Origin of the sequence: Microbacterium candidum (assembly GCF_030315975.1) — a bacterium.
In the GTDB taxonomy this organism is placed as follows: Bacteria; Actinomycetota; Actinomycetes; order Actinomycetales; family Microbacteriaceae; genus Microbacterium; species Microbacterium candidum.
The window spans coordinates 1-114,742 of sequence record NZ_JASXSZ010000002.1; the positions used below are offsets into that span (position 1 = coordinate 1).

Sequence of the window (114,742 nt, forward strand, 5' to 3'; positions counted from 1 at the left end):
CCCCAGTCGGCCGGCCCGCCCCATGCCATGCCCCGGCGCGTGTGCGAGGCTGGAGCGCATGAAGGCCTGGGTCGTGCGATTCGCGTCGCTCTACGTGTTCGACGTCGTGGTGCTCCTCCTCATCGGCGCGATTCTGCCGAGCGTGCGCGTCGGCTGGGCGGCTCTGTGGGCGAGCGTCATCCTCACCGCCCTCACGGTCTGGATCAAGCCGGCCCTCACGAACGGCTTCCGCAAACGCGCGGCGAAGACGGCGCGCGACCGCACGAAGGCGGGCGAGGCCGTCGTGCAGGGCGTGCTCGTCTTCCTCGTCGAGCTGCTCGTGTGGCTCGTCGTCGTGTGGTTCTCCGGCGTCCGGGTTACCGGGTTCTTCTGGGGTTACGTCCTCCCGCCGCTCTTCCTCCTGGTCGCGTGGGCGATCTACTCGGCGATCGACGACCGCATCGAGGCGCGCGCGGGCGCGCTGTACGACCGGTCGACGGGCGCGGAGACCGACGCTGTCGATCCACCGCATCCTCGATCGTCATCATGACGTCACATCCCCACGGAAGGACGGATCATGCGTTACACACTCCTCCTGCAGTACCCCGAGATGACCGCGGACGATCTCAGCCCTGAGGCGCTCGCCGAGGGCATGCGCGCGTTCGACGAATACGCGAAGGCGCTGGATGCCGCGGGCGTGCTGCGCAGCGCCGAAGTGCTGCAGCCCTCCGCAGCGTCGACGACGGTGCGCGTGCGCGACGGCGAGCTCGTCGTCCAGGACGGCCCTTTCGCCGATACCAAGGAGCAGCTCGGCGGCTCGTTCGTCATCGAGGTGCACGACCTGGATGCCGCGATCGAGTGGGCGTCGAAGGCGCCGTCGGTCGCGTGGGGCGCCGTCGAAGTGCGCCCGGTCGCCACCCGCTTCGCGGCCGGCGCCTGGCAGGGCGCGGCCCCGGTCCAGTAGGCGCCGGGCGGTCCACGTATGACGGACGATGCCGAGGCCCGGGCGGCCGCTGAACGCGCCGTCCGGGCCTCCTACGGCCGGCTCGTCGCCCTCCTCGCCTCGAGCACGGGCGATCCGGCCCTCGCGGAGGACTGCCTCGCCGACGCGCTCGAGCGCGCGCTCCGCACGTGGCCCGCATCCGGCGTGCCGGACAACCCCGAAGGATGGCTGCTCACCGTGGCTCGAAACCGGCTCCGCGACGTGCTCGGCTCGGCCGCGCGCCGCACGGGTGCGCCGCTCGACGACGCCGAGGCTGCGGCGAGCGACCTCGACGTCGCCGAGCTCATCGAGCGCGCCGACGCCATCCCCGACCGGCGGCTCGAGCTGCTGTTCGCGTGCGCGCACCCTGCCATCGATCCCGGCATCCGCACCCCGCTCATGCTCCAGACGGTGCTCGGCTTCGACGCCGCCCGCGTCGCCGCGGCGTTCGACGTCGAGCCGGCGGCGATGGCGCAGCGGCTCGTGCGGGCGAAGCGCAAGATCCGGGACGCCGGCATCCCGTTCGCCCTCCCCACCCGCGCCGACATGCCCGCCCGCACGACCGCCGTGCTCGAGGCGATCTACGGCGCCTACGCCATCGACTGGCTCGACGCCCACGACGACACGCGCACGTCGATCGCCGACGAGGCGCGGTGGCTCGCCGTGCTGACCGCGACGCTGCTGGAGGCGGATGCCGAGGCGTGGGGGCTCGCGGCCCTCCTCACCCTCGCGCAGTCGCGCGCCCCCGCGCGAGCGACGGTCCCGTGGCCGCCGCTGGATCAGCAGGACACCTCGCTGTGGGACCGGGAGCTCATCGCCGAGGGCGAGGCGCTCCTGCACCGGGCGTCCCGTCTGGGGCAGCCGCACGGCCGGTTCCAGCTCGAAGCCGCGATCCAGTCGGTGCACTGCGACCGCGCCCGCACCGGCGTGGTCGATCGCGAGGCGCTCCTGAAGCTGTACCGGGCGCTGGTCCGGATCTCCCCCACGCGCGGCGCGCGCGAGGCACGTGCCGCGGTCGAGGGCGCCTCCTAGGCCGGCTCGGTCAGAGACGCCAAGGCGCGCGCCGCGCTCCGGATCAGGGTCGCCGCCGCCTCATCGTCACGATCGACGAGCCACGCGAGGGTCAGTCCGTCGGTGAAGGCCACGAGCATGCGGGCGACCGTGGGCAGCGGTAGCGACCAGCGCGTTCCTGAGTGCGCGGCCGCGAGCTCCAGGGATGCCTCCGCGATGCGCGCGTACTGCGCATACTGCTCGCGCGCCATCTCGGGGCGGGTGCGGACGGCGAACTGGGTGAGCTCGAGCATCGCCTGTTCGTACTCGGGCGCGCTGCGAAGGTGCTCGAAGTAGCCGGTGAGCCCCGCCTCGATCAGCTCCTGCATGGGGCGCCCGGCCAGCTCCTGCGGGAGGACCGCCGTCTCCTCGCGGGAGATCACCTCGGCGATCAGCTCGTCGAGCAGCTCGTCCCGCGAGTCGAACGCGTAGTGGAAGCTCGCGAGCGACATCCCCGCCTCCGCGACGATGGCGCGGGTGGATGCCGCGGCGAGGCCGCGCTCGGCGACGACGCGCATCGCCGCCGCCAGCAGGCCCGCGCGACGGGCCGCGACCGGAGTTCGCGCCATGGATGCTCCTGTTCGGTACTCGGCTGCGACTTCTGTCCTCGGTTGCGACGGAAGTCGTCACTGCCTAGAGTAGCCGAGTGGGACACTCGTCCCACTCTGTTCACGACACGACGGACATCGATGTCCGCCCGGGAGACGACGATGCCCCACGAACACCTCACGCACCCCAGCGCCGCCGACCTCGCCGCCCGCATCCCGCGCGGCTTCCTGATCGGCACCGCGACCGCGTCCGCACAGATCGAGGGCGCGATCCGCGAGGGGCGGCGCACGCCCAGCGTGTGGGACCGCTTCGCGGAGCAGCCGGGGCGGATCCTCGACGGCAGCACGACCGCTGTCACGGCCGACCACTTCCACCGCCACGCCGAGGACGTCGCGCTCATGTCGCGCCTCGGCGCCGACGCATACCGGTTCTCGCTGGGGTGGACGCGTCTCCAGCCCACCGGGTCCGGCCCGCTCGATCCGGAGGGGGTCGCGTTCTACGACCGACTGCTCGACGAGCTGCACGCGGCCGGCGTCTCCCCGTTCGCGACGATCTCGCACTGGGATCTGCCCGAGGAGTACGCGCACGGATGGCTCGACCGCGACACCGCCGCCCGCCTCGGCGACTTCGCAGCGCTCGTCGGCGAACGGTTCGGCGATCGCGTCGACGCGTGGATCACGATCAATGAGCCCGCCACGGTGACGCTCAACGGATACGCGCTCGGACTGCACGCACCGGGCCACAGCCTCCTGTTCGACGCGCTCCCGACGGTGCACCACCAGCTGCTCGGGCACGGCCTCGCCGTCCAGGCCCTGCGCGCGGCCGCGGTGCGCGGCGCGATCGGCATCTCCAACGCGCACACGCCGGTGATGCCCGCGAGCGCGACGGAGGAGGATGCGGTGATGGCGATGCTCTTCGACATCGTCCACAACCGGGTCTTCGCGGACCCCGTCCTCATCGGTCGCTATCCCGAGGTCCCGGCCGAGCTCGCCGACCTCTTCGGATCGCTCGCCGACGTCCCCGCCGACGACCTCGCGATCATCGCCGAGCCCATCGACTTCTACGGGCTCAACTACTACATGCCGAGCGTCATCGCCGCGGGCGCGGGCACGGGCGACAGCCCGGACGGGATGAGCGATGCGATGGCCGAACTGCCGTTCCGGCTCGAGCCGCTCGAGGGCCACGAGACGACCGGGTTCGGCTGGCCGATCGCTCCGGAGCACTTCGAGACCGTCCTCGGTCAGCTCCGCGAACGCTACGGCGACGCCCTGCCCCCGGTCTTCATCACGGAGAGCGGAGCGAGCTTCGACGACGAGGTGGCGGACGACGGCACGGTCGCCGATCCTCGTCGCACGGACTACGTCGCACGCCATCTGGATGCCGCGCTTCGCGCCGTCGCGCCCGGCGGACAGGCGTTCGGCGTCGACCTGCGCGGCTTCTTCGTGTGGTCGCTGCTCGACAACTGGGAGTGGGCGGCGGGCTTCACCCAGCGCTTCGGGCTCGTGCACGTCGACTTCGCCGACGGCACTCGCACCCCGAAGGAGTCGTTCGGCTTCCTCGCCGAGGTCAACCGCATCCGCGCGGAGGCCTGACGTGACCACGGGCGAGGCGGAGCTCACGACCGAGGCCGTCCGCACCACGCCGGTCAGCCGCACGTGGCTGGTCCTCTTCGCACTCGCGTGGTTCGGGTTCTGGCTGCTGGTCATGCTCCCGGGGCAGTTCATGGTGGTCAAGCTCGCGAGCGTCATCTCCCCCGGCGAGAAGGTGGGCGTCAGCTCGTTCCTCATCGCCGAGATGCAGCTGGCGCTCGTCGTGTTCGTCCCGATCATCGGCTGGCTGTGCGACCGCAGCCGCCCGCGCTTCGGACGCCGGCGCACCTGGGCGCTCGGCGGCCTCATCCTCGCGACCGTGCCGTTCGCGTTCGTCGGACAGCAGCACTCGTGGATCCTCGCCGCTGTGCTCCTCGGCATCGTCGCGATCGGGGAGGCGGCGGTGCTCGTCTCGCTGTCGGCGATCATCGCCGACCGTGTCCCGGTCGCGCAGCGCGGACGAGCATCCGCCGCCATGGGCGTGCCCCAGGTCATCGCGCTGGCCGGCGGCATGATCGTCGTCACCGACCTCGTCGACGGCGTTCCGGAGAGCTGGATGGTGATCGCGCTGCTCGCGCTCGTGACGCCGCTCCCCTTCCTGTTCGCGTACCGGGAAGCCCGTCCCGGCGAACGGGTGCCCGCATCCCACGCCGATCGCGGCCGTCCGCGACTGCGCGGATACCGCGACTTCGGCTGGGCAACACTCTCGCGGGTCCTCGTCAACGTCGGCAATCTCGTCGGGACGACCTATCTGCTGTTCTTCCTGTCGGACGTGCTGAAGCTCCGCGATCCCGACAGCCCGCTCATGGTACTGATCCTCGTCTACCTCGGTGCGTGCGCGCTCGCGTCGTGGGCGGGCGGACTGCTCACCGACCGGTGGCGGTCGCGCCGGGCGCTGGTCGCGGCATCCGCGGGCTTCCAGGCTGCCGCCGCGCTCGTCCTCGCGCTCATCCCCACGTGGTCGGTGAGCATCGTCGCCGCCGTGCTCCTCGGCATCGGCTACGGCCTGTTCCTCTCGGTCGACCAGGCGCTGCTCACCGACCTGCTGCCCGACCCCAGAACTCGAGCTCGGGACCTCGGCTTCGCGAATTCGGCGCAGCAGATCCCGCTCGCCCCGCTGATCGGCTGGGCGGTGCTCTCGGTCGCCGGCTATTCGCAGCTGTACGTCGTCGCCGCTGTCATCATGGCGATCGGCGGCATCTGCGTCTACCGCATCCGCTCCGTCCGCTGACCCGGGCTCGCACGCGGCGCCCCGGCTCAGCGGCCGAGCCGCTGGCGTGCCGTGTTGCGCCCGGGGCCGATCTTGACGTGCGCGGATGCTGCGGCCAGGCCGAACAGCGGCATGTCGCTGTAGACGGCCTCGCTGTCGCCGGGGCGCACCTGGTACGTCTCATGCCACACCCCGACGTCGCCGCTGCCCGCGAACGACTTCTGGAACTCGCGCCACGGTTCGAGGTGCGGCGCGTCCCGGTCGGCCGCGAACCGCTGCAGGTGCTCGGGGCTCTGCCAGTAGGACACCAGGATCGTCGTACGCCCGAACCACGACTCGGACCCGAGCAGCCCGGCATCCGCGTGCTCGGCGAGGTGCTTGAGCATCGGGCCCATGCGGCTCGCGATCCGCGCGACGCGGCCGAGGCGCCACCACCGGTTCGCCCGCATCCCGATGAGGAAGACGGTGATGTCCGCACCGTCGACGTCCGCCGTGTACCGGCCGGAGAACACTTCACGACTCATGACACTCCCTCGCATTTCATTCATAACAACGTTACGTAACGATGTTACACATAGAATGGAGGCGATGGCCAGACCCTCCACCTATGACGACGCCCTGCGCACCCGCCTCCTCGAGGCGACGGCGGATGCTGTCGCCGCCGACGGCCCGGAACGCGTGTCGCTGCGCGACGTCGCGAGCGCCGCGGGCACGTCGACCTCCGCCGTGTACACGCTGTTCGGCGGCAAGGACGGACTGCTCGCGGGCGTCATCGCCGACGGGTTCGCCTCATTCGCCGCGGCGCAGCGCGATGCCGCACCCGGCGGGCTGCGCGCGCTCGGCCTCGCGTACCGCTCCTGGGCGCACACGCATCCGTCGCTCTACCGGCTCATGTTCGGCGGAGCGCTCGCGTCGTACGAGGGCGAGCGGGCGAATGACGCGCTGGATCCGCTCATCGACGCCCTCGCCGCCCGCGGCGCGGCCGACCCGCTGGCAGCGGCGCTCGTCGTCTGGTCGCACGTGCACGGTGCCGTGAGTCTCGAGTTCGCGTGCGTCGCACCGCCCGAGATCGACACGGATGCGGTGTACGCAGACGTCCTGGACGCGATCGAGCGGCTCTGGCCGGATTGAACTGACTTCAGCGGATTCATCAGGTCTTCAGGAGATCATCGGTCGGAGCTCCCGTGACCCCGACCCGTCCCCGCCGCCTCGTCGCGGCCCTCACCATCGTCGGGACGCTCATCGCGGGCGCCGCGGCGAGCGTCCTCGTCGCCGCACCCGCGGAGGCGCACGTGACGACGGTGGCGTACGCCGATCTGGCCCCGTCGGGGGCGACCGGTGTGCGGGCGACGTTCGATCTGCAGTACCAGCTGCTCTCTGCGTCCGTCGCGCAGGAGCAGAACGACCCGGCCCTGTTCACGGCCGCGATCGATCAGCCGATCGAGGGGCAGGAGCAGTCCGTCCTCACCGGGCATGCGGCATCCATCGTCGACTACACGGCCGCGCGCTTCGCCGTGTCCGCCGGCGACGTGCCGTGCCGCCCGCACCTCGACGGCGGGTTCGTCTTCCACCAGCGCGATGCCGCCGACTACGCGCGCTACTCGATCGTCTACACGTGCGGGCCGACGCACGATCGCGGGCACGTCGTGCGCTCCTCGCTCTTCCCCGACCGGGAGGGGATGGTGAAGGACACGAAGACGATCGTCACCTACCGGCTCGACGGACGGAGCGGGAGTGCGGCGCTGGATGCGGGGCATCCCTCGTTCACGACCGAGCAGTCGTGGACCGACCGCTTCGCGGAGTTCTTCCTCCTCGGCGCGAACCACCTGCTCACCGGCATCGACCACATCTTCTTCCTCGTGGCGCTGATCATCAGCTCGCGGCGGCTGCGCGACGTGGTGCTCGCCGCGACGTGCTTCACGCTCGCGCACTCGATCACGTTCCTGCTCGCGGCGCTCGGCCTCGTCCACGTCACCCCGCACGTCGTGGAGCCGATCATCGCGCTGTCGATCGCGGGGGTCGCGGCCACGTATCTGTGGGGTCTGCGCCGCCCGGCGATGATCCCTGCACTCAGCCTCGGCGGTGGAGGGATGATCACGCCGGGGCGGCGCGACGCCGCGAGATCGGCTTACGGCGTTTCGACTCGCTTCGCTCGCTCAGCGACCCTCGAAGAGACTCTGCCCCGCGGGTCGTCGGGCGAGGGAGGAACGACCGAGTCGAGACGCGGCGAGGATCCGCTCGGTCTGAACCGTCAGGACCTCCTGCGCCTCGCGATCGTCTTCTGCTTCGGACTCGTCCACGGACTCGGCTTCGCGAGCGCGATCGGCATCCAGGAGGCGTGGTCGTGGACCCTCCTGTGGTCGCTCCTCGTCTTCAACCTCGGGATCGAGGCCGTGCAGCTCGGCATCATCATCATCGTGTTCCCGCCGCTGCTCCTGCTGCGGCGGCGGGCGCCGCGCGCCGCGCTCTGGGTGAGCGTCGGCATCGCCTTCTTCGTGACGATCTTCGGCCTGGTGTGGGCGGTGCAGCGCCTGCTCGGCGTCGGCCTCGCCTGACGCGGGCACTCGGGCACGGGACTGCCGCGCGGGGCCTCGCGCGCGGGCCTCGGGCACGCTCCGGACCTCGGAGAATCACGCGCGATTCGGAGCGAACGGGGCGGGATCTCCGATCAGCGGCGCGATCTCCGAAATCGGAGGTCAGCGCACCGCGCGCTCGGCCGCCTCCACGACGTTCGTCATGAGCAGGGCGACGGTCATCGGGCCGACGCCGCCGGGGTTCGGCGAGATCCAGCCCGCGACCTCGGCCACCGCGGGGTCCACATCCCCGAACACGCGCGCCTTGCCCGTTTCGGCATCGTCCTCGCGCGTGACGCCGACATCGAGCACGGCGGCTCCCGGCTTCACATCCTCCGCGCGTACGAGGTGCTTGACCCCCGCCGCGGCGACGATGACGTCGGCCTGACGCAGATAGAACGGCAGGTCGACCGTGCCGGTGTGCGTGAGCGTCACCGTCGCGTTGAGCTCCCGGCGCGTGAGCAGCAGCCCGATCGAGCGGCCGATCGTCACTCCGCGACCCACGACGACGATGTGCTTGCCCTTGAGGTCGTAGTCGTTGCGCAGCAGCAGCTCGATGACACCGCGCGGCGTGCACGGCAGCGGCGACGTGATCGGCTCGTTCACATTGAGCACGAGCTTGCCGAGATTCGTCGGATGCAGGCCGTCGGCATCCTTTGCGGGGTCGATCCGCTCGAGGATCGCGTGCGTGTCCAGGTGCTTCGGGAGCGGGAGCTGCACGATGTAGCCGTGGCACGCCGGATCGGCGTTCAGCGCGTCGATCGCCGCCTCGACCTCGGCCTGCGTCGACTCCGCCGGTAGCTCGACCTGGATCGAGTTCATCCCGACCTCGACGGACTGCCGGTGCTTCATGCCGACGTAGAGCTGCGACGCCGGATCGGCGCCCACGAGCACCGTCGCGATGCCCGGGACGACGCCCCGCTCGCGGAGCGCCGCGACGCGCTCGGCGAGTTCGACCTTGATCTGAGCGGCCGCTGCGCGGCCGTCGAGTACTCGTGCGGTCATGGGTGTTCCTCTCCTGTGACCGATCCTGCGAACGAGATCAGCGATTGCCGCCGACACCCCGCGCGCCGCGTCGTGCGCCGACGAGAAATACACGTGTCGACGAGATTCGCTGACGTCGACGGCTGGATGCGGATGGCGGTCGGGATGCGGCGGGCACGCCGCATCCCGGCCGTCATTACTGCTGGAGCCCCGGGTACAGCGGGAAGGCGGCCGTGAGCGCGGCGACGCGGAGTCGGAGCGACTCGACGTCCGCGCCCGGCTGGAGGGCCAGCGCGATCACGTCCGCGACCTCGGTGAACTCGGCATCGCCGAAGCCGCGGGTCGCGAGCGCCGGGGTGCCGATGCGAAGGCCGGACGTCACCATCGGCGGACGCGGGTCGTTCGGCACCGCGTTGCGGTTCACGGTGATGTGGATCTCGTGCAGGAGGTCCTCGGCCTGCTTGCCGTCGATCTCCGCGTCGCGCAGGTCGACCAGAACGAGGTGCACGTCGGTGCCGCCGGAGCGCACCGCGATCCCCGCATCCACCACGTCCTGCTGGGAGAGACGCTCGGCGATGATGTGGGCGCCGCGCAGCACGCGCTCCTGACGCTCCTTGAACTCCGGCGTGCCGGCGAGCTTGAACGCCGTCGCCTTGGCGGCGATGACGTGCATGAGCGGACCGCCCTGCTGGCCCGGGAACACCGCCGAGTTGATCTTCTTGGCGATGTCGGCGTCGTTGGTGAGGATGAAGCCCGAGCGGGGGCCGCCGATCGTCTTGTGCACCGTCGAGGAGACGACGTGCGCGTGCGGCACCGGGTTCGGGTGCAGGCCGGCCGCGACGAGGCCGGCGAAGTGCGCCATGTCGACCCACAGCGTGGCGCCGACCTCATCGGCGATCTCGCGGAACTTCGCGAAGTCGAGCTGACGGGGGTACGCCGACCAGCCGGCGATGATGACCTTCGGCTGGTGCTCGCGGGCGAGGCGAGCGACCTCGTCCATGTCGATGACCGAGGTCTCGGAGTCGACACCGTACGCGACGATGTTGTAGAGACGGCCGGAGAAGTTGATCTTCATGCCGTGCGTGAGGTGGCCGCCCTGGTCGAGCGAGAGGCCGAGCAGCGTGTCGCCGGGCCGGGCGATGGCGTGCAGCACCGCAGCGTTGGCGGTGGCGCCCGAGTGCGGCTGGACGTTCGCGAACTCCGCGCCGAACAGCTCCTTCGCGCGGGCGATCGCGAGCTCCTCGGCGACGTCGACCTCCTCGCAGCCGCCGTAGTAACGGCGGCCGGGGTAGCCCTCGGCGTACTTGTTCGTGAGCACCGAGCCCTGCGACTGCAGGACCGAGACGGGCACGAAGTTCTCCGAGGCGATCATCTCGAGATACCCGCGCTGGCGGTCGAGCTCCCGCTCGAGCACCTGGGCGATCTCGGGGTCGACCTCGGAGAGCGGGGCGTTGAAGAACTGGTCGGTCATGGCTTCCCTTCACGGCTGCGATCGGTAAAAGAACACATCGGCCCAGGCGCGCGGTCGAATGCCGTGAAGTCGCTCCCCGGTGGTGGCCACCTCTGACGCCAGTCGCGACATCCCGAGCATAGTCGAAGAGACCTCTTGTCCGCCCGGACAGGTATTTGTTAGGTTTCCTTACATGAAGCGCATCGTCGCCGCGGCTATCCTCGTCGTGGCGGCGACGGCACTCGCGGCGTGCACTCCCGGGTCCGCCGCATCCGGCCCGCCCCATCGCGAAGGATCCCTCGTGACCGCTGTCGTCCCCCTTCCCGCCTCCCAGAAGACGGATGCCTCGGCCCCCGCGTTCTCGCTCGATGCGACCTCGACGATCCGGGCGCACGCGACGGATGCCGAGGCCACGGCGAAGCTCGCCGTCCAGCTGCTCGGCACGGCGACGGGCCTGAAGCTCGCGACGGGCACGGGCGAAGGCGGAGCGCACGACGTGGTCCTCAAGATCGTCGCGGGCGGTCCCGCGGAGTCGTACACCCTGCGGACGGGTGCGCGCGGCGCCACCGTGACCGGTGCCGACGAGGCCGGCCTCTTCTACGGCGTGCAGACCCTCGTCCAGCTCCTCCACGACCGCGACGGCCAGTGGGAGGCGGCGGCGACCGACATCGCCGACCACCCGCGCTTCGCCTACCGCGGCGCGATGCTCGACATCGCCCGCCACTTCTTCCCGGTCGACGTGGTCAAGCACTACATCGACGGCGCCGCATCGCTGAAGCTCAACATCCTCCACCTCCACCTGACCGACGACCAGGGCTGGCGCATCCAGATCGACTCCCGGCCGAAGCTCACCGAGCTCGCCTCCACGACCTCGATGAGCGGGGATCCCGGCGGCTTCTACACGGAGGCCGACTACGCCGAGATCGTCGCCTATGCGGCATCCCGCCACATGACCGTCGTACCGGAGATCGACCTGCCGGGGCACACGCACGCGATCGGCCTCGCGTACCCGGAGATCGCCGAGCCGCCGGTGGTCCTCCCCGAGATCGTGCAGTGGAAGCAGGAGATCCCCGTCGAGGGCAAGCCCTACACGGGCTTCGGCGTCGGCTTCTCCTCCCTGAAGATCCACGACGAGGCGACGTACGCGTTCGTCGAGGACGTCGTCCGCGAGCTCGCCGCGATGACCCCGGGGCCCTACCTCCACATCGGCGGAGACGAGCCGCACGCCGTCGCCCCCGCCGACTACGCGGAGTTCATGTCGCGCGTGACGAAGATCGTCGCGGCCACAGGCAAGACGCCCATCGCGTGGCACGAGGCGGGCGCCTCCCCCGACCTCGCCCACGGCACGATCGGGCAGTACTGGAACTACCTCGTCCCGCAGGCGGACAACGCCGCGAAGACGCTCGAGTTCGCGAAGAACGGCGGCAAAGTCATCATGTCCCCCGCCGATGTCGCCTACCTCGACATGAAGTACGACGACTCCACGACGCTCGGCCTCACGTGGGCCGACGGCCCGACGAGCGTCCAGCGCTCGTACGAATGGGAGCCGACGAAGATCGTCGACGGTCTCAGCCCGGACGCGATCCTCGGCGTCGAGGCGCCGCTGTGGTCGGAGACCCTCCGCACCAGCGGCGACATCGACTCCATGGCGTTCCCGCGCCTCGCGTCCGCGGCCGAGGTCGCGTGGTCGCCGGAGACCGCCGCCGGTCGCGGGTGGGATCCGTTCCGTGCACGCGTCGCCCAGCTCGGGCCGCTGTGGACGCGCGAGGGCATCCACTACGACGCCTCTCCCGAGATCGCCTGGATCACGAAGTGACCGTCGACCGGGTCATCCACTCCGTCCGTCGTGCGGACGCTCCCGCTGGAGCGCCCGTCGACGGGTGGGTCGCCTTCGACGCGGGAGTCGTCTCGCACGCCGGCACGGGGGATGGATGGCGCGCCCTCGCGCCGCGCGACGCGGTCGACGGCGGCGGCGCGCTGCTCGTTCCCGGGTACGTCGACATCCACGGGCACGGCGGGGCGCGCGCGTCGTTCGACGACGGCCCGGAGGCCGTCGCTGCGGGCCGCGCGCTGCACCGTGCGCACGGCACGACGAGGGCGGTCGTGTCGCTCGTCACAGCGTCGGTCGCCGACCTGGCCGTGCGGGCCGCGATGGTCGCCGATCTCGTGGAGACGGATGCGACGATCCTCGGCTCGCACCTCGAGGGCCCGTTCCTCGACGCCGGCCACAAGGGCGCGCACACCGAGTCGCTGCTGCGCGCGCCGGCCCCGGCCGACATCGACCTGCTGCTCGAGGCGGGGCGCGGCACGATCCGCCAGGTGACCCTCGCACCCGAGCTCGAGGGCGGCATGGAGGCGGTGCGCCGCTTCGTCGATGCCGGCGTCGCGGTCGCGGTCGGGCACACCGATGCGGACTACGAGACGGCTCAGCGCGCGTTCGATGCGGGCGCGACGATCCTCACGCACGCATTCAACGCGATGCCCGGCATCCGCCACCGCGCACCGGGACCGATCTCCGCGGCGCTGCACGACGAGCGCGTGACACTCGAGCTCATCGCCGACGGCATCCACGTGCACCCCGCCGTCATGCGGATCGCGTTCGCCAGCGCACGGACCGCCGACGGCCGCACCCGGATCGCCCTCATCACCGACGCGATGGCGGCCGCGGGAGCCGGCGACGGCCACTACGTCCTCGGCGGGCTCGCCGTCGACGTCGAGGACGGGGTCGCCCGGCTCGCCGGCGGCGGATCGATCGCCGGGTCGACGCTCACGCAGGATGCCGCCGTCCGGCGCGCCGTGCGCGAGGTCGGCGTCCCCCTCGCCGACGCCGTGTCCGCGGCGACGAGCGTGCCCGCCGGGGCGATCGGCCGTGGCCACGATCTGGGGTCGCTGCATCCTGGATTCCTCGCCGATGCGCTGCTGCTCGACGACGACCTCGGCGTCACCGCCGTATGGATCGGCGGCGAACCCGACTGAGTCCGCGTCAGGGTACGCGTCAGGGTGACTCAGCCGGGCCCGCCTCCGGCGTTTGGGGCCGCCGGTGTGCCGCCCGCAAGAGGCCGATGGACCGACCGGGCGCACGGTCTTGGGGATGTGCATCGGTGCATCTGGCCTCCTCACGGACGACGGGAGGCGGGGCCTCGGCCGGTTCTCCCCCGAGCCCGGCCGGGCCCCGCGGACGTGTCCCCCCGGACTTCGCCGCTCCGCACTCCGCCCCCCATGTGACGAACAACCCCCCGTTCGCGGGGTGCGGTCTCCACACCATGAGACGACGGATGACGCGTTCTATGACGCGACTTCCAGAAATTCTTCGAAAAATCTCGGATGCGGGCCCCGAGGCCCCGAAAAGCCCGTGAAATCGCGGATCAGGCTTGGCCGATCGAGGTCCGGCACGCGAGAATCGAGAGGCCGCGACGCACCCGATCCCCGCGGCACCAAGAGGACATGTCACCCGACGACACCCGCTCGGCCGCGCCCGATCTCACGGAGATGAGCGACGGCGATCTCGTGCTGCGCTCGCGCTCGGGAGACACCGCGGCGTTCGGCGAGCTCTGGCGCCGGCACTACAGGTCCGGCATCGTCGCCGCCCAGTCGATCACCTCCAGCATCGACGCCGACGATCTCGTCCAGGAGGCGTACGCGCGCATCTTCCAGGCGATCAAGCGCGGGGGCGGGCCCACCGGGGCCTTCCGCGCCTACCTCTTCACGAGCATCCGCAACACCGCGGCCGCGTGGGGGCGCGCACGCAAGGAGACGGCGATCGACGAGCTGGATGCCGTCGAGGACCCCGCCGCGAGCGCGCACGCCACCGACGAGGCGCTCGACCGCAGCCTCACCAACCAGGCCTTCCGGAGCCTCCCCACCCGCTGGCAGGAGGTGCTCTGGTACACGGAGATCGAGCAGCTGAAGCCCGCCGAGGCCGCTCCCCTGCTGGGGATGAGCGCGAACGCCGTCGCGCAGCTCGCCGTCCGCGCACGCGAGGGCCTGCGCGAGGCGTGGATCCAGGCGCACCTGCGCTCGGTCGAGGACGGCTCCGAGTGCCAGTACACGATCGAGAAGCTGGGCGCGCATGCGCGCGGCAACCTGGGCCTGCGGGCCCGCAAGCGCATCGACGCGCACATCGCCGAGTGCCCGCGCTGTGCGATCGTCGCCTCCGAGGCGGACGAGGTCCAGCGGCGTCTCGCGCTGGTGCTGCTTCCCCTCTTCGTCGGCGCCGGCGGCGCGGCCGCCTACCTCGCCTCGCTGCAGTCCGGCGGCGCGGCTCTGGTCGCGGTGGCCGGGATGCCGTCATCCGTCGTCGCAGGAGCCGTCGTCGCCGGGTCCGCAGGCACGACAGGCACCGCAGGCGCCGGCGGTGCGGTCGCGACGGCCGGCTCGGCCGCCGCAGGCTCGGGCGGTTCCGGCGCCGGATCTGCAGCCGCCGGATCCGCCGGTTCAGCGAGCGGTTCCGCCGGCACCAGCGGCACCGTCGCCGCGGTCGCAGCCACGGCAGCCGGCGTTCTCGTCGCCGGTGCGGTCGCGGTCGCGGTCGTCCTTTCGGCGAACTCCTCGCCCGCCCCGGCCGGAGCGGCGGCGAAGGCCCCCATCGCGACGCACGCCCCCGCGACGGTACCCGCGCCGGCACCCACCCCGGCTCCCGTCCCGCCGGTTGCACCCGTTGCGGCCCCCGTCTCCCCGGTCGCTCCCGCTCCCGCGGCGCCGGTCGCTCGCCGTGCGGCACCGCCCGCACCGGCGCCGGTCGCATCCGCGCCCACGGCGCCGCCGGCTGCTCCGCCGACGACTCCCCCGACGCCCGTGCCCCCGGCTCCGGTGACTCCCGGACTCGTCAGCGTGCAGGTCGCTTCCGGCGGCGGCAACGCGGTCACGATCACGGCGACCGTCCGAACGACCCCCGGTGCGACCGTAACGGCGACAGCGCGCGGCTTCGTGCGGGGATCGGCGACGGCAGGCCCCGACGGTCTCGCCACCGTGGTCATCGTGCCCAAGGTCGCGGACGTCGTGCAGAACACGACCGTGTCGTTCGCGGTGCCCGGTGCGGCGCCCTTCGAGATGGCCATCGCGGATCTCATCGCCGCCGCCGGCTGAATCGCGCGGCATCGGCCGGCCGTAGACTGGAATCCATGCCCGAACACCCCCAGGAACTCCCCGCCGGGACCCGGCCGCCGCTGTCCGCCGTCGACCTCCTCGCGTTCGTGTGCGAGCTCTTCGCGTTCGGCACGCTCGCGTTCTGGGGCTTCGCCGGCTTCCGGTTCCCGTGGAACATCGTGGTCGGCATCGGGGCTCCCGTGATCGCGATCCTCGTCTGGGCGCTGTTCGTCTCGCCGCGCGCCGTCTTCGCCGTCCACCCGTTCGTGCGCGCGATCGTCGAGCTCTTCGTCTACCTCGCAGCGACCCTCGCGCTGTGGGACATGGGCCTGCCCTGGGTCGGCGTCGGCTTCGCCGTCGTCGCGGTCACGGTCGGAGTCATCGCCGGCCGCCGCCGCTTCACCTGAGCCACCGCATCCCCGTACGTCGAAGCCCCCGGGTCCGAGAGGAACCGGGGGCTTCGCCGCATCCTGGGCCCGCTACTTCACGCTGCCCGCCGTGAGCCCGCTCACGAGGCGCTTCTCGATGATCATGAACAGCACGACCACCGGGAGGATCGCGACGATCGACACGGCGAAGACGTACTGCCACGACGTGGCGTACTGTCCGACGAACTTCGTCAGCGCGACCGACAGAGGCTGGTTGTCGGCCGTCTGCAGGATGACGAGGGATGCCGCGAACTCGTTCCAGCACGCCACGAACGTGAAGACGATCGCGGTGACGATCCCCGGCCACACGAGCGGCAGGTTGATGCGGAAGAGCACCGTGAACCTCCCCGCGCCGTCGATCTGCGCGGCCTCGTCGACCTCCCTCGGCACTCCCGCGAAGAAGGAGTGCATGATCCACACCGCGAACGACAGGTTGAACGCCGCGTTGATGAGGATCATCGCGAGCCACGTGTCGATGAGCCCGATCGAGAAGAACTGCCGGAACAGGCCCGACGTCAGCACGGCCGGCTGGAGCATCTGCGTGACGATCACGAGGAAGAGGAACACCATCCGCCCCGGGAACCGGAAGCGCGCCGTGTAGTAAGCGGCGGGGAGCGCGACGATCAGCACCAGCAGCGTCGCGAACACGGCGATGACGATCGTCGAGATCAGGTTGTGGAACAGCGGGGTCTCCGGCGTCGACCACATCGAGAGGTAGTTGTCCCAGTGCCACTCCTCGGGGAAGTAGGTGGGGTTCACCGACCGGATCTGCGCCTGCGTCTTCACCGACCCGAAGAACATGATGAGGTACGGGAGGATGAAGAACACCGCCACGACCAGCCCCGCGAGCATGCGCCAGAGCACACGCGAAATGGTGATCTGGTCCGCGGTGTAGCGCCGCTTGCGGCCCGGCTGGCGGCGGCTGGGGGGTGCGCCGGTCGTGACCATCGCACGGGTCTCGGTGACGGTCACGCTCAGACCTCCTTCATGGGCTTGACGACCTTCACGTACACCGCGACGATCAGGATGACGATGAGGAACGCGACGACCGACAGCGCGCTCGCGACGTCGACCTTGTGCTGGTTCTGGATGTACTTGAAGATCAGCGTCATGAACGTGTCCGCGTCGTATCCGGGTATCGATCCGGTCATGACGCGCAGGATCGGCAGCGAGTTGAACACGTTGATGATGTTGATCAGGATGGCGACGGCCAGCGCCGCGCGCAGCTGCGGCAGCACGACAGTGAAGTAGGTACGGGTGGGGCTCGCGCCATCCACCTTCGCCGCCTCCAGCGTCTCGGTCGGCACAGTCTGGAGACCGGCGAGGATCGTGTACGTCGTGAACGGCAGCGACACGAAGATGGCGACCGCGATCGACCACGCGAAGGCGGTCCCCGGGTTCTTGGTCCAGCCGAACCCCTGCGGGTCGCCGACGAGGCCGATGTCGTAGAGGAACTTGTTGATGATCCCGAAGTACGGCTCGAGTCCGTAGAACACGACCATCGTGGTCATGACGACGGATGCGGCCCACGGGATGATGACGATCATCCGGACGAAGCGCCGGCCGGGGAACGCCTTGTTGAGGATCTGCGCGAGCACGAGCGACAGGACGACCGTGATGGCGACGACCACGACCACCCAGACGACCGTGCGGAAGAAGATCGGCCAGAAGTAGGGGAAGGTGAAGACCTCGAGGTAGTTGTCGAAGCCGGCAGACCCCTTGTCGATCCCGGCGATGTCGATATGCCGCGTCGAGTTGTAGAACATCATCCCGGCGGGGAAGAAGACGACGCCGACGATGAGCAGGAGCGCCGGCGCGAGCCACGGCAGAGCGTGCAGCAGGTCGCGCCCGCCAGGCTTGCGCTGACGCGGGGACGAGTCGGATACCGCGGCCTTCCCGGGGCGAGGGCGGCCATCGGCCGCCCCCGCCTGGTTCGGCGACGCATCGGTGGTGGTGCTCATGCGAGTGTCACCGAACCTTTCTGAGATGTGTCAGCCCTTGTCAGCGACGGCCTGGATCGAGTTCAGGACGTCCTGGGTCGGCTTCGTCTGGATCTGACCGAACAGCGACTTGAAGGCGCCATCCGTAGCGTCCCACTTCGGGTTCGTCGACGGGTAGAACTTCGCACTCGGCAGGACCTCGAGGAACGGCTTGAGGTCGGCCTCGCCGTCGAGAGCGGTCGCACCCGACTTCGTCACGGGCAGGAAGCCCTCCGACTGCACCCACGGCACGTAGACGTCCTTCGCGTAGAAGTAGTCGAAGAACTTCTGGATCGCCGCCTTCTTGTCGTCCTTGTTCTTGAAGGCCATCAGCTGGTCCTCGACGCCGAGCGTCATCGCGCTGCCGTCCTTCGTCGGGATCGGGACGATCGAGTAGTTCAGCGAGGGGTTCTTCTCCTTGATCTGGCCGACGGTCGGCGGCAGGCCCACCTGCATGCCGATCTTGCCCTGGATGAAGATGTCGAGCAGCGGCGTGCGGTTCGTCGAGCCCGGGTCCTTCTCGGTGGCGCCGGCGTCGATCATCTTCTTGATCTGGTCGCCGCCGGGGAGGTTCGAGCTGTCGCTCACCATGATCTTGTCTGCGTTGCCGAAGGTCCCGCCGCCGCCCCACAGCCACACGGCCGCCTCGGCCTGCGCCTCTTCGGAGCCGAGCGGCATGCCGTAGCCCGCGATGCCGTTGCCGAGCTTCGAGATCGCGACCGCGGCGGTCAGCTCCTCGTCCCACGTCTTCGGCGGCGCGGCGATGCCCGCCTGCTTCAGCAGGTCGTTGTTGACGAACAGCGCACGCGCCGACGCGATGAACGGGAGCGCGTAGGGGGTGCCCTTGTACTCCTCGTTCTTCACGAACGCGTCCTGGAAGTCGGAGAAGGTCGACGAGGACACCACGTCCTTCGCCTTGTACAGCAGGCCGTCGGTCGCGTAGCCGACGAACGGGCCGCCGTTGTAGATGTCGGGCGTCTGACCGCCCTGGATCTTGGTCGAGATGACCGTCGCCAGGTTGTCCCAGGACTCGACCTGGAGCTTGACCTTGATGTCCGGGTACTTCTTCTGGAACCCGTCGATGACCTTGTTCCAGTTCGCCTGGGTCTTGTCCGAGTAGCTCGGCACCAGCATGTTCAGGGTCGTCGTGCCGTTCGCCGAGCCGCCGCTGGTGCCGCCGCCGAACCCGCACCCCGTGAGCGCGAGTGCCGCGGTGGCCGCGATGGCGGCACCACCGAGGAGGTGGGTCTTCTTCATGTGCTGCATCCTCACTGTGTGTGCAAGTGATCTGGAGTTCGGCGGCGTCCTCGCCGGCCTGCGGATGCAGATCCGTCGGCTTCGTCGCCTGATTCCTGTTTTGTTAGGAACCCGTGCATAATCTCAAGTGTCTGACACTATGCGCAGGTTTCAATCATAGAACTGATTGAAACAAGTTGCTACGATCAGTTTCGCTCAGACTTTGCGATCATTTGAACAGTCCTACCGGAAAAGCTGCGCACAACGGCCCGCGCGCCGACACACTGAACCCGACTGGCCGAGCACGAGGAGCCGCCATGACAGATCCCATCCCCACCCCGAGCGCGGAGCGCGCCGAGCACATGGCCCGCGAGCTCGCCTCGCAGCCGGAGATGTGGGAGCGCATCCTGCACCTCGACGCCGCTCGGGCAGGTCTGCCCGCCCCGGGGCGTCGCGTCGCCGTCGTGGGATGCGGAACCTCGTGGTTCATGGCCCAGTCCTACGCGGTCGCGCGCGAGGACGCGGGCGGCGGCGTCACAGACGCGTTCGCGGCATCCGAGTTCTTCGCCGACCGCGAGTACGACGATGTCATCCTGCTCTCCCGGTCGGGCACCACCACGGAGGTGCTGGAGCTCGCCGACAGGCTCAAGGGCCGCGTGTCGACGATCGGGATCGTCGGGGATGCCTCGTCCCCGCTCGTCACGGAGGTCGCGACGCCCATCCTGCTTCCGTTCGCCGACGAGCAGTCGGTCGTCCAGACCCGCTTCGCGACGACCGCCCTCGCCCTCATGCTCGCGTCGGTCGGCGTCGACCTCGAGCCGGCCATCGCGGATGCTCGCACGGCCATCGCCGAGGAGCTCCCGAAGGGGCTCGTGGGAGCCGAGCAGTACACGTTCCTCGGCCGCGGATGGACCGTGGGCCTCGCCCACGAGGCGGCCCTCAAGATGCGCGAGGCCTCGCAGTCGTGGACGGAGTCCTACCCGTCGATGGAGTACCGCCACGGACCGATCTCGATCGCCGCGCCCGGGCGCGTCACGTGGCAGTTCGGTGAGGCGCCGGAAGGACTCTCCGAGCAGGTCGCCGCCACCGGCGCGTGGTTCGAAGAGGGAGCGCTGCATCCCCTCGCCGAGCTCGTCCGCGCCCAGCGCGTCGCCCTCGAGCGCGCCAGGGCGAAGGGGCTGGACCCCGACTCGCCCCGCTCGCTCACCCGCTCCGTCATCCTCGAACCGTGACGCTGACACTGGGCCGCGGGCGGCCGATCCTCGCTTTCGACGTCGGCGGGACGGACATCAAGTCCGCCCTCTTCGACGCGGACGGCCGTGCCGTCGAGGTCGAGCGCACCCCGACTCCGCTCGCCGGCGCCGACACGCCCGCGGCCCTCGCCCGCCGTCTCGCGGAGATCGGCTCGGACCTCTCCGCACGCTATCCGGAGGTGCGCCCGCAGGCGGCCGGCGTCGTCGTCCCCGGGATCGTCGATCCGGAGCGCGGCATCGGGATCTACGCGAGCAACCTCGGCTGGCGGGACGCTCCGATCCGCGAGCTCGCCGGCTCGGCGCTGGGCCTCCCGGTCCACTTCGATCACGACGTCCGCGCGGCCGCATGGGCGGAGCACCTCCTCGGCGGCGCGCGCGCCTTCGACGACGTCGTCGTGATGGTGATCGGCACCGGGATCGCGGGCTCCCTCATCGTCGACGGCAAGCTGCATCCCGCCGGCGGCTACGCGGGCGAGATCGGCCACTCCCCCGTCGCCGACGGCCCGATGTGCCCGTGCGGAGCGCGCGGATGCCTCGAGACGGTCGCGTCGGCAGGCGCCATCGCACGCCGGTATGCCGAGCTCGCCGGTGTGGTCCCCGACGGGGCACGCGAGGTTCTCGCGCACGCCGCCGGTGGAGACCCCGTCGCCTGGCAGGTCCTGGACGGTGCGATCGACGCCCTCGTGCTGGCCCTCGCCCAGCTGACCGCGGTGCTCGCGCCCGAGGCGATCGTCATCGGCGGCGGCCTGTCACGCGCGGGAGACGCCCTGTTCGAGCCGCTGCGCACGCGCCTCGACGAACGGCTCAGCTTCCACCGCCGGCCGCTGCTGCTGCCGGCGGAGCTCGGTGAGGACGCGGGGCTCCTCGGCGCCGCGCTCATCGCGCGCGAGCGACCGGATGCGGCGGCATGATGGCGGAACGCCTCGTCCTCACCGTCACCCCCAACCCCGCGCTGGACATGACGTGGCACGCCGGCCGCCTGTCGCCGGGCGAGACGCACCGCGTCGACGCGGCCCAGGTGCGTGCGGGGGGCAAGGGCCTCAACGTCGCACGCGTGGCCGCCCAGCAGGGCGCGCGCGTCCTCGCGGTCACGACCTCCGGGGGCGCGACCGGAATCGAGTTCGCCGCGGAGCTGGAGTCCTCCGGCATCCCGAGCGTCCTCGTCCCGGTCGCCGCGCCCACCCGCCGCAGCGTCGCGATCGTCGACGACCGCGACGCCACCGTCCTCAACGAGCGCGGCCAGGATCCCGGAGCGGACGCGTGGCGGGCCCTCATCGAGGCGACGGTGGATGCCGCAGCGTCGGCCGGGGTGCTCGTCGTGTCCGGGAGCCTGCCCCCCGGTGCTCCGGACGAGCTCGTCCCCGTGCTCGTGCACATCGCCCAGGCGCACGGCATCGCGTCGATCGTCGACACGTCCGGGCCCGCGATGCTCGCCGCCGCCCGCGCCGGCGCCACCGTCCTGAAGCCCAACCGGGCGGAACTCGCAGAGGCCACCGGGCTCGACGAACCGCTCGCCGGCGCCCGCACGCTGCTCGACGGAGAGACGCGACTGGTGCTCGTCTCCCTCGGAACCGAAGGCATGATCGCCGTCCCGCACGACGGCCCCGCCCTGCACGCTCGTCTGCCCGAAGTCCTCGTCGGCAATCCGACCGGGGCGGGGGATGCGGCGGTGGCCGCAGCATCCGTCCTCCTCGCCGCGGGCGTCGAAGACCCCGAGACACTCCTGCGCGCGGCCGTCGCCTGGTCGGCCGCCGCGGTCCTCGAGCCGCTCGCCGGCTCCATCTCGCCCCGTCACGCCGAGTTCGCCGAGCGGCTCGTCGTCACCGCCTACGCCCCCACGGAGACCGCATGACCCTGGCCGACACCCGCGACCTCGTCGCCGCAGCCACCGCCCGCCGCACCGCGGTGGGCGCGTTCAACGTCATCCACCTCGAGACGGCCGAGGCCCTCGTGCAGGCCGCCGAGGCGGCGGGGCTGCCCGTCATCCTGCAGATCTCGCAGAACTGCGCCGAGTACCACGGAGCCCTCGCACCCCTCGGCGCGGCGACCCTCGCCGTCGCGCGCGCCGCAGCGGTTCCGGTCGCCGTGCACCTCGACCACGCCGAGCGCGAGGACCTCGTCGCCGAGGCGATCGAGCTCGGATTCGCGTCGGTCATGTTCGACGCGTCCAAGCTCCCGTACGAGGAGAACGTCGCGGCGACCGCCCGCGTCGTCGCGGCCGCCCACGCGGCCGGGGTGTCCGTGGAGGGCGAGCTCGGCGAGGTGGGCGGCAAGGACGGCGCGCACGCCCCCGGCGTCCGGACGGATCCGGATGAGGCGCGCGCGTTCGTCGCCGCGACGGGCGTCGACTCCCTCGCCGTCGCCGTCGGCTCGTCGCACGCGATGACCTCGCGCACCGCGCAGCTCGACCTCGACCTCATCGGGCGCCTGCACGCAGCGCTCGACGTGCCGCTCGTGCTGCACGGCTCCTCCGGCGTCGGCGACGACGTGATCGTCGCCGCGATCCGCGCGGGCATGGCGAAGATCAACGTGTCGACGCACCTCAACGGCTTCTTCACGCGTGCGATCCGTGCAGCGCTCGATGCGGACGCCGTCGTCGTCGATTCACGGAAGTATATGAAGGCGGGGCGTGCGGCGGTCGCCGGCGAGGCGGAGCGGATGCTGCGCCTGTTCGCCCACGGTGCGCCCGAGGCGGCGGACGGCCACGGGGAAGGGACTTCGACATCATGAAACGCGCAGACCGGCTCGCGGCGATCATCGAGCTGCTCGCAGCCTCCGACGGCGTCGAGGTGGACGAGCTCGTCGAGAGCCTCGGCATCTCCGCGGCGACCGCCCGCCGCGACCTCGACGCGCTTGCAGAGCAGCGTCTGCTCACCCGCACGCGCGGCGGCGCGATGCCGTTGAGCGTCGCCTACGAGCTGCCGCTGCGCTACAAGAACCATCAGCGCACCGCTGAGAAGCAGCGCATCGCGCGCATGGCTGCGCACATGATCCCCGCGGGCTCCGTCGTCGGACTCACCGGCGGCACGACGACCACGGCGATCGCAGCAGCGCTCGCGATGCGATCGGATGCCGCCGCGGCATCCCCCTACGCCTTCACGGTCGTCACGAACTCGGTGAACATCGCCGCTCAGCTCGCCACACGCCCGGACCTGAAGATCGTCGTCACGGGCGGGGTCCTGAACTCCCGCTCGTACGAGCTCGTCGGCGGGTACGCCGAGCAGGTGCTGCGCGGCCTCACGATCGACGTCGCCTTCATCGGCGTCAACGGCATCGACGCGGAGACGGGGGCGACGACGCACGACGAGCGCGAGGCCGCGACCAACCGGCTGATGGCCGCGCGGGCGCGGCAGTCGGTCGTCGTCGCGGACTCGAGCAAGATCGGCCGCACGGCGTTCGCCGTCATGGGCGGACCGGAGCGCTTCCCGATCATCCTCACGGATGCGGGCATCACACCCGCGCAGCGGGCCGCGCTCGTCGAGCGCGGCTACGACGTCCGCATCGCGGAGTAGATGCCCTGAGGCGCCCCATCTGCGTTTCGTCTCGCTCGTTCCTCGCTCGCTCAACGAGCCGCAAGGTTCGCTTCATTGCGGGTCGTTGAGCGAGGGAGCGCAGCGACCGAGACGAAACGCAGCCAGCGGGCCGCTCGATGATCCTCGCGGCGACCATAGGCTGAGGACGTGCCCTCCGACGTCCTCGCCCGCCTGACCGAACAGCTCGGCGATCGCGTCGACACCTCCCCCGCTTCCCTCGATGCCGCTCGCGCCGACAAGTCCGGGTTCGCCGCCGACACAGCCCCGCTCGCGGTCGTGCACGCGGCATCCGTCGCCGATGTGCAGGCCGTCATGCGGATCGCGACCGATACCGGGACGCCGGTCGTCCCGCGTGGCGCGGGCACCGGACTGGCGGGCGGCGCCAACGCGGGCGGCGGCGAGATCGCGCTGTCGCTGCGCGGAATGACCCGCATCCTGGAGGTCCGTCCCGATGACCTCCTCGCGGTCGTGGAGCCCGGGATCCTCAACGCCGACCTCAACGATGCGCTCGCTCCGCACGGCCTGTGGTGGGCGCCGGACCCGGCGAGCCGCGCGATCTCGACGGTGGGCGGCAACATCGCGACGGGCGCGGGCGGACTCCTGTGCGCGAAGTACGGCGTCGTGCGCGATGCCGTGCTGGCGCTCGACGTCGTCCTCGCCGACGGGCGGCTCATCCACGTCGGCCACCGCTCCGTGAAGGGCGTCACGGGGCTCGATCTGACGTCGCTCTTCATCGGATCGGAAGGCACGCTCGGCGTGGTCGTCGGCGCGACGCTGAAGCTTCGCAGGCTCGTTCCGGGCCAGTCGCACACGATCGCCGCGGTCTTCCCGCAGGGTGTGCGCGCGGCTGCGGAGGCATCCGCGGCGGTCACGGCGGCCGGCATCCAGCCCGCCATCATGGAGCTCATGGATGCGGCGTCCCTCGCCGCCGTCCACGCGATGCTGGGGCTCGACGCCCCGTCCGCGGGCGCCGCGCAGCTGACGGTCCAGACCGACGGCCCGGCCGCAGCGGCCGAGGCCGATGCGGTCGCGGAGATCCTGCGCTCGGCCGGCGGCGAGGTCGCCGTCTCGCACGACCCCGCCGAGGGCGAGCGGCTCCTGCGCATCCGCCGGTCGATGCATCCCGCGATCGAGACGCTCGGCACTGCGCTCATCGAGGACGTGAGCGTGCCGCGCAGCGCCCTGCCCGCGATGTTCGATGAGATCGCGCGCGTCGAACGCGAGTACGGCATCGTCATCCCGACCGTCGCCCACGCCGGCGACGGCAACCTCCACCCCAACTTCGTGTTCGAGGGCGACGAGGTCCCCGACCGCATCTGGGCGGCGGCGGACGACCTGTTCCGCGCCGCCCTGCGGCTCGGCGGCACGCTCACCGGAGAGCACGGCATCGGCCTGCTCAAGCGCCGCTGGCTCGCCGACGAGCTCGGCGACGACCAGTGGCGCCTGCAGCGCGACATCAAGGGCGTCTTCGATCCACAGGGCATCCTCAACCCCGGGAAGGTCTTCGCGTGAGTCCCGAGATCCGCGTCTCCGCCGCCGTCGTCACCGACGGCGCGGGCCGGGCGCTCGTCGTGCGCAAGCGCGGCACCGACCTCTTCCAGCAGCCGGGCGGCAAGCCCGACCCGGGCGAGACGGCGCTCGAGGCCGTCGTCCGGGAACTCGTCGAGGAGACCGGGATCATTGCGGACGCCGCGTCCTTCACCGTCCTCGGCGAGTACCGGGATACGGCGGCCAACGAGCCCGGCCACATCGTCGTCGCCGACGCGTTCGCCCTGGTGGTCTCCCCGGTCGACGCCGTCGCGGGTGCGGAGATCGCCGAGCTCCGCTGGATCGGCGAGCACGACCTGGATGCGACGCCCCTCGCACCGCTCAGCCGCAACCAGCTCCTCCCCCTCGCCTGGCGCTGAAGATCCTCGCCCGCGAGCTCACGCGGCGGGCGGATACACCTGCACCGTCTCGTCTGCGGGGCCGGCGGCGCGCCTTGCGAAGACGATGGCGAGGATGCCGAGCAGCAGGATGCCGAGCGTCGAGAGCGTGGCGACGGTCTGCTGGATCGGGATGAGTACCGTGATCAGCTGATCGCCGCCGGGCGTCGCGACGAACAGCATCCCCAGCACCTGCAGCGCGGGGAGGAGTGCCAGGACGATCAGGGGCAGCCAGCGCCAGCGCGGCGGAAGGACTCGCGCGCGCCCGATCACGACGCCCACCAGGACCGGCACGACGATCGACAGGACCGCCGTCACCTGACCGACTGTCGACATGACCGCCAGGTCGGCGTCCGATGGCTGCGTGTACTGCGCTGACCCGAACACCAGCAGGTCGGGGGCCGAGCGGTCCACGCTCGCCATGGCGGCATGCATCGCCAGATCGGCGGCGAGCGGAAGGAGTGCCGCGATGACGAGCACCGTGATCCCGAACGGATTGCGGCCCACGATGCCGCCCTGGCGCCGGACGCCGAACGCGAGGATCACGAGGGCCCCGGCCCACAGGAGCTCGGACGCATACGGAGGGACCTGCAGGCCCGGTGCCGCAGACACCAGCAGCTGAAGAACCGCGTAGGCGACGAGCATCCCTCCGCCGATCGTCCATGTCAGACGCGCGCTGCCCGCGGCATCCGTTCGCCCACGGGCCTCGGCATCCGTCATGCCGTCAGCGTAGTGGGCGCCGCGACCTGACATCCATCCCGGCCCGGGACACACGACGAAGGGGAGCGCACCCGATTGCGCTCCCCTCCTGTCCGTACGGCCGGCAGGACTATGCCGGCTGCGCAGCCTTCGGCGGCGTGTACGCGATGTGCACGCGTCCGATGTCACCATCGAAGGCGAACGGCATCTTCTCCACATACGCCCGCGACACCGCACCGCCGTAGGCACGGCCGATGTCGAGGCAGTCGTTCGCCGAGAACAGCAGCGGAGCGCTGACCGGCACGGTGCCCGACCCGACCTCCTCGCCGTTCACGCGGAGGACCACCGAGAGCGGTCCGCCCGGGCGCAACTCGATGTAGGACGTCTCGATCTCGATCGTGACGTCGCCTGCGGGGATCGGCGCTGCGGACGCGATCTTCGTGCGGTTCACAAGGAACAGGTTGTACTCGTAGTTGAGCACCCCGTCGACGAAGAACGCGGTGAGGCCGCCGCCCGCGCCGCCGAGCTTGTACAGCACGCCGTTCGCCTTGTCGGGCAGCGTGGCCGTGATCGTCACCGTGTTCGGCTTGTTGCCGAGCGCGGGGGCGCAGAACTCCGGCACCCGCACGGTGTCGCCGCCCATCTCCCACTGCGTGTACGGCACTGAGATGCGGTACTCGGGGTGGTAGACGGGCACCCACAGCCCCGCACCGATCGGGAGGACCTCGTTCTTGGCCGCCTCGATCGCGAAGAGCTCCTTCAGCTCGGCGAGCTTCGCCGGCTGCTGCGCGGCGAGGTCGTTCGCCTGGCTCCAGTCCTCGTCGAGGTTGTACAGCTCCCAGGCGTCCTGATCGGGCGTCCACGTCGCGATCCCGGGAGGGGCGCCCGGGATCCACGGCAGTCGCGGGCCTGTGGCGGATGCCATCCAGCCGTCCGAGTAGATCGAGCGGCTCGCCATGATCTCGAAGTACTGCGTGCGGTGGCGTCCTTCGGCGGACGCGTCGTCGATCGCGTACGCGAAGCTCGTGCCGTCGATCGGATCCTGGTGGATGCCGTTGACGGACTCCGGGTGGGAGATGCCGAGGATCTCGTAGATCGTCGGGACGACGTCGATCACGTGGTGGAACTGCGTGCGCGGCTCCGCCTCGTGGGCGATGCGCCCCGGCCAGCGCAGGAACATCGGGTTCCGGGTGCCGCCGAGGTGCGACCCCATGAGCTTCATGCCCTGATACGGCGTGGACCCGGCCCACGCCCATGCGGCGTGGTACTGGTTGTCGGTCGCCGGGGTGCCGAGCGCGTCCAGCCCGCCGAGCTCCTCGAGCGCTGCGATGTGCTGGTCGATCGTCGTCGGGATCATGTTCTGCGCGAGCAGCTCGCTGATCGTGCCGTTCTGGCCCTCGCCCGACGATCCGTTGTCGCCCCAGATGTAGACGACGAGGGTGTTGTCGTCGTATCCGAGCTCCTCCAGGGTGTCGAGCAGGCGGCCCGCCTGCACGTCCGCGTGCTCGCCGAAGCCGGCGCACACCTCCATCAGACGCGCCTGGAAGGGCTTCTGGTGGTCCGGGATGTCATCCCAGCCCTGCAGGCTCTCCGGACGCGGCGTCAGCTGCGCGTTCTGCGGGACCCAGCCGGCGGCCTTCGCCCCCTCCAGAGCACGCTCGCGGTAGACGTCCCAGCCGTCGTCGAAGGTGCCCTTGTACTTGTCCGCCCACTCCTTCATGATGTGGTGCGGTCCGTGGATCGCACCCGTCGCCCAGTACATGAAGAACGGCTTGTCCGGCGACAGCGCCTTGTGATTGCGCAGCCACCCGATCGCATCATCCGCGATGTCCTCGCTGAGGTGGTAGCCCTCTTCCGGAGTCTTCGGCGGCAGCACGCACGTCGTGTTGCGTACGAGGTTCGGCTCGTACTGGGATGCCTCGCCGGCCAGGAACCCGTAGAAGTACTCGAAGCCGTAGCCGGTCGGCCACTTGTCGTACGGACCGGCCGTCGTAGTCTCCTCGGCGGGGGTGTTGTGCCACTTGCCCCACGCGGCGGTCGAGTAGCCGTAGTTGCGGAGCACCTCGGCCATCGTCGCGCTGCTCTTCGGGATGTGCCCGGAGTAGCCGTCCCAGTCGTTCGCCAGCTCGGCGATCTGCCCCTGGCCGATCCGGTGGTGGTTGCGACCGGTGAGCAGCGACCCGCGCGTCGGCGAGCACATCGCGGTCGTGTGGAAGCGATTGAATCCGATGCCCTCGTCGCGCAGGCGCCCAAGAGTCGGGGTGTTGATCGCGCCGCCCAGCGGCGCCGGGAGGGCGGGGCCTGCGTCGTCGATCAGGATGACCAGGATGTTCGGCGCGTCCTCGTTGAGGTGGTGCTCGGGCGGGAGCGGCGCGTAGGTCGATTCGCCCAGCGTGCGTCCTGCGAAGCTCCCCGAGGGCTTCGGCGGGAACGGGAGCGTCCGGGCCGGCGGGAGCGGCGCACCCACGATGGAGGTGGGGTCTGTGTCAGTCATGTCATCATCCTGTCGTCGTGGGCGGCCGGAGCCGTGGATCTGTGCCGAAACGCGGACTGCGCGCCGCGGATGCGGTTGTTCACCCCATCGTCGCGACGCGCAGTCCGGCGCTCTCAACCTGTGCTCAGGCGAGCGCCTTGGCCTTCAGCGAGTCGAACTCGGCCTGCGTGATCGTGCCGGCGTCGAGCAGTGCCTGCGCCTGCGAGATCTCCCCAGCCGGCGAGCTGGCGCTGCCGGCGACGCTGCGGATGTAGTCCGCCTGCGAAGCCGCCTGCGCCTGAGCGATCGCCGCCTGGCGCTTGGCCATCGAACCGCCGCGCGCGATGAGGTAGATGATCGCGCCGAGGAACGGGAGGATGACGAGGAAGATCACCCACAGCGCCTTCGCCCAGCCGTTGAGCGAGTGGTCGCGGAAGATGTCGATGAAGATCCAGATGAAGATCCAGATGCAGACCACCACGAGGTAGATCCACAGCATCCAGACCAAGAAGTCGAGGAAACCCATGTGCGTCCCAATTTTATCGAAGTGACAGCCGCGGGCATTCTCCCGCAGCACATCACAAGCTATCGACAGCAGCACCCGCGCAACATCACTCGAATCGTATGAAGCCGGGCGGATAGCGGCGAATCATACGAAATGCATGGTGCGCGATCCCGCGTCGCGGAGTGCACTGTGAGGGTGACGGACACCACAGGGTCGGAGCGACCGGACGAGCTGACGATCGATCCTCGCGAGCTGCTGATACGCCTGTGCATCGACGACCCCCGGCTGAGATACCGCTTCGGCGAGCACCCGTCCACCGTCCTCGACAGCCGCACGGCGGCGCTGGTGCGCATGGCCGCGCTGATCGCAGCCGCGGCGCCCCCGTCGTCCCTGCGCGCGGGCGTCGACGACGCGATCGCGTCGGGCGCATCCACCGCGGAGATCGTCGGCGCACTCGAAGCCGTCGTCGCGATCACCGGTCTCCCCCGGGCCGTCGCCGCAGCACCGGCGATCGCCGCGACGCTCGGCTTCGACGACGAGCTGGCCGATCAGTGAGGCCGCTCAGTGACGTACCGCCGGCGCTCGCTCACGCTCCGAGCAGACCCACCGCCACGGCGCGTTCGACCGCCGCGCCTCGTGTGGTCACGGCGAGCTTGCGGTAGATCGAGCTGACCTGCGAACTGACCGTGTTGCGCGAGATGTAGAGCCGCTGACCGATCTCCGCGATCGTGAGATGCGTCTGCAGGTACGGCAGGAGACGCAGCTCGGCCGGTGTCAGGGGGACCGATCCACCGGTCGACGGCTCGGCGGTGAGACCTGCCCGGAACTCGTCGATCTGCGCGGTGATCACGCCCGCATCGGGTCGCTTGTGCAGGATCTCGTCCGCCTCGCGCAGTAGATGGAAGGCGGCCGACCGATCGCCGAGCGCGACGTGCGCCTTCGCGAGCTGGATGCGTACGCGCACGGAGAGATACGGCAGCAGGTAGGTGCACCCGATGCGCGCGCGCATCCCCCGCGCCAGCAGCTTGTCGCCGAGTTCCCGGTCGCCCTGATGAAGGGCCACGCGCGCAGCCACCGCGAGCGCGAGGGCCGTGGTGGGATAGCCATCCATGTGGCTCGCCTCGATCATCTCGACGCCGCGGCGCGCATGGGCGCCGGCGACGACCCAATCGCCGCGGTCGATGGCGAGGAGGCTCAGCTCCGGTTCGCTGAGGATCACGGTGTCGGGGTTGCCCATGATGATCGCGAGATCGACGGCCTCTTCGAAGGCATCCCATGCCGCGTCGTCATCCCCCCGCAACAGGCAGGCCGTCCCCCAGAGATGGATCGCCTGGTCGCGCCATGGGCTCGTCACCGGCTCGTGCTCCATCGCGAATGCGGCGTCGGCGATGGCGCGCTGGTACCCGCGTTCGCCCATCGCGGACCGCACCATCGCCCGCGCCGACTCGAAGTGTCTGCGGTGCTCGACGGGGAGGCTGTCGACATCCAGGTCGTTGAGGATGCGCGACCACCTCTCGCCCGGGCGGATCTCGCCGAGCAGCAGCGCTATCCAGGTCATGGAGATGACCAGCGCCGGGTATTCGCGGAGGACGTCCTCACCGAGCTCCTCGAGCCAGCGCCGGACGGTCATCACCTGACCTTCGCCGTACATCGCCAGTCCGAGCTCGGCGACGAGTTCCGCCGCGCGCGGGATGTCGCGCGCCTGCAGCAGGTGCTCGACGGCGACCGCGTGCGCGCCGTTGTCCTCGTGCCACGCGGCGGCCCGTCGGTGCAGTTCGGTCACCGCATCCGCGCCCTCCGCGCGCTCGAGCTCCGTCAGGAGGAATTCGCGGAACAGCGCGTGGTACCGGAACCAGCCGCGGTTGCGGTCCATCGGGACGAGGAAGAGGTTCGCCGCCTCGATCTCGTGCAGACGCGCGCGTGCATCGGCGATCCCCAGCAGGGCGTTGCACGAGGCGGGCGAGAACCGGTCGAACACGGCGGTGCGGCGGAGGAACTCCTGCATCTCGTCCGGCATCCGCGCGATGCATTCGCGGTAGAGGTAGTCGGCGAGGTACCTGTCGTCCCCGACGACGGCGGCGGCATCCCCTCCCCCGCGTGCGACGAGCGCGCACAGGAACAGGCCGGTCGGCCAGCCTTCGCACCGATCGACGATCCGGCCGAGGTCCGCATCATCCACATGGTCGATCCCGGCGAGGCCGAAGATCGTCCGCGCACCCGCGGCATCCATGCGCAGATCGGCGGCGGCGATCTCCCACGCGTCGCCGGATACGCGCAGGCGCGCGATCAGGGCCGACTCCCCGCGCCCGGCGACGACCACCTGCGAACCGGTCGGGACGTAGTCGAGGATCATCTCCAGTGCGTCCTGGCATCCTGCGGAGTCCACCCAGTGCAGGTCGTCGAGGAACAGCACGAAGCTCGACGATGCGGACGCCAGAGCCGCAGCGAGAAGCGGCGCCGACCGCCCCAGCGAGAAGGCCCCGACACCGCGCATATCGGCGACGACGGCTTCCACGGCGGGCGCGAGCGATGACGTCGCGAACGCGATGGTCTCGAGGAGGGTCGCAGGATCGGCATCGGTGCGCTCGAGCGACACCCACGCCACCTGGCGCTTCTCGGATGAGGCCCACTCCGCCAGCATGGTCGATTTTCCATAGCCTGCGGGGGCGTAGACGGACACGACGCGTGCGCCGCTGTCCTTCGCCCTCTTGATCAGACCGCGCCTGCTCACCGCCCCCGATTTCCACGATGGAATCTGGACTTTTGCGTCGAGCAGGACCGTCTGCAGCTGAAGTTCCCCCGCGACCGAATCAAGCTGGATGTCCGGCACGGTCACATGGTAGCGGCTACAGACCCTGCCACGACGGCTTGTTGGCGAACGTGTATCGGTAGTAGTCGGCGTACCGCAGACCGGCTGCGGCGGCTTCGTCGACGACGACCGTCGCGTGCGGATGCAGTTGGATCGCGGAGCCCGGAAGCGATGCGGTGACCGGCCCCTCCACGGCGCCGGCGACGGCCTCGGCCTTGCCCGCCCCGAACGCCAGGAGCACGAGGTGCTTGGCGCGCAGGATGGTCCCGAGCCCCTGCGTGATGCAGTGCATCGGGACCTCGTCGATGCTCGGGAAGAAGCGCGCGTTGTCCTCGCGCGTCTGCTCGGTCAGGGTCTTCACACGGGTGCTCGACGCGAACGACGAGCCCGGCTCGTTGAAGCCGATGTGCCCGTCCGTGCCGATCCCGAGGATCTGCAGCGCCACGCCGCCGGCGGCAGCGATCGCGGCCTCGTAGTCCGCCCCGGCGTGCTCGATGCCCTCGGTGCGGCCGTCGGGCACGCGGATGCGCGAGGGATCCAGGCCGAGGGGCTCGACCACCTCGCGCGTGATGACCGAGCGATAGCTCTCGGGATGCGACGGATCGATCCCGACGTACTCGTCGAGCGCAAAGCCGCGCACCTGCGACACGTCTACGCCGTCGAGGCGCGACCGCAGGGCCTCGTACACGGGCAGCGGCGTCGACCCGGTGGCCAGTCCCAGCACCGTGGCCGGGTCCGCGGCGATGAGGCGCGCGATCTCGTCCGCGACGAGCGCTCCGGCCGCGGCCGCGTTCTCGACGATGACCACTTCAGCCATGAGCCAGTACCTCCTGGGTATCGCGGTGGGCGCCGAGCAGCGCCGCACCGATCGCCGCGACGGGCGAGCCTGCGGGAAGGACGCGCACACGCTCGTCCAGACGCAGCGAACGGATGAACGGGGATGCCTCGGCGCTCTGCTCCAACTGCGCGCCGACGACCGCCATGAGCCGATCCCCGAGCATCGTGATGCCACCTCCGAGAACGACGGTACCGGCATCCACCGTCAGGACGAGAGCGCGGATCGCCGCACTGATGCCGTAGGCGACGCCGTCGCGGAGGACGATCGCCTCCGCGTCTCCCGCATCCGCCGCGTCGAAGATGTCGCGGACGGGCAGCTCGCCGGGCCGGCCCCACCGCCGCGCGACGGTGCCGCCGCCCGAGAACGCCTCGACGCAGCCGTGCTGGCCGCACGTGCACAGCGGGCCGTCCGGGTCGATCGAGAGATGGCCGACTTCGCCGGCGGTGCCGGTGGACCCGGTCCACAGGACCCCGTCCACGACGATGCCCGCCGCGACGCCGGTCCCGAAGTTGAGGTACGCGAGCGTGCCCGTGCCGTCGCCGAGGGCATACGCGCCGAGGGCGGCGGCCTTCACGTCGTTCTCGACGGCGACCGGCAACCCGAGCGTCGGTGCGACGGCCGCAGCGAGATCGAGCTCGACGATGCCGAGATTGACGGCGTGCGCGACGCGCGTCGTCCCCGGTTCGACGAGACCCGGTATGCCGACCCCGACGGACTCGAACGCGGCCACGGGCAGCGCCAACTCGTCCGCGAGAGCGCCCACCGCGTCGACGACGGTCGCCGCCACCGCCTCGGGCCCCCATCCGGTCGTCCGGCGCACACGTGCCTGCACGTTCCCGGCGGCGTCGATCGCCACGGCGTCGGTCTTGGTGCCGCCGACATCCAGCCCCACCCTCACGAGCCGCACGCCGTTCGTCGGAACGCGCGCACGTCCAGGAGACGGGAGGCGCGACCCTGGCGGCTCCCGTTCGTCTGCGCCGGCATCAGCCCTTGACCGCCCCTGCGGACATGCCCATGACGAGGTTGCGCTGGATGATGAGGAAGAAGATGACGGGCGGGATCGAGAAGATGACGGACGCCGCCATCTGGCTGGCATAGTCGACCGGCTGGTTCGGGACCGAGAAGGATGCCAGCCACACAGGCAGGGTGTACATCGTCTGGTCCTTCATGAACACGTAGGCGACCAGGTAGTCGTTCCACGCCGCGATGAACGAGAACACGCTGGCTGCGATGATCCCGGGCGCGACGAGCGGGAACAGGATGCGCCACATGATCGTCCACGTGTTCGCACCGTCGACCTGGGCGGCCTCCTCGAGCTCCTTCGGAATGGCGAGGAAGAACCCGCGCATCACCCAGATGGAGAACGGCAGCGTCGCCGCCACGTACGCGAGGATCAGTCCCGCGTACTGGTTGAGGAGACCCATCTGGTTGAACACCATGAACTGCGGGATCAGCAGCGCCGTCCCGGGAAGCATCTGCACCGCGAGGAGGAGCACGAGGATCACCTTGCGACCGCGGAAGCGGAATCGCGAGAGCGCAGCCGATGCGAACAGTGCGAGCACGGTCGAGAAGATCAGCGTGAAGCCGACCACGATCACCGAGTTCTGCAGGTTGATGAAGAACGTCGAGTCGAACAGCGCGATCACGTAGTTGTTCAGCGTCGGGTTCTTCGGCAGGAACTGCGGCGTCGTGGTCATGACGTCCCAGCGCTGCTTGAAGCTGGTCACCACCATCCAGTAGACGGGGAAGATCCAGATCACCGAGACGACGATGGCGAGGATGTTGCTGCCGATGCGCGGCTTGCGGCGCCGACGGCGCGGGGCAGGCCTGACCTGCATTTCCCCGACGCCGACGGGCTCGTCGACCATGAGACTCACAGGTCCTCCCCGGAGCGAAGCAGCCGGCGGATGTAGAAGCCGGTGATGATGAGCAGAATCAGTGTGGTGATGACGGTGATCGCCGCGCCGTAGCCGATCTTGAAGCTGACGAACGCCTGCATGAACGTGAAGACGCCGAGGTTCGAGGTCGTGCCGTCGGGGCCGCCCTGCGTCACGAGCCAGATCTGGTTGAACACGTTGAAGTCCCAGATCACCGACAGGATCGTGATCAGGATGAGGCTCGGCGCGATGAACGGGAGCGTGACGGCGCGATAGACGCGCCACTCACCGGCGCCGTCGAGGCGCGCGGCCTCGTAATAGGTGGGGTCGACCTGGGTCTGGGCGGCGTAGACGGTGAGGGCGATGAACGGCACCGCCTGCCAGACGATCAGCAGCCAGATGCAGAGGAAGCCGAGCCACGTGTTGGCCGCCCAGTTGACCTGGGTCATGTCGCCGAAGATGCGCAGCTGCGTCAGCAGCCAGTTGACCACGCCGTATCCGGGCTGGAACAGCCACTTCCACACTTGCGACGATGCCACCGTCGGCATGGCCCACGCGAAGATGAGCGCGATCGTGAGCACGTAGCGCATCACGGTGCCGAGCCGCGTGAGGAGGTTGGCTAGCGCCATCCCGATGACGACCGACCCGAGCACCATCGCGACGGTGAACCAGATCGAGCGCCAGAGCGCCGCCCAGAACGCCGGATCGTCGACGATCTTGGAGTAGTTGTCGATGCCGACCGAGTTGTACGCGCCGCTGATCACCGTGCGCGCATTCGCGTCGGTGAACGAGAAGAGCACGAGCAGGCCGATCGGCACCGCGATCAGCGCGATCATCACGAGGCCAGCCGGGCTGAGCATCAGCAACGGCGCGACCCGCGTGCGCGGCCGGCGCGACGGGCGAGGGTCACGCGGCTGCCGCGACGCGCTGGACGCCGCGGCAGCCGTGACCTCGCCTGCGGTCATTTCCGCAGTCGGGTTGTTCATCGGTCGTTCTTCCTGGGGTCCCCTTGCGGGGACCCCGATCGATAGGGCTGGATCAGCCGTTCAGCGTGCTGTTGAGCGTGGCGTCCATGCTCGTGGCAGCATCGGCCGGCGTCTTGGCTCCGCTCGCGATCGACGCGAAGAACTGCTCCATGTTCTTGTTGCCCTCGATGGTGCCCCAGCCGGGAGCCGGCGGGGTGCCCATGGTCGTGCCCGCCGCGTCATAGAAGCCCTGGGTGATCGGCGTGGCCTTCTTGGCCCACTCCGCCGCGAGCTCCACGGTGTTCGGGATCCACGGCTGCGCCGCGAGAGCGTTCTGGATCGGGACGCTGGCCGCGATCTTGGTCCAGACGAGCGCGAGGTCCTGGTTCTTGGACTTCTGCGCGATGGCCCAGACCTCGCCGCCGCCGAAGTTGTGCGCGGCGCCCGACTGGCCGGCCGTGTTCGGAAGCGCGAACGTGCCGAGGTCGCTCTCGGCGATCTTGCCGTTCGAGTTCTTCACGACGACACCGGCGTCCCACAGAGCGCCGATCATCGCGGACGCCTTGCCGTCGGCCATGATCTGGTCCTCGTTGGGCGTGTCGGTGTTCAGCGTCTGGCTGGCCTTGGTCGAGTACGTGTTCTGGAACGTCTGGAACGCGGTGAGGCCCTTCTGCGCCTCAGGGCTCGAGAAGGCGCCGGTCCACTTGCCGCCGCTCGACGTGGCGATGTTGCCGCCCTGGTCCCACACCCAGCTCATGCCCGCGTACCAGAACTGGCCCGGCAGGTAGAAGGCGGAGAAGTCCGCCTCGCTCGCGTGCGCGGCCTTGATCTTGTCGAGGTCGCTCTGCAGCTCGGCGTACGTGGTCGGCGCGGCGGTGATGCCCGCATCCGCCCACATCTTCTTGTTGTAGATCACGGCGCGGTTTCCGGCGAACGACGGCACGGCGTACAGCTTGTCGTTGAAGGTGGCGGGGCCGGACAGCGACTGGAGCCACGTGCCGCCCTGCTGCAGCTGGTTCTTGTACGCGGTGAGGTCCATGAGACCACCCGTGTTCGCGTAGCCGGCGACCTGCGTGTTGCCGATGTCGACGACGTCCGGCGGCGTGGAGGTGCCGAGGGCGGTGGTCAGCTTCGTCGTGATGCCGTCCCACTGCTGGGTCTGCACGTTGACCTTGGCGCCGGTCTGCTTGGTGAACTCGTCGTTGATCTGCTTCATGACGGCGTCTCCGTAGTCGCCGCTCATCGCCCACACGGTGAGGGTCTTGCCCTTGCCGTCCACCTTGCCGATGGTGCCAGGGGTGCTCCCGTTGCTGCCGGTGTTGCCGGCGCTCGAGCAGGCACTCAGCGCCAGCGCGGCAACGATGCCCGCGGCTCCGATCGCGACGATGCGTGATGTGCGCATTCTGTCTCCTTGTTCGTTCTTGCTTCTCTTGGTGTTGCGGACCGGTGAGAGCCCGCGGTGGGGGAGGCGGGTCTATGACACGCCGAGTTGTCCGGACAGGACCATGACGGCCGCTCCGCGCAGGACGATGTCCTGGCCTTGCTCCGTCATCCGCACCCGGATGCCGTCGTGCAGAACGGCGAACGTCCGGGAGCGGAGGATCTCGGCGGTCGCCTGCGAGAGCGGACCGTCGAGAAGTTCAGGGGGGCCGGAGAGGACGACCTCCGACAGGTCGAGCGCGCCGACGACGGGCGCGAGCGCGATGGCGAGGCGCTCCCCCGCGTCGCGCAGGATGCCGTCGCGCTCCTCCGGTGCGACGCCCGCGATGCGGGCGGACAGCGCAGGCGTCGACGTCCATGCCTCGAGGCATCCGTGTCGGCCGCACGCGCACAGCGGCCCGCCGTCGGTGCCGACGGTGACGTGGCCGATCTCGCCAGCGGCGGAGTGGCTGCCGCGCACGGGGGTGCCGTCGATGACGAGCCCCGAGCCGACGCCGCGGCCGATCTTGACGAGCAGGACGTCGTCGGAGCCGCCGAACGTGTACTCCGCGAGGACCGCGGCGTTCGCGTCGTTGGCGACGAGCACCGGCACGTCGATGGCCTCGCGCAGTGCCGACTTCAGGTCGTAGTCCGTCCACCCGAAATTCGGCGCCGTCAGGACCACTCCTGCGTCGTCCACGACGCCCGGCGTGCCGACGCCCATTCCGAGGATCGGCATGTCGGACTCGGCGGCGAGCTCGCGTGCGAGCGCGATCACGATGCCTGCGGCGTCGTCCAGGTGCTCGACGTGGTCCACGACGCGGCGGCTCACGATGTCGCCGTCGAGGGTCAGGACGGCGCCCACGAAGCGGTCGCTCGCGGACAGGTCGAGGGCGAGGATGCGGTGCCCGGTCCGGTCGAGATCGACGAGGATCGCCGGCTTGCCGGGCCCAGATGCCTCACGCACCCCCCGCTCGACGACGAAGCCGTCGGCGATGAGTTCGGCGACGAGGTCGGAGATGGTGACGCGGGTCAGCATCGTCTCGCGCGAGAGGTCGGCGCGGCTCATGGCACCCTCGTGGAAGAGGGTCTGCAGCACGAGTGCGCGGTTGTGCCCGCGAGCGTGCTCCGGCAGCACTTTGGCGCCCTGGCGCAGTGCTCGCCGCGGGCCGAACGCGTGGGCGTCGGCCTGGGCAGGGGGCGCGGAGTCGATGGTGGAAGAGCCGCGCTGCACTTCCGATGCAGTCATGTTTGTTAGTAGACCTTACGAACATGCAAACCGCAAGTGGCCGGATGGATTTGCAAGGCAGGTTTACGAATTCGTTACATTCGGACCGCGGGACGCGGGGCGGCATCCCCGCCGTCGATACCGAACCGTCATTTCAGCGCGTCGAACCTCCAGACTCGCTCCGGTACGATATATCCAGGGATTTTCGGGGGTTGAACGTGGCAGACACGGGCAAGCAGGGGGACACCGGACCGGTCGAGACCGGCACCGGGACGACATACGCATGGGCACCGGCGGAGCCTGCGCCGCACAAGCGCCACCTCGGCGCATGGATCGGCGTGCCGGCGGGCATCGCGATGGCGGCCGTCGTCGCCGTCTCGCTCGTGCTCATCGCACCGGGGGCGTCGGTGGCGAGCGTGCCCGTCGGCGGCATGACCGCCGGAGCGGCGGCAGACGCGATCTCGTCGAAGCTCGCCTCGACGACCGTCACGCTCTCGGGCCCCGACGGCAACACCGTCACGGTCACCGGCGCCGACCTCGGCGCCCACGTGGACGCGCGCACTCTCGCACAGGACACCTACTCCGACCACCCGCTGTGGAACGTGACGGGATGGTTCCCCACGTCGCGCAAGGCTGAGGTGACCGTCAACGCGAACACCGTCGCGACCAAGCTCCACGCGGCGTTCCCGTCGCTGTACACGCCGGCGACGGACGCGAAGGTCGCGTACGACGCCACCACCGGCACCTACGAGGTCACGCCTGCGAAGGACGGGACGAGCGTGGATGTGGATGCGGTGCGCACCGCCATCCAGAAGGCGTTCTCCTCCGGCGCGGCGACGGCGGCGGTCCCCGTCTCGACGGCGGTGGTGCCGGCAGCCACGACCACCGCGCACGCGCAGGAGTTCGCCGGGAAGCTCAACGCGATGCTCGACACCGTCGGCTTCTACGTGGGCGACGAGCGCACCGTTCCGGTCGACCGCGGGGTCGCGGCATCCTGGCTCACCCTCGACAACCAGGCGAACGGATCGATCACGGTCACCGCCGACTCGAGCGCCATCCAGAAGACGGTCGACACGCTGCCCGCCGGGGTGAACCGCGCGCCGGAGAACGGCGCGGTCATCACGAACTCGTCGGGCACCGTGCTGCGCACGATCGCGCCGGGGCAGAGCGGACGCACCCTCGGCGACACCTCCGGGATCGCGGTCGCGTTCGCCAAGCAGCTGTCGAACCTCGACGGCGCCTACAAGCTCACCGTCGCCGAGGTCGCTCCGCAGGAGCAGAAGGTGCAGCGCCTGCTCGAGGTGAACCTGACCACCCAGACGCTCTATCTCAAGGAGAACGGCCAGGTCGTCGACTCGTGGCTGATCTCGAGCGGCCGCATCTTCCCGACGAAGCAGGGCCACTTCCGCATCAACTCGCACATCACGTCGATGACGATGAAGGGCAGCAACCCCGACGGCACCAAGTACGCGCAGCCGGACGTGCCGTGGATCATGTACTTCAACGGCGACCAGGGCTTCCACGGCGTGTACTGGCACCACAACTGGGGGCACCCGATGAGCCACGGCTGCGTCGGCATGCCCGTCCAGCGCGCGCAGCAGCTCTACAACTGGACGCCGACGGGCACTGACGTGTGGGTGCACAGCTGACCCGCAGGTGAACGACAGAGGGGGTGGATGCCGCGGCATCCACCCCCTCTTCATTCGCGCGTCAGATCGCGTCGACGATGCCGTTCAGCGTCGCGGACGGGCGCATCACCTGCGAGACGAGCGCCGTGTCGGGGTGGTAGTACCCGCCGATCTCCACGGCGTGGCCCTGCACCGCGATGAGCTCGGCGACGATGGTCTCCTCGTTCGCCGCGAGCGCCTCGGCCACCGGGGCGAAGGTCGCCGCGAGGGCGGCGTCGGCCGTCTGCTTCGCCAGCTCCTGCGCCCAGTACAGGGCGAGGTAGAAGTGGCTGCCGCGGTTGTCGATCGTGCCGAGGCTGCGGCCGGGCGACTTGTCGTTCTCGAGGAACGTGCCGGTCGCGGCATCCAGCGTGTCGGCGAGGACCTGCGCCTTCGCGTTGCCGGTGAAGCCGGCGTAGTGCTCGAACGAGGCGGCCAGCGCGAAGAACTCGCCGAGCGAGTCCCAGCGCAGGTAGTCCTCCTCGAGGAGCTGCTGCACGTGCTTCGGCGCCGAACCTCCGGCGCCGGTCTCGAACAGGCCGCCCCCGGCGAGGAGCGGCACGATGCTGAGCATCTTCGCCGACGTGCCGACCTCGAGGATCGGGAACAGGTCGGTGAGGTAGTCGCGCAGCACGTTGCCGGTCACCGAGATGGTGTCGAGTCCGTGGCGCAGGCGCGCCAGCGTGTAGCGGGTCGCCTCCGCCGGGGCGAGGATCGAGATCTGCAGGCCCTTCGTCTCCATCGTCGCGAGCGCCTGGTAGACCTTGGCGATGACCTGTGCGTCGTGCGCGCGGTTCACGTCGAGCCAGAAGACGGCCGGGGCGCCGGTGGCGCGGGCGCGGGTCACCGCGAGCTTCACCCAGTCGACGAGCGGGATGTACTTCGTCTGCGTCGCGCGCCAGATGTCGCCGGCCTCGACGTCGTGCTCGATGACGACCTCGCCGGACGAGTCGACGATCTCGACGCGGCCCGCGGCGGCGATCTCGAACGTCTTGTCGTGGCTGCCGTACTCCTCGGCGGCCTGAGCCATGAGGCCCACGTTCGGGACGGTGCCGATCGTGGCGGGGTCGAGCGGACCGTTCGCGATGACATCGTCGATCACGGCCTGGTAGACGCCCGCGTAGGACGAGTCGGGGATGACGGCGACGGTGTCGGCCTCTCCCCCGTCGACGCCCCACAGCTTGCCGCCGTTGCGGATGAGCGCAGGCATCGAGGCATCCACGATCACGTCCGACGGGACGTGCAGGTTCGTGACGCCCTTGTCGGAGTTGACGTAGGACAGCGCGGGGCCGTCGGCGATGCGGGCGGCGAACGCCGCGGCGATCTCCGCGCCGCCGTCGACATCGGCGAGCCCCGCGAGGATCGAGCCGAGGCCGTTGTTCGCGCTGAGCCCCGCCTCGGCGATCTTGTCGCCGTAGGCGTCGAACACGTCGGCGAAGTAGGTCTTCACGACGTGGCCGAAGATGATCGGGTCGCTGACCTTCATCATCGTGGCCTTGAGGTGGACGGAGTACAGGATGCCGGCGGCCTCCGCCTCGGCCTGGACCTGGGCGAGGAAGGCGTCGAGTGCCGCGGCCGACATGAAGGTGGCGTCGACGATCTCGCGCGGGAGGACCTTCAGCGCCTCCTTGAGGATCGTGACGGTGCCGTCCGCTGCGACGTGGCGGATCGTGAGGACGTCGTCGTGGGCGGCGACCCACGACTTCTCGTTGCTCTTGAAGTCGTCGTGGCCCATCGTGGCGACGCGCGTCTGCGATCCGTCAGCGAACGCCTTGTTGCGGTGCGGGTGCTTGCGCGCGTAGTTCTTCACCGACAGCGGCGCGCGGCGGTCGCTGTTGCCCTCGCGCAGCACCGGGTTCACGGCGGAGCCCTTGATGCGGTCGTAGCGCGCGCGGACGTCCTTCTCCTCGAGGGATGCCGGCTCGTCCGGGTAGTCCGGGATGTCGTAGCCCTGCGACTGCAGCTCCGCGATCGCGGCCTTCAGCTGCGGGATGGACGCCGAGATGTTCGGCAGCTTGATGATGTTCGCCTCGGGCAGGGTCGCGAGGCCGCCGAGCTCGGCGAGCGCGTCGCCCACCTGCTGCTCGGGCGTGAGCTTCTGCGGGAACGCCGCGAGGATGCGGCCGGCCAGCGAGATGTCGCGCGTCTCCACCTCGACCCCCGCCTGCCGGGTCACGGCCTGGACGATGGGGAGGAATGATGCGGTCGCGAGCGCCGGCGCCTCGTCGGTGTGGGTGTAGATGATGGTGGAGTCGGGCACGAGTCGTCTCTCTGTAGAGGGAGGGGCCTTGCGGACGTGGCCGTGAGGGCGGTGGATGCTGCCGCCGCCGGGCGCTCCAGCACACCGCGCGACGCGGTGCCCAGCCTACCGCACGAGTCGCAAAAGTATCTTGACGTCGAGATATCTGCCTCCGCATGCAGCATGGGGCTTGTCGTCGATCGACGGCAGGGCACTACCCTGTCCCTATGGCAGAACTTCGGCTGGAAGAACTGTCCGCCTCGACCATCGTGGCGGTCAACAACATGTCGCTGAAGCCCGGGCAGGAGGAGTACCTCTCGCCGGTGAGCTACGGCATCGCCGCAACCGTCGTGAATCCGCAGACCTCCTGGCAGCGCGTCGTGCTGGACGGAGACGCCATCGTCGGATTCATCAGCGCCAACTTCGACACCGACTTCCCGCAGGAGCACTTCCGCTCGGTGCTGTGGCGCATCAACGTCGACGCCGAGGACCAGGGCAAGGGCATCGGCCGCTTCGCGGTCGAGGCGCTCCTCGCCGAAGCCCGCACGCGTGGCATGGACCACGTGAACGTCATCTACGAAGCCGGCGAGGGCGGGCCCGCCGCGTTTTTCGAGCGCGTCGGGTTCCACGCCGTCGGGGAGACCGAGTACGGCGAGGTCATCGGGGAGATCGCGCTCTAACTCTCTTCCTCTCTCGCGCGCTCCGGTGTGCGGCGGCCGCGGTCCTCGCGCGGCCAGAACGCCCACGTCACCAGCGCCGCCGCGCCGAGCGTGATCGCGCCCAGCACTAGCGGGTTGCGCAACCACACGATCGCCCGCGCAAGCCCCGGCACCGACCAGAGCACCGTGCGCACCGTCGAGGTGCGGTATTCGACGGGGTCGGCGGCGGTGTTGGCATCCCCCTTCATCCGGAACGACACGACGCCGTCGCGGGTGCCGTCGATCCCGATGACGCGGTGCGTGATGGGCAGCTCCGGACTGCGGTCGACGGTGACGACGTCCCCGACGTGCACCTGCGTCGCGGGGACCTCGCGCACGAGGGCGATCGAGCCGGCCGGGATCGTCGGCGACATCGACCCGGTCGCGAACATCACGACCGTGATGTGGAAGAAGAACGCGAGGATGACGAGCAGGATGCAGACGAGCCCGCCGGCCGCCAGAAGGGTCAGGGCGACGGAGCCGAGTGCGCCGGACGCGCGCCGGGCGCCGCTCGGGCGTTCCGACGCGGCCTCGCGCGCTTCGCGACGGGTGGCGGTCACCATGTGCACGACGTGATCAGGCCGAGCGCGGTCGTGGTGAACGTTCCGGTGGCGACCGGTGAGCGCCACAGATTGTTCGCCGCGCGCAGTTGCACCGTATAAGTCACGCTGTTGAGCAGCGTGGAGAGCAGACCGCTCGTGGATTGCGTCGTGGCGTTGGCCGCGGGCGTCGCCGACCCGACGAGCGTCGCGCCGTTGTAGATCTGGAAGACGTAACCCGTCCGTGGTGCGCCCGTTGTGGGGTTCGTCCAGTTGAACGTGGCTGAGAGGCCCAGCACGACATCCACGCTGCAGCTCGTCTTCGTCGGCGCGACGAGCGACGTCGAGACGACGGAGGTGGTGGCGAACTCGGTATCGGTCCACGCTGCGGTGACGGGCTGCGATGCCGCGAGCGCCCCAGCCGCGATGACGAGACCGATGGTCGCGATCAGTGCCCGCCGCCTCATCCGGATCTCCCCCTCGCGTGGTGGGCCGCCGGGCCCCGCGCGGCGCGTGCGATACCCGCGATGAGGAGTCCCGAGCCGATCGCGACGAGGGCGGGGACGAACAGCGGAGCGATGCCGCCGCCGGTCGCAGGAAGGGTCCCTGCCGGGGCGGTGGCACCCACCCCGGACGCGCGGAACTCGAGGGTCGCGGTCGCGCCCGGCACCCATCGGGCGAGGACCACCTCGATGCGGTACCAGCGCTGCGCGGCAGAGCTCTGGCGGCCGAGCGGCAGGGGCTCACCCGCGACCGCGGTGCCCAGCATCCGCTCCCCCGTCGCGCACCCGGTGTCGGTCCAGGCCGTCGCGCACTCGCGCGCCGTCAGCGCGAACGCATCGGGTGTCGCCGTTCCGCCGAGCGCGACGTCGATGACGCCGTCGGCGAGGGACGCACTCACTTCGATGTCCCAGTCGACGGGGACACCGGGGAGCATCGTCGTCGCGGCCGTCGGATCCAGGGTCGAGACGAGGCGGATGACACTGCCCTGCACCACGGTGGTCACGGTCGCCGCCCGCGCCGCGGGAGCAACCGCGACAAGCGCAGCCGCGAGGAGGATCCCCGCGCCGACGAGCGTGACGCGGGGCATCACGATGTCGCCCCTGCGAAGAGCCACACGACCGACGCCGTGCCGTTCTGGCTGGTGTCCGGCGCGGTCGTCGGCAGTTCGATGCGGACGCAGAAGGTGACGGTGCTGCCGCCTGCCGCCTGCAGCGTCTGCGGCATATCGGGCGCGGTGGGCACGCTCGTCGTCAGCGGTGTGGCGTTGGGCACGATCACGGGCGCCGTCGCGTTCGCGAAGAGTGCCTCGTTGCACGACGATCCGCTCGGCACCACCCGCACGGCGTAGACGAGGGCGGAGGCGAGATTGCCCGTCGCGGCGGTCGACGTCTGCATCCGCACGACCCCCGGCACCGAATCGAACCCGCCCGCGGCGACCGCCGCGGTTCGGATCTGCACGGTCGTGAACCCGGCCCCGGAGCCGGGATAGACCGCCGTGAGCGCCGGGGAGAAGGTGAGCGTCGCTCCGGGAGTCGTCGCGTGGTCGGTGAACGTCGAGCCGCCGTTGACGGCGCCGACGATCCCGAACCGTCCCGAGGCGACCGTCGTCGTCGCATACTCGCTGTCGGTCCACGCTGCGAACGTGATGGATGCGCCGACCCCGAGGACGAGTCCGCCCGCGAGCAGGGCGCGCGCCCGCATCCATCTCAGTCGTCTTCGCCGGCGCGCACGGTCACGCCGGCGGCCGTCGTCGGCCGAAGCCATGAGGGCTCCCGCGGCCTCAGGACGAGGTCGCCGTGAACTGCCAGGTGCCGGTGGCCGACGAGCTCTGGGCGAGCGCCGCGCTGGAGGTCACCGCGAAGCACAGCTGCTGCGCCGCCCCGGCGGCGGGAGACACAGGGGCCGCGAGTGCGACCACGGTACTCGTCGCCGTCGTATCGCTGAGCGTCCCGGTGGCGATCGGCGTGCCCGTCGCGGTCGACGCGTTGCACGTCGCGGCCGCCGCGATCGTGTAGATCGTGTACGTCAGCTGCGCGGTGGCGGTTCCCGTCCCGGAGTAACCCGCGAGCTGGAGGTTGGCGCCCGACGTCGTGCCGGCGGCCAGGCGCAGCCAGAATCCCGCGTAGACCGTCTGGTTCGGCGACATGTTGTTGAACCCGGTCGAGAAGCTCAGCGCCGCGGCGCCGGCCGACGAGTTGTGGTCGGCGTAGGTCGACCCGTCGGTCGCACCCTGGAGGTTGAACTGTCCGGCGGTGAAGGTGCCTTTGGCGAACTCGTCGTCGGTCCAGGCCGCGAGCGTGATGGCCGCGCCGATGCCGAGGACGAGGCCTCCGGCGAGGATCGCACGGACCTTCCGACCGCGCCAGCGGCGCCTGGGGGTCGTGACTGCACGGTCGGCGGCGTCGTCAGCGCTCATTTCGGGGCCCTCTCTCGATCGGTCGTTCGATCTCCGCCCGGGCCCCAGCCCCAGCCGAATGGGGCGAGTCTATCCATCCCTTGTGGATGCGCAACCGTCCGCCCGCACGCGGGAACGACGCGGGATGCCGCGGCCCCCCGCCGCGGCATCCCCCCGTCGTCGCTCAGACCAGCGACTCGCGCCAGGCCGCGTGCAGCTGGGCGAACTTCCCCGTGCCCGCGATGAGCGAGTCGGGGTCGTCGTCCTCGATGATGCGACCGTGCTCCATGACGAGCACGCGATCGGCGATCGCGACCGTCGACAGGCGGTGCGCGATGATGATCGCCGTGCGGTCGGCGAGCAGGGTCTGCAGCGCATCCTGGATGAGCCGCTCCGACGGGATGTCGAGCGACGCCGTCGCCTCGTCGAGGATCAGCACCGCCGGGTTCGCGAGGAACGCCCGCGCGAACGAGATCAGCTGTCGCTGCCCCGCCGACACGCGCCCGCCGCGCTTGTTCACGTCGGTGTCGTATCCGTCGGGCAGCGCCGAGATGAAGGCATCCGCGCCCACCGCCCGTGCCGCCGCGCGGATCTCGTCGAGCGTCGCGTCGGGCTTGCCGAGCGCGATGTTGTCCGCCACCGTCCCGCTGAACAGGTACGCCTCCTGCGTGACCATCACGATCGCACGGCGCAGGTCCTTCGGGTGCAGGTCACGGAGGTCCACGCCGTCGAGCGTCACCCGGCCGCGCGTCGGGTCGTAGAACCGCGACACGAGCTTCGCGAGCGTCGACTTGCCCGCGCCGGTCGTGCCGACGAGGGCGATCGTCTGACCGGACGGGATGTCGAGCGTGAAGTCGGGCAGGATGGTGCGCCCCGACGCGTAACCGAACTCGACGTCGTCGAACCGGACGTGGCCCTTCGCAGACCACAGGTCGACGGGCTTGCCCGGGTCGGGCACCGACGGCTCCTCCTCCAGCACGCCGGACACCTTCTCGAGCGCCGCCGTCGCCGACTGGTAGGAGTTCAGGAACATCGCGATCTCCTCCAGCGGGGCGAAGAAGTTGCGCACGTACAGCACGGCCGCCAGCAGCACGCCGAACATCATCGAGCCGTTCACGACGCGCAGCGCACCCCACAGCAGCACGACGGTCATCGTGATGTTCGCGAGCAGGATCATGCCCGGGTCGAGCACGCCGTACAGCTTCACGAGCTTGAGGTTCACCGAGCGGTACTCCGCCGAGATGTCGCCGAACTCGGCGTCGTTGCGCTTCTCCTTGCGGAACGCCTTGACCGCGCGGATGCCGGTCATCGTCTCGACGAACTGCACGATGAGCTTCGCGCTCACGACGCGCGAGACGCGGAAGCCCTTCTGCGACTCGATGTAGAACCACCGCATCAGCACGGCGAGCGGGATGCCCATCCCGACGAGCACGAGACCGCTCTGCCAGTCGAGGAGGAACAGCGCCACGAGGGTGAACACCCCGTAGAGCGCGCCCTGCACCAGCTGGTTGAGCCCGCCGTCCAGGAGCTCCCGGATCGACTCGAGGTCGCTCGTCTGCCGCGAGATGATGCGCCCCGATGTGTAGCTCTCGTGGAACTCCAGGCTCAGGCGCTGCGTGTGGCGGAAGATCCGCGTGCGCAGGTCCATCAGGATCGCCTGGGTCAGGCGCGCCGACAGGATGACGTACCACGCGAGCATGGCCGCGCCGATCCCGCCGGTCGCGATGTAGAGCCCCGACACCATGAACGCCGGCATCCAGTTCGCGTACTGGACGGCCTGCGGCAGCGCCTGGTCGATGCCGTACGCGATGAGCGCCGGCCCGAGCACCCGCAGTCCGGTCGACACGACGATGACGAGCGCCGTCAGGATGAGGAGTCCGCGCATCGGGCGGATGAGCGAGCCGAGGAGCTTCAGCGAGCGGCGCCGGATGGCCCGGCTCTCGGCCTTCGTGTAGTCGTGGCGGTCCTCGCCACGGGTTCCCAGGACGGTGGTCATCGGTTCACCTCCAGTTCCTCTCGTTCGGTCTCCTGTCTCAGGAGCGGTTCTCCGGCCGACACGTCGAAGGCCTCGACATCCCCCCGGTCCTTCTTCCGTGCCGCGGATGTCGCCTCGAGGCTCGAGATGACGTGGCGGTAGTGGGCGCTGTCGCGCAGCAGGTCGGAGTGCGCGCCGACGGCCGTGACGCGGCCGTCCTCGAGCACGGCGACGCGATCCGCGAGCGCGACCGTCGATGGGCGGTGCGCGACGATGAGCGCCGTGGTCGTCGCCAGCACCCGGCGCAGCGCCGCTTCCACGAGCGCCTCGGTGTCGACGTCGAGCGCCGACAGCGGGTCGTCCAGCACGAGCACCTTGGGTGCCGCGGCGACCGCCCGCGCGAGCGCCAGACGCTGCCGCTGGCCTCCGGAGAGACTCAGTCCCTCTTCGCCGACCATCGTGTCGACGCCGTCCGGCAGGTCGTACGCGAAACCGGCCTGCGCGATCTCGAGCGCCTCGGCGAGGATCGCCTCGGCCTCGGGACTGCGCGGGTCGAGCCCGTCGCGCCCGATGAGGACGTTCTCCCGCACCGTCGTGGAGAAGAGCGTGGCCTCCTCGAACGCCATCGCGATGTGCGTGCGCAGCTCGTCGAGCCGCAGGTCGCGCACGTCGACGCCGTCGAGCTCGACGCGGCCGTCCGTCACGTCGTAGAGGCGTGTCGGCAGGGTCGTGAGCGTCGTCTTGCCCGATCCGGTGAGACCGACGAGGGCCATCGTCTCGCCCGGCTCGAGGACCAGGTCGACACCGTTCAGCAGATCGGGCTCGGAGGCTGCGGCATCCGGATACCGGAAGTGCACACCGCGGAACGCCAGCTCCCCACGGGGCTCGGCGACCGTGGCCGGCTCCGCCGGGTCGACGATCGCGTTCTCCTCGTTCAGCACCTCGAACACGCGGTCGGTCGCCGTGCGCGTGTCGACGAGGAACGAGAAGAGGAAGCCGAGCGACTCCAGCGGCCAGCGCAGAGCGGTCGCCATCGCGAAGAACGCGAAGAGCTCGCCCACGCTCAGCTCGTTCTGGCTCACGAGCCAGATGCCGAGCAGGAGGCACAGCGCGAACGCGACGATGGGCACGACCTCGAGCCAGAACCACAGGATGCCGACTTCGCGGGCCTTGTTCAGCTCGGTGCCGCGCAGCGTCTCCACCTGGCGGGTGAACTTCTGCAGCGCGTGCTTGCCGCGGCCGAAGGCCTTCAGGACGCGGATGCCGTGCACGCTCTCCTCGACCGCGGTGGCGAGGTCGCCGGCCTGGTCCTGGCTCTGGCGCGCGAGGACGCCGTAGCGCTGCTCGAACCGGTAGCCGAAGAACCACAGCGGGATCGACACGACGAGGAACGTGACGCCCAGCGACCAGTGCCAGCGGAACAGCAGGAACGTTCCGATGATCACGGTGAGGACGTTGACCACGAGCAGGATCGAGCCGAATGCCAGCCAGCGGCGGATGAGGTTGATGTCCTGCATCATGCGGCTGAGGAGCTGCCCCGACTGCCACTTGTCGTGGAACGCGACGGGAAGGCGCTGCAGCCGCTGGTAGAACGACTGGCGGATCTCGTACTCGACCGCCGTGGCGGGGGTGAGCACGAAGGCGCGGCGCAGGTAGACGAACAGGGCCTCGAGGATGCCGAGGACCAGGACGCCGGCGACGGCGACGAAGATCATCGGGATGTTGCCGGTCTTGATCGGCCCGTCGACCGCGACCTGCAGGACGAGCGGGATGATCAGCGAGACCAGCGCGGCGCCGAAGGCGCTGAAGAGGCCTCCGATGAGGCGCGGGATCACGGGCCGCGCGAAGGGGTAGAGGCGCCCGAGCGCGCGAAGGGTGCCGAGTTTCGGAGGTGTGGAGTGCTGCAACGGTGCGGAGGGGGTCATTGTCCTTGGCGAGGGGTCGGTGATGGACATTTTTCGGCAGGGCATGCCAGGGCATGCTGACGCGATGGGCGCCTGATACGCAGTGGTCTTGCGGGGTGTAACGCGTGGGGCGGCGGCCTCATGCCGCCGTCGGACAGATGGTCCGGTTATCCCTCGAAGACGTGCCGGCCGCGGACAGCGGGGAGCGAGACCTGCGGCTTGGCTGCGATGACGGCCTGATACATGTCTTCCTCCTTGGTGTCACGGGAATGTGGCTGTCACATCGTCGTACGACGTGACAGCCCTCCAGCCTAAACCTGAACGAACCCTGAGCGCAAGGTCTGGATTAATTCAGGGCCGAGCGACGACGATGCCGGCGGCCGCGGGTGTCGGCGCATCCATTGCCCGGAGCGCGTCCGACGCCCCCTCGAGGTCGGTGGTGCTGCCCACGAGGCTGGCCGGGTCGAGGGCTCCGTCGACGATGAGCTGCAGCATCGCGGGATAGTCGGCCGCCGCCATGCCGTGGGATCCGGCGACGTGCAGCTCCCACGCGATCACGCGGTCCCACGGGAGCGGGGCGGATGCCGCGGCCCCGAGCATGAGACCGACCTGCACGTGACGGCCCTGACGGCGGAGGCTCCGCACGGCGGCGTTCGCGGTGGCGGCGGAGCCGAGGGCGTCGATCGTGACGTGCGCTCCCCCGCCGGTGGCGGCGATCACGGCGTCGACGGGGTCGGCCGACTGCACCGTCTCGGCGGCCCCGAGTTCACGGGCGCGAGCGAGCGCGTCCGCGGAGAGGTCGATCGCGGTCACGCGCGCGCCGAGCGCCCGGGCGACCATGATCGCGGAGAGGCCGACGCCGCCGCATCCGAAGACCGCCACCTCCTCGCCCGCGCGGACCTGCGCCTGCGTCGCGACCGCCCGGAACGCGGTCGCGAACCGGCACCCGAGGGAGGCAGCCGTCACGGCGTCGACGGCGTCGGGAAGACGCACGAGGTTGAGGTCTGCGACGCGGACGACGACGTACTCCGCAAACGAGCCCTCGTGCGTGAACCCGGGCTGGGTCTGGTTCGGGCACACCTGCGCCTGCCCGCTGAGACACCACTCGCACGCCCCGCACCCGTTGACGAACGGTGCGGTCACGCGGTCGCCGGCGGCGAAGCGCCGCACCTCGGGTCCGACTTCGGCGACGACGCCGGCGAACTCGTGCCCCGGGATCATCGGCAGCGGCACGGGATCGTGGCCGCGCCACGCGTGCCAGTCCGAGCGGCACACGCCTGTGGCCTCCACACGGATCACCGCACCGTCGGGCGGACATTCGGGCACCGGCACCTCGCGCACACGCGGGACCGCGCCGTACTCGTCGTAGACCACCGCGCGCATCGAGTCGCTCATCCATCGATTCTCGCCCACCCTTCCCCTCGCGAGGGTGCACCCGTTGGGAACGAGTGCACCCTCGCGCGAGAACGATCGGCGTCCTACGCGGCGGCTTCCCGCGCGAGCAGGCGCTCCTTGACGTCGACACCCCACGCGAATCCGCCGAGGGATCCGTCGGTGCGGAGCACGCGGTGGCACGGGACGAAGAGGGCTGGTGCGTTGCGGGCGCAGACGGATGCGGCTGCCCGCACGGCCGACGGCTGCCCGAGCTGCACGGCGAACTCGGTGTAGGTGAGCGGACTCCCCGGCTCGATCGCGCGGAGCGCGTCCCACCCGGTCTCCTGCATCGCGGTGCCGTGCTGGCGCACCTCGACCCGGTCGATGGCTGCGAGATCGCCGGCGTAGTACGCGCGGACGGCGGCCGCCGCATCCGTTTCACCCTCGGCGACCGCGTCGGGTCGGAGGGACGGGTGGATGCGGGCGATCGCGGCCTCCGCGTCGGCGGTCCAGCCGGAGGCGAGGACGGTGCCGCGCTCGTCGGCGACGATCGTGAACGGCCCGTCGGGGGTGTCGATGGTCTGGATCACAGCGGTCATGACTGCTCCTTCTTCGAGGTCTGCGAGGTGTTCGGCGTCTTCGGGGTCTGCAAGGTCTTCGGGGTCTGCGAGGTCTTTCGAGGCGGGATGCTGCGCCACAGGTGGGCGGTGAGGTAGCTCCGCCACGGGGCGATGCGGGCCGCCCACGCGACGAGGCCGGCGGCGTCGGACGGGATGCCGAGGGCGGCGGCCCCCGCACGGGCGGCGACATCGCCGGGCAGCAGGACGTCGGGGTCTCCCGTGACCCGCATCCGGACGTAGTCGGCGGTCCACGGCCCGACGCCGGGAAGGGCGAGGAGGGCGGCCCGCTGCTCTTCGGCGTCGTCGCCGCTCGACAGCCGCAGGTCGCCGTTCGCGATCGCCGCGGCGGCCCCGGTGACAGCGCGGATGCGCGCAGCCGGGCCTCGCAGGACGTCCGCCCCGCGTGCGGCTATGGCCTCCATCGTCGGGAAGAGCAGGGCGCCGTCCGCGGTCCGCTCCCCCAGTTCGGCGGTGAGCGCGGTGAGTGCGGTGCGGGCGGCGGCGACCGTGATCTGCTGGCCGATCATCGCCCGGATGAGCATCTCATTCGGATCTGCGGCTCCCGGGACGCGGATCCCCGGGATCGCGGCGACGGACGGCGCGAGCTCCGGATGCCGCGCGAGCGCCGAGTCGACAGCGATCGGATCGGCGTCGAGGTCGAAGAGACGGCGCGCCCGCGCGACGAGGACGGACAGGTCGCCGAGATGGCTGAGCCGCGCGCGCAGGCGCAGCCTGTCGTCGACCCACCGCAGCTCGAACCACGCCGGCCCGCCGGGAAGCCGGAGGGTGCGGGAGAAGGATGCGGCCTCGGCGACCTCGACGCCGGCGACCGCGCGCGCCTGCATCCACGCGAAGAGCCCTGCCGCGTCGAACGGCCCGCGTACAGGCAGGAAGAGGTCGATCTCGCCGAGCGGAGCGTCCGCCTCATCCGGTCCCTGAGCCCGTCCCCCCGGTCCCTGAGCCCGTCCCCCCGGTCCCTGAGCCCGTCGAAGGGTGTGCCGGCGTGCCCGCAGCTCGAGCGGCGTCATCGCGAACACCTCGCGGACGGTGTCGTTGAACTGCCGGACGCTCGCGAAGCCGGCGGAGAACGCGACATCCGCCGCGGTCATGTCGGTGCCGACGAGGAGCATCCGCGCCGTGTGCGCGCGCTGCGCACGGGCGAGGGCGAGCGGACCAGCGCCGAGCTCGGTCGTGAGCACACGCGTGAGATGGCGCGACGAGTACCCGAGGCGCGCGGCGAGCCCCGGCACGCCCTCCCGTTCGATCACCCCGTCGGCGATGAGCCGCATGGCGCGGCCGGCGACATCGCCGCGGAGGTTCCACGCCGGCGAACCGGGAGCGGCCTCGGGCAGGCATCGCTTGCACGCGCGGTAGCCGGCCTCGTGGGCGGCCGCGGACGTCGGGAAGAACGTGACGTTCGCCGGCTTCGGCGTGCGTGCCGGGCAGCTCGGCCGGCAGTAGATGCCGGTCGACAGCACGGCGGTCACGAACTGGCCGTCGAAGCGGGAGTCACGCGATTCGATCGCGCGGTAGCGCTCGTCGAACGACATCAGTGCGGGGGAACTCATGCATCAAGACTCGCACGCCCCGCAGACATCGTCTCGCGGAAATCGGACATCGCTGTGGATGCCGCATAACCGCGTCGTCGACTTGCGGCATATGGCGGGTATTCCGGCTCGGATAGCCGCCATTCGCGGCAAGTCGGCGGAAGAGGTCACCCCGCGATGAGCTTGTCGAGCTCCCGCAGACCGTTGAGGTACGCCTCGGAGAACGTGGGGAACGGCTGGATGACGTCGAGGAGGACGGAGATCGGGATGCGGGCGCGGACGGCGAGCGTCGCCTGCTGCAGCCACTCCCCCGCATCCGGCCCGACCGCGTACGCCCCCGTCAAGACATCGCCGTCCGAGACGAGTGTGAGGAACCCCGCATCCTCGTAGTCGCGCGTGTATGTGGCCGTGCGGGCGACGTCCCGCAGGTGCGTCGTCGAGACGAACCGCCCCTCGACCTCGCCGACCGCGGCGACCTCGGGGTCGGTGAAGACGACGCGCGGGACGGCCGAGTAATCCGCACTCCGCTCCCGGCCCAGGATGTTCGCCGCCACGACGCGGCCGTGGTATTTGCCCACGTGTGTGAGGTCCCACAGGCCCGTGACGTCGCCGATCGCCCACAGCCCGTCACCCGCGGACATGCGGTCGTCGACCGGGATGCCGTGCCTGGTCGGCTCGATGCCCACGGTCTCGAGGCCGATGTCGTCGACCCGCGGCGAGCGGCCCGTCGCCACCAGCAGCCTGTCACCGCGCAGGACGGTGCCGTCGGCGAGAGTCAGCACGTACGCGGCCCCCTCGCGCCCGGCCTTGATCGCGTCGCCGAACCGTACGTCGACGCCATCCGCACGCAGCGCCTTGCCGACCGCCTCGCCGACTCCGGGAGCCTCCCGCGGCAGCACGCGCGTGCCGTGCCCGACGAGCGTGACCTGCGCGCCGAACCGCGCGAGCGCCTGGCTCATCTCCACGCCGACCGGCCCAGCCCCGAGCACCACCACGCGGCGCGGGACCTCCTTCATCCCGGTGACGTCGCGGTTGGTCCACAGGCCCTCGAGGTCCACGAGACCCGGCACGGGCGGAATGGCGGCGGTCGACCCGGTGGCGATGACGATGTGGTCGGCGGTCAGCATCCTGCCGTCGACCTCCACCGTATGCGGGCCCGCGAGGCGCCCGTGCCCGCGCACCACGTCGACTCCCGCACTGTCCGCCCAGGAGACCTGACCGGCATCGTTGTAGTCGGACACCATGAAGTCGCGCCACGCGAGCGCCTCGGCGACGTCGATCGAGCCGACGACCGCTTCGCGTGGGCCGGGCACGCGACGGGCGGCCTCGAGCGCTTCGCCGGGCCGGAGGAGCGTCTTCGACGGGATGCAGGCCCAATACGAGCACTCGCCGCCGATGAGCTCCTCCTCGACGACGGCGACCCGCAGGCCTCCGGCCGCGATGGCTCCTGCGCAGTGCTCGCCGGGCGAACCGGCGCCGAGGACGATGGCATCGTAGTCGTGGGTCATATCGGCAGTCTTGCCCGCATCAGCGCCCACGCCAACCCCTGGACGGAAGCCACGGAGCGACCTGCGCCGTGATCATTCGAGATGCTCGTTGAGTTCGGCGAGCAGTCGGCGCAGCCGGGCGTACTCGCCGGCCCCGAGTGCGTCCGACCATTCCCCTTCGGTCATCTCGACGGCGCGGCGGATCTCGGCGATGACGCGCCGGCCGCGGTCGGTGAGCTCCACCACCCGCTCGCGCCGATTGGCAGGACTCACCGTGCGGCGGAGGTACCCCCCACCCTCGAGCTGTCCGAGCAGGTTGTTCATCGCCTGCTTCGTGGTCATCGCGCTGCGCGCGATGTCTCCCGGCGAACGCCCGTCCGGTCCAGGATGTTGGAAGACCGCGAGGTGCGCCGGCTGGAGGTCGTCGAATCCGGCGCCGTGGAGCGCGTCGACGATGGCGGCGCGCGAGGCGAGGAACGGCCGCCGCAGCAGCGCCCCGATCAGCGGCCCATTGTCCTCTTGGTCAAGTCCGTGTACCATCGTCACCATAGTAAACCAACTGTACTACGGAGGTGTGTCATGGCTCAGGATGTCGTCTCCCTGCTGTTCGCCGGCGATCCATCCGACCTGTTCCCGCGCTACGAGGAGGGCCTGCGCCGGTACACCGGCCCCGCGCCCGAGCAGATCCTCGTGTCGCACGGTGAAGAGGGCCTCATGGTCACGCTCGTCTGGCCCGACGGCGTCTCGCACGAGACGCTCGGCGAGTTCATGCGCGCGTCGATCGGCGACCTGGGCCTGCCGTTCCCGCGCGCGGACCACGGGACGCTCGCCGCATCCTCGTGGCCCGTGCTGACCGCGAGCTGACCCGCGAGGAACACGACCGCCGCATCCCGGATCGGAATGCGGCGGTTCGCCTGAGGGGCGCGTGCGCTCAGTGGAAGAAGTGGCGCTCTCCCGTGAAGAACATCGTCACGCCGCGCTCGCGCGCGAGGGCGATCGTCTCTTCGTCGCGCACCGAGCCGCCGGGCTGCACGATCGCCGAGATGCCCGCATCCATCAGCACCTGCGGCCCGTCCGCGAACGGGAAGAAGGCGTCGGATGCGGCGACCGAGCCCGCCGCGCGGTTGCCCGCGCGCTCGACCGCGAGACGGCACGAGTCGACGCGGTTGACCTGGCCCATGCCGATGCCGACCGTCGCCGAGCCCTTCGCGAGCACGATGGCATTCGACTTGACCGCGCGGCCGGCCTTCCAGGCGAAGATGAGGTTCTGCATCTCGTCGTCGGACGGGCGCTCACCCGTGACGAGCTGCCAGTTCGCCGCGACGGAGTCGATGTCGTCCGGGAAGCGGTCGGCGTCCTGCAGCAGCAGTCCGCCGGACACGAGACGGACATCCATGGGCTCCTGGCGCCAGTCCGCGGGCAGCTGCAGGACGCGGAGGTTCTTCTTCAGACGAAAGACCTCGAGGGCCTCCGGCTCGAAGTCGGGGGCGACGATCACCTCGGTGAAGATGTCGCGGAGGTTCTCCGCCATCTTCAGGGTCACGGTGCGGTTCGCAGCGATGACGCCGCCGAACGCCGACACCGGGTCGCACTCGTGCGCGCGCAGGTGGGCCGACGCGATCGGGTCGAGCGCGTTGGGCGCGGCGACCGCGATGCCGCACGGGTTTGCGTGCTTGATGATGGCGACGGCGGGCAGCACCATGTCGAACGCGGCGCGCAGGGCGGCGTCGGCGTCGACGTAGTTGTTGTACGACATCTCCTTGCCCTGGAGCTGCGTCGCCTGCGCGATGCCGTGCCCGCCGTTGCGCGTGTAGATCGCGGCGCGCTGATGCGAGTTCTCGCCGTAGCGCAGCGTCTCCAGGCGCTCCGCGCGGATCGTCAGATGCTGCGGCAGGTCGGTGCCCTGCGCGATCGTGCCCTCGGCGAACCACGTGGCGACGGCCCGGTCGTACTCGGCCGTGTGCGCGAACGCGCGCGCGGCGAGCTCCTTGCGCTGGGCGAGGGTCGTGCCGCCCTGGCCGAGCGCCTCGATGAGCGCGGGGTACGACTGCGGCGAGACGACGATCGCGACGTTCGCGTAGTTCTTCGCGGAGGCGCGCACCATCGCGGGGCCGCCGATGTCGATCTGCTCGACGACGTCGTCGCCCTGCGCGCCGGACGCGACGGTCTCGACGAACGGGTAGAGGTTCACCACGACGAGCTCGAACGGCTGGATGCCGAGCTCCTCGAGCTGGCGCTCGTGGTCTTCGAGGCGGAGGTCGGCGAGCAGGCCCGCGTGCACCGACGGGTGGAGGGTCTTCACGCGTCCGTCGAGGGACTCCGGGAAGCCGGTCACCGCGGAGACATCCGTCACCGCGTGCCCGGCGTCGCGGATCGTCGCGGCCGTCGAGCCGGTGGAGACGATCTCGACGCCGGCCGCGGCGAGCGCCTCGGCGAGGCGGAGCAGATCGGTCTTGTCACTCACGGACACGAGCGCGCGGCGGACGGGGACGACGTCACGGTCGCGGTAGAGGGACGGGTCGTGGCGGGGGCCGGCCATGGATGCCTCCGGGTTCGGTTCGGCGGTGCGGGGGTTCAGGGGCTGGTCAGATCGAGCTCGCCCACCGCGATGCGGCGGACGACATCGATGAGCAGGCGGCGCTCGACGGGCTTGATGCGCTCGTGGAGCGTGTGCTCGTCGTCTCCCGCGAGCACGGGGACGCGCTCCTGGGCGACGATCGGTCCGGAGTCGACCCCGTTGTCGACGACGATGACGCTCGCACCCGTCTGCGCGGCACCGGCCGCGAGCGCATCGCGCACGCCGTGGGCGCCGGGGAACTCCGGCAGATACGCGGGGTGCGTGTTGATGATGTTCGGCGACCACTCGTCGACGAGCTCGGCAGGCAGGAGACGCATGAGACCGCTCAGCACGACGAGGTCGGGCCGCCACACCCGCAGCTGGGCGGCGAGCTCGGCGCCCCACTCCTCGCGCGTGGCGAAGTGCGCGTAGGGAACGGTGAAGCTCGGGATGCCGAAGTCCTCCGCGTGCGCGAGGCCGTCGGCCTCGCGGTCGGCTCCCACCACGACGATGCGTGCAGGGTAATCAGGGTCTTCAGCGGCCTCCAGGAGGGCTCGCAGATTCGAGCCGGTGCCGGAGATGAGGACGGCGACCGTGAGCACCGGCTTAGTCTATCGGCGGCAGCGGATTCGGCCGGTTCGGCCCGAGATCCGGGCGGGATGCCGCGGGAGGCGGCGGCTTCGGGGTCTTCGGCTTCTTCGGCTCTTCCGGGAGGGGTTCGATCGGCGCCGTCTCGTCATCGTCCGGCGTCGAGACCGATGACGGCAGCGGGTCGATCGGAGCGGTCTCGTTCTCGTCGGCATCCACCCCCTGCGGGTCGTTGAGCGAGCGAAGCGAGTCGAAACGCGGTGACGGAGGCGCGGCAGGGGCCGCCGCATCCAGCTCGAATCGCTTCTCCCAGTCCTCTTCGGCATCCGCACTCTCGAACGTCTCCCGAGCGGGAGACAGCAGCAGGATGCCGGCACCCAGGAGCACCTCGAGTCCCACCGCGAAGGCGACGGGTCCCGGCTGCGGCCCCACTTCGGCGAGTCGGCCCGGGCCGAGCGAGCCCGACGCCGCCAGCGCAAGCAGCGCAGCAGCGCCCGCGGAGAGCACCGCGATTCCCGCCGCGACGACAGCGCGCAGCCCCGCTCCGGCGTGCTCGTGCTCGGCGAGACGGGCGCGCGCCGCCCACCCGGCGAACGCGCCCAGACCGACCGGGAGCAGAACGAGGACGAGCAGCCACGCCGAGGTGGTCTCGGGCAGCGCGCCGAGGAGCGGGATGCCGGGGACCACCGCGAGCTGGGTGCCGGCGGGCGACACGGTCGTGTCGGTGCCGAACGCGAATCCGGGACCGGCGACGAACGACATCCCCCACACGACGAGCGTCGGAAGGTAGGCGAGCTGACCGAGGGTCACGACGATCGCGCCGAGGAGGTCGACGTGTCCGGCCTCGAACAGCGCGATGATGCTGCCGGCGCGGAAGATCACGGCCAGCGCGACGGCGAACGCGCCGAGCCCGACGAGGCCCGCCACCGTGATCCCGGTGCCGCGCGCGATCGCGTCGATCGCGTGGTCCCAGCCGCGTCGTGCGTGGTCGACGTGGCCGCGAGCGCGGTCGAGGATGCGGTCCCCCGTCGGGTCCGCCTCCTGCCAGCCCGCGACGAGCGCGCCGAGCACGACTCCGACGGCGTACACCGCGGCCGGGAAGAGCACGCCCTGCCACAGGTGGATCGCGGCGACCGGGTTGCGGCCGGTGAGTCCGACGATCGCGGCGAGGAGCGCGAAGACGAGGATGCCGGCGACCGGACCGGTGGCCGGCGCATCCGCCCGCGCCGCTCGCACGCCCGAGCGAGCCGCGAAGATCGCCGTGAAGGACGCGAACGCGAGCGGTGCGAGGGAGATGACGAAGGATGCCGCGCCCTGGTCGATGCCCGCGACCGCGAGGTACTCGGCCGGCAGGTGGATGTGCAGCGGCACGAGGTGCCCGAGCTGCCACACCGAGACCGCTGTCGGCCACAGGGCGTTCCACGGGAAGGTTCCGCCGAAGAGCCACAGCAGCGCAAGGGGCGCGAGCGCAGCGGCGACGCCGACCACCGCCGCGAGAACGGCGTCCAGGGCGGCGAGGAGGGCGACGACGAGGCGATGCATGCCTGATCGACCCTACCGACCCCGGCGCGCCCCTCCCGAAGGGCGCGCAGCGCGGCACCGCTCCCACTACCTGAGCGTTTGCCGATAATCTCTTGCGCGAAGGAGGGCCCCATGACAGCAGCCCCGGAAACCGAGACGCCCACCGCTGAGCCCAAGAACGGGTTCGACCGGTATTTCAAGATCACCGAGCGAGGTTCGACCGTCGGCACCGAGGTGCGCGGCGGCATCGTGACCTTCGTGACGATGGCGTACATCGTCATCCTGAACCCGATCATCCTGTCCGCGACGAAGGACGTCTCGGGCTACCACCTCCCGTTCCTCCAGGTGACGGCGGTCACGGCCCTCACCGCCGGCGTCATGACGCTGCTCTTCGGTCTCGTCGCGCGGCTGCCCTTCGCGCTCGCGGCCGGCCTCGGCATCAACTCCTTCCTCGCGTTCAGCGTCGTCGGTCAGGTGACCTGGCCGGAGGCGATGGGCTTCGTCTTCATCGAGGGCATCATCATCGTGCTCCTCGCGGCGACGGGCCTGCGGCGCATGATCTTCGACGCCGTCCCGTACCAGCTGAAGATCGCGATCACCGTCGGAATCGGTCTGTTCATCGCCTTCATCGGGTTCGTGGATGCCGGCTTCGTGAAGTCGACCGGCCAGGCGTCTCCCCCGATCGGCCTCGGCACCGACGGCTCGATCATGTCGATCCCGACGCTCGTGTTCGTCATCACGCTGCTCGGCACGGCGCTGCTCGTCGCCCGCAAGGTCACGGCGGGCCTTCTCATCGGTCTCGTCGGCGGCACCGTGCTGGCGGCCGTCCTCGAGGCGTTCCTCCACCTGGGAGCCGCGAGCGCGAAGAACCCGGGCGGCTGGGGGCTCAGCATCCCGGCACTGCCGAAGCAGTGGGTGAGCGTTCCCGACCTCGGACTCGTCGGCCAGATCGACATCTTCGGCGGATTCGCCCGCGTCGGCGCACTCGTCGGCATCATGCTCGTCTTCACGCTGCTGTTCTCCAACTTCTTCGACGCGATGGGCACGATGACCGGCCTATCGAAGGAGGCGGGGCTCGCCGACGACAAGGGCAACTTCCCGAACCTGCGCTCCGCGCTCATCGTCGAGGGCTTCGGCGCCGTCGCGGGCGGATACACCTCCGCCTCGTCGAACACCGTCTTCATCGAGTCGGGCGCGGGCATCGGCGAAGGCGCCCGCACGGGCTTCGCGAACGTCATCACGGGCGTGCTGTTCCTCATCGCGATGTTCTTCACCCCGCTCGTCTCGATCGTTCCGAGCGAAGTGGCGGCCGCAGCTCTCGTCATCGTGGGTGCACTGATGATGAGCCAGATCCGCGAGATCGAGCTGCGCGACTTCACCGTGCTCGTTCCCGTCTTCCTCACGGTGACGGTCATGCCGCTCACGTACTCGATCGCGAACGGCATCGGCGCCGGGTTCATCAGCTGGGTGTTCCTGCGCTCTCTCACCGGCAAGGCGAAGGAGATCAGCCCGCTCCTGTGGATCGTCGCTGCCGGCTTCCTCATCTACTTCGCGCGCGGACCCATCGAGCTGATGTTCGGCAAGTAGGCGGACGGCGAGAGAGGACGGGATGCGGTGGCTCACCGCATCCCGTCTTCTTCTCTCCGCGCGGTATCTGGACGCGCGGCACCGCCCTCCCTATCGTGTGAAGCGCTCCGCAGAGCAGCAGGAGGTGTGCCATGGCCGATACACCCGCACAGACACCGCAGGAGGACCATCCTGAGGTCCTGGAACTCCGCGTGCACGGGGTGAACAGCACGTATTCAGCGGCGCTGCTCGACCTCGGGCCCGCGGATGTCGAAGAGGTGATGGGCGACGACCTCGGCAGCTTCTGGCGGCCGCTGCCGTCCACCGCCGCGAAGCTCCGGCCCGGGGAGCGCGGGTACGTCCCACCCGGCATCCGGCGCGAGGCGTACTCGTGGGGCGGCATGGTCCGCACGACCCCGAACCTCGGCGGAACGAGCACGATCGGGACGGTCACGAGCATCCTCGCGCGCATCGGGTACGTCCTGCTGCTCCCGTTCGCGCTCGCGAACGTCGCGCAGTGGACGTGGCGCCTCCCGGACGCGGGCCCGAAGGAAGGGCGCGCCCTGCTGCCCGCGGGCTTGAACCGCGTCTTCGGACTGCTGCTCACGCTTCTGTTCACGACCACCGCCGCGACACTGGGCCTGGATCTCGGCGCCGCGCAGTGCGCAGCCGACGCATCCCGCTGTGGGAACGCCAACGCGTTCTTCGCGATGTTCGCGAGCTGGAGCGCACCCGACCGCATGGCCCTCTTCGCGCTGATCCCCATCCTCGCCGCCGGGCTGCTCTGGATGCTGGCGAACCTCTCCCGCCAGCGCTACGACGTGCTGCCCGGCATGGCAGGACACAAGGTCGGCGCCGAGGAAGGTCTCGTCCCGGAGACGGAGCCGCCGACGGCGCTGCTGTCGAACCCCGGATTCTGGTCGAACCGCATCACGCGCCACCTCGCGCACGCGCACTTCGCCGGAGCGATCTTCCTCACGATCACCCTCGTCGGCGCCCACGCCGCGTTCCGCTGGAGCGCCACGTGCGTGGGGCTCGGCCACTTCACCGTCTGCACTGCGACGGCCTGGCGCAACATCTGGTTCGACCTCGGGTTCGCGCTCACCGTGCTCGGCCTCGTGGGGCTCATCGCCACGGTCGTCATCGTCTTCCTGCTCCCCACGACGGCGGTGACGCCGATCGAGCAGCAGAAGCGGCCCCTGTGGACGGCTCGGGCGGGCGGTGTCCTGCTCGGGGCCTCCGCGGTCCTCTTCCTCCTGCTGGAGGTGTATCTGCTCGTCGCGTGGTTCCGGCCCGGGATCGTGGTGCCGATGCGGCTGTACGGCGCGGGCACGACGCCGCTCATCATCGTCACCGCCGCCGCCGTCATCGCGCTCTCCGGGGTGTTCTGGCGGAGCCTGCGGCCGAGGGCGGCTGCGGGTGCCTCGAAGCCGGCGAGCGATCGACGTGCAACGGCGTGGCACGGATGCGGACCCGCCGCGTTCATGACCTTCGCCCTCGTCACCGCGGTGTCCACGAGCGCGATCATCACCGTGACCGTGGGCACGTGGCTGAACGGCAAGGCGCCGGCCGCGGCGCTCGTCGACGGCGGACGGATTTCGATCTCGGCGAGCTATGTCGCGATCGGCTCGTGCATCGTCGTGGGCCTCGTCATCTTCCTCGCCATTGCGGGAGGATGGCTCGCCCTGCCCGCTCTGCGCGGTCCGTCGGCGGCGCGTGCCGCCGACTGGAATGCGCCCATGGATGCGGCCCAGACCGCCGCGCTCATCCCCGACGGCGCGGGCGTGCTGCCCCCGTCGTCGGAGACCGTGTACTCGTGGATCGAACGCCAGCGGAGCCTCGCGGCCCGCGTGCATATGGCCGAGCCCGTCGGGGCAATCGGCGCGGTGGCCCTCGGGGCGGCCGTGGCCGTCGGCGTCGTATGGGCGTGGCTCGCGTACGGTCACAGCGCTCCGCTGTGGGACGCCCTGAACCTCGGTCCCGTCGCCGTCGTGCACGCCGGCCTCAACATGCTGATGGCCTCCCTCGGCTGGATCGGCCTCGCCCTCGTGGCGATGCTCGCCGCCGGAGCCACCCACCAGTCCGCGCGGCCGGTCGCCATCGTGTGGGACGTCATCTGCTATCTGCCTCGCACCGGGCACCCGTTCGGCCCCCCGGCCTATGCGGAGCGCGCGGTGCCCGAGATCGCGGGGCGTCTGTTCGAGTGGCTGAACGATCGGCCGGACCGCCGTGCGGTGCTCGTCGGCCACAGCATGGGCTCCGTCCTGGTCGTCTCTGCCCTAGGCCTGCTCGGCTCGAGCCCGGCCACGCGCGACGTGCTCCCCCGGCTTCGCCTCATCACGTTCGGTGCGCAACTGCGGGTCTTCTTCGGTCGCATCTTCCCGGAGCTCCTCGGCCCGGACGTGCTCGGCACCCAGCCGTCACGCGCACCGATCCTCCGCGGACCGGACCCGTGGGCGCGAGACTTCCAGGCCCCTGTCCCGGCATCGGCCTCGGGCAATCGCCTGCGCGGCGACCTCCTCCCGGACGACGGAGTGCGGTGGGTCAATCTGTGGCGCGCGACCGACATGCTGGGCTGGCCGGTCAAGAGCTCGCACGCCAATCACATCGACCGGTATGCCGAGGAGCTGGACCTCAGCGGGTACATGCCCGACATCGGCGGCCACGACGCGTACTACCGCGTGCCGGCGTACGCACAGGCGATGGAAGAGCTGCGGCAGACGAACGTCTGAGCACAGCTCAGCGCAGGGAGCTGAGCGGAGCGCCACCGAGGAGCGGAGTCGATTCGACGATGGGAGTGCGCCGCAGACGAATTCGATCCTCCGTTCCTCGGGTCTCCTCCGCTCGTAGACGGCCTCCGCGCGATCAGGCGGCGCGCGGCTCGAGGACGAAGATCGGGATGCGGCGGTCCGTCTTCGTCTGATAGACGTCATAGTCGGGCCACGCCTGCGTCGCCCGCGCCCACCATTCGGCACGCTCGTCTCCGTCGAGCTCCCGCGCCGTGTAGTCGTGCGTCACGTCGCCGTCCTGGAGCTCGACGTGCGGGTTCTTCCTGAGGTTCCAGTACCACTGCGGGTGCTCGGGTGCACCACCCCGCGACGCCACCACGGCGTATCGTCCGTCGTGCTCGACGCGCATGAGCGCCGTCTTGCGCAGCCCGCCCGTCTTCGCGCCGACCGTCGTCAGCACGATGATCGGCTTGCCGCGCAGCTGGTTCGCGTCCGCACCGTGGGACGCTTCGAAGGTCTCGGCCTGCTTCCGCGCCCACGCCGCCGTGCTCGGCAGATACTCCCCGTCCAGTGGCATGCGACCAGCCTAAGCGGCGCCCGCACGGGCAGGGCGTTCAGCGGATGGCAGTGCCCTCGATCAGGGGATCGACGGATCCCAGCATCCCGGGGGCGAGCTCGTCGCGCTGCTCGACCGATCGGAAGCCCGCACCCCGGATGGCGGCACCCGTATCGCGCGCCGGATCGCATCCGCTGTCGATGACGCGGGAGATCGGCCGGTAGGCGACCTGCAGCGTGCGGGTCCAGGAGCGCGGGGGTCCGGTGACGTGCTCGAAGTACACGAGCCGCCCGCCCGGTCGGAGGACCCGGACGACCTCGGCGAGCGCGCGACGCTGATCTCGCACGGAGCATAGGACCGTGCTCGCGATGACGGCGTCGACGGACGCGTCGGGCAACGGGATGTCCTCGGCGGCGGCGTGCAGGAGCCGCGAGCCGGGTCGCTCCTCGACGCGGACCGCGAGCTGGCGGAGGGCGGACCGAGACGGCTCCAGCGCGATCCAGATGACGTCCGCCGACAGGTCGTCGGCGGCGATGCCGAACCCGGCGCCGAGGTCGAGCACGTCCCCGCGCAGGCCAGGAAGTACGCTCCGCCGCCATGCGTCGCGCAGTTCGCGGATGGTCCGTGTCGTCGTCGGCCGGAGAGTCACCCGGCCAGGATAGGCGCGGCCCCTGACACAGCACGAGGGGCGGATGCGACAGCATCCGCCCCTCGTGACAGCTCGGGTCAGAGACCCTTGATGATCTCGCGCATGAGCTCGGCGGTCTCCGACGGCGTCTTGCCGACCTTGACGCCGGCGGCCTCGAGGGCCTCCTTCTTCGCCTGGGCGGTGCCGGCCGAGCCGGACACGATGGCGCCGGCGTGGCCCATCGTCTTGCCCTCGGGTGCGGTGAAGCCCGCGACGTAGCCGACGACCGGCTTCGTGACGTTCGCCTTGATGAACTCGGCCGCGCGCTCCTCGGCGTCTCCGCCGATCTCGCCGATCATGACGATCGCCTTGGTCTCGGGGTCGGCCTCGAACGCGGCGAGCGCGTCGATGTGGGTCGTGCCGATGACCGGGTCGCCGCCGATGCCGATGGCGGTCGAGAAGCCGTAGTCGCGCAGCTCGTACATCATCTGGTACGTCAGGGTGCCCGACTTCGACACGAGGCCGATCGGGCCCTTGCCGGTGATGTTCGCGGGCGTGATGCCGACGAGGGACTCCTCCGGGCTGATGATGCCGGGGCAGTTCGGGCCGATGATGCGGGTCGTGCCGCCCTTGGCCTTGGCGAGCGCCCAGAACTCGGCGGAGTCCTGCACGGGCACGCCCTCGGTGATGATGACGAGGAGCGGGATCTCGGCCTCGATGGCCTCGATCACGGCATCCTTCGTGAATGCCGGCGGGACGAACGCGATCGACACGTCAGCACCCGTCGCGGCCATCGCCTCGGCGACCGACGCGAAGACGGGGAGCTCGACATCCGAGCCGTCCTTGGCCTTGTGCAGGACGGTGGTGCCGGCCTTGCGGGCGTTCACGCCGCCCACGACCTGGGTGCCCGCCGCGAGCATGCGCGCGGTGTGCTTCGAGCCCTCGCCGCCGGTGATGCCCTGGACGATGACCTTGGAGTCCTTGTTGAGGAAGATCGTCATGACTGTGTCCCTTACGCGTTCGCGAGCTCGGCGGCCTTGTCGGCGCCCTGGTCCATGTTCTCGGCGAGGGTGACGAGCGGGTGCGCCGCCTCCTCGAGGATGCGGCGGCCCTCGACGACGTTGTTGCCGTCCAGGCGCACGACGATCGGCTTGTCCGCAGCGGCGCCGAGCTCGGCGAGAGCGCCGACGATGCCCTTGGCGACCTGGTCGCACGCGGTGATGCCGCCGAAGACGTTGACGAACACCGACTTGACCTGCGGGTCGCCGAGGATGATGCCCAGGCCGTTGGCCATGACCTCCGCGGAGGCGCCGCCGCCGATGTCGAGGAAGTTCGCCGGCTTCACATCGCCGTGGCGCTCACCGGCGTACGCGACGACGTCGAGCGTGGACATCACGAGGCCCGCGCCGTTGCCGATGATCCCGACGGAGCCGTCGAGCTTGACGTAGTTGAGGTCGAGCTCCTTGGCCTTGGCCTCGAGCGGGTCGGCCGCGGCCTTGTCCTCGAGCAGAGGGTGGTTCGCGTGGCGGAACTCCGCGTTGTCATCGAGCGACACCTTGCCGTCGAGGGCGATGATGTCGCCCTCCTCCGTCAGGACCAGCGGGTTGACCTCGACGAGCGTCGCGTCCTCGCCGGTGTAGACGTCGTACAGCTTGACGAAGACCGGAGCGACCTTGCCGACGAGCTCGGCCGGGAAGTTCGCGGCCTCGGCGATCTCGGTCGCCTTCGCCAGGTCGATGCCGGCGGCCGGGTCGACCTCGATGCGCGCGAGGGCGTCGGGACGCTCGACGGCGAGCTGCTCGATCTCCATGCCGCCCTCGAAGCTCGTGAGCGACAGGTAGGAGCGGTTGGCGCGGTCGAGCAGCACCGAGAAGTAGAACTCCTTGGCGATGCGAGCGCCGCCGGCGATCATGACGCGCTTGACGATGTGGCCCTTGATGTCGAGACCGAGGATGGCCTGCGCCGCCTCGTACGCCTCGTCCGGGGTCTTCGCGACCTTGACGCCGCCGGCCTTGCCGCGGCCTCCGACCTTCACCTGGGCCTTGACGACGACGACACCGCCGATCTTCTCCGCGGCCGCCTTCGCCTCCTCAGGAGTGTCGGCGATGATGCCGGCGAGCACCGGCACCTCGTACTTCTCGAACAGATCGCGTGCCTGGTACTCGTAGAGATCCACGTGCAGTCCTTCGCTGTGGCGAATGTGGGGTGTGGGCAGAGAGATATCTCGATGTCGAGATATCTGCCAATCCCCCAGCTTACTACCGCCGCTTGAGAGGCCCCGACGCAGATGACACGCCGACTGTCTCGCCGATCAGACGATCTCGCCGGCCGCGACGGTCTCAGCGAGCCCGTGCACGCGGGGCAGGTGGTGCGCGGTGTAGAAGTCCGCGGCCGTGAGGCGCGCCGCATCCCCTCCGTTCGAAAGGACCGCGACGGTCGCGAGGGCGTGCATCCATCCGCCGGCGAGGGTGCCGAGGAGCATGAGGTACGGCACGCTGACGGCGAACGCGTCGCGCTGGCTCGAGACGGCGAGCAGGGATGCGGTTGCCCGGCGGGCTGCGGAGACGGCACGCTGCATCCGCTCCCCCACGCGCTGGGCGACCGCGTCGCCGGACGCGACGAGCGCGGCGGACGTCTCGTCGATCAGCGTGAAGAGCTGCTCGGCCGTGCGGCCGCGATCGCGGATGACCTTGCGCCCGACGAGGTCGTTCGACTGGATCGCGGTCGTGCCCTCGTAGATCGGCATGATGCGCGAGTCGCGGTAGTGCTGCGCGGCGCCGGTCTCCTCGATGAAGCCCATGCCGCCGTGCACCTGGATGGCGTCGCTCGTGATCTGCACGGCATCCTCCGTCGCCCAGCCCTTGAGGATCGGGACGAAGAACTCGGCAAGAGTGCCGGTGCCGTCGGTCTCAGCGCGGTCGAAGAGGTCGCCGACGTACACGCCCATCGCGCGCATGGCGAAGATGTCGCTCGACATCGACAGCAGGAGGCGGCGCACGTCGGGGTGCTCCGCGATCGTCGTGCCGGCCGGTCGGTCGAGCACCGGGCCCTGCAGGCGCCCGGCCGCGTAGGCGGCGGCCCGCTGGTAGGCGCGATCGGCGATGCCGGTGGCCTGGAAGCCCATGCCGGTGCGCGCGGAGTTCATCATGACGAACATGCCGGCGAGCCCACCCCCGACCTCGCCCACGAGGTAGCCGGTGGCACCCTCGTATGCGAGCACGCACGTGGGGCTGCCGTGGATGCCGAGCTTGTGCTCGATCGCGACGGTCGTGACGGCGTTGCGCCCGCCGAGCGAGCCGTCCTCGTTCACGAGGATGCGGGGCGCGACGAACAGCGACAGACCCTTCGCACCCTCGGGAGCACCCGGCGTGCGCGCGAGGACGAGGTGCACGATGTTCTCCGCGACGTCGTGGTCGCCCCACGTGATGAAGATCTTCTGGCCCGAGATCGACCACGTGCCGTCATCGTTCGGCGTCGCGATCGTGCGGATGGCGCCGAGGTCGGTGCCGGCCTCGGGCTCCGTCAGGTTCATCGTGCCGGTCCACTGGCCGGAGACGAGCTTCGTGAGGTAGGTCTCGCGAAGGGCATCGGATGCAGCGGCATCCAGCGCGTGGATCTGTCCGGCGGTCAGCAGCCAGCACAGGGCGAACGCGGCGTTCGACGCGTTCCAGATCTCCCCGAGCCCCGCGCGAACGGCGGCGGGGAGGCCGTCGCCGCCCGCCGACTCCGGCGCTTCCGCGGTGACCCAGCCGGCCTCGACGAACGCCCGGTACGCCTCGGCGAATCCGGCCGGCATCCGCACGTCCCCGTCGACGAGCTGCGCGCCCTGGCGGTCGCCGAGCTCCTCGAGAGGAGCGAGGACGGATGCGGCGAAGTCGCCGGCAGCCGCGAGCACGTCGGTGGCGTCGCCCGCGGTGAGCGCACCGCCCGTGGACCGCTCGAGCAGGTCGAGGCCGAACGCCTGGCCGTACAGGAAGGCGTAGTCCTCGACGGGGGGCTGGTAGGGCGTGGTCATCGGCGACTCCTTGCATGTGGGACTGAGGTTCAGTTTACGTGCGACTGAGTCTCACTCAAAAGGCCGTCGGCGTATTAGGCTCCACGTCATGAGCGAGTCCGCGTCACCGTCCGCATCCGCCGCCCACGACGCCGTGGTCGCGGCGGCGCTCGATCTGTTCGCCGAGCAGGGCTTCGAGGCGACGTCGGTCGAGCAGATCGCCCGCGCCGCGGGCGTCTCGCGTTCGACGTTCTTCCGGCAGTTCGGCGGCAAGGACGACGTCGTCTTCGCCGACCATGAGCTGCTCCTCGACATGCTGCGCGACTACCTCGGCCGCACGCACGAGAATCCGTGGATCGCCGTGCGCGACGCATCCATCAAGGTGTACCGCCACTTCGCCGCCGATCCGGAGCTCGCCCGCCGCCGGTACGCGGTCGTCCGCCAGGTGCCGGCCCTGCGCGACCGCGAGATCGTCTCCGTCTTCCGCTACGAGCGCCTCTTCGACGAGTACCTGCGGCACGCCCTTCCCGGCCTCGACCCGCTTGTGGCCGTGAGCTTCGCGGCGGAGGTCACCGCCATCCACAACCACGTGCTGCGCCGCCTCATCCGCGAGACGAAGCGCGTGCCCCCGTCCGTGCTGCGCGCGGCCCTCGACGAGTCGCTCGAGCGGTTCGGTGTGCACCCGGACGGCTCAGTGGAGCACCCCGACGACGTCGTCGTCGCGGTGTTCCCGAGACGGATGCCGGCCGCCGAGGTCGCCCGGCGGCTCCGCAGCGAGCTGCCCGGCTGAGTCGGCGCCTCGTTTCGAGCTCGGGCGCCGCGAAGATAAGGCAGTCGCAGCGTGTGGATAAGCACGTCGCACGCGGACGTGCCTGACTGCCCAGTACCGTACGGCCGCTCAGCCGCCCTCGTACGCGACGTCAAGCGGTCCGTTTTCGTCGTCGGGCGCGCAGGCCTCGACGCCGTGCTCGCGCGCGATCCGCGCGAGTCGTGCATCGGTGGTCGCGATCGCGGCCCTCTCGCGGATCGCGGTATGCAGGACGACCGCGTCGGGCATGCGGAGACGGCTGCGTGCCCGAAGTTCGGCGAGGGGAACGACGTCACCCTCGATGAGCGGAACGACATCTATGTCCAATGCGCGGACGGAATCATGACCAGCGAGGGCCTTCCCGTCGCGCGCCGCGTGAACGATCGATTCGGAGACCGTCAATGCGCTGGCGAGGAGCCGCGCCGACGTCGAGTCCCGATAAACGCGCCGCGCCCATTCGGAATGAGCATCGCCCTCGTCGAAGATCGCGATCAGGACGCCTGCGTCGAAGACGATCTGCGACCCCGTCGCGCTGCTCACTCCGGCCATTCCTCGACCAACTGACGCGCGGCATTCGGGGGGTATACGCCCGTGAAGATCCCGGAGACTTCGTCGAGCGCCCGCCAACGGTCGAGCCTCTTCTGCGTGGCCGCTTCCGCACCGCTGCGAGCGCCGTCTGTGATCAACCGGCGGAGGATCGCCGCGCGATTGCCATGCAGTTCCGGCCACCACTCTGCGGCGCGGTCGATCGCGTCGCGGATGTCGTCGGTCTCGGTGATCATGTGCCGAGGGCGGGCGGTGGGCATGACCCGAGTGTAACACCTATCGCGATGGTGCAGCACCTGTCGGGATGTCGGCGATGCACGACAGGATGGGGTCATGGCGTACGAGATCCCCGCACCGATGCTGGCCAAGGCCGTGTCCGACATCCCGCGCACGGAGGGGCTGAGCTTCGAGCCGAAGTGGGACGGCTTCCGCGGGCTCGTCTCTTGGGACGGCACCGACGTCGAGATCGGCTCGCGAGGTGCCAAGCCTCTGACCCGCTACTTCCCCGAGCTCGTCGAGGCGTTCTCGCGACTGCTGCCCGAACCGTGCCTGCTCGACGGCGAGATCGTCGTCCCGGTCGATCGAGACGGTCGGCGCCGGCTCGACTGGGAGGCGCTGTCGCAGCGCATCCATCCCGCCGCCTCGCGGGTCAACCGCCTCTCCGAGGAGACGCCCGCGATGTTCATCGCGTTCGACGTGCTCGCGATCGGCGAGCGCGACCTCCAGGCGGTGCCGTTCGCCGAGCGCAGGGCCGCACTGGTCGACCTGCTGCAGGATGTGCCCGACCCGATCCACGTGACACGGGCGACGGACGATGCCGACCTCGCGCGACGGTGGCTGGCGGAGTTCGAAGGCGCAGGGCTCGACGGCGTGGTCGCGAAGCCGCTCGACCAGCCGTATGCGCCGGGCAAGCGCAGCATGTTCAAGATCAAGCACGCGCGCACCGCGGACGTCGTCGCGCTGGGGTACCGCATCCACAAGTCCGGTCAGGGCGTCGGGTCGCTCCTCGTGGGCCTCTACAACGAGGATGGCACGATCTATCCCGTCGGCGGCGTCGCCGCATGGAGCAACGAACGGCGTCTCGAGCTCATCGACGAGCTGGCCCCGCTCGTCGAGCGCGACGAGTCGGGTGAGGCCATCCGCGGCGAGGGCGAGAAGTCGCGATTCCAGGCCGGACGCGCCGATTCGTCGTTCGTGCGGCTTCGACCCGAACGCGTGCTCGAGGTCCGTTACGACCAGCTCGAGGGCTGGCGCTTCCGGCACACGGTGCAGTTCGAGCGTTGGCGTCCCGACCGCGATCCGCGCTCGTGCACCTACGACCAGCTCGAGGTCGTGGCGGCCTACGACCTCGCCGACGTCCTCGAGGGCTGACGAACCCGCGGGCCGTCACTCATCCTTCGGCCAGTTCTCCGGGTTGATGCGGCTCGGCTGCACGCGCGGCGGCTCCCCCGGCATCTTGGGGAACTCCGGCGGGAACGGCAGCTCGCCGAGACCGTTCGACACGTCGCGCTCCCACCACTCGAGCAGGGTGTCGATCCGCCCGGACCGCGCACCGAACTCCGCCCAGGGATCGCCTCCGTCGGCGAGACGCTGCGGGATGCTGCGGACGGTGAACGACGTCGGGTCCACTCCATCCAGTTCGTCCCATGCGAGGGGCGTCGACACCGTCGCGCCAGGGAGCGCCCGCGGGCTGTAGGCGCCTGCCATCGTGCGGTCGCGGTTCGCCTGGTTGAAGTCGATGAACATGCGGTCGCCGCGCTCCTCCTTCCACCAGTTCATGGTGACCTTGTCGGGCATGCGGCGCTCGAGCTCGCGGCCCGCGGCGATCACGGCGTGCCGCACGTCGAGGAACTCGTGCGTCGGCTCGATCGGGCAGAAGAGGTGGATGCCGCGGCTGCCACTGGTCTTGATCCACGTCTCGAGCCCCGCCTCGGCCAGGACGTCGCGCATCGCGGGCGCGACCGCAGCGGCCTCGGCGAAACCCGTGCCCGGCTGCGGGTCGAGGTCGATGCGCAGCTCGACGGGGTTGTCGGTGTTCGCGGTCACCGATGCCCACGGGTGGAACACGATCGTGTTCATCTGCGCGGCCCACACCGCCGCCGCGATCTCGGTGAGGACGAGCTGAGGATGCCGGCGCCCGCTGTTGTAGCGGACCGTCACCGCCTCGACGAACGACGGTGCGCCCTTCGGCGGGTTCTTCGAGAAGAAGCTCTCCCCGCCGACGCCGTCGGGGAACCGCTCGAGTGACACCGGCCGGTCGCCGTTGGCGGCGAGGAACGGCTCCGCGACGGCGATGAAGTACTCGGCCAGCTCTTGCTTCGTGATGCCGAGCTCCGGCCAGATGACGCGGTTCGGGCTGGACAGCCCGACCTCGCGGTCGCCGTGGGGGCCGGGGACGGTCAGGGTGATGCGCTCGGTAGCCACCCGTTCAACGTATCGACCGGCACCGACAGCCCGCCAGGGCCCCCGGGGCGTACCGTCGGAGCATGACCACGATCACTCCGTACCTCACGGTGTCGGACGGCCCCGCTGCGCTCGACTTCTATCGGCGCGCGTTCGGCGCTGAGGTCATCGAACGGTACGACGATGCAGACGGCCGCCTCGCGCACGCGACGCTCGATGTCGGCGGGGCGATCCTGCTCGTCTCGGGGGAGTATCCGGAGCTCGGCGCGGTGTCCCCGACGACGCTCGGCGGCTCCACGGCCGCCGTCGTGCTGGCGGTCGTGGCCCCCGATGCGACGTACGCGGCGGCGGTCGACGCCGGTGCGACGGCCGACCGACCCATCGAGGTCGACGGATCGGGCGCCCGGTCCGGATGGATCGTCGACCCCTTCGGCCACCGGTGGAACATCCGCGGCGCACGCAGAGCCTGACGGATCAGCCGATTCGCCTCAGTGCCCTCGCCAGGGCAGGCGGCGGTCGAGCACGACGAGGGCGAGCACCACGACACCCGCGGCGATGACCGCGATCGCGGAGACGTGCAGCCCCGCATCCGTCGCCCGTCCCGGATAGGCGAGCGCGATGAGCGCCGACGCGAAGATCGCGCCGAGGTACGACGCCGTGCGCGCGAGGCCCGATGCGACCCCGATCTCCTCCGCCGTCGTCTGGGTGTAGAGCGCGGCCTGGTTGCTCGTGGAGGTGAAGCCGAGCGCGACGCCGAACAGCAGGCTCAGCGCGACGAGCGCGACTAGCGGCGTCGTACTCGTCACGAACAGGAGGGCGACCCCGCCTCCCACGATCGCGACGGCGCTGATGAGCAGCGGACCGCGGATGAGCGCGCGGCGCGAGATGATCGCGGCGCCGAAGGCGGCAACGACGGACATCGGCAGCATGATGAGGCCGCTGACGCTCGCCGAGTATCCGTGGCTGTCCTCGAGCCATTGCACGTACCCGTAGAGCACCGTGTAGGCCGCGGCGAGCGCGACGCTCTGCCGCACGTAGGTGCGGGTGAGCGCGCCGTTGGCGCGCAGCATCCGCACGTCGATGAACGGGATGCGGGCGCGCAGCTCCCACACGACGAGCCCGGCGACCGCGACGAGGAAGACCGCGACGAGCCGCCACGAGATATGACGGACGTCCGACAGCACGGCGATGAGGGCGACGACGGATGCGGCGAACAGCAGCATGCCGATCGGGTCGAGCGCGCGCCACAGGCCGCCCTGGCGCGTGGTCGGGGCATCCTTCGGGAGCCAGGCGAATGCCATCGCCATACCGATGAGTCCGAGCGGGATGTTGACGGCGAACGCCGCCGGCCACCCCCAGATGCCGACGAGGACCCCACCGAGCGGCAGGCCGAGCGCCGCCGTCGCCTGCCCCGCGATCGAGATCCCGCCGAGGACCCCGCCGGGGATGCCGGTGCCCGACTCGTCGGCGCGCCGGCGGATGAGCGCCATCGCGGACGGATAGCCCGCAGCAGTCCCGACCCCGATGAGCGCGCGGGAGACGACCAGCCAGGCGAACGTGGGCGCGACAAGACCGACGAACCCTCCGATCGTCAGGACGACGAGACCGCCGACGAAGACCCGGCGCGGACCGAACTGCAGACCGAGCCGACCCATCGCCGGCTGCGCCACGGCGCTGGCGACGTACACCGCCGCGACGAGCGTGGCCGTCTCGCCTGCGCCGACGCCGAAGGCGCTGCCGACCGCGACGAGCGACGTCGCGAGGATCGACGAGTTGATCGGGTTGAGCGAGGTGCCCCACAGGAGCGGGGTGACGAATCGGGCGCCGAATGGATGCGGGACCGTCGTCCTGCGGTTCGCTCCCGTGGTCACCGGGCGGTCGCCGCCAGGAGGTCGAGGATCTCGTCGGACGTACCGGTCTCGCCGAGGCGCGGGAACACGCGCGTGAGGGAGTGCTCGTGGTTGACGGGATCCATGTCGCCCACGGCATCCGTCGCCACGGTCACGTTGTAGCCGTGCTCGTGCGCGGCGCGCGCAGTCGACTCGACGCCGGCGCTCGTCGCGATGCCCGCGAGCACGATCTGCGTGACGCCGGCATCGCGCAGCCGGGCGTCGAGGTCGGTGCTGTGGAAGGCGCCCCACGTCTGCTTCGTCACGTGCAGCGTGCCCTCTGCATCCGGGTGCAGCTCGGGCAGGAGGTCGGCCCAGCTCTCGTCGCGCGGAGACGCCGGGCGCGGGCGTTCGGTGCGGCCGGGCGCGCCGCCCGTGACGTTCACGAGGACGACCGGCAGGTCCGCGGCCCGGAACGCGTCGGCGAGCCGTGCCGCGTTCGCGACGAGGGGAGCGACGAGCGGTGCGGCCGCGGGGATGCCGGCGATCCCCTGCTGGAGGTCGATGACGACGAAAGCGGTGCGCGGGTCGAGGGTGGTGACGGTCATGATGCCCCTTTTCTGTGCCGTCGGGCACCGTACCGCGGCTGCCTATGGGGTTCTCGTGTGGACCTCACACGGGCTCGTACATGTCCCCGGTCACGCGGGTCATCGCGGTCACCCCCGCGCGAGCAGCTCGTCGAGCCGCTCGTAGCCTTGCTCGAGCCCGTCGGTCATGCCCTCTTTGAGGAAGGCGTCCATGGTCTCGATCGACTCGAACACCCCGTGGTCGACGAGGCGCGAGCGCCCGCCCGGGAGCGCCTCGAACCGGATGACGTCGATGCTGACGCCGTCCGGCCAGCCCTCGAACTCGAACGTCTGGATGATGATCTCGTTCTCACGGATCGTGTGGAACATACCGCGGAACGCATACACCGAGCCGTCGGCATCCCGCTGCTCGAAGCGATAGCCGCCGCCGGTGCGGAAGTCCCACGCGGTGATGGTGTTCTCGAGCCTGCGGGGGCCGATCCACTGCACGAACAGTTCGGGATCGGCGTGGGCGCCGAACAGCGCCTCCACGGGGGCGTCGAATTCGCGGGTGATGTCGGCGTACGACGTGCCGGGGACGGCGTCGATGGTGACGGGATTGGTCATGATTCCTTCTCCCTCGATCGTTTGGTGGCCGACGCGAGCACCGCGTCGAGCCGGCGATAGGTGGCTTCGACCTCCAGCCGGTGGCGATCGATCCACTCGGTGAGCCGTTCGAGCGCTGCGGGGTCGAGGTGGACAGGACGACGCTGCGCTTCGCGACTGCGGGTGACGAGGCCCGCCTCCTCCAGCACGTGGATGTGCCGGGAGACGGCCTGCTTCGTGATGGCGAACGGCTCGGCGAGCTCGTTGACCGTCGCCGCGCCCCGGCTCAACCGTGCGACGATCGCGCGCCGCACGGGATCCGCGAGGGCGAGGAACGCCCGGTCGAGCGCGTCATCGTCCGTCATGATCAACCAATTTCTTTATCAACATGTTTGTTGACTAAGAAGATACGACCGAACACCTCCCCCGTCAAGGGGTCGCTTCAGCCCTCGGCGGCGGCTTCGGTGATGAGCGGCTCGAGGTCGCCGCGATCCAGCTGGATCCACGGCCCTGCGGGGTCGATGACGATGCCGGTGAGCCCGTCGTCGCCCTCGAAGCCGGACACCAGCTGCTCGGCACGAATGGGCATCGGCTGGTCGCCGCGGCCCATCGCGAGCACCTCGAGGGGGTGCGAGAACACCTCGAGGAAGCGTGCGCCTTCCTGGGTGCGCGACTCCGCGAGCCCCCACTCGTCGTCTTCGCTCGCGCGGTTCGCCGCGAGCCATAGCGGAGCGGTGGCGATCGCCGCGACGACCTCGGATGCCGTTGCATCCGTCCGCTCGCCGGCGAGGAGGTTCTTGACGGTGAAGTCGTCGTCGCCCTCTTCGAGCGAGCGCTCGATGAGCTGACGCGGCAGCACGATCGGGTTCCGGCGGGAGGCGGCGTCGAGGATGATGCCGCCGTAGGGACCGGAGAGCACCGACCGCAGCACGACCTGCGACAGCTGGCTCATCGCGGTGGACTCGTCGTCGTTGCCCTGAACAGCGGCCTGAAGCGCGGCGCCGCTCGAGAAGACGAGCACGAACGGCGTGTCTTCGATCGAGGCGATCGCGAGCGGCAGATCCTCCCCCGCCGCCAGGAGCGCGCGGGCATCGCCGCGGACGCGGAGGAACAGCTCGCCCTGGAACATCTGCCGCGCGACGCCCATGACCTCCGCCCCGTCCGGGTCGTCCGGGAGGGCGGCAATCGCGTCGCGCAGCAGCACGTTGTCCCGGAGGCCGGGGATGGCGGACTCCGCGGACGTGGCCGGTGCGGGCTGCTCGGGCGCCACCGGTTCCGGCGTCGCGCCGAGGCCGCCGAAGGAGGAGACGGAGATGTTGACCTGGGGCGCCTCTTCGACGGGCGCCTCCTGCGTCTCTTCCGGTGCCGCGGTTTCATCCACCGGAGCGTCCGCATCCTGCTCGGAAGACGACTTCGGGCGACGCGAGAAGATGGCCATCAGGCCACCCTAACCCCTTGATGCGACGCGTTCCCGCGTGGTGCAATGCGGCATGGCGATGCCCAGGGATGACACGGCCCGCTGCCGATCGTGCGCCCGCTGGCCGTGTCGACGCGCAGACCTAGGACCCTTCATCCACCGTCAGATATGAGGCTGTCCGGGTTGTCAATCGATCGTTGCTGACTTTGCATCCGATCGACGGCCGAGTTCATCTGCGTCCGGGAGTAGCTCCAGGGGATCAGCCCGAAGAGCGCATGCGAAGGCCGCATGTCGAGGGCGTATCTTCTGCCGTCGATCGTCTGCTGCAGATGCCATACCTTCACCATGAAGACACCGTCAGCTGCACGCGAGACACTGAACTCGGCGTCCTGTGAGAGCGGCATCGAAAGCAGGACTTGCGGCTTGCCGCCGATTCCGAACGTTCTTCCGCCGACGATCTCCATGTGGCCACGATCGATCCGCAGCACGGATATCGGCGACGAACTGACACGGTTCTCGACGCCGCCAGCGACGGTCATTTCATTCAGTTGGGAGATCGTGTCACGAGAGATGGCGACGAGGTCGACGAAACTGCGAGGGCTTTCTCGCCGTATCCGATTTCGCCGCACCTCTCCCACGCGGACGATACACAACAGGGCGAACAGCACGACAGCGATCATCAGAGCGATCAAGATGGGGGCGATCGCGCTAGAGGAGCCGCTGAGAGCGAGCCGCGAGAGCGTCCAGAGAACAAGACCGACAACGATGATCCACGTCCCGGCGGCGGCTGCCGTGCGGGCGAAGATCTTCGGCTTGGTATCGGAGGGATGTCTGTTCATCTACACGACGTTCCATCGGCGGGCTCCTCCGCGCGCGAGCGCTGAGCCGGCAGTTGACGAGCGAAGGTCCAGAATCAGGCGGGCAGTCACGAGGAGTGGAATCATCATGCGGAGCCCTGGACGATCCCGACGATGCCGTAGACGATCATCACGATTCCCAGACCGATACCGGCGAGCCCGACGAAACCGACCCAGTAGGGAGACTGAAGTCTCTCGGCCGTGTCGACCACGCGATCACCGAACATGCGGCGCTCGAAGGCCGCCGTGCGCTTATGGAGCGGGACCCGCAGAAGGTAGATGATCACCCCCGCGACGGCAATCACCGAACCGATGACGATGTTCGGAACGATCGTCGATTGCGCCACGTCCATCAGCGGCCGCCTCAAATTCCAAGAGAGTCCATGCATGACGGGAGGATCGGGCGCTTCCAGGCAGAAGCGCCCGATCCTCGCGTCTACGGCAGAACCGCGGCCGTCGGCGCGGAGGACCGCGCGACGCTCTGGTAGCCGGCCTTCGAACCAGTGACGAGCACCGTCAACTGCTTGTCGACGAGATCCGGCGTAATAGCGAAGGATGCGGCAGTCGCACCGCCGATCGGCGCGCCATCCGCATACCACTGGTAGGTGAACGTTGTGCCCGCCGTCCAGCCGCGCGGCTGAGCGCTGACCACGCTGCCGACCCGCACCGGGCCCGTGATCTTCGGCTGCGAAGAATCGACGGGAGGCAGTGCCCCAGCACCGAGCGCGGCATTGATGTCGGTGCGCTGTTCTGCATTCGACAGAGCGATCGGCGTCGCCGTCGTACGACTGGATGCGCCGTTCCACCACTGCATCACCTGCGAGCCGCCGACCGTTGCTGAAAAGCTCACTCGGTAGGTGCCGGCGACCAAACCAGGAATCGACCATGCACCGTTCGCATCGGTCATCGTGATGTCGCCCATCGCCGCAGATTCCGCGATCACGGTCGCACCGCTCAACGGGTGGCCCAGTCCGTCGGTGACCACACCTGACAGGGAGGCGCTTCCCGTCTCAGGCACAGCGCCGCCCGTGGGAGAAAGGTCGATGTTGAATCCTCCAACGGACTGGCCACGCTTGACGGTGATGGGCGTAGCCGCCGAAAGCGTCGCGGCGTTCTTCCACCACTCGACCAGCGTCGATCCATCATTCATCTGTCCGGTGAATTCCAGGCGATAACTGTCCGCCGAGAGCCCTCGCGCGGCGAACGAGCCATCTGCTCCCGTCCATGTGCCCTCGACCATCAGGTTCGTAGAGTCGAACACTGCCACTTGCGCGTTTGGTATCGGGGAACCGCTGGCGTCCGTGACCGTGCCACTGATCGTCGCGCCCGGGTCGAGGCGCGGACTGATACCGGATGCGACACTCCCCGCCGCCAGGGTGAGAACCTTCGCCTTGGCCTCCGTCTGAGCGCCCTTCCACCACCCAGGGGCGACGTTCTGCGTCGCGTACTGCGTCAGGAACTGGACCTGGTACGCGCCGGGCTGGAGCCCGACGATCGAGTAGCTGCCGTCGGCGGCGGTGCTCGTGCCGCTGCCATACCCCCCAGCGGATCCCGGCTGCGCCATGACCAGTGCGTTCTCGACGGGGTTGCCGCTCGAATCCGTGACGACGCCGGTGATCGATGCGCCAGTCGTCAGCACCCCGTTCGCTGTGATCTGCTGGCCCGATGCCACAGTCAACGGGGTTGCGGTGGCGGCATCGGCCGCGTTCTCGTACCACTCGCCGAGAAGGGCGCCGCCTGAGGAGAACTGCACCTTGTAGGTGTCCGCAGGAAGCCCGGAGACGAGGTAGGCGCCGCTGGCGTCGGTCATCCCGCTTGCAATCCAATCCCCAGCACCCGCCGGAGTGGCTTCATAGACGCTGACCATGACGTTCGGCCCGGGAGCACCTGTATCCGACGTGACGACGCCCCCGATCGAGCCTCCGGCGGCCAGAACCGCGCTGATCCCGGTGATGCTTCCACCAGCGGTCACCGTGATGGGTGTAGCCGTCGATCGCGACGGTGCGCCGTTCCACCACTGACTGGCGAGCGTGGGGTACATGTAGCCGGTGTGGAACTGCACGACATAATTCCCCGGCGCCAACCCCGTGATCTGATAGTCGCCATTGATGTCCGTGTTGGCGGAGCCACCCCACGCATCGGTCACGGGATCGGTCGCCGTCACCCAGCCTCCGCTGACCGCCGCGCCGGTCCCGGTCGTCACCGTTCCGCCGATCGATCCCGTCGTGGTCGACGTTCCCGGATCAACCGCCCACGCGGACGACGTCCCGCCGAACAACGCCAACACCATCGCGCTCACCAGCGCGACGACCCTCCATTTGCGCACAGCGCCACCGTTCTGGCCGCGCCTGTGCGGCCTTTCACACCCACGACTGTCGTGGGCCGGAGTCAGCCTAAATTGCGGAGATCGATCGGTAAATAGTCGATTTGATAAACGTTCGTCCGCGCCTCAGATCTTGGTGATGGGGGCGACCTTGATCAGGAGCTTCTTCAGCCCGCCGGAGTCGAAGCGCACGTGCGCCACGCGCTTCGCGCCCTCGCCCGTCACGGCATCCACACGGCCCTCGCCGAAGTCGTCGTGACGGATGCGGTCGCCCGCCTCCAGCTGCATGTCGCCGTTGTCGCGGAGCTTCGCGGGGATGCGGTTCGGGAACCGGTCGAGCGAGGTCGACTTCGGCGCGAGGGGCGGCGGATCGTCGTGACGGATGCGGCTCCCCCACCGCTGACCTCCGCCTGAGCCGGAGCCCGGGCGCGCGTTGAGGGCGCGCGACTGCGAGCCGCCGCGGGAGTTCACGTCTCCGGGCGACTGGCGCCAGTCGACGAGGTCGGCCGGGATCTCCTGCAGGAACCGGCTCGGCATCGCGACCGAGATCTCGCCGAACTGCGCACGGGTCATCGCGAGGGACAGGTACAGGCGCTTGCGCGCGCGGGTGACGCCGACGTAGAACAGCCGGCGCTCCTCCGCAGGGCCGCCCGGCTCGCCGGCCGAGATCCGGTGCGGGATGAGGTCTTCCTCGACGCCCGTGATGAACACGGCGTCGTACTCGAGGCCCTTCGCGGTATGCAGGGTCATGAGCGACACCGAGCCCGAGGCATCCTCGAGGTCGTCGCTGTCGGCGACCAGCGCGACCTCCGCGAGGAAGTCGATGACCGTGCCCTCCGGATTGTTGCGCGCGAACTCGCGCGCCACGGCGATGAGTTCGTCGACGTTCTCGAGCCGCGCTTCGTCCTGCGCGTCGCGGCTCATGCGCAGTGCGTCGCGGTATCCGCTGCGATCGAGGAGGAGCGTCAGGCCTTCGGCGACGGCCGTCGGCGGGGCCAGTTCACCGGATGCGGGGAGCATGATCGCCGTGGCATCCGCCAGCACCTGATCGAGCTGGGCGATCGCGGCCTGCATCTTCGGGCCGACGCCGAGCGCGGACGAGTTCGCCAGCGCATCGCGGAACGTGATGCCCTCGCTCTGCGCGTAGCGGGCGATCGCCTCGACGGTGACGTCACCGATGCCGCGACGCGGCTTGTTGATGATGCGCCGCAGGGCCATCTCGTCGGCCGGGTTGGCGACGGCGACCAGATAGGCCAGCGCATCCTTGATCTCGGCGCGCTCGTAGAACCGCGTGCCGCCCATGATCTTGTACGGGACGGCGGCGCGCATGAAGATCTCCTCCAGCGCGCGGGATTGCGAATTCGTGCGGTAGAAGACGGCCATCTCGGAGTAGTCGACGCCCGCGCGGCGGAGGGCGTTGACCTCGTCGGCGACGAACTGCGCCTCGTCGTGCTGCGAGTAGCCCGTGAAGCCGACGATCTTCTCGCCCGGACCGTCGGCGCTCCACAGCCGCTTGTCCTTGCGGTCGAAGTTGTTGCTGATGACGGCGTTCGCCGCGCTCAGTATGTTCTGCGACGAGCGGTAGTTCTGCTCGAGCAGCACGACCTTGGCGCCTGGGAAGTCCTTCTCGAACTCGCTGATGTTGCGGATGTCGGCGCCGCGGAACGCGTAGATCGACTGGTCGGAATCGCCGACGACGGTGAGGGATGCAGGGGCGTCGTCACCGGTCCCCGAGCCGCCACCGGCCCCCGAGCCTGTCGAGGGGTCCGGCTCGAAGATCATCATGCCGCCGGATTCGAAGCCCTGCTTTCCGGTCCCCACAGGGCGGGTCAGCTCATGGATGAGCGCGTACTGGGCGTGGTTCGTGTCCTGGTACTCGTCGACGAGGATGTGCCGGAACCGGCGCCGGTACACGTCGGCGACGTGCGGGAACGCGCGGAAGAGGTAGACGGTCTGACCGATGAGGTCGTCGAAGTCGAACGCGTTCGCGCGCTGCAGCTCGCGCTGGTAGTCGCCGAACAGTTCGACGAACATGCGCTCGGCCGGGTCGCTCATGTTCGCCTGACGGGCGTAGGACTCCGCATCCGCCAGTTCGTTCTTCAGCTTCGAGATACGACTCTGGACGCCCGCCGGTGTGTGGCCGTAGGCATCCGCCTCCCGCTCTTTCACGAGGCGCTTGATGAGGGCGCGCGAGTCGCCCGAGTCGTAGATCGTGAACGACTTCGTGAAGCCGAACTGCTCCGCCTCGCGGCGGAGGATGCGCACGCACGCCGAGTGGAACGTCGAGATCCACATGCCCCGCGCGCTGTCGCCGACCAGCTGCTCGACGCGCTCACGCATCTCGCCTGCGGCCTTGTTCGTGAAGGTGATCGCGAGGATCTGGCTCGGCCACGCCTCTTTCGTGCGCAGAAGCGACGCGATGCGCCGCGTCAGCACGCTCGTCTTGCCGGAACCGGCGCCCGCGACGATCAGGAGCGCGGGGCCGCGATAGACGACCGCCTCGCGCTGCTGCGGATTGAGTCCGGCGAGGAGATCGTCGTCGGGTCGGCCGTCGGCGGATCGAGGGATGCTGCCGCCTCCGACGATGATGGGAACAGATGCGTCGGTCATGGCCCTTCGAGTCTAGGCGGCACCGCCGACACCGATGCCTCCTGGTCGGCGGCGGGCTCGACACCGTACTCCGCGCGGGCGGTGACGACGTGTCCGCCCGGACGCGGTGGCGTGGATGCGGGGGCGCCGAACCAGCGGATCGCGATCTCGCGCGCATCGACGTCGTCGACGACCCGCATCCCCATCTCCGCAAGCAGGTCGGCGAGGTCGGCGGGCGCGAACGCCGTGATCCACGGCTCCCCGACGCGACCGACCGCGGCGGCACGGCGCTCGTGCCAGCGGCGCTGCCGGTCCGTCAGCGACGACACCGGCTCGGGGTGGTCGAAGACGACCGAGGATGCGGGGACGGATGCGATGTATCGCAGGGTCTGCTCGACGGCCTCCCGTGTGAGGTACGGGACGACGCCGAGCCAGAGGAACACGGCGGGCATCAGCCGGTCGAAGCCCATCGCCGCGAGGCGCTCAGCGAGGTCGTCGACCTCGAAGTCGACCGCGACGAACTGCGCGGAATCCGGAATCGGAATGCCCTGGGCCTGCAGCGTCTCGAGTTTCACTGCCTGCGTAGCAGGATGATCGACCTCCCAGACCCGCAGGCCCGGATACGCATTGCGGCACGCGAAGGTGTCGAACCCGGCGCCGAGGACGACGACCTGACGGACCCCGCGGAGGTAGGCCGCATCCACCTCGTCCTCGGCGACCCGGTGCCGGACGGCGATGAAGATGCGCATCGGGCCGCGGGTCGCGTTCGCCTCGGCGTGGGCGAGGATGTCGGCTTCGACACCGCCGACGACGGCCACGGCGAACGGGTCGTCGAAGATCCGGCCGTCCTCCAGGAGCTGATGGGCGGCGCGATGCGCGGCAGCGCTCCACGCCGTGATGCTCGGCCCGTCCTGCCTCATGGCGGCGATCCTCCTCCGGCGCGTTGTGCTCCGGCTGAGCATGCGAAAGGCGGGGCCCGTCGTCGACGAGCCCCGCCCTCCGTGCTGTGATCAGGTGATCGGGATCACCTCACGCCGTCACTTGACCGACGTGAGGAGTGCCTGGCTGGCGCTGTTGGCGTTGTCCTTCACGACCGTCATGACGCCGAGCGGCTTCTGCGCACCGAACGCCGCAGCGTCGCGTGCCACGGGCACCGCCACGGTGGCACCGGCGGCGACCTCCTCGTACTGTCCGTTCTCGAGCGCGGGCGCCCACGGGTTGTACGCGGCGGTGCCATCGATGCTGTCAGAGCCGGTGCCCGACACCGAGCGCGCCTGCGCCGTGTAGGTGAACCCGCCCTTGGCCGCGGTGAGGCCGAGCGCGCTGGCGCGCACCGGCAGCAGGATCGTGCTGCTGTCGGTCGGCGCGTCGGCGAGGAAGCCCGAGGCGCCGAGCGCACCGGTCTTCAGGTTCTCGACGAACACCTCGCTCACACCGTCCGAGGAGCCGGTGCGGACGAGGCCCGAGTCGGCGGAGAACACCGCGTAGTCCGCCTTGCCGTCGCCATCCGTGTCGATCACGATGTCGTACTCGTTCGACGCGGCGTTCGACCACCGCTGGTGGGTGCTCACGGCGAACACCATCAGCTGGGTCCCGCTGAACGGGAACGACTGCACGCCGACGGCACGCAGGTCGTAACCGGTGTCGACGAGCTTCTTCGAGACGTCCTGCTTATCCTCGAGACCCCACGTGTAGAAGTCCGCGGTACCCGTGAGGGCGCCGTTCTGGTTCTTCAGCGCGATCGAGGTGCCGTCGGCCGTCGCCTTTCCGCTGGTGGAAGCGGTGACGTTGCTCGTCGCGTGCGGAACGAGCAGATACGGCACGCGCAGCGTCGACGAGCCCGACGTCAGGACGACGTCGCCCGAGATCTCGGAGAACCCGAAGTCGTTGCCACTGTCGACCTTCGCCGGAATCGCACTGGCCGGAGCCGAGAGCGACACGGTGACGTTCGCCGTGCCGTTGGCCGGAACCGTGACCTTCGATGCGTTGAACGTCACCGACGCGCCGACGAGGGACTGGTCGGACTTCGCGGACGACACCGAGTAGGTGACAGCCGCGTTGCCGTGGTTGACCAGGGTGACCTGCTTCGTGCCCTTGAAGTCCTTCGACGACTCCTGGAACCCGAAGTTCAGCTCCGCCTGGCGCGACTTGCCGTTGTCCGTCTTGTAGTTGTCACCGACAGCGGTCACCTGGGTGGCCACCACCTGCGCCGGGTTCACGAGCCCCACACCACCGCGGACCAGGTTCCGGCCTGCAACCATGTCGGGGTTGGCAGTGGAGATGATCGCCGACGCGATGTCGGCCGACGACCACTTCGGGTGCGCCTGGACGGCGAGCGCCGCGACGCCGGCGACGTGCGGGGCCGCCATCGAGGTGCCGGAGAGGACCTCGCTGTCGTTGCCCGTGCCGACAGCTGTCGAACGGATCGAGACGCCCGGGGCCGCGACATCCGGTCCGATGGCGCTGTCACCACTGCGGGGACCCGAAGAGGTGAAAGATGCGTAGCCCTTGAACGTGGGGTTCGGCAGCATGGCGGCCGTGATCGTCGCGGTCTGGCCGTGTGCGGCGATGAGAGCCGGACCGCTGCTCAGGGGGACGCCGAGGAACGGGATCGTGACATCGGCCTTCTCACCCGTGTCGGGGTTCGACGTGATCGCGCCCTCGAACGGCGGATAGCCGTCCGCGTTGTTCACCATGATCACCGCGGCGGCGCCGGCGGCCTGGCCGTAGATCGCCTTCGAGACACGGGCGCAGTCGCCACGCGCGACGACCGCGACCTGGTTGCCACCGGGCGTGATGCCCGCGGCGGTGAAGAGCGCCGGGTCGCAGCCGAGCGACAGTGCGCCGCCCTGCATGACGGGCACGACGGTCATCGGCGGCAGACCGCTCAGGTCGGCGCCGTTCGCGTTGATCGCCTGGATCGACGATCCGTTGACGGAGATCGACGCACCGGGGAACTCAGCGGTGCTGTCCACGGCGGAGACAGAGATGACGCCGTCACCCGACGAAGGCGAGCCCGAGATGTAGGGGCTCGGGCCCTCGTTGCCGGCGGAGGCGACGACGGTCACACCCGCGCCGACCGCGTTGGTCGCGGCGACCGCGTCGGCGTCACCGGCGCGGCCGAAGGGCGAGCCGAGCGACATGTTGATGACGTCCATGCCGTTGTCGACGGCCCAGTCGATCGCCGGGACCACGACATCCGTGGAGCCGGCGCAGCCGAAGACACGGATCGCGTAGAGGTCCGCCTGCGGGGCGACACCCGGGCCGATGCGGAAGTCGTGCGACGGTGTGGTGTCGTTGTACGGGCCCGTGTAGGTGGTGCCGTCCGCGTTCACGCCGTCACCGGCGGCGGTGCCGGCGACGTGGCTGCCGTGACCCTGGCAGTCGAGCGGGTTGGGGTCCGGGTGCGGGACCGGCTGGTAGGTCTTCGGGTCGCTCGGGTCGGCGTTGTAGTCGTCGCCGACGAGGTCCCAGCCGCCCTTGATGCGCGGAGCACCCGGGCCGAACAGAGCCGGGTCGGCCGGCTGCGTGTCGGTCTTCAGCGCGGCGTCGTATGCGGCCACCGTGCCGGGGCCGCCGAAGTTGGCGTGCGTGTAGTCGATGCCCGTGTCGATGATGCCGACCTTGACGTTCTTGCCCGTGAAGCCCGTGCTCTGCCACACCTGCGGAACTCCGAGGAACGGAACCGAGACCGCGTTGTCGATGGTGTACGTCCGGGCGGCGTGGATGGCGACGACGTTCGGCAGCGCGGCGACCGCATCCACCGCGTCGGCGGGGATCGACACCTGGATGCCGTTGTAGGCCGACTGCATCTGAGCGACGATCTTGCCGCCCTTGCCCTTGATCGCGCCGGTGATCGCGTCCTGCTGCTTCTTCAGCGAGCCCTTGATGTCGGCGCGCTCCTGTCCGGTCAGCTTGCGGCCCTGCTTGGCCTGCACGACCGTCGTCGGGTCGCCGCTCAGCTCGACGATCACGTTGACACGACCGTTCGGGTCAGCGGCCATCGACTTCATCTTCGAGTCGATGGAGCCCGACGAGGGCGCCGCGTGGAACCGTGCGGCGGGATCACTGTGGGGTGATGGCGTTGCCGCCACTGCTGCTGTTGCCGGGATCGAGAGCGCCAGCGCTCCTGCGACCGCCAATATCCGTCGATACAAGGCATACCTCTTTCTCGCGCATCGGGATACACACGTGCATCGAACGCTATGCGGCTGATTCTTAACCGGTCAATAGCCTTCTCCCAGATTCAGCAGAAAGCTCAATCGAGAAGCCGGAATCAGAGCAGACGTCGCTCGGTCGCCCACACTGTGAGCTCATGCCGCGAAGACAGCTGCAGTTTGCGCAGCACGGCGGACATATGGGTCTCCACGGTCTTCGGTGAGATGAAGAGCTCGGATGCCACTTCCTTGTACGCATAGCCGCGGGCGATAAGCCGCATGACCTCCTGCTCGCGGACGGAGAGCCGGTCGAGCTCGTCGGTGGCCTCGGCCGTCTCCCCCGCGACCGCGCCGAAGGCGTCGAGCACGAAGCCCGCGAGGCGCGGGGAGAACACCGCATCCCCCTCCGCCACCCGGTGGACGGCGTGGCTCACCTCGGCGCCCGACGTGCCCTTCGTGATGTAGCCGCGAGCGCCGGCACGGATGACGCGCACGACGTCCTCGGCCGCGTCCGAGACGCTCAGGGCGAGGAACCGGGTCTCCGGCGCAAGCGGGACGGCGCGGCGCAGCACCTCCTCACCGCCCGGAACGCTCGGATCGTCGCCGCCGGGGAGGTGCACATCGAGGAGCACGACATCCGGCTGATGTCGTTCGATGCGCGCGACGGCGGATGCGACGTCGTCGGCCTCGTCGACGATCGAGACGCCGTCGAGGTCGGCGCGCAGGCCGGAGCGGAAGATCGAGTGGTCGTCGACGACGACCACCCGCAGTTCATCAGGCACGCGTCGCCTCCCGCGCGAGACGCAGATGCACCTCGGTGCCGGACGGCGTGGACTTGACCGTCGCGCTGCCGCCGGCGCGCCGCATCCGTCCGATGATCGACTCACGGACGCCCAGCCGGTCGCCGGGCACGGTGTCGGGGTTGAAGCCGGCGCCCCGGTCGCGCACGAACACGTCGACGACGGATGCGGTGCCCTCGATGTAGACGGACACGTCACCCGGTGCGTGCCGCGCGGCGTTCAGCATCGCCTCGCGAGCTGCCGCCGCGACCTCTCCGCTGGCACGCTCGGGCGACTCGCCGGCGGAGACGACATCCATGCGCACGGGGTAGTCGAGCTCGAGCGCCGCGGCGTAGTCGCGGAGGTCGGTGGGAAGATCGCTGTCGGCCGGGGCATCCCCGTCGTAGAGCCACGCGCGCAGTTCGCGCTCCTGCGCCCGGGCGAGGCGGGCGGCCTCGCTCGACGCCCCCGCGCGCGTCTGGATGAGCGCGAGGGTCTGCAGCACGGAGTCGTGGAGGTGCGCCGCCATCTCGCTGCGCTGCTCCTCCTTGATGCGCCGGACGCGCTCGCGCGACAGCTCGCGCATCCGGTCGACCACGGACGACGCGTAGACCGCCGCAAGCCCGACCAGGGGGATCAGCGCGACGAAGAAGGAGGCGACCCCGCCGCGACCGAGCGTCGTCAGGAGGATCAGGAGGAAGGCCACGAGCACCGCCGTGACCGTGATGCGGACGGCGATCTCGTGCCGCGGCCCGCGGGCGGGGTCTGCCCGGTCGACGAGCGTCGCCCACAGGCCCGCGATGCTTGCGAGCCCCACCGTCAGAACCGTGACCCCGAGGACCAGCCGCGGGCTCGCGGGGAACGGCGACGACTGGTAGCTGCTGACGACCGTGAGCGCGAAGAGCAGGCACACGATGGACGCCGCGGCGAGGATCCAGGCGACGGGCACTCGGTGGGTGGGCGCCGCATCCCCCTCCCCCGTACGGTCGGCCCACGGCACGAAGGCCCACAGCCACAGATAGAAGAGGATGCCGGCGCCCCACAGGAGCGCCGTCAGGATGAAGAGGATGCGGACCACTGTGACGTTCCACCGCAGGTGGGCTGCGAGCCCCGCGCTCACGCCGCTGATGGCGCACTCGCGCGGGCGGCGCAGGGGCGGACGCGCCGGCCGAAGCGCGCGGGCGACGCCCGCCGCGGCGACGGCGGAGGTCGTGTCGACGAGCTTCGGCATGCAGACATACAACCACCGGTCGGACGAGTCCCCCGAGGGCTGGTCCACAAGATCAGGGATCGATCAGGGATCCACCCCATAGCGGACCGCATCCGGCGCCCGACAGGCTGGACTCATGACCGATACGACGACGCAGCCCGTCACCGACCCGGGTCCGCCCCCGCCGCGCCCGGCCGGCGTCCCGCAGCCCGACAGCCGATTCTTCGCGTGGATCCGCGGCTTCGGCGTCGTGCGCTCGCAGGGCTGGCTCGGCGGCGTCTGCGCAGGCATCGCCGCCCGGCTCGGGGTCGACCCGGTGATCATCCGCGGTGTGTTCGTCGTCGCGGCTCTGGTCGGCTTCCCCGCGCTCCTCGTCTACGCGATCGCGTGGGCCCTGCTGCCCGCGACCGATGGCCGCATCGTCCTGCAGCGGCTCGCCCGCGGCGGATTCGACCCCGCGATCATCGCGATCGTCATCATGGCGGTCATCGCGATGGTGCCGGTCGTCCCGTGGGGGTGGTCGACGGTGTTCGGCCTCCAGCCCATCGGCTCCTTCTCCGGCAGCGTCAGCGGGCTGTTCGGACTCTTCTTCTCGACCCTGTTCTGGGTCGCTGTCGGCGTCCTCGTGCTCTGGCTCGTCCTGCGCACGAGGCACGGCTCTCGGGTCGAGGCGGCTCCGCGACGGGCTTCCGCGGATGTCGCCTCCCCGAGTCCCTCCGAAGGGGGGTGGGATGCCGCGGCCGCGCCGTTCGGGTCGGCAGCGGCCGCGGCATCCGGAATCGCTCCGCCCGTGCCCGCTTCGGCGGCGGTCGGTGACGAGGTCTCGGCCTGGCGCGAGCAGCACGAGCAATGGCGTGAGCAGCACGACGCCTGGCGGCGGCAGCAGGCGGATGCGGATCAGGCGGCGCGTGCCCTCGCGCGGCAGGAGAACGAGGCGAAGGGCCGGGCGTTCGCCCTCGAGGCACAGGCCCGCGCGGACGAGCGGCGACGCGCCAACCCCCGTGCGAGCGCCGGCGCGGTGTTCGCCGTCCTCGGGGCCGCGATCGTCGGCGGTGCCGGAGCGGCGCTCGCGATGCTCGCTTCCGGGACGATCACGGCGCTGTGCGCAGGGCTGCTGGTCGCCGCCGTGATCTCGGCGATCGGGATGGTGGTGGCCGGAGCGCTGCGGAGGCGCAGCGGCATCCTCGCCCTCCTCACCGGCGCGACCCTCATTCTGGGCCTCATCGTGATGCCGTTCACCACGTCGTCGCAGCTGCTGTGGCCGAGCGCCGACATCAGCGCCGACACGCGACCGATGGCGTACGCGCAGCCGTTCGGGTACACCAACATCCAGCTCCTGTCGTTCGGCACGGGTGACGAGACGGCCGGGACGATCTCGCTCCGCAAGACGTATGGCGTGACCTCCATCCAGGTGCCGCCCGGCGTGCGCCTGGTGCTGGATGCGGAGCTCCAGAACGGTCCGGTCGCGTATTCGCGCATCGACATGGAGAACGGCGAGCTCGTCAACAGCTCCTCGATCCCGGCGGCGACCACGGATGCGAACGGGAACACGTACCACTGGGAGTTCACGAACCCGGCCGCGGATCACCCCGGCGTCACGACGCAGCACGTGCGGATCCAGCAGGTGACCGGACCCGTGGACATCATGATCACCGTCGACAAGGCCTCGACAGGAGCAGCACAATGAGCGATCAGACCGGCGCAGCGCCCACCCCTCGCATCCGGTGGGGAGCCATCATCTGGGGGATCGTCTTCCTCGCGATCGCGCTGTGGGCGCTGTCGATCGTCATCGACCCGGTGCGGCGCGACCAGATCGCGGAGCTGTACGCGAAGACGACGCCGTTCACCGCCGCGATGTGGAGCATCCTCGTCATCGGCGGCCTGATGCTCATCGGCGGGCTCGTCGCCTTGGTGCGGCGTCGGCAGCGGGGGCTGGCGGCGCGGCGGTCCGCCCTGGCTGGTGTGGAGGTTGTCGATGACACCGTCGGAAACATCGAGAAACCTCATGACACGCTTACGGAGGATGTCGGTCGCTCCGAATAGCGTGGAGGCATCGCGGCGGTCCGGGCGGTCCCGGGCACCGGTTCATACCCGGTTGCGCTGCGGGTTCGACTCCCGCCGTCGCGTCTAGATTCAGGCAACGTAAACACAACTAAGCCGACATCGTGCATCATGTGAATGTCGGCGAGCGAGAACCGCCTTGTGCGGGTCGTCTTCGTTGACGTTGGGGGTCGGGTTGAATGGATTCCAATCCGTGTTCGCCCTGCTCGGTGCCATCGGGATGACGATGCCGTTTCTCGTGGTCGGGGTGGGGCGCCCATGGCTGCGACAGCCCGCGCGTGGGCCGCGATCGGGGTGGTGGGTCTTGGCGGCTGCCGTGGCGTTCGTGTCGGCGTCGATGTGCCTGACATTCTTCATCCTTGTCGGCACGGCCGCGCCCAGCAGTCGTGTCGGGAAGCTGGAAGCGGCGGCTCCCTGGCTCGGCCGGGCAGCGGGTCCAGGCGGTTGGGCTTTGCTGATCGCGACCTACGTGTCGTTGGCCGGGGTGGTATTCGTCCTCGCTTGGCGTCGCGGTCATTGGAAATCTCTGCCTGCGACAGTCGACGCGGCGTCCTTGCGCCGGCTGGTCCTCGACGGGTACGACCAGAACGAACTCCGTGCCCTGTACGGTGACCAGTTTCCGGGCGACATCTTCGACTCGGTCGTCGCGCTGGCTGCGCGCTCTCGAGAAGCGGGCCGCCTCATCAGGGAAGCTGGGGCACGATACACGAGGGCTTGGGGCGGACTCGACAGCACGGACCTCGACCAGATGATCGCGTGCGCAAAAGAAATAGCTCGGACCGACAACGTCACCTTTGCACGCGCTCTCCTGCACCGCCTACGCACGTTCGTGGCACGCCTGGACGCCGCCCCTGTCCCGGGAAAGGTTCACTGGGGGCACTTCGACGAGCCCACGGCGCCACCGCGCCGGGCCCAACATCCGAGCTGAATCGTCCTGCCTTTCGTCCGATCCCTTGCTGCTGCGGAGATTGCCTGACCGGTCATCTCGACGCTCCACATGCGATGGTTCGGGTCCTCTTGATTCCGCACCGACCATGCGCTGGTGCCAGATCCGAGGCAGCGGGCCATCGCTGACAATCGCCCAGTAACCGCCATTAGCGAACGATCCCGCGAGATGCGCTGGGATGTCCGGGGACGATGCGTCGTCGCCGACGAGGAGCGCAAGGCGCCTGCTCCCGCCTGTTCTGATGTGCCGAAGCCAGGCGGCGGTGTCTTCCCCGTCCCAGATCCGGTCGCGGAACAGACCTCGCTTCGTGCACTTCGTCTGAAACGAACTCACGGATAACACGCTGCGATCAAGGTCTACTCGTCCGACCGCCCTAGGCGCTGCGACTAGGTCCTTCCCTGCCTCTGAGGCTAATCCCTCGCTCGGGCCGTGTATGGCGCGACACGCCAAATCATCAATCATCAAGTTTGGAGTAAATGCCGGTGAATACTCATATTCTTGATGTCACCTGGACTGAAGGGGGCCTCATGGCTGCTGCTGAAACCGAGACGCCATGGGATGCCGTCATCGCGCGGTCGCTTGCATATCAGGCGATGCATCTCGCCGGTCTCGCTGACACGTCGATGGTTAAGCGCGCTCAGTTCTTGATGACGCTGGGTCTACCTCGCGCCGATGCCGCCGCAATGCTCGGCTCGAACGACGAGTCACTGCGGGTACAACTCAATCAGGCCAAGCGGAAGGCGGCAACAAACGGTGGCAAATGAACTAGCGGGCATCGACAAGGTGGCAAACCTTCTGGCCGTGCTCGTCGTCAAGGACATGAACAAGTCAACCGCTGCAGCTGTCCTCGCAACGGCAGGGTTCAGCAACAAGGAAATCGCCGGACTGCTAGGCACCTCTGAGGGCTCGGTTCGATCGTTCATCTCGATGGCGAAGAGGAAGGCCGAGAAGCCGGACAAGTCGGACAAGTCGAACGATGGCTGACGGAATCGCAATCCGTCGCCTCATCCGAGAGAAGACTGGGTTCACCGCGCGGCATGTCGATCGTCTCGTGCATGCCAAGATGCAGTCCGATCTCCTGAGCCGCGATGAAGCTTCGATGGCACTCGCTGTTGAGAAGAAGGTCAACATCAACAAGTACGTCGATGACTCGGACTGGGTAACGCTTCGGGGGGCGCAGCGCGGTAAGCCAACTGCAGCACCATCGGCCGGTGCTGCGTCAGCGCGCCCGGCACGCGCAGTGTCGGCGTCTGCGTCGGCAAGCCGAGCCACCCGCACAAGCCCGTCGAAGCCAGGACGTACCGTGATGGTCGTCTACGGTCGCGACAGTGACGCGAAGAAGGCTATGTTCGAGTTCCTTGAGTCGCTCGATCTCAAGCCCATGAGTTGGACACAAGGGATTAGTCAGACCAAGGTCGCGAACCCCAGTGTTCGTCAGATTGTGGAAGCCCTCTTCGCCAAGGCTGTCGCGGTTGTGGTGCTGCTCACGCCCGACGACGAAGCTCGCCTCAAGCCCCAGTTTCATAAGAAGAACGACCCTGCCCACGAGAAGCAGCTCACCGGACAGGCGCGACCCAATGTTCTCTTTGAGGCAGGGATGGCGATGAGCAGCCACCCGGAGCGGACGGTGCTCACACAGATCGGCGACGTCAAGCCATTCACCGACGTGGGCGGGATCCACATCACCCACCTCAACAACTCCATAGAAACTCGGCGAGAACTCGCGACAAAGCTGAAGAACGCGAAGTGCCAGGTGGACATGGACTCCGACAAGTGGCGCGAAGCTGGAAACTTCGAGCCCGAGGAAGACGAGAAATAGGAGAATGGGCGAGGAAGAAGAAGCGGTCATTCCAGCCGGCAATGCAACGATCCAGGATCGCATTGCGGCGTTCGACATGCTCGACCGGATGGGTGACGCAACGCAGGCACAGAAGACATACCGGCTCTCGCTGGTTGGCTTCAAGCGCGCAGAGATCGCAGCAATGCTCGGGATCAGCGTCGCTTCCGTTAGCCAGAACATCTACAGCGAGAAGAACAAGGGAAAGAAGAAGCCCGCGCCCAAGAAGATCGAGTAGGTGATCTTCTGGGCCCCAGGTGAGGACGACCTCGTTGAACATGAGCGGATCAAACCGCTCTTGCGGGACCCGGGTCTCTTCGCGAGCACGTCGGCGTCCGCGATTGTCGCTCGATCTTTGAGATGCCGTGCTGCGTTCCACTGGTCCCTGACCCGGGGGCGGTTCAGCTGCAACCTCGCAGAACTGTCGGATTGCACTTCCACGAGCCATGTCACATGCTCGCCACGCTCGCTCTGGCGCAGCAGACGCGAAGCCCAGACCAGTCCGCGCGATGGTGTGCTAGTCGTCCTTCGGCAGTACGGTCAGCTTGACTTGGAGTTCACGCCCGTCGAGCGAGTACTCGAAGCCCTGGTTGTTAGCGATCGCGCTGTTCATCACAGGCATCAAGTTCTGCGTCTGACTCGTGCTCCATGGCTCTGTCGCGCCAGAGGCATCGAACGATGGCCTGGCGTCGGTTTGATGCACGAGCGCACCGGCCCGCCAACGGGCGGCGACATATCGTCCCGTCTGCCCGATGTCCCATGCGAGCGACATGAGACCCGCGACGGCAATGGGGCTGCTGGTAGCGACCGAAACGAGCGCACCCCACACCGTACTGAGTACTTCGACTGACCCGAGGCGGACGTCGAGTAAGTGCAGACCACCTTGGTAGGTGCGGAGTGGTTCCGGCCACTCCTTCTTCTTGCCGTCACCGTTCATGATTTGGCGATACATCGCGCCAGCTCTGCGCGCCGCGAGGTCGAGTCTGGCCAGCATCCGTGACGCACCAAACGCGTCGCGTCCGTCGTATCTTGCCGACACCAGCAATCGCGGGATCGCCTGCTGGTTCAACCAATCTGGGCGGACGAATGCGCTATCCGCTTCTGGCAGCTCAGCTCGCGCAATATCCGCTAGGCGGCGTGACGCGGCACCGCTCAGCGTGGCAGGACTCGCCTTATCTGGGGCGTATCGATCGTGGTCGGGTGGAACGCGCAAGGCCACGCCTGCCGGAAGCTCGGAGGACGCCAGATACTCGAGATCGGCCGGCACCAGGGAGCCATCGGGTGGCTTCTTCATGTACTTCCTCACCTTGCGTATCGGCGGCTGGAACCTCTTGAATCCCTGGATAGCTTTTCATGAGCTTGTTGGCAGCCGACCACGACAGCTCATCTCTGTCGCACTCACATCGATAGAGGCCTGGCAGATCCGAGGGCCCAGGGACTATTTCGTCTCAACGAAGAACAACCCGACGCTCGTACAGGACAAAGGCGTGCCCTTGGTTGTGGAGATGCTGGAGGATGCGGCGCGGATCTCGTTCCGATGGACCGCAGCGGCATGAGGTTGTGGATCGATATGCGCGGCTTTCCCTTCAATAACAAGCCGCGAAGATCTCCGACGCGTCGCGGCCGGCATCGGGTCTCCCCAAACGACGCACGCCGCGTGTGCTCACGTGAGATCCTGCGCGAACGAACGTTAGGCGGTCCTGCATCGCACTTCCCCATCCTTCGTAACTCCGGGTGTTCTCGCCCGCCAAACGCTGTGCGTATGATCCGTACGGTGAAATGCACGGTGAGGGCGGGATCAACTGCCACTTCATTTCAACGGAGACCGCGGCCCCGCCGTCATTCGGGACGGCCACCGACGACCGCCCCGGACTCCCACTCAGCGAGCGGCGAGCCGCATCCATTTCTCGTCTCGACGACGGTGTCGTGGCTCAGTGACATCGACTCGATCCCCTGATCGAGGAGCCAATCTGCTTGGGCGGGGTAGTCGGACGGCCGCTGCCCGCAGTCCCGACGTACTTGCCGCGCGCTTGCACGCCTCGATCGCCATCGCGCCGGCAGCTAGGCCGTCACCCGGGAATCGCGCACGCGCTAGACCGATCCGTTCCGCCTCAATAGGCCGCAACCAGCTTCTCAATCAGGGCCGATGCCGCCTCGCCCCGCGAGGTGCGGCTGATGACGTTGAACTCCCATTCGATGCGCTCGGCCAAGGGGACGACGACCACCCCGTCGCTCGATGGAATGATCAGCTCGGGAAGCAGCGCGATGCCGAGACCGGCGGCCACGAAGAGCGGGATCGCGTTCGTCTCGGTCACGTCGGCACGGACATCGCGCACGATGCCGCGCGCACTCAGCGCGGCGTCGAGGACATCCCGGTTTCCGAAGCCGACCGGCGCGTCGACGAAGCGCTCGTCCGCGAGGTCACGCAGTCGGACCTCGGTGCGATGCGCCAGCTCGTGGCCTGCCGGAAGGATGACCGCGAACGGCGTCGTCGCGAGGCGGTGCACGGCGAGGCCGGGGGCCGCGGATGCCGGAAGGCCGAAGAGGCTCAGGTCGAGCCGACCGCGCCGGACCGCCTCCGCCAATTCCCCGGAGCCGCCGGTCGCCGCGCGCAGCCGCAGGTCGACCAGAGGGTGCTCGCGATGGAACTCGCCGATGATGCGCGGCAGCGCGAGGGAGCTCACGCTGGAGAAGACGCCGATGCGCAGCTCGCCGCGCAGCTCGCCACGGGGGTCGGCGGCGGTGCGGGCACGGGCCTGAGCCTCGAGCACCTCACGCAGCGCCGGAAGCACCGCCTCACCGGCGGATGTGATCCGCACGCCCCGCTGGTCGCGCTCGAAGAGGACCGTCCCGAGCTCTCGCTCCAGGGCCCGGATGCCGGCCGAGACGGTCGACTGCCCGGCATAGACCCGCTGCGCAGCCCGGGTGAAGCTCAGCTCGTCGGCGACGGCGATCGCGTATTCGACCTGTCGAGTATCCATACGGCCTCCATCTCCATCGCTTTCATCGATGACCTTGATCCAGAGTATGCGTTGGACACGATGGCATGACGCGTCGAACATGAAGGAATGACGACAACTGCGACGCTGATTCTGCCCCCTGCATCCCGACGCTTCTCTCACGCGGCCGGGTTCTGGGTCCTCGCGCTCGTTTTCCTGACCGAGATGGCGTTCTGCGCCGTCCCGACCCCGCTGTACGCGATCTACCAGCAGCGCGACGGCTTTCCCACGATCGTCCTGACGGTGATCTTCGCGGCGTACGCCGTCGGGGTCATGCTGAGTCTGTATCTGGCAGGCCACGTCTCCGACTGGCTGGGGCGCCGGCGCGTCATCCTCGCCTCCGTGCTGATCAACCTGCTGGCCGCGATGCTCTTCCTGCTCTGGAACGACGTCACCGGCCTGATCGTCGCCCGCTTCATCAGCGGACTGGGCATCGGCATCCTCACCGCCACGGCGACCGCGCATCTCTCCGAACTCGGCATCGCGGCAGGCCACACGGCGGGTCGTCCCGCGATCGTCTCGACCTTCGCGAACCTCGGCGGCATCGCCCTCGGACCTCTCGTCGCCGGCCTCATCGCGACATCGACATCCCAGCCGCTCGCCGTCCCCTACGTTCTCTTCGGGGTCCTCTTCATCGTCGAGGGCATCCTCCTTGCACTCGTCCCCGAGACGATCGAGCGTCGTGATCGGCGCCCCGGCTACCGACCGCAGCGGATCGCCGTCCCCGCGACGGCGCGGGGCGCGTATTGGGCCGCGGCCACGGCGGCCTTCGGAGCGTTCGCGGTCTTCGGCACCTTCTCGGGACTGTCCTCGACCTTCCTCGTGGGCATCCTCGGCGAGCACTCCCATCTCCTCGCCGGCCTCGCGCCGTTCATCGTGTTCATGGCCGCGGCAGCCGCCCAGGTCCTCACCGCACGCGTTCGGATGCGTCCACAGATCGGCCTCGCCGTCGCGCTCGCCGCGATCGGGCTCGTGGGAGTCGGCCTCAGCGCCCTCACCGACTCACTGGCGCTCTTCCTCCTCGGAGGCGGAGTCGCCGGTGCGGGCATCGGCATCCTGTTCCGCGGGGCTCTGGCGACGACCGCATCCGTGGCCGCGCCGGAGCGCCGGGGCGAAGCGCTCGCGGGCATCTTCCTCATCGCCTATGCGGGGATGACGGTGCCGCCACTGCTCACCGCCGCCGCCCTCGCCGTCTGGCCTGCAGTCGCCGTGCTCGTCGGCCTGTCCGCCCTCGCGATCGTGCTCGTGGTCGTTGGCGGCTCTCGGATGCTCCGTCGCTGACGCAACGGGTCCCTCGCCGAGAATCGACCCGATCGCGCTGGACGGCGAGACACTGGAGACATGGTCCGCGGCAAGGATGCTGTCGCCTACCGGCTCTGGCCGCCGGTCGCGATGGGCGTGCCCTTTCTCGCGGGCTGGCTGGCCACGGGGATCTGGGGTGATCCGCTCGACCTCGGCGAGTGGCGGATTCCCTCGGCGGGGCGCTGGTCGTGCTGTTCGTCGTGTGGAACGGATGGGCGCTGTTCCTCTTCGCCCGCCACGGGACCGGCCTCATGCCGGGGCAGCCGACGACCACGATCGTCCAGACGGGGCCGTACCGGGTCTCCCGCAACCCGCTGTACGTCGGCCTGCTCGCGCTCTACCTCGGACTGGCCCTCCTCATCCCGACGTTCTGGGGACTCGTGCTGTTCCCGGTCGCCGTCCTGCTCACGCTGTGGGGATCGATCCTCCCCGAAGAGAGGTTCCTCCACGAGCAGTTCGGCGCCGACTATGACGAGTACGCCCGGCGCGTGCGCCGGTGGCTGTAGTCATGTGGCCGCCGGCGACGCCGTGGACACCTTTTGACCGGAAACGCGACCGTCCGAGCACGATCGAGCAGACAAACTGATGATTTGCTGACAGAAGCGGGACGAGTGTCCAGCTTGAGGACATGTTCTCGCTAGATTGAAGTCGCACACGCTCTGGGGGCGTGGTGTTCAGGAACCGAAGACCGATGGACGTCTGGGGCGTCTCATCGAGGCGGTACCTATCGTCCCCTTCGCCACTGCGAAGGATCGAAGGCGGTGGGTGCCGCGAGCAGCGTTTGGGAACGAAATTCTCACGGCACCCACCAGAGCTCTGCACGCAGGCGGCACGGCACCATCTGGGGAATGGGCCATCTCTCGAGCTGGGGACTCGATACGGCACGCGGGCGCAAAAGCTCGACACATCTTATCCGGAATGCCAAACGGTCCGGAACCGGCGTGCCGATACCGAAGCGGCTAGAGACGCCCGGGGCGACCGCGCAGGCCGCCCCGGATAACCCGCTCAGCGCGCGGCGAGCCGCATCCACGTCTCCACGACGGTGTCGGGGTTGAGCGACATCGACTCGATCCCCTGGTCGAGGAGCCAGTCGGCGAGGTCGGGGTGGTCTGACGGACCCTGCCCGCAGATGCCGACGTACTTGCCGCGGCGCTTGCACGCCTCGATCGCCATCGCGAGCATCTTCTTGACTGCGGGATCCCGCTCGTCGAACGTCGCGGCCACCAGCGCGGAGTCGCGGTCGAGCCCGAGCGTCAGCTGCGTCATGTCGTTGGAGCCGATCGAGAAGCCGTCGAAGACGTCGAGGAACTCATCCGCCAGCAGCGCGTTCGACGGCACCTCGCACATCATGACGACCTCGAGGCCGTTCTCGCCGCGGACCAGCCCGTTCTCCGCGAGCAGGTCGACGACGGCCTGCCCCTCGGCGACCGTCCGCACGAACGGGATCATGATCTTGACGTTCGTCAGCCCCATCTCGTCGCGCACGAACCGCAGTGCCTCGCACTCGAGGTCGAAGCAGTCCCGGAACTCGGGCGACACGTAGCGGGATGCGCCGCGCCATCCGATCATCGGGTTCTCCTCGTGCGGCTCGTAGCGCTCGCCGCCGAGAAGGTTGGCGTACTCGTTCGACTTGAAGTCGCTCATCCGCACGATCACCGGCTCCGGCGCGAACGCGGCGGCGATCGTCGACACGCCCTCCGCGACGCGACGCACGAAGAACTCGCGCGGCGACGGGTAGGCGGCGATCCGCTCGTCGATCTGCGCGCGCAGGTCGTCGGGCAGCTCGTCGTGCTCGAGCAGGGCACGGGGGTGGATGCCGATCTGCCGGTTGATCACGAACTCGAGGCGCGCGAGCCCCACCCCGCGGTTCGGGAGCTTGGCGAACGAGAACGCCTGGTCGGGCGTCCCGACGTTCATCATGACCTTCACCGGGAGCTCCGGCATCGCGTCGAGCCGTGTCTCCTCCTCGTCGAAGGCGAGGGCGCCGCTGTACACGAGCCCGTCGTCGCCCTCGGCACAGGACACCGTCACCGACGCGCCCTCGACGAGCGAGCGTGTGGCATCCCCCGTTCCGACGACGGCGGGGATGCCGAGCTCCCGCGCGATGATCGCCGCGTGGCACGTGCGGCCGCCGCGGTTGGTGATGATCGCCGCGGCGCGCTTCATGATCGGCTCCCAGTCGGGGTCGGTCATGTCCGCGACGAGGACGTCGCCGGCCTGAAACTGGTCCATCTGGGCGATGTCGCTGAGCACGCGAACCGACCCCGCGCCGATCTTCTGCCCGATCGCACGCCCGGTGGCGAGCACCTCCGACCGCTCGCGCAGCACGAACCGGCGCATCACCGCGCCGTCCTCGCGGGAGACGACCGTCTCCGGACGCGCCTGCAGGATGTAGAGCTTGCCGTCGACGCCGTCGCGTCCCCACTCGATGTCCATCGGGCGACCGTAGTGCTCCTCGATCACGAGCGCGTGGCGGGCGAGCTCCTCGACCTCGGCATCCGTGATGCTGAACCGGCGTCGGTCCGCGGCCGGAACGTCGGCGAACGCGATCGACCCGCCGACGTGCACGCCGCCGGTGTACCGCATCGCGATGGCCTTCTCCCCCACCTGGCGCTTCAGGATCGCCGGGCGCCCTTCGCGCAGCGCCGTCTTGTAGACGTAGAACTCGTCCGGGTTCACCGCGCCCTGCACGACCGCCTCGCCGAGCCCGTACGAGCTCGTCACGAACACCGTGCCGTCGAAGCCCGACTCGGTGTCGACCGTGAACATGACGCCGGAGGCGCCGATGTCGGAGCGCACCATCCGCTGCACGCCCGCGGACAGAGCCACGTCGTGGTGGTCGAAGCCATGGTGCACGCGGTAGGCGATCGCGCGGTCGTTGTAGAGGGATGCGAACACGAGCCGCACGGCGTGCAGCACGTTGTCGATCCCGCCGATGTTGAGGAACGTCTCCTGCTGGCCGGCGAACGACGCGTCGGGAAGGTCCTCGGCGGTCGCCGAGGACCGCACCGCCCAGGTCACGGCATCCGGATCCGGGTCCTCGGCGATGAGCGTCGCGAAAGCGACGCGGATGTCGCGCTCGAGCGCCTCGGGGAACGGCTGCTTCTCGATCCACTCGCGCACCTGCGCGCCGACCCGGGCGAGCTGCGTCACGTCGTCGATGTCGATCTCCGAAACGGCGGACTGGATGCGGTCGCCCAGCCCGTCCACCGCGAGGAACTCGCGGAACGCGTCGGCGGTGGTCGCGAATCCGCCCGGCACGCGCACGCCCGCGCCGGACAGGTTCGACACCATCTCGCCGAGCGACGCGTTCTTGCCGCCGACCTGCGGAAGATCGGCCATGCCGATCTCGTGGAACCAGAGGATGCTGCTCATGGGGATCACCTCACGTTCAGGGTCAGGCACGCAGCTGGAGTGTCTGCATGATGACCGCGGACATCTCCTCGACGCTTTTCGTCGAGGAATTCAGGAACGGCACGTGGTTGCGCCGGTATAGGTCTTCGGCACGGCGGAGCTCGCGCGTGCACTGCTCGAGGCTGGCGTAGCGGGATGCGGGCCGCCGCTCGGTGCGGACCTGGCTGAGCCGCAGCGGGGTCGAGGTCAGCCCGAAGCACCGCTCGCGGTACTTCGCGACGGGACGCGGCAGGCCCTCGGCGGGGAAGTCGTCGTCGGTCAGCGGGTAGTTGGCCACCAGCAGGCCGTACTGCAGCGCCAGGTACATCGTGGTCGGGGTCTTGCCGCACCGGGACGGCGCGATGATGATGACGTCGGCCTGGTCGAGGGCACGGGAGCTCTGGCCGTCGTCGTGCTCGATCGCGAACTCGACCGCCCGCATCCGCTCCAGGTACCGCGTCATGTCGCCGACGCCGTGGTACTGCCCCATCTGCTCCGACGCGGTTGTGCCGAGCGCCTGCTCGACCTCCGTGAGGTGGCCGCCCAGCAGGTCGATGAGGACGGCCGAGGCCTCGGACAGGATGCGGCGCAGCACCGGCTGCTTGACCGTGGTGAACACGAGCGGGGCGAGCCCCGCATCCGCCGCCCGATCGATGTCGGAGACGACGTTGCGCGCCCCCTCGGCCGTGTCCACGAAGGGGATCGTGTGCCGCAGGAACCGGATGCCGGGGAAGTTCGCGAGCAGCGCGTTGCCCAGCGTCTCCGCCGTGATCCCGGTGCTGTCCGAGACGAAGTACGCTGCGCGGGCGGCGGCCTGGGGTTCGCTCATCGATTCCCATCCTTCAGATAGTCGCGGGGTCCTTGACGCAGATTCAGACTGAAGCTTTCCGCATTCTTTCCGCTGTGGCCAGATGCGACGGAGCTTGCGCCGGTCCACCCCGGGCGAGCCGCTCTCGGCCGCGATGTCGCACGAAGTAAAGAACAGGGCACCCCAGGTCAAGACAGCGATCCTCCGTCCACGGCAGGCTCATCGGCGGGCCCCGTCAACGCCGACGAGGCCGACTCCCCCGAAAGGACTGATCGCATGGGTCGCTGGAATCCTCGAAGACTCGGCGCCACGGCCGCCGCCACCGCAGTGCTGACCGCAACGCTCGTCGGGGTCGGGCTCCAACCCGCCTCGGCGGACGAGTCCGCATACGACCGCGGCTACCGACTCGGGCTCGACGCGTATCGCTACGGCCTGCCGCTCGTGACCACGGACAAGACGTACGTGAACCAGACGAGCATCGACATCCCCAACGGCCGAGGCTTCGGCCCGGTGAATCACCTGAACCCGATCCGCCAGTTCGTGCAGCCGCAGGATCGCTCGGTCGTCGCGCCCAACCTCGACACGCTGTACTCGATCGGCTGGCTCGATCTGAGCAAGGAACCGCAGATCATCCACATCCCGAAGATCAAGGACCGCTACTTCGTCGTGCCGCTCATGAGCCCGTACACGGAGAACTTCGCGAACCTCGGTTCGGTCGACAAGACGCCTCCCGGCGACTACGCGGTCGTCGGGCCGCAGGATGCCGACCTCCCGCTGCCGAAGCACGTGACGCGCATCGTCTCCCCCTACGACCGGGTGTGGATCATCGAGCGCGTCTACGCCGACAACAACAGCGCGAAGGACATCAAGGAGGTCAACAAGATCCAGGACGAGATCACGGTCGTTCCGCTCAGCCAGTACCCGCGCAAGAACTGGACGGCCCCGGTGCCCGCCCACCCGGACACCACGATCGACGATCCCGGGCTCCCCAAGGGCATGGCCTTCTACGACAAACTCGGGACCCTTCTCGCCGAGTTCCCGCCGCCCGCCGCCGACCAGCCGATGCTGGACGAGCTCGCCGGCATCGGCGTCGGCCCGGGCATGCACCCGTCGACGGACGCGTCGCTCGACCCGGAGACGGTCGCCGGCATGACGGCGGCGGTCGCCGACGGGCCTGCTGCCGTCCTCGCGGACGCCCACGGGATGTACGCGAAGAACTTCACGCGCTTCAACGGCTATTTCGTCACACCGACCGGTACGTACGGCACCGACTACGGGCTTCGCGCCGTCGTCACCCAGGTGGGGCTGGGTGCCCTGCGGCCTGAGCAGTCGGTCTATCCGCTGGCGCTGCTCGACCGGACCGGGCAGCCGCTGACCGGGCAGAAGAGCTACACCATCCACATCCCCGCCGGCGGGCTCCCCCCGGTCACGCCCCCCACGGGCTTCTGGTCGGTCACGATGTACGACAGCACCGGCTTCGTCGTGAACAACGAGATCAACCGCTACGCGATCAACGACCGCACGGATCTGCACCGCAACGCGGATGGATCGATCGACCTGTACGTCCAGAACACGCGGCCGTCGGATCCGCTGCAGGCGCAGAACTGGCTCCCCGCGCCCGCGGGTGGGTTCCAGCTTCTGTGGCGGATCTACGGCGCCGACCGCGCCCAGATCCCGGGCATCCTCGGCGGCACCGGATGGAAGGCGCCGGCCGTCATGCCGGTGGGCTGAGCCCTCACGCACGAACGGGATGCCCGGCAGCCACTGGCTGCCGGGCATCTCGCTGTCCCGGCCGGCTCTCTCGACAGGTGGGACGATCGCCCAGGCGCAACGAAGCGCCCGCACACGACGACGCCCCTTGTCCTGGCCGGGGGGAGGCAGGACGAAGGGGCGTCGCGCGGTGCGGACCTTAGAAGGACCGCACCTGGAGGGGGACGATGTGGGGGTCGAGGAGCACGGACGACTGCTCGACGGTGAGCACCTCGTGCGGCTCGAGCGGGATGATGCGCCGCTTCGACTCGTCGATCTCCCATACGTCCTCGCCGATGAGGCGGCCTTCGTCGTCGTAGGGCCAGATCATGTGCTCGACGTTGGCGACGAGGTAGTGGGCGGCCGGGTCGACAGGCGCGCCGGCCTCGACGAGGACGATGCCGGGCGTCTGCTGGTAGATCGTCGCGGTGGAGACGATCATGTTGTCGCCGACGGCGAGCTTCTCGTCATCCGTGTAGAAGATGCACTGATTGCTGCGCGACCACTCGTCATACACGGCCTTGACCGCCTCGGCGCCGTCGAGCACGGTGCTGATGCCATAGACGTTGAAGTGGTACACGGGATGCTCGACGGTCATCTCCGGGTCGAAGATCTCCTGCCAGCGGCCGGCCATCTCGAGGTTGCGGTGACGCGCATACGCGTGCAGCAGCCAGCGATGCCGGGGATTCTCGGTCGTCTCGAGCAGGCGATCGATGGCGAGGTTGGTGCGGGTGATGTCGAAACGGCTCATGGGACCTTGTCTCTCGTCGGTGAGCGAACAGTCCTGCCACCCTCCCTCAGCCGACGCCGACAGGTCTTGACCCTGTGCGACAACATCTTGATCATGGATGACATGTCGTTGATCCGGGGAACCTCCCTGTTCGGATTCATCGAGCTCGTCGAGGAGCTCGGAGCAGACCCGGACGCACTGCTCGCACGCGCTCATCTGAGCCGCGAGGCCGTCGGAGACCACGACACGTTCGTGAACTACCGCAGCGTCGTGGCGGTCCTCGAGGCCGCCGCCGTGGCCACCGGAGCCGGGGACTTCGGGCGACGGCTCGGCGCCCGCCAGGGGCTCGAGATCCTGGGCCCGGTCGGCGTGGCCGCGCGTACGGCGCCGACCGTCGGCGAAGCGCTGCAGGCGATCGAGAAGTACTTCGCCGTCTACAGTCCCGCGATCGGCGTCGGGGTCCGTCCCGGACCGGGGGAATCCACGGCCACGTTCGAGTGGCGCCTGCTGGTGAGCCATCCGCCGGCTCACCGCCAATCCGCGGAACTCGCGCTCGGCGTCAGCTGCGAGGTGTTCCGGCTGCTCGCCGGCGACGACTTCCTCCCGCTCTCGGTGCAGTTGCGGCACGAGGCGCTCGTCGATCGATCCGACTACATCAGGTACTTCGGCTGTCCGGTCGAGTTCTCCGCATCCCGGTACGCCATCCTGATCCCCGAAGGGATGCTGCACCGGCCGCTGAAGTCCGACAGCGCCGTGCACGCGGTCGTGCAGGACTACCTGAACACGATCGTGATCCCGACCTCCTCCACCACGGTGGACGAGGTGGTGAAGCTGATCCGGCGGACCCTGCCGACGGGCGCGCTGGATCTGGATCTCGTCGCGGCGCAGCTGGCCCAGCATCGTCGCGCACTGCAACGGCAGCTGGCCGCGCAGGGCACGAGCTTCGCCGAGCTCGTCGACGAGGTCAGGCGGGAAGAGGCGGAGCGATACCTCCGCGACACGGACATGCCCCTCAGCCAGCTGGCCGGGCAGCTGGCGCTGAGCGAACAGAGCGCCCTGACCCGCGCCTGCCGGCGCTGGTTCGGGGCGACACCGTCCCAGGTGCGACGGGACGCTCGTGCGACCGGGAGCCCCGCGCCTCTCGGCTGACCGCCGTCGGCGGACGGCTGGCTGCGTCAGCCGAGGCGGTTGCGCTGCGAGCGAAGACGGCCACGCCCCACGGAACCCGCGGGCCAGGATGGGACGCATGCCCGTTGCAGGAGTAGGCGTCACCGCGGTGGCCGTCGCCGCGGCCCGCGCCCTCGAGTCCGACCGCCCCGACCGCTTGGTCGATGACCCGTACGCCGCGGCGCTGGTCGAAGCCTCCGGGGTGGCGGTTCCCTTCCCCAAGAGCTGGCCGACGGGGGAGGTCAGCCCGGTCGAGGAGTCGATGCTGCTCGGCGCCGCCTACATCGGCCTGCGCACCCGGTTCATCGACGACGAGTTACGCGCCAGGGCCGCGGCGCAGGTCGCCGTCCTCGGCAGCGGCCTCGACACCCGCGCGTGGCGCCTCGACTGGCCCGACGGGACGACCGTGTTCGAGCTCGATTCCGCCGATGTCGTCGCCTTCGTCGAGGGCGCCATGAGCGGCATCCCCACTGCGGCCACCCGCATCCCGATCCCCGCGGACGTCACCGGGCCGTGGGCGTCCGCCGTCGTCGCCGCGGGCCTGCGCCCCGATCTCCCGACGCACTGGGTGCTCGAAGGTCTCCTCCCCTACCTCACCGCGCACGACCAGGCGGGGGTCCTGGATGACGTGCTCGCGCTGTCCGGCCCGGGATCCCGTGCCGTCATCGAACGAGCGCCCGCGCTGACCGACACCCCCGAGACGCGCGAACGGCTCGAGACGCTCTCGCTCGCGACCGGCATCCCGTTCGACGAGCTGCTCGCGCGCACCGATCCGCCCGACCCCGCCGAGATCCTGCGTCACGCGGGCTGGCTGGTCGAGGAGGTCTCGGTCGCCGATCTCGAGCAGCGCTACGCGCGGCCGCTCACACCGGAGCGGGAACCCGGCGCCGATCCCGAAGCATCCTCCGGTCCCTCCCAGCGCGGCGGATTCGTGATCGCGCGGCGACCGGCCGCCTGAGGTCGGGAACGCGGACGCGTCAGCCGAGTCGGGAGGCGGCGCGCCGCAGCTGCTTCAGCGCCTCCGGCAGGGCGTCCAGGTGCGCGGATGCATCCTCCAGGGCGAGGGCCTCGATGCGCTCGAACGGCCCCACGTTCTCGCCGGCACGGGACGCGAGCACGCCTTGGCGTGCGACGTGCTCGGCGAAGAGCACCGCGTCGCGGTGGTCGCCGAGTGCATCGTGGAGCAGGTCGCCTGCGTGCGCGAGATCGTCGACGACGTCGACGGAGAGGCCGGCATCGACCGAGACCTCGTCGACATACGGCGCGATCGCCTCGGCGACGTAGCGGAGGCGGCGGCCGGACTTGCGCAGCGCATGGAAGGCGGATGTCGTGCCGTCGAGGTGGCGGGCGGCCTTCCGGGCGCGCCTCGCCTGCTTCTCCAGGACACCGATCAGGATCTCGCCCGCGAGCGCATCGGGCCGGACGATCCCCGGGTCCTCGAGGAACGCAGCCAGCAGCTCTCCGCGTGCCCGCGCTCGCGGTTCGCGTCCGAGCTCTGCCAGGCGCTCGTGCGCGGTTCGGTAGGCGCTGCGCTCGTCCCCGACGAGGCGCCGGACGACCTCGGGGTCATCCACCTCCGCTCGCTCCAGCAGGTCCTCGGCAAGACCGATCCTCACCTCGATATCGCGGACGACGCCGAGCTCGCGGCCCCACTCTCCGAACACGACGCGGAGGTGCTTCGCCCCCCGAGTGTCGACCTCGGCTGCGAAGCCCGCCAGGACGGCGCGCAGCCGACGCACGGAGACCCGGTGCTCGTGCACGCCGTCCGGTTCGTCCGTCAGCGCGGCCTTCTCCGTCGCGAGCACGTCGGCGCCCGCGTGCTCCAGGAGGGAAGGCAGGATCCCCCCGATGGATGCCTCCGTCACATGACGACCCTACGCGCGCTCCTGCCTCGCCACGGCAGCGCCAGCAGAACGCCGACGGCGAGGAGCACCGCACCGAACCCGGCCGCCGCCCACGGCGTGGCATCGGGGATCCCGAGGTAGGTCGTGATGCCGAGGATCCGCGAGAGTCCCCACGGCAGGAGCCCCATCTCGTCGTTCCAGGCGGTGAGCGCGGTCTCGAGCCCGATCGCGCCGATGACGACCGCGGGGATGAAGAGGCCGGCGCCGACGGCGGCGAGGACGGCCCCGGTCGCGCGGCGCGCGCCGATCTGCGCGACGAGCGCCCAGCCGCCGGCGACGAACACCCAGACGAAGAGGGCGAACGCAACCGTGATGTAGATGGTGCGGAGCACAGGGTCCGTCCAGAACGCGAACCAGTAGCCGCCCGGTCCCGTGAACGACAGGGCGAAGAGCGTCACGATGCACCGGAGGATCACGACTCCTCCGACGGCGGCGATGACCGGCCACGGCGAGCGGTGCCACACGAACAGCCGCAGCACGACGGCGAAGATCGCCCACGCGCCGATGATGAGGGCGAGGTGCGTCCAGGACAGGAACGATGTCTGCACGGCACGCGTCGCGACGAGAAGGGCCACCGGCACGGTCAGCAGCAGCCATCGGTCGAGTTCCAGCATTCCGAGGGTCGACTCGCGTGCCCGCCACGGTCTCGTCGAGGCGATCCACGAGGCACGCGTCGCCGCGGCGCCGGGCCTCGCGACCAGACGAGTGCGGGATGCCAGGATCCCGATGACGACCCACGCGACGGCGAGCACGAGGAGCCCACGGGCGATCCACGCCATCGCTTCGTCGCGGTCGGCGCGCTGGACCCCCAGCTGCGCGGCCGTCAGATTGAGCGCAGGGTGGTCGACATCGCCGTCGTACTTGGTGAGATGAGCCGACGCGAGCTGCTCGAATCGGGCGCGATCCGTCTCCCACGCGGAGTAGGCGGCCGGTGACATGGTGTCGTGCCACTGCCCCTGGTGCAGGATCATCGCGCGGTACGAGTCCAGCAGCTTCAGGGTGTCGAGCTCGTAGTCGAGGGTCGAGACGAACGCCGTGCGCATCTCGGGCGAGCGCCACGTGGACGCGGGCGTCGCCGTCACGAGCGCGCGCATCTGCTCGACGTCGGCGATCGCCGTGCGCCCGTCCGCGATCGCGGGCTCGACGCCGCTCGCGCCACCCGTGCCGCTGTCGCGCACGATCGAGTAGAGGACGTCCAGCACCGCGGAATCGCCGGTGAGGATGTCCCACTCGAAGATCCACATCATGGGCGGCGGCTCGAGGCCGATGGCGGCGACGTGCTGCTTCGCGAACGGCGCGATGTACATGCCGTGCTCGATGGCGTCGCGCGACCGGGTCATCGCCTGGGTGATCGCATCCACCGTCTTCGGGTCGTCGGAGAACCACTCCCGCGCCCACGCCTCGGTGACGGCTGCGACATCCGTGTCCGGATCGCGGGCGAGGGATGCGGTGAGCTGCGAGTTCAGCTCGTACAGCTGCCAGAACCCCGCCTTCAGATACAGCGTCATGGGGCCCGCGCGCCACGGTCCGCCGTCCTGCGTCCACGTCCAGACGCCCTCGATCTTCGGATTCGCGGCCAGCAGCTGCTTCATCGCCCACTGGTACTGCGTGCCGAGGTCGTTCGGGAAGGCGCCGTAGTTCTCGAACTCCCGTCGGCTCTGGAACTCGATGATCCGGCGCTGCGAGCCGTGCTCGAGCGTCGTGTTCAGCGGCAGCCACGAGTAGAAGTCGCCGAGCGTGTACTTCGTCGACACGATGAGCGCGGGCGAGTCGATGCCGTTCAGCACCGCGGCGTAGGACGCCGGATTCGTGTGCATGTCGCCGACTGCGCCGACGCCGACCGACCACGTGCGGAAGATCACCTCGCGATGGGATGCCTCGGCCTGCGCCGTGAACGCCGTCAGCATCGCGCGCACGGACTTCACCGTGGTCACGTCGAGCGCCGAGTAGTAGTCCCATCCGGGCACGTCGTACACGGTGCCGGCTTCGCCGATGCGGATGAGCACGCCGTCGAGATCGGGAGTCGCGCGGTAGAGCTCCTGGAGACCTGCGGTGTAGACGTCCCACAGCTTGGGGTTCTCGGTGTCGAGCGGGCCGAATCGGTTCGTCAGGAAGCTCTCGAGCGGGCCGGTGAGCGCGGGCATGTCGGTGCGGAGATAGACCTTGACGCCGAGCTCGTGTGCGCGCGCCCAGAACGGCGCGAACGCCTCGCGCATCGCGATGGCGCGGGAGCGGTGCTCGTCCCCGGGCGCGTACACGGGGCCGTTCGGGACGTCGTCGAAGGTCATGAACTCCGCGAAGCCGGGGAACGCGATCGCGTTGTAGCCGTTCGCGAGGGAGTGCCGCAGGAACGTGTCGAAGTCGGCATACGCGGCCGCGAGCGCGGTCTTGTCGATGTACGGAGCGCGCGGGAGGAACACGTCCGCGAACGCCTTCGACGCGTGCGAGTAATCGGTGCCGGACGCCCATTCGGCGGGGTCCGCCTTCACGCCGACCGCCCCGAGGTCGGTCATCCGCAGCGGGAGCCGCGACGCCGCGTGCGCGCCGATCAGACCCGTGATCGGCCCCGCGGCCCGCACCTGGGCGGCGAGGTCGTAGATCGCACGGACCGCGCCCGCCTCGGAGCCGGCGTGGACGCGCAGCGCCGAGGCATCCCCCTCGAGCACATAGGCGTCGTCCGTTCCCGCGGGTGCCGCGTCGACGGAGACCGTCGCCGCGCCCTCTCTTTTCGGCGCGTCGGCCACCGCGGTGTGCAGCTCGTCGGCCGCCACCCCGATCCGGACGGTGCTCGGCGCGTCGAGAGTGATCTCCGGCGGGGCGACGGGCGCCGCCGCGTGCGCCGCGACCGGGGCCGCGGGCTGCATCTGGGCCGACTTCTCGGCGCTGATGCCGAGCGCATCGCCGACTCCGAGGGCTACCCCGGCGCCGAGCGCCAGCAGCACGATCATGGTGACGGCAGCGACGATTCCTCGTCGTCGTGCCGTCGTCATCCCCTGATCCTAAATGTGCTCACACAGGCGTCAGTGCCGGATGCATAACGATCAGAGCATCAATGTCATCGCGGGCAGATCCACCGGGGCATCAGTTCTGGGGACTGAAGAACGCGACGCCGAGGTCGGGATGGTCGACGAACACGGCATCCACTCCGAGCGACCGGATGACGCCCCACTCGCTGCGGTAGTCGCCGAGGGCCGCGGCAGCGCCGGGCAGCCGGAAGCGGCGCTCGAGGAACCGGTTCTCCGGCCGGCACGTCCACGTGAACACCTGGAGCCCCCGCGCGTGCGCATCGGCCACGACCGACGGATGCGGCCGCAGCAGCACCGCCTTGTCGACGCTGATCCCGTCCACGCGTCCGACGAGCGCGTCGATCCCCGCCGCGGTCATGACCTCGGCGTAGGGCGTCGAGGGGTCGTCGACGGGAGCGCCGGATGCCTCCAGCAGATACACGTAGGAAGCGGGGATGCCGCGCGCCCGCACCCGATCGAGGACGGATGCCTCGAACGACTCGATCCACAGCGGCCCGTCGAACCCGGAGGATCGCAACTCGTCGGCGACGAGTTCGGCGATATCCCAGCCGATGGAGGCGAAGAACGTCGCGTGCTTGATCTCCACCACGACACCGCGCCCCGCCCCGGCGGCGAGGTCGAGCACGTCACGCAGGCGCAGGATCGGCTCTTCGCCGTCGTGCGCGGCGCTCGCCGGACGCAGTTCGGGCAGGCGCTCCCGCGCCCGCAGGGTTGCGAGCTCGGCCCAGTCCAAGTCCTCGGCGAACCATCCCGTCACACGTTCCCCGTCGATGGTCTTCGTCGTCCGGCGGTCGGCGAACTCGGGGCGATCGGCGACGTCGGTGGTGCCGGAGATCTCGTTCTCGTGCCGCACGACGAGCACGCCGTCGCGGGACACGACGACGTCGGGCTCCACGGCATCCACCCCCATCGCGAACGCGAGCGCGTACGCGGCGCGCGTGTGCTCGGGGAGGTATCCGGGCGCTCCGCGATGGCCGATCACCATGGTCACCACGTAAGGCTATGTGTTTCCGATATCTCTCTCAGCGATATCCCGGTACAGCGGTGCATCCACGGGATATCGTGGAGTGACAGCAGATGCTGCCCGACACCAGGAGTGTGAAGAGGATGCCCACGGCGAACCCCGCCTTCAACAACCCGGCCTTCCAGGACCCGCGCACGACCCTCAACGGTCAGCCGGTCGGCCAGACCGCCTACACACCGCCTGCAGCCCCGGTGGATGCCGCGACGCAGGCGCAGCTCGAGGGCGCGTACGCCGCGCCGTCGGCCGGCTCCATCGATACGGGCCGCATGACGGTCGAGGACACGGTCTGGAAGACCGTCGGCCTCTTCGCCGTCCTCGTCGTCACCGCAGCCGTCGGCTGGGTCTGGTCGATGGCCCCCGTCACCGCGACCAACCCGCAGCCCACCGCCCTGCCGTGGATCATCGGAGCGCTCGGCGGCTTCGGGCTCGCGATGGCGATCACCTTCTCGAAGAAGGTGCGCCCGGCGATGATCTTCGGGTACGCGGCGCTCGAGGGCCTGTTCGTCGGCTCGATCTCGGCGTTCTTCGAGTACCTCTACCCCGGCATCGTCATGCAGGCGACCCTGGCGACCCTCTCGGTCGTCGGCGTCACGCTGGCCCTCTTCGCGAGCGGCAAGGTCCGCGCGTCGAAGCGCGCGACGAAGATCTGGATGATCGCGATGATCGGCTACCTGGTCTTCTCGCTCATCAACGTGATCCTCTCCTGGACCGGCGTCTTCGGCCCGGGCGTGGCGTTCGGCATGCTGTCGCACGCGAAGATCCTCGGCATCCCGCTCGGCGTGCTCATCGGCGTCGTCGTCGTCATCATGGCGGCCTACTCGCTGGTGCTCGACTTCGACATGATCCAGCAGGGTGTCCGCAACGGCGCCCCGCGCCAGTACGGCTGGCTCGGCGGCTTCGGCATCATGGTCACCGTCGTCTGGCTGTACGTCGAGATCCTCCGCATCCTCGCGATCGCCAGGAACTAGCACTTCCGCACGCAGTGAAGGCCGCCCGAGACATCGGGCGGCCTTCGCCGTTTCAGGGGAATCTCATATGAGATGACCCTCATGGGACGTTCATCGGGCGTTCCGAACCGCGAGCGCGCATCGTCTCCTGCGCTCCCTAACGTGCCCGTCGGGGCGATTCACCCAGCGTGGATCCGCACCCGACTGGTCACGAATTGGGAGGGACACATGGACGAGACACGTCAGCGCACCGGTGAAGAGCCGCGGCGCAAGCGGCGCCTGACCCGGCGGGGGCTGTTCATCAGCGTCGCCGCGGGCTGCGCGATCGCGGTCGTCGGAGGCGGCATCGCCACCGCATCCACCATCGGCTTCGGCACCAACCTGGTGGGGACGCAGTACAACGAGGGCCTGCAGGTCTCGGCCGATCAGATCATCAAGCCGGTCGGCGATCGGCTCGTGAGCAAGAACGGCAAGCTGATGGGCTCGACCGTCAGCCCCGACGGGCGATTCCTCGCGGCGACGAGCGCCGACAAGTCGATCGCCCTGCAGATCTTCGACCTGCAGTCTTACAGGCTGATCTGGACCGTCGGCACCGCATCCGGTGCGAACCAGAAGCTCTCCGACGGCACCGTCGGCCAGGAGGGTCCGACCTTCTCGCCGGACGGCAAATTCCTCTGGCTGCCGGAGGCGACCGGCCTCACCCGCTTCCCCGTGAACCCGGACGGCACGCTCGGCGCGGGCGTCAAGGTGACGATCCCGACCGTCGGCGGCAAGCAGGCGCTCACGGGCAAGACGGCCTACTCCCCCGACGGCGCGACGCTGTACGCGGCGGTCAACGGCCAGAACACCGTGGTGGCCATCGACCCCGTCGCAGGCACGATCACGCACACGTGGAACGTCGGGATCGCCCCCCGCAGCCTGCAGTTCGTCGGCAACCGCCTCTACGTGAGCAACGAGGGCGGGCGCCTGCCCAACGCCGGTGAGACGACGATGAACTCGTACGGCACCCAGGTGCCGGCCGACGGCACGCTCGGCACCACGACGACCGGCACCGTCAGCGTCATCGACACGACCGACGCGGCGGCCGCCGTCTCCTCCATCGACGTCGGACTCCACCCGACCGCCATGCACCTCGAGGGCACGACGCTGTACGTCGCGAACACCAACAGCGACACGGTGTCGGTGATCGACACGGCTTCCAACGACGTCGTGCAGACGATCAGCACGCAGCCGTGGACGAAGTCGACCGTCGGTTACGAGCCGACCGGCATCACCGTCGCCGACGGGCACCTGCTCGTCACGCTCGGCCGCGCGAACGCGGTCGCGGCGTACGCCGTCGACAAGGACCCTCGCTCCCCCGCGAGCCTCATCGGGCTCCTCCCGACGGACTACTACCCCCAGGCGATCGCGAACGTGAACGGCAGCATCGTCGTCACGAACATGCGCGGCATCGACGCGCGCGGACCGGAACTGACGTTCAACAAGGGGCCGGGCACCGTCTCGGCCACCGGTCACGGCACGCACTCCACCACCGGCTCGCTCACGCGCTTCTCA

104 protein-coding genes, 1 tRNA gene and 1 riboswitch (1 of these 106 cut by a window edge) are annotated in these 114,742 nt (G+C 69.6%); of the genes, 43 read left to right on the plus strand and 62 right to left on the minus strand.

The features are described from left to right. Positions 1-58: 58 nt before the first annotated feature. Genes QSV35_RS06385 through QSV35_RS06395 form a run of 3 tightly spaced genes read left to right on the plus strand, consistent with a single transcriptional unit; the run spans position 59 to position 1,993 of the window. Positions 59-529 (plus strand): hypothetical protein, encoded by a 471-nt coding sequence (locus tag QSV35_RS06385; protein ID WP_286287832.1) that lies wholly within the window; start codon positions 59-61, stop codon positions 527-529. A 27-nt stretch (positions 530-556) separates the two neighbouring features. Then, positions 557-943: a YciI family protein gene (locus tag QSV35_RS06390; protein ID WP_286287833.1), complete on the plus strand. Its 387-nt coding sequence runs from the start codon at positions 557-559 to the stop codon at positions 941-943. 18 nt (positions 944-961) lie between these two features. Beyond that, a complete protein-coding gene (locus QSV35_RS06395) occupies positions 962-1,993 on the plus strand; it encodes an RNA polymerase sigma factor (protein WP_286287834.1) in 1,032 nt (343 codons plus the stop codon). Here QSV35_RS06395 and QSV35_RS06400 read toward each other — a convergent pair. Next, positions 1,990-2,580, minus strand: coding sequence for a TetR/AcrR family transcriptional regulator (locus QSV35_RS06400; RefSeq protein ID WP_286287835.1), 591 nt, complete (start codon positions 2,578-2,580; stop codon positions 1,990-1,992). The two genes, QSV35_RS06395 and QSV35_RS06400, sit on opposite strands and share 4 nt — an antisense overlap. Before the next feature lie 141 nt (positions 2,581-2,721). On the opposite strand from QSV35_RS06400, the gene QSV35_RS06405 reads away from it, so the two are divergent. Then, entirely contained in the window at positions 2,722-4,152 is a 1,431-nt protein-coding gene (locus QSV35_RS06405; protein ID WP_286287836.1) for a glycoside hydrolase family 1 protein, read from the plus strand. Between the two features lies 1 nt (position 4,153). Further along, positions 4,154-5,380, plus strand: coding sequence for an MFS transporter (locus QSV35_RS06410; RefSeq protein ID WP_286287837.1), 1,227 nt, complete (start codon positions 4,154-4,156; stop codon positions 5,378-5,380). A gap of 26 nt (positions 5,381-5,406) precedes the next feature. Here the strand turns inward: QSV35_RS06410 and QSV35_RS06415 are convergent, their stop codons facing one another. Continuing rightward, positions 5,407-5,883, minus strand: a complete 477-nt coding sequence (locus tag QSV35_RS06415; RefSeq protein ID WP_286287838.1) for a DUF4188 domain-containing protein — start codon at positions 5,881-5,883, stop codon at positions 5,407-5,409. A gap of 64 nt (positions 5,884-5,947) precedes the next feature. Between QSV35_RS06415 and QSV35_RS06420 the strand changes: the two genes are divergently transcribed. After that, complete coding sequence (locus QSV35_RS06420) at positions 5,948-6,490, plus strand: TetR/AcrR family transcriptional regulator (protein ID WP_286287839.1); 543 nt, start codon at positions 5,948-5,950, stop codon at positions 6,488-6,490. Positions 6,491-6,543: 53 nt separating this feature from the next. Beyond that, positions 6,544-7,914, plus strand: a complete 1,371-nt coding sequence (locus QSV35_RS06425; RefSeq protein ID WP_286287840.1) for a HupE/UreJ family protein — start codon at positions 6,544-6,546, stop codon at positions 7,912-7,914. Positions 7,915-8,055: 141 nt separating this feature from the next. Here QSV35_RS06425 and QSV35_RS06430 read toward each other — a convergent pair whose 3' ends face one another. Both QSV35_RS06430 and glyA read right to left on the minus strand, forming a co-directional pair. Beyond that, the gene (locus tag QSV35_RS06430) at positions 8,056-8,937 is read right to left on the minus strand and encodes a bifunctional methylenetetrahydrofolate dehydrogenase/methenyltetrahydrofolate cyclohydrolase (protein WP_286287841.1); all 882 of its coding nucleotides are present in this window, start codon (positions 8,935-8,937) and stop codon (positions 8,056-8,058) included. A gap of 175 nt (positions 8,938-9,112) precedes the next feature. Continuing rightward, positions 9,113-10,387, minus strand: coding sequence for a serine hydroxymethyltransferase (glyA, locus tag QSV35_RS06435; protein WP_286287842.1), 1,275 nt, complete (start codon positions 10,385-10,387; stop codon positions 9,113-9,115). A 33-nt stretch (positions 10,388-10,420) separates the two neighbouring features. After that, a riboswitch (ZMP/ZTP riboswitch) is annotated at positions 10,421-10,503 on the minus strand. Positions 10,504-10,559: 56 nt separating this feature from the next. Between glyA and QSV35_RS06440 the strand changes: the two genes are divergently transcribed. The 4 genes from QSV35_RS06440 (at position 10,560) to QSV35_RS06455 (ending at position 15,858) form a co-directional block, all read left to right on the plus strand. Beyond that, complete coding sequence (locus QSV35_RS06440; protein WP_286287843.1) at positions 10,560-12,182, plus strand: beta-N-acetylhexosaminidase; 1,623 nt, start codon at positions 10,560-10,562, stop codon at positions 12,180-12,182. After that, a complete protein-coding gene (nagA, locus tag QSV35_RS06445; RefSeq protein WP_286287844.1) occupies positions 12,179-13,342 on the plus strand; it encodes an N-acetylglucosamine-6-phosphate deacetylase in 1,164 nt (387 codons plus the stop codon). Before QSV35_RS06440 ends, nagA begins: the two co-directional genes overlap by 4 nt. 468 nt (positions 13,343-13,810) lie before the next feature. Further along, complete coding sequence (locus QSV35_RS06450) at positions 13,811-15,451, plus strand: sigma-70 family RNA polymerase sigma factor (RefSeq protein WP_286287845.1); 1,641 nt, start codon at positions 13,811-13,813, stop codon at positions 15,449-15,451. Between the two features lie 35 nt (positions 15,452-15,486). Then, entirely contained in the window at positions 15,487-15,858 is a 372-nt protein-coding gene (locus tag QSV35_RS06455) for a YrdB family protein (protein WP_286287846.1), read from the plus strand. A 72-nt stretch (positions 15,859-15,930) separates the two neighbouring features. On the opposite strand, the gene QSV35_RS06460 is transcribed toward QSV35_RS06455, so the two are convergent. Genes QSV35_RS06460 through QSV35_RS06470 form a run of 3 tightly spaced genes read right to left on the minus strand, consistent with a single transcriptional unit; the run spans position 15,931 to position 19,115 of the window. Further along, positions 15,931-16,851 (minus strand): carbohydrate ABC transporter permease, encoded by a 921-nt coding sequence (locus QSV35_RS06460; protein ID WP_286287847.1) that lies wholly within the window; start codon positions 16,849-16,851, stop codon positions 15,931-15,933. 2 nt (positions 16,852-16,853) lie between these two features. Continuing rightward, the gene (locus tag QSV35_RS06465) at positions 16,854-17,840 is read right to left on the minus strand and encodes a carbohydrate ABC transporter permease (protein ID WP_286287848.1); all 987 of its coding nucleotides are present in this window, start codon (positions 17,838-17,840) and stop codon (positions 16,854-16,856) included. A 30-nt stretch (positions 17,841-17,870) separates the two neighbouring features. Further along, entirely contained in the window at positions 17,871-19,115 is a 1,245-nt protein-coding gene (locus QSV35_RS06470; RefSeq protein ID WP_286287849.1) for an extracellular solute-binding protein, read from the minus strand. Between the two features lie 296 nt (positions 19,116-19,411). Between QSV35_RS06470 and QSV35_RS06475 the strand changes: the two genes are divergently transcribed. From QSV35_RS06475 to QSV35_RS06505, 7 genes are all read left to right on the plus strand, one after another. Continuing rightward, on the plus strand, positions 19,412-20,326 hold the full coding sequence (locus QSV35_RS06475) for an SIS domain-containing protein (RefSeq protein WP_286287850.1): 915 nt from the start codon (positions 19,412-19,414) through the stop codon (positions 20,324-20,326). 2 nt (positions 20,327-20,328) lie between these two features. After that, positions 20,329-21,258: an ROK family protein gene (locus QSV35_RS06480; RefSeq protein WP_286288447.1), complete on the plus strand. Its 930-nt coding sequence runs from the start codon at positions 20,329-20,331 to the stop codon at positions 21,256-21,258. After that, on the plus strand, positions 21,255-22,199 hold the full coding sequence (locus QSV35_RS06485) for a 1-phosphofructokinase family hexose kinase (RefSeq protein ID WP_286287851.1): 945 nt from the start codon (positions 21,255-21,257) through the stop codon (positions 22,197-22,199). The genes QSV35_RS06480 and QSV35_RS06485 overlap by 4 nt, the downstream gene beginning before the upstream one ends. Further along, on the plus strand, positions 22,196-23,077 hold the full coding sequence (locus QSV35_RS06490) for a class II fructose-bisphosphate aldolase (RefSeq protein WP_286287852.1): 882 nt from the start codon (positions 22,196-22,198) through the stop codon (positions 23,075-23,077). Before QSV35_RS06485 ends, QSV35_RS06490 begins: the two co-directional genes overlap by 4 nt. Then, positions 23,074-23,859 (plus strand): DeoR/GlpR family DNA-binding transcription regulator, encoded by a 786-nt coding sequence (locus QSV35_RS06495; RefSeq protein ID WP_286287853.1) that lies wholly within the window; start codon positions 23,074-23,076, stop codon positions 23,857-23,859. Before QSV35_RS06490 ends, QSV35_RS06495 begins: the two co-directional genes overlap by 4 nt. A 168-nt stretch (positions 23,860-24,027) precedes the next feature. Next, complete coding sequence (locus QSV35_RS06500; RefSeq protein ID WP_286287854.1) at positions 24,028-25,392, plus strand: FAD-binding oxidoreductase; 1,365 nt, start codon at positions 24,028-24,030, stop codon at positions 25,390-25,392. Then, positions 25,389-25,787 carry an NUDIX hydrolase gene (locus QSV35_RS06505; protein ID WP_286287855.1) on the plus strand — a complete coding sequence of 133 codons (399 nt, stop codon included), beginning with the start codon at positions 25,389-25,391 and terminating at the stop codon, positions 25,785-25,787. The genes QSV35_RS06500 and QSV35_RS06505 overlap by 4 nt, the downstream gene beginning before the upstream one ends. An 18-nt stretch (positions 25,788-25,805) precedes the next feature. Here the strand turns inward: QSV35_RS06505 and QSV35_RS06510 are convergent, their stop codons facing one another. The 3 genes from QSV35_RS06510 to QSV35_RS06520 form a co-directional block, all read right to left on the minus strand. Further along, positions 25,806-26,525 (minus strand): hypothetical protein, encoded by a 720-nt coding sequence (locus QSV35_RS06510; protein ID WP_286287856.1) that lies wholly within the window; start codon positions 26,523-26,525, stop codon positions 25,806-25,808. A 109-nt stretch (positions 26,526-26,634) separates the two neighbouring features. Continuing rightward, positions 26,635-28,998, minus strand: a complete 2,364-nt coding sequence (locus tag QSV35_RS06515; protein WP_286287857.1) for an arylsulfatase — start codon at positions 28,996-28,998, stop codon at positions 26,635-26,637. 124 nt (positions 28,999-29,122) lie between these two features. Next, positions 29,123-29,503 carry an SHOCT domain-containing protein gene (locus QSV35_RS06520; RefSeq protein WP_286287858.1) on the minus strand — a complete coding sequence of 127 codons (381 nt, stop codon included), beginning with the start codon at positions 29,501-29,503 and terminating at the stop codon, positions 29,123-29,125. A gap of 174 nt (positions 29,504-29,677) precedes the next feature. Between QSV35_RS06520 and QSV35_RS06525 the strand changes: the two genes are divergently transcribed. Beyond that, positions 29,678-30,037 (plus strand): carboxymuconolactone decarboxylase family protein, encoded by a 360-nt coding sequence (locus tag QSV35_RS06525; RefSeq protein ID WP_286287859.1) that lies wholly within the window; start codon positions 29,678-29,680, stop codon positions 30,035-30,037. A gap of 31 nt (positions 30,038-30,068) precedes the next feature. Here the strand turns inward: QSV35_RS06525 and QSV35_RS06530 are convergent, their stop codons facing one another. The 7 genes from QSV35_RS06530 to QSV35_RS06560 form a co-directional block, all read right to left on the minus strand. Beyond that, the gene (locus QSV35_RS06530) at positions 30,069-32,312 is read right to left on the minus strand and encodes a LuxR family transcriptional regulator (protein WP_286287860.1); all 2,244 of its coding nucleotides are present in this window, start codon (positions 32,310-32,312) and stop codon (positions 30,069-30,071) included. 16 nt (positions 32,313-32,328) lie between these two features. After that, positions 32,329-33,108 (minus strand): glucosamine-6-phosphate deaminase, encoded by a 780-nt coding sequence (locus QSV35_RS06535; protein ID WP_286287861.1) that lies wholly within the window; start codon positions 33,106-33,108, stop codon positions 32,329-32,331. After that, complete coding sequence (locus QSV35_RS06540) at positions 33,101-34,027, minus strand: ROK family protein (protein ID WP_286288448.1); 927 nt, start codon at positions 34,025-34,027, stop codon at positions 33,101-33,103. The genes QSV35_RS06535 and QSV35_RS06540 overlap by 8 nt, the downstream gene beginning before the upstream one ends. An 85-nt stretch (positions 34,028-34,112) precedes the next feature. Further along, the gene (locus QSV35_RS06545) at positions 34,113-34,997 is read right to left on the minus strand and encodes a carbohydrate ABC transporter permease (protein WP_286288449.1); all 885 of its coding nucleotides are present in this window, start codon (positions 34,995-34,997) and stop codon (positions 34,113-34,115) included. Positions 34,998-35,002: 5 nt separating this feature from the next. Further along, positions 35,003-35,971, minus strand: coding sequence for a carbohydrate ABC transporter permease (locus QSV35_RS06550; RefSeq protein ID WP_286287862.1), 969 nt, complete (start codon positions 35,969-35,971; stop codon positions 35,003-35,005). Positions 35,972-36,044: 73 nt separating this feature from the next. Beyond that, positions 36,045-37,373, minus strand: a complete 1,329-nt coding sequence (locus QSV35_RS06555; RefSeq protein ID WP_286287863.1) for an extracellular solute-binding protein — start codon at positions 37,371-37,373, stop codon at positions 36,045-36,047. Positions 37,374-37,445: 72 nt separating this feature from the next. Continuing rightward, positions 37,446-38,639, minus strand: coding sequence for an ROK family transcriptional regulator (locus QSV35_RS06560; RefSeq protein WP_286287864.1), 1,194 nt, complete (start codon positions 38,637-38,639; stop codon positions 37,446-37,448). A gap of 197 nt (positions 38,640-38,836) precedes the next feature. Here QSV35_RS06560 and QSV35_RS06565 point away from each other — a divergent pair, with 197 nt between their 5' ends. Next, positions 38,837-40,267 carry a L,D-transpeptidase family protein gene (locus QSV35_RS06565; protein WP_286288450.1) on the plus strand — a complete coding sequence of 477 codons (1,431 nt, stop codon included), beginning with the start codon at positions 38,837-38,839 and terminating at the stop codon, positions 40,265-40,267. Positions 40,268-40,328: 61 nt separating this feature from the next. Here the strand turns inward: QSV35_RS06565 and QSV35_RS06570 are convergent, their stop codons facing one another. Continuing rightward, on the minus strand, positions 40,329-42,545 hold the full coding sequence (locus tag QSV35_RS06570; RefSeq protein WP_286287865.1) for an NADP-dependent isocitrate dehydrogenase: 2,217 nt from the start codon (positions 42,543-42,545) through the stop codon (positions 40,329-40,331). Between the two features lie 206 nt (positions 42,546-42,751). On the opposite strand from QSV35_RS06570, the gene QSV35_RS06575 reads away from it, so the two are divergent. Then, positions 42,752-43,204 (plus strand): GNAT family N-acetyltransferase, encoded by a 453-nt coding sequence (locus QSV35_RS06575; protein ID WP_286287866.1) that lies wholly within the window; start codon positions 42,752-42,754, stop codon positions 43,202-43,204. Here QSV35_RS06575 and QSV35_RS06580 read toward each other — a convergent pair. The 12 genes from QSV35_RS06580 to QSV35_RS06635 form a co-directional block, all read right to left on the minus strand. Then, the gene (locus QSV35_RS06580) at positions 43,201-43,785 is read right to left on the minus strand and encodes a signal peptidase I (protein WP_286287867.1); all 585 of its coding nucleotides are present in this window, start codon (positions 43,783-43,785) and stop codon (positions 43,201-43,203) included. The genes QSV35_RS06575 and QSV35_RS06580 overlap by 4 nt on opposite strands. Continuing rightward, positions 43,779-44,228 (minus strand): hypothetical protein, encoded by a 450-nt coding sequence (locus QSV35_RS06585; RefSeq protein ID WP_286287868.1) that lies wholly within the window; start codon positions 44,226-44,228, stop codon positions 43,779-43,781. Before QSV35_RS06585 ends, QSV35_RS06580 begins: the two co-directional genes overlap by 7 nt. Then, a complete protein-coding gene (locus QSV35_RS06590) occupies positions 44,225-44,854 on the minus strand; it encodes a hypothetical protein (protein ID WP_286287869.1) in 630 nt (209 codons plus the stop codon). Before QSV35_RS06590 ends, QSV35_RS06585 begins: the two co-directional genes overlap by 4 nt. Then, entirely contained in the window at positions 44,851-45,528 is a 678-nt protein-coding gene (locus QSV35_RS06595; RefSeq protein WP_286287870.1) for a SipW-dependent-type signal peptide-containing protein, read from the minus strand. The genes QSV35_RS06590 and QSV35_RS06595 overlap by 4 nt, the downstream gene beginning before the upstream one ends. Positions 45,529-45,544: 16 nt before the next feature. Next, positions 45,545-46,180, minus strand: coding sequence for a SipW-dependent-type signal peptide-containing protein (locus QSV35_RS06600; protein WP_286287871.1), 636 nt, complete (start codon positions 46,178-46,180; stop codon positions 45,545-45,547). A 163-nt stretch (positions 46,181-46,343) separates the two neighbouring features. Then, positions 46,344-48,155 carry an ABC transporter ATP-binding protein gene (locus QSV35_RS06605; RefSeq protein ID WP_286287872.1) on the minus strand — a complete coding sequence of 604 codons (1,812 nt, stop codon included), beginning with the start codon at positions 48,153-48,155 and terminating at the stop codon, positions 46,344-46,346. Beyond that, positions 48,152-50,059, minus strand: a complete 1,908-nt coding sequence (locus QSV35_RS06610; RefSeq protein ID WP_286287873.1) for an ABC transporter ATP-binding protein — start codon at positions 50,057-50,059, stop codon at positions 48,152-48,154. Before QSV35_RS06610 ends, QSV35_RS06605 begins: the two co-directional genes overlap by 4 nt. A 330-nt stretch (positions 50,060-50,389) precedes the next feature. After that, positions 50,390-51,421 carry a zinc-dependent alcohol dehydrogenase family protein gene (locus QSV35_RS06615; protein WP_286288451.1) on the minus strand — a complete coding sequence of 344 codons (1,032 nt, stop codon included), beginning with the start codon at positions 51,419-51,421 and terminating at the stop codon, positions 50,390-50,392. A gap of 95 nt (positions 51,422-51,516) precedes the next feature. Then, the gene (locus QSV35_RS06620) at positions 51,517-52,011 is read right to left on the minus strand and encodes a methylated-DNA--[protein]-cysteine S-methyltransferase (RefSeq protein WP_286287874.1); all 495 of its coding nucleotides are present in this window, start codon (positions 52,009-52,011) and stop codon (positions 51,517-51,519) included. Continuing rightward, entirely contained in the window at positions 52,008-53,600 is a 1,593-nt protein-coding gene (locus QSV35_RS06625; RefSeq protein ID WP_286287875.1) for a DNA-3-methyladenine glycosylase 2 family protein, read from the minus strand. The genes QSV35_RS06620 and QSV35_RS06625 overlap by 4 nt, the downstream gene beginning before the upstream one ends. 146 nt (positions 53,601-53,746) lie before the next feature. Continuing rightward, on the minus strand, positions 53,747-55,087 hold the full coding sequence (locus tag QSV35_RS06630) for a dihydrolipoyl dehydrogenase family protein (RefSeq protein ID WP_286287876.1): 1,341 nt from the start codon (positions 55,085-55,087) through the stop codon (positions 53,747-53,749). Between the two features lie 72 nt (positions 55,088-55,159). Then, positions 55,160-55,606, minus strand: a complete 447-nt coding sequence (locus tag QSV35_RS06635) for a MarR family winged helix-turn-helix transcriptional regulator (RefSeq protein ID WP_286287877.1) — start codon at positions 55,604-55,606, stop codon at positions 55,160-55,162. Positions 55,607-55,645: 39 nt separating this feature from the next. On the opposite strand from QSV35_RS06635, the gene QSV35_RS06640 reads away from it, so the two are divergent. Continuing rightward, on the plus strand, positions 55,646-55,930 hold the full coding sequence (locus tag QSV35_RS06640) for a hypothetical protein (RefSeq protein ID WP_286287878.1): 285 nt from the start codon (positions 55,646-55,648) through the stop codon (positions 55,928-55,930). 67 nt (positions 55,931-55,997) lie between these two features. On the opposite strand, the gene purH is transcribed toward QSV35_RS06640, so the two are convergent. From purH to QSV35_RS06655, 3 genes are read right to left on the minus strand one after another with little or no spacing between them, the layout of a single operon-like run. Then, positions 55,998-57,605 carry a bifunctional phosphoribosylaminoimidazolecarboxamide formyltransferase/IMP cyclohydrolase gene (gene purH / locus QSV35_RS06645; RefSeq protein ID WP_286287879.1) on the minus strand — a complete coding sequence of 536 codons (1,608 nt, stop codon included), beginning with the start codon at positions 57,603-57,605 and terminating at the stop codon, positions 55,998-56,000. A gap of 35 nt (positions 57,606-57,640) precedes the next feature. Beyond that, positions 57,641-58,225: a phosphoribosylglycinamide formyltransferase gene (gene purN, locus QSV35_RS06650; protein ID WP_286287880.1), complete on the minus strand. Its 585-nt coding sequence runs from the start codon at positions 58,223-58,225 to the stop codon at positions 57,641-57,643. Between the two features lie 4 nt (positions 58,226-58,229). After that, a complete protein-coding gene (locus QSV35_RS06655; RefSeq protein ID WP_286287881.1) occupies positions 58,230-59,753 on the minus strand; it encodes a cell division protein PerM in 1,524 nt (507 codons plus the stop codon). A gap of 111 nt (positions 59,754-59,864) precedes the next feature. Between QSV35_RS06655 and QSV35_RS06660 the strand changes: the two genes are divergently transcribed. Together QSV35_RS06660 and QSV35_RS06665 are read left to right on the plus strand one after the other, a co-directional pair. Further along, positions 59,865-61,319 carry an NCS2 family permease gene (locus QSV35_RS06660; RefSeq protein WP_286287882.1) on the plus strand — a complete coding sequence of 485 codons (1,455 nt, stop codon included), beginning with the start codon at positions 59,865-59,867 and terminating at the stop codon, positions 61,317-61,319. Between the two features lie 131 nt (positions 61,320-61,450). After that, entirely contained in the window at positions 61,451-64,030 is a 2,580-nt protein-coding gene (locus QSV35_RS06665; RefSeq protein ID WP_286287884.1) for an alpha/beta fold hydrolase domain-containing protein, read from the plus strand. Between the two features lie 133 nt (positions 64,031-64,163). On the opposite strand, the gene QSV35_RS06670 is transcribed toward QSV35_RS06665, so the two are convergent. The 5 genes from QSV35_RS06670 to QSV35_RS06690 all read right to left on the minus strand — a co-directional run bounded on the left by QSV35_RS06670 (position 64,164) and on the right by QSV35_RS06690 (position 69,226). Then, on the minus strand, positions 64,164-64,604 hold the full coding sequence (locus tag QSV35_RS06670; protein ID WP_286287885.1) for a nitroreductase family deazaflavin-dependent oxidoreductase: 441 nt from the start codon (positions 64,602-64,604) through the stop codon (positions 64,164-64,166). A 37-nt stretch (positions 64,605-64,641) separates the two neighbouring features. Continuing rightward, the gene (locus QSV35_RS06675) at positions 64,642-65,232 is read right to left on the minus strand and encodes a class I SAM-dependent methyltransferase (protein WP_286287886.1); all 591 of its coding nucleotides are present in this window, start codon (positions 65,230-65,232) and stop codon (positions 64,642-64,644) included. A gap of 77 nt (positions 65,233-65,309) precedes the next feature. Continuing rightward, positions 65,310-66,212, minus strand: coding sequence for a succinate--CoA ligase subunit alpha (gene sucD / locus QSV35_RS06680; RefSeq protein WP_286287887.1), 903 nt, complete (start codon positions 66,210-66,212; stop codon positions 65,310-65,312). 11 nt (positions 66,213-66,223) lie between these two features. Further along, the gene (sucC, locus tag QSV35_RS06685) at positions 66,224-67,387 is read right to left on the minus strand and encodes an ADP-forming succinate--CoA ligase subunit beta (RefSeq protein ID WP_286287888.1); all 1,164 of its coding nucleotides are present in this window, start codon (positions 67,385-67,387) and stop codon (positions 66,224-66,226) included. A 135-nt stretch (positions 67,388-67,522) separates the two neighbouring features. Continuing rightward, a complete protein-coding gene (locus tag QSV35_RS06690) occupies positions 67,523-69,226 on the minus strand; it encodes an acyl-CoA dehydrogenase family protein (protein ID WP_286287889.1) in 1,704 nt (567 codons plus the stop codon). Positions 69,227-69,314: 88 nt separating this feature from the next. Here QSV35_RS06690 and QSV35_RS06695 point away from each other — a divergent pair, with 88 nt between their 5' ends. Beyond that, entirely contained in the window at positions 69,315-69,995 is a 681-nt protein-coding gene (locus tag QSV35_RS06695) for a TetR/AcrR family transcriptional regulator (RefSeq protein ID WP_286287890.1), read from the plus strand. Between the two features lie 108 nt (positions 69,996-70,103). On the opposite strand, the gene QSV35_RS06700 is transcribed toward QSV35_RS06695, so the two are convergent. Together QSV35_RS06700 and QSV35_RS06705 are read right to left on the minus strand one after the other, a co-directional pair. Continuing rightward, complete coding sequence (locus tag QSV35_RS06700) at positions 70,104-70,562, minus strand: type II toxin-antitoxin system VapC family toxin (protein WP_286288452.1); 459 nt, start codon at positions 70,560-70,562, stop codon at positions 70,104-70,106. After that, positions 70,550-70,819, minus strand: coding sequence for a hypothetical protein (locus QSV35_RS06705; RefSeq protein WP_286287891.1), 270 nt, complete (start codon positions 70,817-70,819; stop codon positions 70,550-70,552). The genes QSV35_RS06700 and QSV35_RS06705 overlap by 13 nt, the downstream gene beginning before the upstream one ends. Before the next feature lie 73 nt (positions 70,820-70,892). Between QSV35_RS06705 and QSV35_RS06710 the strand changes: the two genes are divergently transcribed. Further along, positions 70,893-71,930 carry an ATP-dependent DNA ligase gene (locus QSV35_RS06710; RefSeq protein ID WP_286287892.1) on the plus strand — a complete coding sequence of 346 codons (1,038 nt, stop codon included), beginning with the start codon at positions 70,893-70,895 and terminating at the stop codon, positions 71,928-71,930. A 15-nt stretch (positions 71,931-71,945) separates the two neighbouring features. Here the strand turns inward: QSV35_RS06710 and ligD are convergent, their stop codons facing one another. Beyond that, the gene (gene ligD, locus QSV35_RS06715) at positions 71,946-72,983 is read right to left on the minus strand and encodes a non-homologous end-joining DNA ligase (protein WP_286287893.1); all 1,038 of its coding nucleotides are present in this window, start codon (positions 72,981-72,983) and stop codon (positions 71,946-71,948) included. Positions 72,984-73,045: 62 nt separating this feature from the next. Between ligD and QSV35_RS06720 the strand changes: the two genes are divergently transcribed. Next, complete coding sequence (locus QSV35_RS06720) at positions 73,046-73,432, plus strand: VOC family protein (RefSeq protein ID WP_286287894.1); 387 nt, start codon at positions 73,046-73,048, stop codon at positions 73,430-73,432. An 18-nt stretch (positions 73,433-73,450) separates the two neighbouring features. Here QSV35_RS06720 and QSV35_RS06725 read toward each other — a convergent pair whose 3' ends face one another. From QSV35_RS06725 to QSV35_RS06785, 13 genes are all read right to left on the minus strand, one after another. Continuing rightward, positions 73,451-74,833: an MFS transporter gene (locus QSV35_RS06725; RefSeq protein ID WP_286287895.1), complete on the minus strand. Its 1,383-nt coding sequence runs from the start codon at positions 74,831-74,833 to the stop codon at positions 73,451-73,453. Continuing rightward, positions 74,830-75,399 carry an isochorismatase family protein gene (locus QSV35_RS06730; protein WP_286287896.1) on the minus strand — a complete coding sequence of 190 codons (570 nt, stop codon included), beginning with the start codon at positions 75,397-75,399 and terminating at the stop codon, positions 74,830-74,832. Before QSV35_RS06730 ends, QSV35_RS06725 begins: the two co-directional genes overlap by 4 nt. A 108-nt stretch (positions 75,400-75,507) precedes the next feature. Beyond that, entirely contained in the window at positions 75,508-75,984 is a 477-nt protein-coding gene (locus QSV35_RS06735; protein ID WP_286287897.1) for an SRPBCC family protein, read from the minus strand. Further along, a complete protein-coding gene (locus QSV35_RS06740; protein WP_286287898.1) occupies positions 75,981-76,328 on the minus strand; it encodes an ArsR/SmtB family transcription factor in 348 nt (115 codons plus the stop codon). The genes QSV35_RS06735 and QSV35_RS06740 overlap by 4 nt, the downstream gene beginning before the upstream one ends. Before the next feature lie 77 nt (positions 76,329-76,405). Continuing rightward, complete coding sequence (locus QSV35_RS06745; RefSeq protein WP_286287899.1) at positions 76,406-77,401, minus strand: SseB family protein; 996 nt, start codon at positions 77,399-77,401, stop codon at positions 76,406-76,408. A gap of 131 nt (positions 77,402-77,532) precedes the next feature. After that, entirely contained in the window at positions 77,533-78,219 is a 687-nt protein-coding gene (locus QSV35_RS06750) for a hypothetical protein (protein WP_286287900.1), read from the minus strand. Positions 78,220-78,323: 104 nt separating this feature from the next. Next, positions 78,324-78,590, minus strand: coding sequence for a hypothetical protein (locus QSV35_RS06755; protein WP_286287901.1), 267 nt, complete (start codon positions 78,588-78,590; stop codon positions 78,324-78,326). A gap of 83 nt (positions 78,591-78,673) precedes the next feature. Next, a complete protein-coding gene (locus QSV35_RS06760) occupies positions 78,674-80,527 on the minus strand; it encodes an MSCRAMM family protein (RefSeq protein WP_286288453.1) in 1,854 nt (617 codons plus the stop codon). Positions 80,528-80,686: 159 nt separating this feature from the next. After that, complete coding sequence (locus tag QSV35_RS06765; RefSeq protein WP_286287902.1) at positions 80,687-83,170, minus strand: ATP-dependent helicase; 2,484 nt, start codon at positions 83,168-83,170, stop codon at positions 80,687-80,689. Beyond that, positions 83,167-84,069: a class I SAM-dependent methyltransferase gene (locus QSV35_RS06770; protein ID WP_286287903.1), complete on the minus strand. Its 903-nt coding sequence runs from the start codon at positions 84,067-84,069 to the stop codon at positions 83,167-83,169. Before QSV35_RS06770 ends, QSV35_RS06765 begins: the two co-directional genes overlap by 4 nt. 117 nt (positions 84,070-84,186) lie before the next feature. Continuing rightward, positions 84,187-87,153, minus strand: a complete 2,967-nt coding sequence (locus QSV35_RS06775; protein ID WP_286287904.1) for a S8 family serine peptidase — start codon at positions 87,151-87,153, stop codon at positions 84,187-84,189. A 272-nt stretch (positions 87,154-87,425) separates the two neighbouring features. Next, on the minus strand, positions 87,426-88,088 hold the full coding sequence (locus QSV35_RS06780) for a LuxR C-terminal-related transcriptional regulator (protein WP_286287905.1): 663 nt from the start codon (positions 88,086-88,088) through the stop codon (positions 87,426-87,428). Next, positions 88,081-89,316 (minus strand): ATP-binding protein, encoded by a 1,236-nt coding sequence (locus tag QSV35_RS06785; protein ID WP_286287906.1) that lies wholly within the window; start codon positions 89,314-89,316, stop codon positions 88,081-88,083. Before QSV35_RS06785 ends, QSV35_RS06780 begins: the two co-directional genes overlap by 8 nt. A gap of 115 nt (positions 89,317-89,431) precedes the next feature. Between QSV35_RS06785 and QSV35_RS06790 the strand changes: the two genes are divergently transcribed. From QSV35_RS06790 to QSV35_RS06825, 8 genes are all read left to right on the plus strand, one after another. Beyond that, positions 89,432-90,982 carry a PspC domain-containing protein gene (locus QSV35_RS06790; RefSeq protein WP_286287907.1) on the plus strand — a complete coding sequence of 517 codons (1,551 nt, stop codon included), beginning with the start codon at positions 89,432-89,434 and terminating at the stop codon, positions 90,980-90,982. Beyond that, entirely contained in the window at positions 90,979-91,338 is a 360-nt protein-coding gene (locus QSV35_RS06795) for an Asp23/Gls24 family envelope stress response protein (RefSeq protein WP_286287908.1), read from the plus strand. The genes QSV35_RS06790 and QSV35_RS06795 overlap by 4 nt, the downstream gene beginning before the upstream one ends. An 11-nt stretch (positions 91,339-91,349) precedes the next feature. Then, positions 91,350-91,422: transfer RNA gene (locus QSV35_RS06800), tRNA-Met, on the plus strand. A 127-nt stretch (positions 91,423-91,549) separates the two neighbouring features. Next, a complete protein-coding gene (locus tag QSV35_RS06805) occupies positions 91,550-92,284 on the plus strand; it encodes a hypothetical protein (RefSeq protein WP_286287909.1) in 735 nt (244 codons plus the stop codon). Positions 92,285-92,829: 545 nt separating this feature from the next. Beyond that, on the plus strand, positions 92,830-93,066 hold the full coding sequence (locus tag QSV35_RS06810) for a hypothetical protein (RefSeq protein WP_286287910.1): 237 nt from the start codon (positions 92,830-92,832) through the stop codon (positions 93,064-93,066). Beyond that, positions 93,056-93,286 carry a sigma factor-like helix-turn-helix DNA-binding protein gene (locus QSV35_RS06815; RefSeq protein ID WP_286287911.1) on the plus strand — a complete coding sequence of 77 codons (231 nt, stop codon included), beginning with the start codon at positions 93,056-93,058 and terminating at the stop codon, positions 93,284-93,286. Before QSV35_RS06810 ends, QSV35_RS06815 begins: the two co-directional genes overlap by 11 nt. Further along, entirely contained in the window at positions 93,279-94,121 is an 843-nt protein-coding gene (locus tag QSV35_RS06820; protein ID WP_286287912.1) for a TIR domain-containing protein, read from the plus strand. Before QSV35_RS06815 ends, QSV35_RS06820 begins: the two co-directional genes overlap by 8 nt. A 4-nt stretch (positions 94,122-94,125) precedes the next feature. After that, positions 94,126-94,377: a hypothetical protein gene (locus QSV35_RS06825; RefSeq protein ID WP_286287913.1), complete on the plus strand. Its 252-nt coding sequence runs from the start codon at positions 94,126-94,128 to the stop codon at positions 94,375-94,377. Between the two features lie 279 nt (positions 94,378-94,656). On the opposite strand, the gene QSV35_RS06830 is transcribed toward QSV35_RS06825, so the two are convergent. Continuing rightward, on the minus strand, positions 94,657-95,433 hold the full coding sequence (locus QSV35_RS06830) for a hypothetical protein (RefSeq protein WP_286287914.1): 777 nt from the start codon (positions 95,431-95,433) through the stop codon (positions 94,657-94,659). Here QSV35_RS06830 and QSV35_RS06835 point away from each other — a divergent pair. Continuing rightward, entirely contained in the window at positions 95,432-95,695 is a 264-nt protein-coding gene (locus tag QSV35_RS06835) for a hypothetical protein (RefSeq protein ID WP_286287915.1), read from the plus strand. The genes QSV35_RS06830 and QSV35_RS06835 overlap by 2 nt on opposite strands. A gap of 555 nt (positions 95,696-96,250) precedes the next feature. Here QSV35_RS06835 and QSV35_RS06840 read toward each other — a convergent pair. Continuing rightward, entirely contained in the window at positions 96,251-97,120 is an 870-nt protein-coding gene (locus tag QSV35_RS06840; RefSeq protein ID WP_286287916.1) for a LysR family transcriptional regulator, read from the minus strand. An 87-nt stretch (positions 97,121-97,207) separates the two neighbouring features. Between QSV35_RS06840 and QSV35_RS06845 the strand changes: the two genes are divergently transcribed. Beyond that, a complete protein-coding gene (locus QSV35_RS06845) occupies positions 97,208-98,419 on the plus strand; it encodes an MFS transporter (RefSeq protein WP_286287917.1) in 1,212 nt (403 codons plus the stop codon). 179 nt (positions 98,420-98,598) lie between these two features. Then, positions 98,599-98,946 (plus strand): methyltransferase family protein, encoded by a 348-nt coding sequence (locus tag QSV35_RS06850; protein ID WP_286287918.1) that lies wholly within the window; start codon positions 98,599-98,601, stop codon positions 98,944-98,946. 499 nt (positions 98,947-99,445) lie between these two features. Here the strand turns inward: QSV35_RS06850 and ppsA are convergent, their stop codons facing one another. Next, entirely contained in the window at positions 99,446-101,815 is a 2,370-nt protein-coding gene (gene ppsA / locus QSV35_RS06855; protein WP_286287919.1) for a phosphoenolpyruvate synthase, read from the minus strand. A 22-nt stretch (positions 101,816-101,837) separates the two neighbouring features. Further along, positions 101,838-102,662, minus strand: coding sequence for a pyruvate, water dikinase regulatory protein (locus QSV35_RS06860; RefSeq protein WP_286287920.1), 825 nt, complete (start codon positions 102,660-102,662; stop codon positions 101,838-101,840). Positions 102,663-102,917: 255 nt separating this feature from the next. On the opposite strand from QSV35_RS06860, the gene QSV35_RS06865 reads away from it, so the two are divergent. Beyond that, on the plus strand, positions 102,918-104,372 hold the full coding sequence (locus QSV35_RS06865) for a DUF1254 domain-containing protein (RefSeq protein WP_286287921.1): 1,455 nt from the start codon (positions 102,918-102,920) through the stop codon (positions 104,370-104,372). A 178-nt stretch (positions 104,373-104,550) separates the two neighbouring features. On the opposite strand, the gene QSV35_RS06870 is transcribed toward QSV35_RS06865, so the two are convergent. After that, positions 104,551-105,141 (minus strand): hypothetical protein, encoded by a 591-nt coding sequence (locus QSV35_RS06870; protein ID WP_286287922.1) that lies wholly within the window; start codon positions 105,139-105,141, stop codon positions 104,551-104,553. Between the two features lie 102 nt (positions 105,142-105,243). On the opposite strand from QSV35_RS06870, the gene QSV35_RS06875 reads away from it, so the two are divergent. Then, on the plus strand, positions 105,244-106,269 hold the full coding sequence (locus tag QSV35_RS06875) for an AraC family transcriptional regulator (protein ID WP_286287923.1): 1,026 nt from the start codon (positions 105,244-105,246) through the stop codon (positions 106,267-106,269). A gap of 97 nt (positions 106,270-106,366) precedes the next feature. Further along, positions 106,367-107,245 carry an SAM-dependent methyltransferase gene (locus QSV35_RS06880; RefSeq protein ID WP_286287924.1) on the plus strand — a complete coding sequence of 293 codons (879 nt, stop codon included), beginning with the start codon at positions 106,367-106,369 and terminating at the stop codon, positions 107,243-107,245. A gap of 19 nt (positions 107,246-107,264) precedes the next feature. Here QSV35_RS06880 and QSV35_RS06885 read toward each other — a convergent pair whose 3' ends face one another. From QSV35_RS06885 to QSV35_RS06895, 3 genes are all read right to left on the minus strand, one after another. After that, a complete protein-coding gene (locus tag QSV35_RS06885) occupies positions 107,265-108,152 on the minus strand; it encodes a CHAD domain-containing protein (protein ID WP_286287926.1) in 888 nt (295 codons plus the stop codon). After that, positions 108,149-111,181, minus strand: a complete 3,033-nt coding sequence (locus QSV35_RS06890) for a hypothetical protein (protein WP_286287927.1) — start codon at positions 111,179-111,181, stop codon at positions 108,149-108,151. The genes QSV35_RS06885 and QSV35_RS06890 overlap by 4 nt, the downstream gene beginning before the upstream one ends. 91 nt (positions 111,182-111,272) lie before the next feature. Continuing rightward, entirely contained in the window at positions 111,273-112,202 is a 930-nt protein-coding gene (locus QSV35_RS06895) for a glycerophosphodiester phosphodiesterase family protein (RefSeq protein WP_286288454.1), read from the minus strand. Between the two features lie 122 nt (positions 112,203-112,324). Between QSV35_RS06895 and QSV35_RS06900 the strand changes: the two genes are divergently transcribed. Then, positions 112,325-113,209: a Bax inhibitor-1/YccA family protein gene (locus QSV35_RS06900; RefSeq protein ID WP_286287928.1), complete on the plus strand. Its 885-nt coding sequence runs from the start codon at positions 112,325-112,327 to the stop codon at positions 113,207-113,209. Positions 113,210-113,416: 207 nt separating this feature from the next. After that, positions 113,417-114,742 carry the start of an alkaline phosphatase family protein gene (locus QSV35_RS06905; protein WP_286287929.1) on the plus strand. Its footprint extends 1,479 nt past the window's final position, so 1,326 of the gene's 2,805 nt are visible here — the first part of the coding sequence; the start codon lies at positions 113,417-113,419; its stop codon lies off the right edge, out of view.

Coding starts and splice junctions, on each gene's coding strand:
- QSV35_RS06385 (WP_286287832.1), top strand. CDS start 59: ATGAAGGCCTGGGTCGTGCGATTCGCGTCGCTCTACGTGTTCGACGTC.
- QSV35_RS06390 (WP_286287833.1), top strand. CDS start 557: ATGCGTTACACACTCCTCCTGCAGTACCCCGAGATGACCGCGGACGAT.
- QSV35_RS06395 (WP_286287834.1), top strand. CDS start 962: ATGACGGACGATGCCGAGGCCCGGGCGGCCGCTGAACGCGCCGTCCGG.
- QSV35_RS06400 (WP_286287835.1), bottom strand. CDS start 2,580: ATGGCGCGAACTCCGGTCGCGGCCCGTCGCGCGGGCCTGCTGGCGGCG.
- QSV35_RS06405 (WP_286287836.1), top strand. CDS start 2,722: ATGCCCCACGAACACCTCACGCACCCCAGCGCCGCCGACCTCGCCGCC.
- QSV35_RS06415 (WP_286287838.1), bottom strand. CDS start 5,883: ATGAGTCGTGAAGTGTTCTCCGGCCGGTACACGGCGGACGTCGACGGT.
- QSV35_RS06420 (WP_286287839.1), top strand. CDS start 5,948: ATGGCCAGACCCTCCACCTATGACGACGCCCTGCGCACCCGCCTCCTC.
- QSV35_RS06430 (WP_286287841.1), bottom strand. CDS start 8,937: ATGACCGCACGAGTACTCGACGGCCGCGCAGCGGCCGCTCAGATCAAG.
- glyA (WP_286287842.1), bottom strand. CDS start 10,387: ATGACCGACCAGTTCTTCAACGCCCCGCTCTCCGAGGTCGACCCCGAG.
- QSV35_RS06440 (WP_286287843.1), top strand. CDS start 10,560: ATGAAGCGCATCGTCGCCGCGGCTATCCTCGTCGTGGCGGCGACGGCA.
- QSV35_RS06450 (WP_286287845.1), top strand. CDS start 13,811: ATGTCACCCGACGACACCCGCTCGGCCGCGCCCGATCTCACGGAGATG.
- QSV35_RS06455 (WP_286287846.1), top strand. CDS start 15,487: ATGCCCGAACACCCCCAGGAACTCCCCGCCGGGACCCGGCCGCCGCTG.
- QSV35_RS06465 (WP_286287848.1), bottom strand. CDS start 17,840: ATGAGCACCACCACCGATGCGTCGCCGAACCAGGCGGGGGCGGCCGAT.
- QSV35_RS06470 (WP_286287849.1), bottom strand. CDS start 19,115: ATGAAGAAGACCCACCTCCTCGGTGGTGCCGCCATCGCGGCCACCGCG.
- QSV35_RS06475 (WP_286287850.1), top strand. CDS start 19,412: ATGACAGATCCCATCCCCACCCCGAGCGCGGAGCGCGCCGAGCACATG.
- QSV35_RS06485 (WP_286287851.1), top strand. CDS start 21,255: ATGATGGCGGAACGCCTCGTCCTCACCGTCACCCCCAACCCCGCGCTG.
- QSV35_RS06490 (WP_286287852.1), top strand. CDS start 22,196: ATGACCCTGGCCGACACCCGCGACCTCGTCGCCGCAGCCACCGCCCGC.
- QSV35_RS06495 (WP_286287853.1), top strand. CDS start 23,074: ATGAAACGCGCAGACCGGCTCGCGGCGATCATCGAGCTGCTCGCAGCC.
- QSV35_RS06510 (WP_286287856.1), bottom strand. CDS start 26,525: ATGACGGATGCCGAGGCCCGTGGGCGAACGGATGCCGCGGGCAGCGCG.
- QSV35_RS06515 (WP_286287857.1), bottom strand. CDS start 28,998: ATGACTGACACAGACCCCACCTCCATCGTGGGTGCGCCGCTCCCGCCG.
- QSV35_RS06520 (WP_286287858.1), bottom strand. CDS start 29,503: ATGGGTTTCCTCGACTTCTTGGTCTGGATGCTGTGGATCTACCTCGTG.
- QSV35_RS06535 (WP_286287861.1), bottom strand. CDS start 33,108: ATGGCTGAAGTGGTCATCGTCGAGAACGCGGCCGCGGCCGGAGCGCTC.
- QSV35_RS06545 (WP_286288449.1), bottom strand. CDS start 34,997: ATGGTCGACGAGCCCGTCGGCGTCGGGGAAATGCAGGTCAGGCCTGCC.
- QSV35_RS06550 (WP_286287862.1), bottom strand. CDS start 35,971: ATGACCGCAGGCGAGGTCACGGCTGCCGCGGCGTCCAGCGCGTCGCGG.
- QSV35_RS06555 (WP_286287863.1), bottom strand. CDS start 37,373: ATGCGCACATCACGCATCGTCGCGATCGGAGCCGCGGGCATCGTTGCC.
- QSV35_RS06560 (WP_286287864.1), bottom strand. CDS start 38,639: ATGACTGCATCGGAAGTGCAGCGCGGCTCTTCCACCATCGACTCCGCG.
- QSV35_RS06575 (WP_286287866.1), top strand. CDS start 42,752: ATGGCAGAACTTCGGCTGGAAGAACTGTCCGCCTCGACCATCGTGGCG.
- QSV35_RS06580 (WP_286287867.1), bottom strand. CDS start 43,785: ATGGTGACCGCCACCCGTCGCGAAGCGCGCGAGGCCGCGTCGGAACGC.
- QSV35_RS06585 (WP_286287868.1), bottom strand. CDS start 44,228: ATGAGGCGGCGGGCACTGATCGCGACCATCGGTCTCGTCATCGCGGCT.
- QSV35_RS06595 (WP_286287870.1), bottom strand. CDS start 45,528: ATGGCTTCGGCCGACGACGGCCGCCGGCGTGACCGTGCGCGCCGGCGA.
- QSV35_RS06600 (WP_286287871.1), bottom strand. CDS start 46,180: ATGAGCGCTGACGACGCCGCCGACCGTGCAGTCACGACCCCCAGGCGC.
- QSV35_RS06605 (WP_286287872.1), bottom strand. CDS start 48,155: ATGACCACCGTCCTGGGAACCCGTGGCGAGGACCGCCACGACTACACG.
- QSV35_RS06610 (WP_286287873.1), bottom strand. CDS start 50,059: ATGACCCCCTCCGCACCGTTGCAGCACTCCACACCTCCGAAACTCGGC.
- QSV35_RS06615 (WP_286288451.1), bottom strand. CDS start 51,421: ATGCGCGCGGTGGTCTACGACGAGTACGGCGCGGTCCCGCGTGTGCGC.
- QSV35_RS06620 (WP_286287874.1), bottom strand. CDS start 52,011: ATGACCGCTGTGATCCAGACCATCGACACCCCCGACGGGCCGTTCACG.
- QSV35_RS06625 (WP_286287875.1), bottom strand. CDS start 53,600: ATGAGTTCCCCCGCACTGATGTCGTTCGACGAGCGCTACCGCGCGATC.
- QSV35_RS06630 (WP_286287876.1), bottom strand. CDS start 55,087: ATGACCCACGACTACGATGCCATCGTCCTCGGCGCCGGTTCGCCCGGC.
- QSV35_RS06635 (WP_286287877.1), bottom strand. CDS start 55,606: ATGGTACACGGACTTGACCAAGAGGACAATGGGCCGCTGATCGGGGCG.
- QSV35_RS06640 (WP_286287878.1), top strand. CDS start 55,646: ATGGCTCAGGATGTCGTCTCCCTGCTGTTCGCCGGCGATCCATCCGAC.
- purH (WP_286287879.1), bottom strand. CDS start 57,605: ATGGCCGGCCCCCGCCACGACCCGTCCCTCTACCGCGACCGTGACGTC.
- QSV35_RS06655 (WP_286287881.1), bottom strand. CDS start 59,753: ATGCATCGCCTCGTCGTCGCCCTCCTCGCCGCCCTGGACGCCGTTCTC.
- QSV35_RS06660 (WP_286287882.1), top strand. CDS start 59,865: ATGACAGCAGCCCCGGAAACCGAGACGCCCACCGCTGAGCCCAAGAAC.
- QSV35_RS06665 (WP_286287884.1), top strand. CDS start 61,451: ATGGCCGATACACCCGCACAGACACCGCAGGAGGACCATCCTGAGGTC.
- QSV35_RS06670 (WP_286287885.1), bottom strand. CDS start 64,604: ATGCCACTGGACGGGGAGTATCTGCCGAGCACGGCGGCGTGGGCGCGG.
- sucD (WP_286287887.1), bottom strand. CDS start 66,212: ATGACGATCTTCCTCAACAAGGACTCCAAGGTCATCGTCCAGGGCATC.
- QSV35_RS06690 (WP_286287889.1), bottom strand. CDS start 69,226: ATGACCACGCCCTACCAGCCCCCCGTCGAGGACTACGCCTTCCTGTAC.
- QSV35_RS06695 (WP_286287890.1), top strand. CDS start 69,315: ATGAGCGAGTCCGCGTCACCGTCCGCATCCGCCGCCCACGACGCCGTG.
- QSV35_RS06700 (WP_286288452.1), bottom strand. CDS start 70,562: ATGGCCGGAGTGAGCAGCGCGACGGGGTCGCAGATCGTCTTCGACGCA.
- QSV35_RS06705 (WP_286287891.1), bottom strand. CDS start 70,819: ATGCCCACCGCCCGCCCTCGGCACATGATCACCGAGACCGACGACATC.
- QSV35_RS06710 (WP_286287892.1), top strand. CDS start 70,893: ATGGCGTACGAGATCCCCGCACCGATGCTGGCCAAGGCCGTGTCCGAC.
- QSV35_RS06720 (WP_286287894.1), top strand. CDS start 73,046: ATGACCACGATCACTCCGTACCTCACGGTGTCGGACGGCCCCGCTGCG.
- QSV35_RS06730 (WP_286287896.1), bottom strand. CDS start 75,399: ATGACCGTCACCACCCTCGACCCGCGCACCGCTTTCGTCGTCATCGAC.
- QSV35_RS06735 (WP_286287897.1), bottom strand. CDS start 75,984: ATGACCAATCCCGTCACCATCGACGCCGTCCCCGGCACGTCGTACGCC.
- QSV35_RS06740 (WP_286287898.1), bottom strand. CDS start 76,328: ATGACGGACGATGACGCGCTCGACCGGGCGTTCCTCGCCCTCGCGGAT.
- QSV35_RS06745 (WP_286287899.1), bottom strand. CDS start 77,401: ATGGCCATCTTCTCGCGTCGCCCGAAGTCGTCTTCCGAGCAGGATGCG.
- QSV35_RS06750 (WP_286287900.1), bottom strand. CDS start 78,219: ATGAACAGACATCCCTCCGATACCAAGCCGAAGATCTTCGCCCGCACG.
- QSV35_RS06755 (WP_286287901.1), bottom strand. CDS start 78,590: ATGGACGTGGCGCAATCGACGATCGTTCCGAACATCGTCATCGGTTCG.
- QSV35_RS06760 (WP_286288453.1), bottom strand. CDS start 80,527: ATGGTGTTGGCGTTGTTCGGCGGGACGTCGTCCGCGTGGGCGGTTGAT.
- QSV35_RS06765 (WP_286287902.1), bottom strand. CDS start 83,170: ATGACCGACGCATCTGTTCCCATCATCGTCGGAGGCGGCAGCATCCCT.
- QSV35_RS06770 (WP_286287903.1), bottom strand. CDS start 84,069: ATGAGGCAGGACGGGCCGAGCATCACGGCGTGGAGCGCTGCCGCGCAT.
- QSV35_RS06775 (WP_286287904.1), bottom strand. CDS start 87,153: ATGGCCGCTGACCCGAACGGTCGTGTCAACGTGATCGTCGAGCTGAGC.
- QSV35_RS06785 (WP_286287906.1), bottom strand. CDS start 89,316: ATGCCGAAGCTCGTCGACACGACCTCCGCCGTCGCCGCGGCGGGCGTC.
- QSV35_RS06790 (WP_286287907.1), top strand. CDS start 89,432: ATGACCGATACGACGACGCAGCCCGTCACCGACCCGGGTCCGCCCCCG.
- QSV35_RS06795 (WP_286287908.1), top strand. CDS start 90,979: ATGAGCGATCAGACCGGCGCAGCGCCCACCCCTCGCATCCGGTGGGGA.
- QSV35_RS06810 (WP_286287910.1), top strand. CDS start 92,830: ATGGCTGCTGCTGAAACCGAGACGCCATGGGATGCCGTCATCGCGCGG.
- QSV35_RS06820 (WP_286287912.1), top strand. CDS start 93,279: ATGGCTGACGGAATCGCAATCCGTCGCCTCATCCGAGAGAAGACTGGG.
- QSV35_RS06825 (WP_286287913.1), top strand. CDS start 94,126: ATGGGCGAGGAAGAAGAAGCGGTCATTCCAGCCGGCAATGCAACGATC.
- QSV35_RS06835 (WP_286287915.1), top strand. CDS start 95,432: ATGTACTTCCTCACCTTGCGTATCGGCGGCTGGAACCTCTTGAATCCC.
- QSV35_RS06830 (WP_286287914.1), bottom strand. CDS start 95,433: ATGAAGAAGCCACCCGATGGCTCCCTGGTGCCGGCCGATCTCGAGTAT.
- QSV35_RS06840 (WP_286287916.1), bottom strand. CDS start 97,120: ATGGATACTCGACAGGTCGAATACGCGATCGCCGTCGCCGACGAGCTG.
- QSV35_RS06845 (WP_286287917.1), top strand. CDS start 97,208: ATGACGACAACTGCGACGCTGATTCTGCCCCCTGCATCCCGACGCTTC.
- ppsA (WP_286287919.1), bottom strand. CDS start 101,815: ATGAGCAGCATCCTCTGGTTCCACGAGATCGGCATGGCCGATCTTCCG.
- QSV35_RS06860 (WP_286287920.1), bottom strand. CDS start 102,662: ATGAGCGAACCCCAGGCCGCCGCCCGCGCAGCGTACTTCGTCTCGGAC.
- QSV35_RS06865 (WP_286287921.1), top strand. CDS start 102,918: ATGGGTCGCTGGAATCCTCGAAGACTCGGCGCCACGGCCGCCGCCACC.
- QSV35_RS06870 (WP_286287922.1), bottom strand. CDS start 105,141: ATGAGCCGTTTCGACATCACCCGCACCAACCTCGCCATCGATCGCCTG.
- QSV35_RS06875 (WP_286287923.1), top strand. CDS start 105,244: ATGTCGTTGATCCGGGGAACCTCCCTGTTCGGATTCATCGAGCTCGTC.
- QSV35_RS06880 (WP_286287924.1), top strand. CDS start 106,367: ATGCCCGTTGCAGGAGTAGGCGTCACCGCGGTGGCCGTCGCCGCGGCC.
- QSV35_RS06890 (WP_286287927.1), bottom strand. CDS start 111,181: ATGACGACGGCACGACGACGAGGAATCGTCGCTGCCGTCACCATGATC.
- QSV35_RS06895 (WP_286288454.1), bottom strand. CDS start 112,202: ATGGTGATCGGCCATCGCGGAGCGCCCGGATACCTCCCCGAGCACACG.
- QSV35_RS06900 (WP_286287928.1), top strand. CDS start 112,325: ATGCCCACGGCGAACCCCGCCTTCAACAACCCGGCCTTCCAGGACCCG.